Origin of the sequence: Collimonas sp. NPDC087041 (assembly GCF_044745265.1) — a bacterium.
Lineage (GTDB): Bacteria > Pseudomonadota > Gammaproteobacteria > Burkholderiales > Burkholderiaceae_D > Collimonas.
In genome coordinates this window covers 113,480-228,025 of the sequence record NZ_JBIUZX010000007.1, presented here as the reverse complement: position 1 = coordinate 228,025, position 114,546 = coordinate 113,480, and the positions used below count along the sequence as shown (strand labels likewise).

Genomic DNA, 114,546 nt, shown 5'->3' with positions numbered 1-114,546 from the left:
ACGTGCTGGCGGCACAGAACGCGGCTGAGCATGGCGTGGTGGAAGCGATTCAGTTCCGCGATGGCTGGTTGACTGAGGCCTCCTCGTCGAATGTCTGGATCGTCAAGAATGGCAAGCTGATGGCGCCGCCCAAGGATAATTTGATCCTGGAAGGCATCCGCTACCGCCTGATCGAGGAATTGTGCGCCGCCGGCGGCATTCCGTTCGAAGCGCGCCGCATCGCCCGCGAAGAAGTGTTCGGCGCCGATGAAGTGCTGCTGTCGTCGGCCACCAAGGAAGTGTTGCCGGTGGTGTCGATCGATGGCAAGGCTATTGGAAATGGCGCGCCTGGCCCCATATACAAGCAGTTATACGAGGCCTATCAGCAAGCCAAGGCAGCCTGACCGCAGAAAGTTGTCGGGTAGCGTGGCAGGAAAGATAGCAGGGTGGGGGCAGCAATGCCTTTCCACCCTGTTTCTATTTGGACAAGCCGTTCTTGCAGAATCCCGCTAGGGGAGTAAACTGGCTGCTTGCAACATCACTAAAGAGTAAAAGACCATGACCGACCTGACCAAGCCCATCGATCCCGCAGACAGCCTGATCGAATATCCAAGCGTATTCCCCATCAAGATCATGGGACCGACGCATGACGCTTTCGTCGAGACCATCGTCGGCGTGGTGAAGCAGCACGATCCTACTTTCCACATCGACAAGCTGGAAGTGAGGCCGTCGTCGAAGGGCAATTACACCGGCCTGACGGCGAACGTGTACGCCGTCCACCGTGAGCAGCTGGACAATTTGTACCGCGCCTTGTCTTCCCATCCGATGGTCAAGATGGTGCTGTAAATTCAGCTTGTGTCTTGCCTCAAGGCTCGGGTTCCCCGGGCCATTCGCTTTGCGCCTTGAAATTGCGGACCTCAGCCGTCAGCCAGCGATGGAAAGCCTGCACCTGCGGCTTGTCCATCGCTTCCTTGGTGCAGGCGAAATAATAGGATAAGGGGCAGCGCGCGACGACGTCGAACAAGCGCACCAGTTCACCCGAAGCGATTTCCTGCAGCGCCAGCGCGTGCCGCGTCAGCGCGATTCCCAAACCATCCGAAGCCGAACGCAGCAGCATCGAGGCATCCTCGATCAGCAGCCCGCCGGTCGGCTCCACCAGGTCGACGCCGGCGGCCTCGAACCAAGGCAGCCAGGACGATTCGGTATCCATCCGCAGCAAGCTGCACTGCTCCAGTTCCTGCGGCGTCTTCGGCAACTTGCCGCCGCGGTATTGCGGGCTGGCCACCGGATAATAAAAATCATCCATGAGTTTTTCCACCACCAGGCCGGGATAGTTGCCCAGGCCGTAGCGCAGGCCGACGTCGATCGGCTCTCGCTCAAGGTCATTGAGGTGGTTGCTCGATTGCAGCACGACTTCGGTATCGGGATGCAGGTCGATGAACTTCCACAGCCGCGGCGCCAGCCAGCGCGCGGCAAACGAGGGCAGCGCCGAAATGGTGATGCGCTTCTGTGTGGCGTCGAGTTTCAGTGCTTCGGCGGCAATCGCAATTTCATTCAGCGATTTGCGGATGATGGCGGCGAAGCGCTGGCCCTGGGCCGTGATGGTAATGCGCTTGCCGTTGCGCATAAACAACGGCACCCCCAATTCCAGCTCCAGCGCCCGGATCTGGTGGCTGATCGCCCCCGGCGTCACGAAGATTTCTTCGGCCGCACGGGAAAAACTGTCACTGCGCGCGGCAGCCTCGAAGGCGCGTAGCGCAGAGAGATTTGGCAGTTTGCGAAGGTCAGCCATCTTTTGTGAATAAAACTATCAAGTGGAGGGAAAATTACTCGTTTTGTTAATCCTCACCGACTGCCTAAAATAGCCACATAGAAACGAGAAATGTCTATATCAAGGGCTTTGCAGCAGATATAGCCATCAATATACCAGCAGTTCCAAGGAGTGACATCATGAGAAAATTATTAGCTAATGAATCGTTGACCATCGGCGCCGGCCAAGCCGTGTCGGTGACAGCCCCAGTGGCGCAAACGCTGCAAATCATGCGCGGCCGTGTGTGGGTGACGGTAGCCGGGCAGGGCGATGACTATTGGTTGTCGGCCGGTCAATTCCTGAATGTGGCTGCCGATAGCCACATCGTTATCGAAGCCGACAAGGGCAGCAGCCTGGTGCAAGTCCAGCAACTGTCGACCCGCCTGCCATCGTCCAGCGCCCGCGCCGGTTTCAGCACGCCTGCGACTAGCAAGCGCGGCGCTCCAGTTACTTGCTGATTCGATAGCGAATATGCAAGACGGGATCGCGTTTTACGGTAACGCCAGTTCAGGGCACGTCTACAAGATCGCCCTGATGCTGGCGGTCGGCGGCATTGCCCACACTTATCACGCAATCGATATCGACCAGCCGCGCCACCTGCGGCCGGAACCGTTCCGCAGCTTGTCGCGCTTCGGCGAAGTGCCTTTGCTGGTGCATGATGGCCAGCCGTATGTGCAATCGGATGCGATTCTCTACCATTTGGCCGAGCACACCGGCCGTTTTGGCGCCGAATCGGCTTCACGCATGGCGCGTGTACGCGAGTGGCTGTTCTGGGAGGCCAACCGGCTAGGCATGTGCCTGCCGCAGTTGCGTTATGCGCGCAGCTTTGCCGCAACAGGTGAATTTCCGCCCGGCGCCGTGGCCTGGCTGCAACAACGTTTCGATCTTGATATCGCTCGGCTGGAGACGGAATTGTCCGACGGCCGCAGCTTTATCCTGGACGAGCAGCCAACCATTGCCGATTTTTCCCTGTGCGGCTACCTGTTCTGGGCCGACGACGCCAAAGTCACGCTGCCGCCGCATGTCGCCGCTTGGCTGAAACGCATCAGTAAATTGCCAGGATGGCAATCTCCAGAGGCTTTGCTGGCGCCGCTTGCAGCCTGACGAAGCGCCCGGTTCCGCACGCCGGGCGCTGATTTTCGGTACACTGGCAACTATGTCCAGTACGCAGCAATCCATTTCTCCCGATCTTCGGCAACGCCCCCAGATTATTCAACGCGGCCTTGAATCGTACCAGGCCAGTTTTGACGCGATGCGCGCCTTTACCGATGCGCGCAGCGTCGATACGCCCGATCAGTTATGGATCGTCGAGCATCCGCCGGTGTTTACGCTGGGCCTGGGCGCCGATCGCAGCCATGTGCTGGCGCCGCATGACATCCCCGTTATCCAGACTGATCGCGGTGGCGAGGTGACCTATCACGGTCCCGGCCAGGTGGTGATTTACCTGTTGCTGGACCTGCGCCGCCAGCGTCCGGCGGCGCGTTTATTCGTACGCGAATTCGTGCAAGGCATTGAGCAGGCGGTGATTGACACGCTGGCAGCGTATAATCTGGCCGGTGAACGCAAGCCCGGCGCGCCCGGCATCTATGTCGCCGACGGAGCCTGGCAAGGCGCGAAAATCGCCGCCCTCGGCTTGAAAGTCCGAGCCAGCGGCTGCACCTACCACGGTGTGTCGCTCAATGTGGCAATGGACCTGACGCCGTTTTCGTGGATCAATCCATGCGGCTACGAAGGCCTGGCGACAGTCGATATGAAAACACTGGGCGTTGATGCTGCTCTCTCAGAGGTGCAGTCAGCGCTTGCTCACAAATTGATGGACCGTTTTAACTGAATTAATCGAATCAACTGAATAACTGAGTGCGCCAGGGCGCAATTTAGCCACAGCAAGGAAATGCCTTCATGACAACCGAAACCACCTCGTCGCTGCTAACCGAAACTGGCGTTGCTGCTGCCGGCTACAATCCGTCCGAAAAGCAGAAGGGCGCCAGCAAGACTTCGCGCATCCCGATCAAGATCATCCCGATCGAGCGCCTGCAGAAGCCGGACTGGATCCGCGTCAAGGCGGCATCGCCGTCGTCGCGCTTCTATGAAATCAAGGACATCCTGCGCGCCAACAACCTGGTGACAGTGTGCGAAGAAGCCAGCTGCCCGAATATCGGTGAGTGCTTCGGCAAAGGCACCGCCACCTTTATGATCATGGGCGACAAGTGCACCCGCCGCTGCCCGTTCTGCGATGTCGGTCACGGCCGTCCTGATCCGCTCGACGTCAATGAGCCGGAAAACCTGGCCAAGACCATCGCCGCGCTGAAGTTGAACTACGTTGTTATCACCAGCGTCGACCGCGACGACTTGCGCGACGGTGGCGCCGGCCATTTTGCCGAATGCATCCGCCACGTGCGCGCATTGTCGCCGAACACCCGCATCGAAATCCTGGTGCCGGATTTCCGCGGCCGCATGGACCGTGCGCTGGAAATCCTCAACCTGGCGCCGCCTGACGTGATGAACCACAACCTGGAAACCGCGCCGCGCCTGTACAAGGAAGCGCGCCCGGGTTCGGATTACGAATATTCGCTGAACCTGCTGAAACGCTTCAAGGCCCTGCACCCGAACACCCCGACCAAATCCGGCATCATGGTCGGCCTCGGCGAAACCGATGAAGAAGTGCTGCAAGTGATGCGCGACATGCGCGCCCACGACGTCGACATGCTGACCATCGGCCAGTACCTGATGCCAAGCGGGAATCACCTGCCGGTGCGCCGCTACGTGCATCCCGACGTCTTCAAGATGTACGAAGAAGAAGCCTACAAGATGGGCTTCGCCCACGCCGCCGTAGGCGCGATGGTGCGCAGTTCCTACCATGCAGACCAGCAGGCGCATGACGCCGGCATGGCTGTGAAAAATCAGTAACTTTTGCCTTTCCCACGGGTGAAAAATCCTGGCGGATTGATTGGTTTGGCGATGTCTCAGTCGCAAGCCGATTAATTCGCCGCAAGCAGTCCTCCCTGCTTTTGCAATTGTCAGGTATTTGGCTTGATCGACGTGGCATCTTCGTGATCAAGTCTCCATGAGGGAGATCGCCAGGTGCTTGGCATCTCCACAAATACCGTCAGACGCTATGTGCGCCCTGATGTCCTGGAGCCAGCCTAATCCGATTGACGCACTCCCAATGCGCTGGATCAGTGCGCCCTCAAACTTTCTCCTGACTCAAAGACGAAGCAATCAAATCCCGCAAGCCGCGCCGTTGCTTGCAAGCGATCCATGCTGATTTTGTGCGTGGGGCTGCGAGGGCTCGTACTGCCGGATTGCCGTCTTTGCGCGATGAAAATGCTTGACGATGGTAGAACGTTCGTTCTACCATCCAACACATGAACGATATCTCCCCAAATGAAACCCAGAAAAAAATCTTGGAGGCGACTGAACGCCTGATTTACGCAGGCGGGATTTGTGCGACGGGAATGGATTTAATCGTCAAGACTTCGGGCGTGGCGAGGAAAAGCATTTATCGGTATTTCCTCAACAAGGATGAATTGGTCGCAGAAGTGCTGAGAAGACGCGACGAACGCTGGATGCAGTGGTTTACCGACGAGACCAATCGAGCCAACACGCCCGCCGAGCGCCTGCTTTCGATGTTTTCTGTACTTGAAAAGTGGTTTGTCTCTGCTGATTTCAGGGGCTGTGCATTCATCAATGCCGCGGGCGAAATAGGCGATGCAGACGACCCGATTCGCGCGGTTGCGAAGGAACATAAGATCAAGTTGCTCAATTTCTTGCGGCAGCTTGCAGAAGAATGCCGTGTTGAAGATCCGACAGAACTGGCCTCGGAGCTCCTCGTTCTGGTCGACGGTGCAATTACGGTAGCGTTAGTAACCGGCAATAAGGAGTCGGCACGGAGCGCGCAAAATGTTGCTCGCAAATTGCTGGGTCTTTGATCTTTCGCCGGCGTCGAATTTCAATCAACTCACTCACGATCTGGAGGTTTTCATGTCATCCGATAGCAATCTTCGTCCGCCACTTCCGCCGTTCACACTTGAGACGGCCATCAAAAAGGTGCGCCTTGCCGAGGACGGTTGGAATTCGCGAGATGCTGCCAAGGTAGCGCTGGCTTATTCACTCGACACCAAGTGGCGCAACCGCGCGGAATTCGCGAACAATCGCGACGAAGCGCAAGCGTTCCTTGATCGAAAGTGGAAGAAAGAGCTGGACTACCGGTTGATCAAAGAATTGTGGGCCTTTGGAGGCAATCGGATTGCGGTGCGCTACGCGTACGAATGGCATGATGATTTCGGCAACTGGTTTCGCTCGTACGGCAACGAAAACTGGGAGTTCGGCGAAGATGGCCTGATGCAAAAACGTTACGCGTGCATCAACGATATGCCGATCAAGGAAGCGGAGCGCAAGTTTCGTTGGCCATTGGGAAGGCGTCCCGACGATCATCCGGGTTTGTCCGAGCTAGGCCTTTAATTTTCAGTGTCATCGCCGGTGGGTCTTTTTTCCTTGAACATTTCTTGAGGTATCTATGATTTCCGATCGCAATGAAGTAACCAGCATGATCCTGTCAGCGAAAGTCAGCAAAGGCATCAAATGGCACCAAGTGGCTGAGGCCATTGGCATGAGCAAGGAATGGACAACGGCCGGCTGTCTGGGCCAGATGACCTTCAACAAGGCCCAAGCCGAACGAGCCGGCGAGATTTTCGGCTTGTCCGACGAGGCGGTTGCCTGGCTACAGGTGGTGCCCTACAAGGGCTCGCTGCCGACGGCGGTACCGACCGACCCGCTGTTGTATCGCTGGTATGAGATTGTCAGCGTCTACGGCACCACGATCAAGGAATTGATCCACGAAGAATTCGGTGACGGCATCATGAGTGCAATCGATTTTTCAATGGACATCCAGCGTGAAGCCGACCCCAAAGGCGATCGCGTCAATGTCGTGTTGTCGGGAAAATTCCTTCCCTACAAGAGCTATTGACCGTGCGGCCCCTCCTGACTATTTGGCGAGGGGCCCGAATGCGTTGCCGACCTTCGACCTGAATAATTTCAAACTGCCCTAGTTCTTCTTGTACGGACGACGCCGTGCAAGCGATAAAAAGACGCGAAACCGAGTAGCGACAACGTCGATCTGTCGCGACTTGGTAATGCCGGACTGGCAGCACTTCCGCTTCAAAAATAACGCTTCACCTGTGAAATCCTAACTCATCGACTGGGAGACTTAATGCCGCCCAAGATCGGTGTGAGCGTCATCACTTGCAAGGAAAAGAACCTTGTTTCCGAGTGTTCAAACCCAAAACATATTTTGGTCTGAACCCGATAGCACCCGCTGTATTCAACATGGCGGATCAGTGAAACTGTGGCACGCGCCAGCAGATTCTACTAATAACTATCGGAGACAAATTTGAACCCCTCAATCAGCAATGCGGCGATCGGCGACAACCTCGCCGATTCCGCCGATGCGGTCTATAAGCGGATAGCTTTGCGTTTTATTCCGCTGTTATTCATCTGTTATGTGATGGCCTATCTGGACCGGGTAAACGTAGGTTTCGCCAAGCTACAAATGGTCAGCGATTTGCAGTTTAGCGAGGCGATATATGGACTGGGCGCCGGGGTATTCTTTGTCGGCTATTTTTTATTTGAGGTGCCCAGCAACCTGCTGCTGCACAAGCTCGGCGCACGCCGATGGATAGCCCGCATCATGATTAGCTGGTCACTCTTGTCGATGTGCACTGCCTGGGTTGGCACGCCGTTTCAACTATACGTTGTGCGATTTTTTCTGGGGGTGGCAGAGGCGGGCTTTTATCCCGGCATGCTGCTCTATCTGACATATTGGTTCCCTGCACATCGCCGCGGTCGCATGGTGGCGTTGCTTACCGCCGGGAATCCGGTATCAGGGATGCTCGGAGGGCCGTTGTCCGGCTATATCATGACCTCGATGGCTGGCGTGCTGGGCATGTACGGCTGGCAGTGGTTGTTCATCCTGGAGGCGATCCCAGGTATTTTATTGGGCGTCATTGTGTTTCGCCATTTGAATGATCGCGTAGCCGATGCGGCATGGCTGAGCCAAGAAGAGCGTGCGATTGTCCAGCGCGAGATTGATCTTGACGACAACGTGAAGACCCATGGTTCGGTGAGCGCGGTATTTAAATCCGGCCGCGTGTGGTTACTGGCGCTCATCTTGTTCTGCATAATAATGGGCTCGTACGCACTTAGCTTCTGGCAGCCCACCATCATTAAAGGTACCGGCATTACGGACCCAACTCTCATTGGCGTACTGACGGTTATTCCCTATACCGCCGCACTCATCAGCATGATCCTGATGGGACGTAGTGCGGATAAACGTCGAGAGCGACGCTGGCATGTGATTATTCCAGCGCTTTTTGCGGCTTGTGGTTTCGTGCTGTGTGCCAATATGGCGCATAGCTCGGTGATGTCGGTGGTGGGACTGACGATGGTGGCAATGGGCATCGTCAGTGCTTTGCCCATGTTCTGGGCGTTGCCAACTTCGTTTCTTGGAGGAGCAGGCGCTGCAGCCGGCATTGCATTGATCAATTCAACAGCAAATCTCGCAGGCTTCGTCAGCCCAACGGTCATCGGGTGGTTAAAAGGTATGACGGGTACGCTATCTTCAGGCTTGTATTTGGTTGCCGGCACATTGACTTTGGCGGCATTTTTAGTCTGGGCGTTTATTCCCGCTCGCCTGGTGAATCGATAGCTTGATTCGACAAGTCATCACTAGCTCGTATCCTCGGTGGTGATGCCAAGATTCGGTTTCCCTTTTCAGCAGGGAAACCGAATGCGGCTACATCCGCGGCTTGGAGGCATTCTTTCCATTGCCACGAAATACCTCCTCGGCATATTCAAGAAATAGATGAGCAAGGTGGGCATGGGGGCTTTGGATGCCCCAAATGAATCCTATGCGTCGTACCGGTGCATGGCCTGGCAAAGGGATGCGGACGATAGATAAGCCGCCGGACCACAAGGCTGACCAGTCAGGGAGTAATGAGACGCCTATCCCTTCATCAATCATTGCTGCAATTGACATGAGGCCGTTGATCTCGAGACGTTGATGTGGACGAATGCCTTGGTCGCGCAAATAACGATCTGCAAGCTGGCCGCCCCAGACTGAACGGTCATAGCGAATAAATGGTTCATTTCGCAACAGGTCATGGGGGTCACGGTCCGCCAAATCGCGAGGGGCCACCACCACTAACGGTTCATCCATCAAAGGGCGCCATTCACATGTTTTAGGAATGGCGAATTGCGGCTCGACGACAACTGCCGCATCCAGTTCTCCCGATGCAACCATGCGACACAATTCAACGGATGCATTTGAAATCACAGAAACCGACAGATTCGCATGTTCTGCGTAAAGCTTTTTCAAAACAGGAGGCAGAACGGTGGTCAGCGCCGATACGAAAGTACCTAGGCGTAATTCACCAACCGGCAGTCCCTTGATGGCCATGGCGCGCAAGTCCCGCTCTTCGCGCAACATGCTGCGCGCACTGTCGAGAATATTCAAGCCGGCGGCCGTAGGTTTCACAGAACGGCCGGAGCGCTTCAACAGCGGCGTTCCCAGTTCCTCCTCCAATGCGCGTACCCGAGCAGCGAGGGCCGCCGATGTCAAATCCAGGCGTCGCGCGGCCTCGGCAATCGAGCCGCATTCAACGGTGGTTACGAAGCTTTGGATATAGCGAATGTCCATGCATCAATAATAAAAAATTTTTTCTTTTTAAGCAATCAATACCAAATTGTTCTTATCAATAAACATACGCAGAATAGGTGTCATCGGTGGCCCGGACTATTTGACCCTTTGATGGTGCTCTATTCGGCCGATCAATCACCGCGGTCGGGTTATTGAACCTAACGGGAAATGATGTTGGCGTATAGGCGCTGGTGAAAAAACTCTACGCCGGTGCCCGTAGTCATCGAGCAATACGCGAGCAGCGTGAATGGCCTGCACAACAGCAACACATCTATTAACGAAGCAGGCAACACAGCCAGGAATGAGATACATGAAACTCAAGCAAACCGGTTTAAAAAAGGGATTGACGAATTACGGAGATCAAGGCTTTTCCCTGTTTCTGCGCAAAGCGTTCATCAAGGGAGCCGGCTATACAGACAAAGCCCTTGAGCGGCCCGTGGTCGGCATTGTCAACACCGGAAGCGGGTACAACCCTTGTCATGGCAATGCGCCCCAACTCATCGAAGCCGTCAAGCGTGGAGTCATGCTGGCCGGAGGATTGCCAATAGATTTTCCAACAATTTCCATTCACGAGAGTTTCTCCGCACCGACCAGCATGTACCTGCGCAATCTGATGTCGATGGACACGGAAGAGATGGTGCGTGCTCAACCCATGGACGCCGTGGTGCTTATTGGCGGCTGTGACAAAACTGTTCCTGCTCAACTCATGGGAGCCGCCTCAGCGGGTATTCCTTCGATTCAGCTGATTACCGGTTCCATGCTGACCGGTAGTCATCGCGGCGAGCGCGTCGGGGCTTGCACAGATTGCCGGCGCTATTGGGGAAAATATCGCGCTGAAGAAATCGATGCGACAGAAATATCTCAGGTGAATAATCAACTTGTCGCCAGTGTAGGGACGTGCTCGGTGATGGGAACCGCCAGCACGATGGCCTGCATAGCGGAAGCTCTGGGGATGACCGTACCCGGTGGCGCTTCGCCGCCAGCAGTGACTGCGGACCGTATTCGTGTCGCGGAGGAAACCGGAGCCCAGGCGGTTCAAATGGCGCACGACGGTTTGACCATCGATAAGGTGCTGACCCCTGCAGCCTTTGAGAACGCCATGCGGGTTCTGTTGGCAATTGGCGGTTCTACCAATGGCATCGTGCATTTGACGGCGATTGCCGGTCGCATGGGGCTCGAAATAGATCTGGATGCGTTGGATCGCATGGGACGCGATACCCCCGTGCTTCTGGATTTGAAGCCGTCAGGGCAGCACTACATGGAAGATTTTCATCGCGCCGGCGGCATGGCGACCTTGCTGCGCGAACTGAAACCACTGTTGCGTTTGGACGCAGTGACAGTTACAGGACGCACGTTAGGCGAGGAGATTGAGCGTTCGAGCGAGGTTATCAAGCAAGACGTTGTTCGCTCCATTGCCAACCCGATCTATCCGCAAGGTGGTATTGCGGTCTTGCATGGCAACCTGGCCCCTGGCGGCGCCATCATAAAACAGTCGGCTGCAGATGCGAAACTGATGGAACACGAAGGGCGCGCGGTCGTGTTTGAGGACATGGCGGACATGGCCAATCGTATCGATAGCGATGAGTTGGATGTAACGGCGAACAATATCCTGGTACTCAAAAATATCGGGCCAAAAGGCGCGCCGGGCATGCCGGAAGCTGGCTACATTCCAATTCCGCGGAAATTGGCGCGTGCAGGAGTCAAAGACATCGTGCGTATTTCCGACGGACGCATGAGTGGCACGGCATTTGGAACCATTGTGTTGCACGTCACTCCCGAAGCCGCGATTGGCGGACCGTTAGCGTACGTGCTCAATGGCGACAGAATCCGCCTGAGCGTCAAAAATCGCGAAATCGCATTGCTGGTATCCGACGAGGAATTGGCCCGGCGTGCCCACAACACTCCAGTCGTGGCGCCAACAGCTGAGCGAGGTTACGCGAAGTTGTTTATGGACACGGTTACCCAAGCCGACCAGGGCGTCGATTTCGATTTCCTTCGCGCAGCAAAGATGGTGGGCAAGATTCCCGAGTAGTGATTGTTTGCATGCAAATGCGTATCGAGTGTTTTTATCTAATCAACGAGAAGGTGATTGAAATGAATTTATCAGCGACGACTGTCAGCAACCCGATTCCACCGCAAGATTTGTCACAGATCGTCGGCAAGCGATTTATTTATACGTATGCAAACGGTTGGCAATATGAGATGTACGTGAAAAACGCCAATACCATCGACTACCGGATTCACAGCGGCATGGTTGGAGGGCGTTGGGTAAAGGAACAGATTGTGGACCTGGTTCAACTTGACGACGATAGTTTCAAGATATCCTGGAATGAACCGACCGGGACGTCGGTGTGCGTCAACGTCATGCCATCCAAGCGGCTGTTACACGGTGTAATCTTCTTCCCGCACTGGATTGAGGAACATGGTCATCGCACTGTTCTTTTTCAGAACGACCACCTGGATCAAATGCGTGCCTATCGCGACGCAGGCCCGACGTATCCTATTTATGTCGTCCCCGAATTTGCCAAGATCACCTATCTGGATCACGTCGGTGAAAATGATGAAACCGTGATCAGCGTTGCGCCGTCCGAATTACCGAAAGGCTTTTCAGATCGGACAAACTGAGCGTCGATCCGTCCAGCTGGTTCATGTCACGGTAATAAATTGTTGGTATCTTCTGTCATCGCTCCTTTTCTACAGAAAATGCCGTGAAAAATATTATTGCCGATCTGTCCTTGCGCGAATTGTTCTGCGTAGTGTTGGTTGTCTTGATTACGGGCTGCGCGCAGATTGCGCCCAAGCCTGTCGCACAGGACGACAAAACGCCGCAGCCTGTTCCGGTGATTCTGGTGTCGATCGATGGCTTCAAGCCGGATTATCTTAAACGCGGAGTCACGCCGCATCTCAATAGCCTGGCGGAGCAGGGCGTCCGCGCTGAGGCGATGCTGCCGTCTTTCCCCTCCATCACATTTCCTAACCACTACGCGCTGGTGACAGGCTTGAGGCCGGACCGCAATGGCGTTGTCGGCAACACGATGGAGGATAAAGAGATTCCCAATGTGCGTTTTAGCCTCGGCAATCGAGAAGCTTTGGTGGATCGTCGCTGGTGGGATGAAGCTGAGCCGGTGTGGACCACGGCGGAGAAAAATGGCATACACACGGCGACCATGTTCTGGCCCGGGTCCGAGGCGGCAATCCAGGGTGTTCGCCCTGGCCAATGGCGTCGCTTCGATAGCAAGGTGCCTGCGAATGATCGCGTGGACACCATATTGGGGTGGCTGGATCAACCGGTCTCGTCCCGCCCCGCTTTCCTGACGCTCTATTTTGACGAAGTCGATCATTCGGGGCATGAGTATGGTCCCGACGCGCCGCAAACTACCCAGGCGGCGGCACATGTCGATGCGGCGATCGGGCGCCTGATGGCTGGACTGAAGGCTCGCAACATGAAGGCCAATATTGTCATTGTGTCTGACCATGGCATGGCGGCAATGAGCAAGCAGCGCGTCATCCGACTGGACCAGATCGCAGAAAAATCAAGTTACCGCTTGATCACGAGTGGCACCTATGCCGGATTGGAAGCCGAGCCGGGACAAGAAAACGCGCTGGCGCTCGCACTGCTGAAACCGCACGAGCACATGCAATGCTGGCGCAAGGAAGAGATACCGGCGCGCTTTCACTACGGCAGCAATGCGCGCGTACCGAGTTTCATCTGCCTGGCGCAAGTTGGTTGGCAAATTGTTGCTAACGACAAGGCGGCAGAACGTACGCCAGCCGGTGGGCATGGCTACGATAACCAGGCTTCGGAAATGCAGGCAATCTTCATCGCTGCGGGGCCGTCATTCAAGTCAGGCATGGTGGTGGCGCCATTTGACAACGTTGACGTCTATCCGCTCGTGATGACATTGATCGGCCTGAAGCCGCTTCCCTCAGATGGCGGGCCGACATTGATGTCCACCTTGAATTAATTCTGCAATTTGCGTGGACGCCATGCGATTTTTAGTAATGTATCGCGTTCACTCAGATGGCATTCTTTCGACTCCAGGGCAGGCGGCGTCTCAATGCAGATGCAGTACCTTGCCGATATACTCAAAAAACACGCAATACAACATGATCGGCAATGGCAAGCCGATCATGGTGCCGATCAGGTACTTATGAAATTTCACGCCGGATAAAGCCAGTGCGTAGTTCAGTGCCGGCACAGTCTGGAACAGCACCCTCAGCAACGCGATGCTTTTGATGGGGTGCGCATCGAGGCCATTGAGTATTTTCAACGCATAACGGTTTTTTACCGCCCGCATTGCATCGCCGCCGATGAGACGTATTGTCAGGAAAGTGAACCCGCAAGAGATCACTGCCGCGACATAGGTCGCCAGGCCGCCCCAGACTTTTCCCAGCGCGAGTACCGCCGCGGCGAGAAATATCCAGCCGGGGATCTGAATCATGTTACCCAGGCAAAACAGCAGGACAAAGATCAGCAGGCCGCTGAATTTATTGTCAACGATCTGTTGATGAAGAAATGCTAAATTGAAGTGTTGCCGCAGCCCTGAAAATTGAAATAAGGCCAGCAGCGCAGCTAGAAACAGAACAACGATCAGCAGCCGTTTGTAAGGGCGCATGGCAGGGTCTCGTAAATGATGGTGGTTGGCGGCTTCCATTTTCGGGGCCGGGCGCCAACGGTATTCTGCCGGAATGATAGGGTAGTGTGTTGTAAAGGGTCCACAGGCTATTTGTTTAGGGGTATGCTTGAGTCGGCTTTTCAATACGACAATGTAGACCGGAATCGCAAACTTTGCAGGATGCGGTAGCGGTCGCCAATTACTGGAGGTACTCATGATCCGCACCAGGCTGTTACCGTTGATCGCAGCTGCCTGCATCATCCTTCCTGTTACAGCATTTGCGCAACAGCAGGCTTTTACCAGCAAGCCCGTCAACCTGCGCGCCGGTCCGGCGCGCGAATACCCGCTTGTGGCCCAATTGCCTCCCGGCATGTCGGTGTCGGTGGCTGGTTGCATCAATGGCTATACCTGGTGCGATGTGTATCTGCCCGATGGCAATCGCGGCTGGGTATATGCCCAGAACCTGAACTATCCTTACCAGGGCAGCCAGGTGCCGTTGATGAGCTACGGCAGCGCGATCGGATTGCCGATCGTGGCCTTCACCATCGGCGCTTATTGGGGCCAATATTATCGTGGCCGTCCTTGGTACCGTAATCAGGCGCAATGGTCGCATATCCGGCCAGGATTCGGTGGTGGACATCGCCCGGGCGTGAGGCCTCCTCCTGGCCATGGCGTCCGCCCTCCGATCGGCGTCAGGCCGCCGCCAGGCGGTGGACACGTAAGACCACCTGGTGGCGGCAGGCCACCTGGCGGTGGTCAGGTCAGGCCGCCAAACGGCGGCAACCACGGCAGTAACCATGGTGGTGGTCGGCCACATGGCGGGGCCCGGCCGCAACCTCGGTAATCTCGCCGGGTTTTCGCAGCAAGCGGCATAGGCGGGTCATCCAGCCTATGCCGCATCGGCATCAAGCTCAGACAGCTCCAATAGCAACCGGCGCTATCGGCTGCCCGAATAGATCCAACCCAAATTATTTACCGCGCCGCATCTGCGCCAGCGTGGACAATTGCGCCACCGCTTCGGCCAGTTCAGCTTGCGCCAGCGCATAGTCGATATTCGAAGTCTGGTTGTGTAAACGTTCCTCGGCCTGTTGCCGAGCCAGGGTAGCCTTGGCTTCGTCGAGGTCCTTGCCGCGGATCGCGGTGTCGGCCAGGATAGTAACTGAATGCGGCTGGACTTCAGCGTAGCCGCCGGCGACATAGATAAAATCGTCTTCGCCGGATACGCGTTTGATATGGACGGCGCCCGGCTTCAGGCGCGTGAGCAGCGGGGTGTGCCCCGGCAAGATGCCCAATGAGCCGGCGATGCCCGGCAGGGTGACCAATCCGGCACTACCGGCGTACAACTCGCCTTCCGGGCTGACGACGACGACTTTGGTTTCCGACATACAGGTTCCTGTGGCAAGACTGCGTTATCAGGGTATTTTTTACCCTGCCAGGAAAGCCCTGCACACACTGCGGCGATCACCAATTGCGGTGTTTGCTGTATCAATGCAGCGCTTCCGTGAGTCTCGTCCATCATACAAGATCGGCTTCGGGAAGATCAGGAATTTAACGGAATTGTCCGATTGGTTCGCGGAAGCGGGTGCGCACCTAACTCTTACTTAGTGCAACTGTCCGCCACCTTCTTTGACATCCTTTTGCAAACTCATTGCGCTTTGCAGCGCGCTGCGCAAACCGTCGACCACGGTTTCCAGCGCCAGGCTAGGCTGGCCGGGATGGCGCGCCGCCTGCGATGGAATATAGGGGATGTGGATGAAGCCGCCGCGCACGTTCGGCGCCTGTGTGGCGAGGCGGTGCATCAGGCCGTAGAACACATGGTTGCAAACGAAAGTGCCGGCGGTTTGCGAGACTTCCGCTGGCACGCCGGCGTCGCGCATCGCTTTTACCATGCCCTTGATCGGCAACGTAGAAAAATACGCTGCAGGGCCATCGCCGGCGATCGGCTGGTCGATCGGCTGGCGGCCGGCGTTGTCGGCAATCCGCGCGTCGTCGACATTGATCGCCACCCGCTCCACCGATATCTGGCTGCGGCCGCCGGCCTGGCCGACGCAGATCACCAGTACCGGCTTGAGTTCGGCGATCAGTTGATCCAGCACCTGTAGCGCTTTGCCAAACACGCACGGCAACTGGCGCGCCACCACGCGGGCAGCGCCGCATTGCCAGCCATCCAGGGTTCGTACCGCTTCCCAGGAGGGATTCAACGGCTCTCGTTCGAAGGGCTCGAAGCCGGTCAACAAAATATTCTGTGAAGTCTTTTCCATGGCGTTCCTGCGAATGAGAAATGCAGCAAAGATTGACGGCAGCATGAACGCTGCCGCCATCCTCTACAGTGTTTAAGCCGTCGTTTCCATCGCCAGCATGGCAAACGTCGCCAGCCAGTGCTCGCCGGCATAGTGACCGCTGGCGACATGCGGCAGGCTGGCCTGGATGTGCCGTTGCGCCGCTGCGATCAAGGTGGCCGCCGCCGCATCATGTTCCGGCAAGCGCCGCGCAATCCGCTTCATGCACCAGGCGCGGCTCAGGTTGAGGCCGTCCAGATGGGCGATTTTGGGATCGGTGCGATCGCTGACTTCGGCCGGATTCATCAGTCGGTCAACATCGGGCAGGGACGGCAGGAATTGCGCGAACCAGTCGACGTAGACATCCGGCTCCAGCACATCGGCCATCAGCAGCGCTTCGGTCAGCGCCGCCGACAGGAATTCATCGCCGCCCGGTTCGTAGTGCGCCGGGTAATTGCTGTCGGCGATGAAGTAGCGGCAGGCTGCGGCGACTACGGCGCTTTCCAGTTCGGCGTCGTTGCGATGGCGCGCGAAATCCAGGATCAGCTTGAGTGCGAAGGCGCTGTTGTAATGCGTGCCGACGCGGATCGCATAACTCAGCAGAGGGAAGAAATTCAGCACGCGCTTGCGGATCTCGACCACCAGCGGTTCCATCGCCGCCAGCCATGCTGCGGCGCGCGGGTGCTGCCAACTTTCCAATTCCTGCGCCAGCGCCAGCACCCAGGCCCAGCCGTACGGCCGTTCGAAAGAAGTGCGGCCCGGTACGGTGAAATACGCCAGTTCCTGCTGCATGTTGGCGGCAGTGAAGTGTTCGTCGAACAGCGCCGCGATCTCGGCTTGCTGCGGCAGCGCCGGATACAGGCGTGCGCTCCGTGCCAGTAGCCAATAGCCGTGTACTGCCGAATGCCAGTCGTAGCAGCCGTAGAACACCGGATGCAGAGCGCGCGGCGACAACACATCTTGCGGGCCGTTGAGGACGTGCATGATGTGGTTTGGATATTCGTGGCGCAGCGAACGCAGCGGTAGCGCTGCGAAGGCCGAGACTTGTTCCTGGGTCAGATGCATGGTTTCTCCTTAGCGGAATACGATGAAGTACATCAGCAGTATGTTGGCTGCCAGCAGCGTCACTGCGGTCGGAATCTGCACCTTGATGACCTGGTACTTGTCTTTCAATTCCAGCAGCGCCGCCGGCACGATGTTGTAGTTTGCACCCATTGGCGTCATCAGGGTGCCGCAATAGCCGGCCAGCATGCCGATGGTGACCAGCGGCGCCGGATCGGCGTGGTGGCCGATGATCATGAATGGCAGTGCGATACCGGCGGTCATCACCGGGAAGGCGGCGAAAGCATTGCCCATGATGATGGTGAACAAGGCCATGCCAACGCAATAGATCACCACCAGCATGAAGCGATTTTCGGGATTGACGAACAGGCCGACCACTTCCTGCACCGATTTACCGGTCTGCGCTGCAACGAACACGCCGCCCAGCATCGCCAGCATTTGCGGCAGCACTGATGCCCAGCCGATGGCGTCGAGCAGCCGGCGCGATTCGCGTACAGCATGCAATGGCGTACCGCCGGTCAGTTTCCAGCCGGCCAGGATGGCGCAGATGCAACCGACGCATAATGCCGCCAGCGTCAGTTGTTTCTGGTCGAGGATGTAGACGCCGCCGATAGCCACACCTTTCAGCAGGACCGTGCAGATTACGGTAACCACCGGAATCAGCACTGCCGGCAGGAATATCCAGTTGCCGAATTGATTGGCCGATGCCTGGCGTTGTTCTGCACTGCGTTGTTTGTAGCTGCCCATCGACAGCAAGCCGCAGCCGGCGATCAGCGAAAGCAGCAACACCTCGACGCCGATGATGCGATAGGCCATCTGTTTGCCGAACCCGGCGATGAGCAAATCGCTGAATAGAAACACGGAGCCGAACAGGAACCAGAACAGTGCGGTAGTGAGGCGTTTCGGATTACCCTTGTCGCGTAGCGTCATGCCGACCAGCAGCATGACGATGATGCCGATCAGATAGTAGATTTCATTGATGGTGATCAGGGTATTCATGCTGTTACCTCTTTTCCTTCAGCTTTTTTCCATGCATCGACGTCGCGCTGGATGCTGGCATCCAGGCGTACCAGGCGCGCCATGTGAATGAGGAGCGCAGCAATGGCAGTCGGGATCGCCCACAGGCCGAGATGCAGCGGTTCAATATTCTGGATGCCGTTTTCCTTGAGGAAGGCATCCATCAGCAGCACCGCACCGAAGGCGATGAAAATGTCTTCGCCGAAGAACACGGCGATGTTGTCGCAAGCTGCGGAATGCGCGCGCAATTTGTCGCGGATATGTTTCGGCAGGTCGCCGTGACGCGCTGCGGCTGCGCCTTCCACCATCGGCGCCAGCAGCGGCCGCACGGTTTGCGCCTGGCCGCCGATATAGGTCAGGCCAAGTGCGCCCAGACCCTGGCGCAGCACGAAATACAACATCAGGATGCGCGCTGAAGTGGCGCTTGCCATGCTGGAAATCCAGTCCTGCGCGCGCTCTTTCAGGCCGTAGCTTTCGAGCAGCCCGATCACCGGCAAGATCAATACATAAACAGCGAGCGAGCGGCTGTTCATGAATTTCTCGCCAAAGGTTTCGAGCAACGTGCCGAGATCCATACCGACTGACAAGCCAGTCGCCAGACCGGCTACCGACACCACCAGCAAGGGGTTGAATTTAAGCGCAAAACCGGCCACCACGATGGGTATGCCGATGAGAGGCAGCAGTCCTGATACGTCCATTGATATCTCCTAGGGTTGATGACGGTCGCTGGCGCGCCGTCGATTTTTCACTTCTTGTGTGTAATCGATTAGCCCAGCAACGGGAACAAGGCATCGCTATCGGTCATCTGCGGCGCGCGGATGGCGATGCCTTGCTGGTTCAGTTCGGCATGGATGCGTCGCGCAAATGCCAGCGCGTGCGCACCGTCGCCGTGCAGGCAGACGGTATCCGCCTTGAGCGGCACCCAACTGCCGTCTATGGCGTGCACCTTGCCTTCACGGATCATATGCATGGTTTGTGCCAGTGCCAGCTCTTCGTCTTCGATCAGGGCGCCCGGCGTGCCGCGTTTGACCAGGCTGCCGTCCGGGTTGTAGCCGCGGTCGGCAAACACTTCTTCGATGGCGGTCAGGCCGCCGCGCTGGGCGGCTGAGATCAGTTCGCTACCGGCCAGGCCGAACAGCGTCAGCGTTGGATCGATATCGTAGATGGCGGCGACGATGGTGTCGGCCAGTGCCGCATCGCGCGCCGCCATGTTGTACAGCGCACCGTGCGGTTTGACGTGCGCCAGCTGCGCACCATTGGCGGCGGCGATCGCCGCCAGTGCACCGATCTGGTACTGCACGCCGCTGTAGATTTCGTTGGGCGGCAGCTGCATTTCGGTGCGGCCGAAATTGTCCCGGTCGGGGAAGCTCGGATGGGCGCCGATGGCGACACCCTGATCAACCGCCCAGGCCACGCATTGCTGCATCATCAACGCACTGCCGGCGTGCCAGCCGCAGGCGATATTGGCGGAGCTGACCAGCGCCAGCAACGCTTCGTCGCTGCCATCGCTTTGTTCGCCGAGGTCAGCGTTCAGGTCGACGCTTAACAGCGGGCTTTTTTTATGTGTTTCTTTCTTAGGCATCATCTGCTCCTTACTTTCTTGCCGGACGCAACCAGTGCATCGCCGCCTCGATTTGTTGTAGATACAAGTTGTCGCGGCGCAGTTCTTCACGCGCCTCGGCAGCGTCGCATTCGACGAAGCGCAGCGTGCGGTTGAAGCGCAGCTGCGCCAGTTTCGCCAGGTCGGCGCCGATCACCACGCCGATCTTCGGATAGCCGCCAGTAGTTTGCGCATCGGCCATCAACACGATTGGCTGGCCGGCCGGCGGCACCTGGATCACTCCCGGCAGCACGCCGTGCGACAACAGGTCGTTGCCTTTCTTGATTTTCAGTTCGGGACCGCTCAGGCGAAAGCCCATGCGGTTGCTTTGTGGCGTCAGGGTCCAGCTCTCGTTCCAGAATGCGCGATGCGCTGCCACCGTGAACGAATCGTATTCGGGTCCGGGGATCACGCGGATCGGCAGCGGTTCGCTATCGTCGCTTTCATACCAGGCAGGCGGCCGTACACCGAATGATGGTGCGGCATGCACAGCTGCGTCTGGAGCGTTCAACTCACCGGCGGACAGGCTGTCGCCTTCCGTCAATGTGCGGCCGGCGTGGCCGCCGAAACCGGCTTGCAGATCTGTCGAGCGCGAGCCTAGCTGTGTTGCCGAATTGAAGCCGCCGGCGACCGCCAGATAGCTGCGCATGCCATGGCGCGCGGCGTTCAGCCGCAAGGTCTGGCCGCTACGCGCCTGCACGCTCCACCATGGCGACAACGGACGTTGGTCCAGCGTTGCGCCGAAATCGGCGCCGCCCAATGCGATGCGGCAATCCGAGGTGAAGTGCAGTTCGCAAGGACCGAGCGTGAATTCGATGGCCGCCGCCTCGGGCGGATTACCGACCAGCATATTCGCGATCGATAAGGCGGTACGGTCGAGGGCGCCGGATTGGCAGATGCCGAGATGGCGGAAATGGCTGCGGCCGGTGTCCTGGACCGAATTGAGGCGGCCGGCGCGGATGATCTTGATCACAGGATCACCTCGCTGGCGACGAAGCGCACACGGTCGCCCGGTTGCAGTAGTGTTGGCGGATTTTCATTCGGATCGAACAGTTGCACTGCGCTATGGCCGATCAATTGCCAGCCGCCGGGCGAGGCTGCCGGATAAATCCCGGTCTGGCTGCCGCCGATGCCGACCGATCCGGCCGGCACGATCACGCGTGGTTCGCTGCGGCGCGGCGTCGCCAGCTTTGGATCAAGTCCGCCCAGGTACGGGAAGCCAGGCTGGAAACCGATGAAATAGACGATGTATTCGGCCGCTGTATGACGTTTGACGATTTCAGCCGGCGCCAGGCCGGTATGGCGCGCCACTTCTTCCAGGTCGGGGCCGCTGTCGCCGCCGTAGACCACCGGGATGTCGATTTTGCGGCCGGTCTTCTGGCTGACCGCAGCAGTGTCCCAGGCTTCCAGGAGGCGTTCTTCCAGTTGCTGCGGATCGGCTGCCAGTGGGTCGAACAGGATGGTCAGGTTGTTCATGCCCGGCACGATATCGCGGACATGCGGCCATTGCGCCGCCTGGGCTGCGATGGCCCATAGCCGCTGCTGGTATTCCAGGGTCGCGCTGGACCCCGTATTCAATATCAAGGCGCTTTCACCAAGTGCTTGTATGACGGGCTGGGTCATTGCGGCTACGTTCCTTCTGCACTGGGGTGCCTGAGAGAATCATCGTGTTGCGGACATCAACAAAAGCCGCTGCTGCCTGGCGTATTGCCTTATCTGCAACGTGTTAATTAGGTCGCTGATACCTTGAAACAGCTTGCAATATCATCGATCAAAAATAAAATGTCAATAATTCGTATATAAATAGTTTATATTGTTGTTGAAATCCTGCAGCTCTACGCACTCGGATTTCATCGATTCCGGCCATGACTGGTTGTATGATTTGGTTTTCTTGGCGTTGAGGACATGTATGAACGGTGCCGCCCCTAAAATCCTTTCTTCCGCACACCTGGCTTCGGAAAGCAGTGTCGAGTTGTCGGAACTGGAATACGCATTGATTATTGCAGGCAATGCCTTCAATCGCTGGATGACGCGCTGCATGTCGGCTGCCGGCGTCAAGGACATGACACCGGTCGAGGTTTCATTGCTGCACCATGTCTGCCACCGTGAACGCAAAAAAAGCCTTGCCGATATCTGCTTCGTGCTCAACATCGAGGACACCCATATCGCCAGTTACGCACTCAAGAAACTGGTGAAAGCCGGTTACATCAAAAGCGAGAAGGTCGGCAAGGAAGCCTATTTTTCGGCCACCCCCGGCGGTTACGCGCTTTGCCTCAAATATCGCGAAGTGCGCGAGGAGTGCCTGATCACCGTGCTGTCCGATACCGGCCTGTCGAACCAGGCGCTGGGCGATGCCGCCAAGCTGTTGCGCACCGCATCCGGCTTGTACGACACGGCTTCGCGCGGCGCCACTTCAAGATAGTGTTTTCATTTTAGACGGGCAATAAAAAAGGCGCTTGAAGCGCCTTTTTCATTATGCTGCGAGTGCCTTGTCGAGTAGCGCATGCAACTCGGCGAACTTGGGTTCGCCGACGTAGCGCTTGATGATGTTGCCTTGCTTGTCGATCACGAAAGTGGTCGGCGTCAGCTTGACGTCGCCGAAGGAGTTGGCCAGCTTGCCTTGCAGATCAAGCGCGACCTGGAACGGCAAGCCACGGGTTTCCACGAAGTTCGTCACGTAGTTGGGCTGGTCGTAACTCATGGCTACTGCCACATAGTCGAGGCCCTTGTCTTTGTACATATTGTAGGTCTGGACCATCTGCGGCATTTCGGCCACGCAGGTGGTGCAGCTGGTGGCCCAGAAATTCACCATCACCACCTTGCCGCGCATGCTCTTCAGCGATACCTGCTCGCCCTTGAGGTTGGTGAACGTGACGTCTGGTGCAACATCCTTTTTCGACATCGACATGTAGCCAGCCGAGGCCACAGCAATCACCGCGACAGCGGCCACGGCTTTGATCCAGTGCCGTTTGCCGGCGGATTGTTCAACTTGAGGTTGCATGGCGGAAATCCCAACATGGGCAAAGCCCGAAAGATCCCATTATAGTCACCGGCGCAAATCTTTGTCGGAGTCGCGCAATCTTTAGGTTTAGTTATCGAATTGCCACGGATAAGCGTGATAAGTAGCGGCAACCGCCGGCGGAATCGGTGCCTCGATGCCGGCGCAGATGGCGCGCAGTATGTCGGCGCTGGCGATATCCAATTGGCCGCCATCGGCACTGCCATTATCGGCGACGGCCAGCAGCGCCTTCACCAATTGCGGCTTGGCCAGTGGTGCAAGACGGTTGGCGTTGTCCAGCGCCTGGCGCACGCGCGGAAAGCTGAGGCCCGCGCCATCGCAATAATCCTTGGCGGCGATATCGAGCTCGGGGCATAGCTGGGCGCTACGCAGGAAGGCCGCGATGCGCGCTTCATCTGCGTTAGCGGCGGTAGACGGCACGCAGACGTGTGCGACCAGCGACAGCAGCACGGCGATATCGCTCTTCAGCTCGGCGAGGCGATTGAACTTGATCTGCACCAGGCGTCCGGCGCGCGGCCCCAGGCGGCGCGCCAGGATGGTTTGCAGCACGAACTCGGCCAGCGTGATGCGGTTGTCGGCGGCAATCAACTGATCGACAATCGCCAGCAATTTGTCGCGCTCGGGTTGCGCCAACTGGCGCAAAGCCGGCATCGCCAGGTCGACCAGCGGCAACCTGGCGCTACGCGGCAACTGCGCAGTCGATTCGGCCAGGAAGGTCGTCAACGCCGCCTGTTGCGGCGCTTCTTTTTTGAGCACTGCCAGTTGCTGCTCGCGCTCGGCGTCATCGCCCAGCAGCAACGCATACACCACGGCGCAAGCGGCTACCGGGTCATGCACCGCGCTGTCCAGTTGCGGTGCCAACGGCGATGTCCTGCCGCTGCTGTTGCCGAATTCAAGCGATGGCGTTGGCGAGCCGGTTACCGTCGATGTCTGGATTGGCGAAGCGTCGCCGGCGGCGGCAAAACCTGCGGCAGCTGCGGCAGTAAAGGGCAGGTCAGCCAGGCGTTCGCTGTGTTCGGCAAACGGTACCGCCAATTCCGGCGCTTCCAGCGGCCCCATGCTGCGGCCGTAAATGCGGCGTAGCCGTTCCGTCAGCGGCGGATGCGTGGCAAACCAGCCGTCCAGAAGGTTAGGGCGGGCACTGCCGAGGAACAGGTGCGACAGTTGTTCGGCATTTGCATGATTGATTTGTGAACCGATTTTCTTGCCGTCGGTAAGGCCGCCGATCTTGCGCAATGCGCCGCCGATGCCGTCCGGATTGCGCGTGAATTGCACCGCGCTGGCATCGGCCAGGAACTCGCGCTGGCGCGATACGGCGGATTTGATCAGGCGGCCGAAGAAGATGCCGATGTAGCCGACCACGTACAACACCAGGCCGGTAACGATCAAGACCAGGTGCCATGGCGGCCCCTTGTCGTTGCGGTCGCGGACATCCCAGAAGCTGCTGCCGAAATTCATCAGTTGCTGGCCGAAGCCGGCGATCATCTGGATTCCGAACAGGACGCCGATCAGATGCACGTTGAGGCGCATGTCGCCGTTCAGGATGTGGCTGAACTCGTGGCCGACCACGCCTTGCAATTCATCCCGCGTCAAGCGGTTGAGCGTGCCGCGCGTGACCGCGACCACCGCTTCATTCTGATTGTAGCCGGCGGCAAAGGCATTGATCGCGTCTTCCTGCTCCAGCAGATATACCTTGGGGCAGGCGATGCCGGAAGCCAGCGCCATTTCCTCGACCACGTTCAGCAAGCGCCGCTCCTGCAGGTCGCGCGTGGCCGGCGAGACCAGGCGGCCGCCAGCCATTTGCGCAACAGCGTCGCCGCCGTCGCGCAGGTTGAAGGTCTGGATCAGCGTACCGCCGCCGATCAGCAGCAGCGTGATCAGCGTGTTGGTTTCAAAGAAGCCCTTTGGATAGCTGCGCATGACGCCATGATGGGCGCCGAACTTGAAGGTCCAGACCAGCGCCATCGCCAGGTTGACCGCCACCACGATCGCTATCACCGCCAGCGCGAACAGGAACACCAGTTTCCTGGTTTCCTGCCGTGCCTGGTGCTGTTGTTCAAAGAAAGTCATGCTCGCAGCTCAGTCAGGAGAGGTCGGGATGCCAGGCATAGGCAGCCGGCATCGCGCCGGCCGCATCGGACCAGCTCAGAATGTGACCTTGACTGCCTTGCGTTCTTCCGGCGCTTCGGTGGCTTGCAGCAATTCGGCAGGCTTGAATGAAAACATGTTGGCGAAAATCGAGCCGGGAAACTGCTCGATGGCCGTGTTGTATTCCATCACGCTGTCGTTGTATGCCTGGCGCGAGAAGCCGATCTTGTTCTCGGTGCCGGTCAGCTCTTCGGTGAGTTGCATCATGTTCTCGTTGGCCTTCAGGTCCGGATAGGCTTCCGACAATGCAAACAGTTTTCCCAGGCTGGAGCTGAGCGCGCCTTCGCTGGCGGCCATCTGCTGGACTGCGGCGGCGTCGGTGGCGTTGCCGGCCACCTTGGCGTTGGCGGTGACGGCCTGGTTGCGCGCGGAGATCACCGCTTCGAGCGTTTCGCGCTCGTGTTTCATGTAGCCCTTGGCGGTTTCCACCAGGTTCGGGATCAGGTCGTAACGGCGTTTCAGCTGCACATCGATCTGCGCGAAGGCGTTCTTGAAGCGGTTGCGGAAGCTCACCAGACGGTTATAGATGCCGACCATCCAGGCCACGATGGCAAGCACGACTGCCAGAAAAATGATGAAACCGATCATTGTTTTCCCCAAAAAAAAGCCGCCGGACAAATTATCCAGCGGCAACGTTATATGACAAGAAGCCGAAAAGCAAGTGAACTACAGGTTCTTCGGCTTCGAGCAATAGGAGTGGGGGCTTACTTGGCGCTCTCGCGCGGTGCGGACGACATCTGCGTCAATTCGTCCTCGGTGATGTATTCAAACACCTTGACCACCTTTTGCACGCCACCGACACCGGCAGCGATTTCCGCTGCCCGATTGCCTTCACGCTCGGTGACCCGGCCCATCAGGTAGACATTGCCGCGTTCGGTGACAACCTTGATCGAATTGCTGAATACATCCTTCGCATCCACCAGTGAGGCGATGACCTTGCTGGTGATGAAGGTGTCGTTGGAGCGCGAAGAGAATGTCGACGGTGCGCCGATCGCCAATTCGTTATCGACCGAATGGACGTTTTCGATTCCCTGCACTTCGCGTTCGGCGGCGGCCTTGGCTGCATCGTCGCGTACTTCGCCGGTCAGCAATACCTTGCGGTTGAAGCTGGTGATGTTGACGTGGCCATCCTGGCCGACGACACCCGGAACTCGCGATTCGGCCTTGACAATGATTCCCTTGTCCTCGGTTTGCGCACCCAGCGTGCGCCGGTCAGTCACTGCGAAGCTGCCGGCGACGGCGGCGCCGCCAAGCGCCAATGCGACGCAGCCTTGCAAGCCCAGCGCCACCGTTCCGCACAATGCCACTGCGGCCAATGGACGCTGCCATTTGCTCCAACTTCCCCGATCAATCATTCGCATCTCCTCCAAATAAAGCGACATCGATGCCGTCGCATAAGCAGTGTATTGTCAACAGATGGACTTCCTGGATGCGTGCGGTGCGGTCGTGCGGCACGCAAATATGGACATCTGCCTCAGTCAGTTTCTTGCCGATGGCGCCGCCGCCTTTGCCGGTCAGCGCAACCACGCGCATTTCGCGTTCCAGCGCAACATCGATCGCCGCCAGGATGTTAGCCGAATTGCCCGATGTCGAGAACGCCAGCAATATATCGCCGGCCTGCCCAAACGCCTGCACCTGCTTGGAAAAGATTTCGTTGAAGCTGTAATCGTTGCCGACTGCGGTGATGATCGAGGTATCGGTGGTAAGCGCCAATGCCGGCAGCGGCAGCCGTTCCCGTTCAAAGCGTCCGACCAGTTCCGCTGCAAAATGCTGGCAGTCGGCAGCAGAGCCGCCGTTGCCGCAAGCAAGAATCTTGTTGCCATTGGACAGCGCGGAGAACATAAGTTCAACCGCATTGGAAATCGGCCCGGCCAGGACCTCTGCTGCACGAGCCTTGAGTTCGGCGCTTTCGTTGAAGTGCGCCAGGATGCGTTGATTTATCATGATGTCGGTTTGGATGGTGGTGGACGCTGTTGAAAATGCGCGTGGCGGCTTGAAGCTGTGTTGCCGCGCGATCTTCTCGGAATTGTTTTCTGGTTAATATGCTGGCTGACGGTCGTCATGGGTTGCGCTGGCCAGATTATAGCTGGCGCCGCAGCTTTACCGGCACAACGTGGCGAGGATCAGGTATCGAATGCGTTTTTGATCCATTCGATGTGCTCACCCTCGATGGCCAGCACATCAAAGCGGCAGGCCGGAGGTTGCGGGTAGCGCTGCAGGAAAACCTGGGCGGCGATGATCAGCTTGGCCTGCTTGCTGTGCGTCACGCTGGCTGCCGCGCCGCCATAGCGGCTGCTGCTGCGTTGCCGGACCTCGACAAACACCAGTTGCGGCGATGGGCCCGGCTGGCTCAGGATCAAATCGATTTCACCGCCCTTGCAGCGGAAATTCCGTTCCACCAGTTTTAACCCGCGCTGCTGCAAATACGCCAGCGCGATGTCCTCGGCTGCTTGACCGCGTTGATTCGAGCGACCGGGCAGGAGAGTCCCGAGGATGCTCATGGCGGCGATGGCATGCAGTTGGGCGGGGACACGCGCTCAGTGTGCGTACAGCGGCGTGACAACGCCGTTCTGGTACACCGCCTCCGGCTCGACGCGCTCAAAGCTGGGGGCATCGATGCCGACGCCGAAAGTGACATTGAGCCGGCCGGTGACGCCGTCGATCTGGAATACGCTGTTGCGCGCGGCCACCTCGCGGGCAATGCGGAAGGCGTCGATGCCGAGCGCGTACAAGCGATCGAGATCGGCGTTGGGTTGCTGCTCGGCGCCATCGGTGCGACGCGGATAGACCATCACGGCCGGATGGTCAGGCTGGACCTGCCAAGGAATATCCAGCAGCCGTACGCCGTTCAACTCAGGAATCTGATGTTCGGGATTGCTGTCGCCAAGCGTCAAAGGATTCATTTGCGAAATGCCGTAGATCGGCGTCTCGTCGCCGACCGCATTGCGTATCTGCTTGGTCTGGTCGGCATTGAGGGCGGCAAACAGCAGGCGCGGTTTTTCGTTCTGGATGCGTTGCTGCAATTGCGTCAGGGCGCCGGGGTTGAGCGCGCCGTCGGCCATGCTGAATGTCATCAGGTCGGCGTGCAGGCCGCTGCCTTGCAACTGTTGCGTGAAGGCGCTGGCGACGCGCTTTTGCCAGGCGGCGCTGGTGCTCAGCACGAATACCTTGCCCGGCGCGAGTTCGGCGCCCACCCAGCTGGCAACCTGGCGCGCTTCGGCTTCGATCGATAGCCCGATCGGCAGCAATTGCGTCGGTAACGCCTGGTCCTTGTCGCTGGAGAGATCCGGCTGGGTCAGCGCAATCGTCGGTTTTGTCACCTGGCCGTTCTGCACGATGGCGGTGATGCCGGTGCGCGACAGCGGGCCGACCAGGATGTCGTATTTCTTGCTGGCCGCCGCATAAGTCGCCAGCATGTCGGCCGGCGTATCAGCGGATTCGATCACGGTCACCGCCAGGTCGCTCTTGTCGCGTTCATAGGCATTCAGGAAGCCGGCGCGCACTGCGTCAGCAGCCGCGCCCAACGGGCCGGAGCGTAGTGGCAGCAGCAAGGCGATGCTGGCCAGTGGAATGGTGTTGCCGCTTGGATCGGGGCTGGCCGCTTCGACGATGGTTGTGTTTGCCAGCGCAGGCGGGCACAATCCGTTCAACAGGATCCCTGCCACCAATGTCAGCTTGGCCCATTTATATAACATGCATAACTCCCCATGACTCATCAATCTGCAAGCGCCCTCGTCACTTCGTCAATCCTGGATGAGGTGGCGCAGCAGGCGTATCCCGCGTCCACATTATATGTGCTGGCCACGCCTATCGGAAATGTCTGCGATATCAGCTTGCGCGCATTGCACGTATTGTCGATGGTTGATGCGGTGGCTTGTGAAGATACCCGGAATACTGCGCATTTGTTGAGTCGCTACGGCTTATCCAAGACTTTGCTGGCGGCGCATGAACATAACGAGCGCGAAGCCGCCGACAAGATCGTCGCCCGCCTGCAGGCTGGCGAGCGGATCGCGCTGGTGTCCGATGCCGGCACCCCAGCGGTGTCCGATCCGGGCGCGCGGATTGTCGATGCGGTGCTGCGCGCCGGCTTGCGTGCATTGCCGTTGCCGGGGCCGTCGGCAGCCGTTACCGCGCTGTCGGTCAGCGGCCTGGTCAACGACCAGTTCCAGTTTGTCGGCTTCCTGCCGAGCAAGGGTCGCCAGCGCGAAATCGTGCTGAGCGGCCTGGTCGGCGCCAGCGCTACGCTGGTGCTGTATGAGGCGCCGCACCGCATCATCGAAACCGTCGACGCACTGTTGCTGGCCTTCGGCCCCGAGCGCCAGGTGGTGCTGGCGCGCGAACTCACCAAACTGTTTGAAAGCGTGCATCGCTGCGCATTGGGCGACGCTCCGGCGTGGCTGGCGGCCGACGCCAATCGGCAAAAGGGCGAATTCGTGTTGTTGGTCGAGGCGGCGCCGGTTGCACTCGACGATAGTGCGGAAGGAGAGCGGGTATTGAAGATTCTGCTGGCCGAATTGTCAATCAAGCAAGCTTCTGCCTTGGCGGCGCAAATTACCGGTCAAAAGAAGAATGCCCTTTATGAAAGAGCTCTCGCCCTGAAAAGCGAGTAGGTTTTGACGGGCAGGCAGAATGAGAATATTTTGTTATTAATTTTTCGTCATTGTTTTCATGATTAATCAGATTTGTCTTATGCGGATTGGCCGGTAAGGGAAATCAGATAAGCACAAATTCAGCAATGCGGCGATGTATTTTCACAACGGCACTGACATCGCAAATTAGTTCCCGGCCGGGGTTCGATAGTAAAATCCGCCACCTTGTGCAATGCGTCAAAAAGTTTTTTAAAAAGCAATAATGAGAAGTAAGTGGTTCACGCATTCCTGGATGCCGGACCTGCCCTTACCAACAAGATGAGAGAAACCATGAGCAATACGCAAACCAGCGGTAACAGCGCCGGATTCAAGTCATCCCGTCTGCACATCGTCACGCTGGCCGCACTGGGAATCGTGTTCGGCGATATCGGCACCAGTCCGCTGTACTCGTTGAAAGAATGTTTCAGTACCGAGCATGGCATCCCGTTTACACCGGATGGCGTGCTGGGGATTATCTCGATGCTGTTCTGGGCGATCACGATCGTGGTGTCGCTGAAGTACGTATTGTTCGTGATGCGCGCCGACAATAACGGCGAAGGTGGCGTGCTGGCATTGATGGCGTTGTCGCTGCGCACCGCTCAGCACGGCTCGCGGCGCGCCAAGATATTGATGATGCTGGGCGTATTCGGCGCCTGCATGTTCTACGGCGACGTCGTGATCACTCCGGCCATCTCGGTGTTGTCGGCGGTGGAGGGGCTGGAAATCGCCACGCCGGGGCTTACCCGCTACGTGCTGCCGTTATCGCTGGTCATCCTGATCGGCTTGTTCCTGATCCAGAAGCACGGCACCACCGTGGTCGGCAAGCTGTTCGGTCCGGTCATGTTCATCTGGTTCGTATCGCTTGGCCTGCTCGGCGTCTTCAATGTGATCAAGGCGCCGCAGATCCTGGCCGCGATCAATCCCTACTATGCCTACGCGTTCATGCAGGCGCATGCGCTGCAAGCGTTCGTGGTGCTGGGTTCGGTAGTGCTGGTGCTGACCGGGGCCGAAGCCCTGTATGCCGACATGGGCCACTTCGGCATCCGTCCTATCCGATTTGCCTGGCTGTACACCGTCATGCCATGCCTGTTGCTGAATTATTTCGGCCAGGGCGCCAACCTGCTGGTCAACCCAAGCGCGATCCAGAACCCGTTCTATCTGATGGTGCCGGATGCATTGCTGATGCCGATGGTGATCCTGGCGACCGCCGCCACCGTGATTGCGTCGCAAGCGGTGATCTCCGGCGCGTTCTCGCTGACCAGCCAGGCTATCCTGCTGGGCTTCGTGCCGCGCATGCGTATCCTGCACACCTCGGAAGATGAACGCGGCCAGATCTATATCCCGATGATCAACTGGATGCTGCTGATCCTGGTGGTTGCAGTGGTGTTGGCCTTCAAGAAATCCGACAACCTGGCCGCTGCGTACGGTGTCGCGGTGACCACCACCATGCTGATCACTACGGTGTTGGCGGCAGTCGTCATGCGCACCGTCTGGAAATGGAATCCTTTCCTGGTGGCGCTGGTCATCAGTGCTTTCTTCGTGGTCGACTTTGCATTCTTCGCCGCCAACCTGTTGAAGATTGTCGACGGCGGCTGGTTCCCGTTGCTGCTCGGCGGCTTCGCTTTCTTCCTGTTGATGACATGGTACGCAGGCCGCATGCTGCTGCGTGAACGCAGCAAGGATGAAGGGATTCCGCTGGAGCCGTTCGTCGAAGGCTTGCTGGCGCATCCACCGCATCGGGTCGAAGGCACTGCCGTGTTCATGACCGGCAATGTCGACACAGTACCGGTGGCGATGCTGCACAACCTGAAGCACAACCGCATCCTGCACAAGCGCGTGTTCTTCCTGAAAATCAGTATCTGGGACGTACCTTTCGTCGAAGACAGCAAGCGCCTGACCTTGCGCGAACTGGGCAAGGACGTTTATGTGCTGCGCGCCGCGTTCGGCTTCAAGGAAGCGCCGGACGTGCAGACCGTGATGGCGCTGACCACTGCGCAGTTCGGCCTGGAGTTCGACGTGATGGATACTTCGTTCTTCCTGGCGCGCGACACGGTGATCCCGAGCAAGATTCCGGGCATGCACTTGTGGCGGGAAAAACTGTTTGCGTGGATGTATCAGAATGCCGCCAAACCATCCGACTTTTTCCACATCCCGGTCAATCGCGTGGTTGAGCTCGGTACCAAAGTCGAAATTTAAGCGCTACACCCTTCAGCGGAAGCCGTCCTGGCTTCCGCTTTTGCACAGGATCGGATATCGCGCGGCGCGGTGCTCCGGTCCTAGTTCTCTCCGGGTTTGCCGAGCTGTACCTGGCAACGCCACAATTGATGTCCCGAAGCCAGATATTTGCTCTCGAACGGCGTAATCGGCGCTGCCGTCTGGTATGGCTCGCAGCCGACGTCGATGCCGCTCAACTGCGTCAGCGCGCTGGCGCATTCCTCCACATAGATCTGCCAATTGCTGCGGCATTCGAGAATGCCGCCCAGCGCGACGATATCCGGAAACACCGGATGGCCGTGCCAGCGCCGGCTCAACTGGCCGATCTTTGGCCACGGATTCGGGTAGAGCAGGTAATGGCGCACCGGATAAATCTGCGCCGCCAACAACAAGCGCCAGTAATCCACCAGATCGGCGCGGATCCGGATAAGGTTTTGCGGCTGCGGCGCATTGCCGGACCACAGCGTATTGCGGCCAACCCGGTCCGCCGACTGGTCGACGCCGATCACGAAATGATCCGGATATTGCGCCGCCAGATGCATGGTCGACAAGCCGACCCCGCAACCCGCATCCAGGATCAATGGCATGCTGCCGGCAGCATGCCAGGCGGCGATGCTGGCGTCGAATGCCGCCTGGTTATAGCTGCTGACAGGTTTCTGGAATTTGTGTGCTGCGTGCTTGGCGACGGTTGCCGCAAGCTGGTCGTGGACGCCGGTTTGCGCACTGTGGATGGGACTGGAGTTGGCGAACATGAAACGTGAGGATGAGGGTGGGGCACGCTACAGGACGCCTGCCGGCTATTTGCCGATCGGCGCGTTGCTGTGTGCCAGGTTCGCTAGTTTAACGGCTGTCGGGAACCTGGCAATACAAAAGCAGCCCCAAGCCACCCGCTTGCTTCCGATGCAAGGCGGGCGGGTTGGAAACTGGGTTGATCTGAATCTGTCCGGCTTACTGTAAGGTAACGGGCTGGCTCATCATCGAGTCGTAATTGCCCAGGAAAGCATCAATGTCTTCGATGCTCGGCTCTGTTGCGATCAGGTCTTCGACCCCTTTACGGAAAAACTCCGCCAATGCACCAGCAATAAAAATCTCGCGCTTGAACGATTTATCGACGATTTCATAGCCACCGAAACGCAAAGCTTCACGTTGTTCATCGGCACCAAATTCGACGACGCTGTATTGGTCACTGTTATAAATCAGGTTCATATGCGCTCCCGGTAATTAAGACAGAAGGTAATGATTGAGTAAGCAGTTTTCAAGCCAGCTGGTGAAAATATTATTTTTTAGCTCCTTTTCCGATAGATATGTTCCCGTTTGGACAGACATATTTCACTGACAAAAGAATTGATGCACCGTTTCGTTACATAGTACGCCACACGATATGTTTGTCACGTATTAAATAATGATGAAGGCAATGCATTTTTACTAAAAGCTTACTCAATATTTGTATATCGCCAAGTGCCGCCAGGGAGACTGTTCGGCGGCAGCGTCAGGCTTGAAGGCGCTTACTCAATCCATTCAAACATGATGTGCTGATGTGATCCCGTGGTGATGGCGACATCGCGGGTTTTCGATTGTCCATTCTTGATGGCTTCGATGCGATAGTGCCCGGGAGGCAATTGCGCCAGGAAGAACGGGCCCTTGGATACCGCATCGAGAACGGTCTGACTGTGAGCGTCGTTGATTTTCACATGGACGTCGGCAGTAAATTCATCTTTGGGTGTTGCCTTGACGACAAATTCAAGCTCCAACGGATAATTTTTTGCTTCTCGCTGCATGTTGGCCGCGTCGTCTTGTCCGATGCCGCCCGACAGGTAGCCGGCAGCAGCGGCGGCAGTGCGCGTATTCTGCGCTTGCGCGGCATTGACGGAGAAAGCAGTGGTGGCGGCAACCAACACCGATAGCGCAAAAAGACTGTGCTTGTTCATGATGCATCCTCCACAAAAAAAACAGGTCGGTATGGCAACAAATAAGCTGGCTCAGCTCACAACTACAGAATAGGATATTAAAATTAAAACAAACTTAAATCTGAAAAATTGCGCGGAATTAACCGTTTTCGCTGTGTTGCGGTAATGGTCTTTAATCTTCCCGCAAGCCGACAGGCGCTAGGTATCGCGCAACGCGCGCCGATACTGTATCGCTTCCGCCACGTGCGCCGCGGCAATGTTGTCGGCGCCGGCCAGATCGGCGATGGTGCGCGCCACCTTTAGCGCGCGATGATAGCCGCGCGCCGACCAGTGCAGATGCGTCATGGCGTTGCGCAATATCTTTTCACCGGCGCTGTCGGGTTTGCAGAAATGATCGATTTCAGCGGTCGACAAGGCCTGGTTCTGTTTGCCCTGGCGCGATAGCTGAAGCGCGTGCACCTGCTCGACGCGGGCCGCAATCAGCGCCGACGGTTCGCCATCGGCTTGCTGCAGCAATTGCTCGTGGGGCAGCGCCGGCACCTGGATTTGCATGTCGATCCGATCCAGCAGCGGCCCGGAGATTTTGTTCTGGTAGCGAGCGATGCCGTCCGGGGTGCAGCGGCATTCCTTGGTGGCGTGGCCCAGATAGCCGCAAGGGCAGGGATTCATCGCCGCGATCAATTGAAAGCGTGCCGGAAAGTCCGCCTGACGTGCCGCCCTTGAAATCGTGATGTGACCCGATTCGAGCGGTTCGCGCAATACTTCGAGGACACGGCGATCGAATTCCGGCAATTCATCAAGGAATAAAACGCCTCGGTGCGCCAGCGAAATCTCGCCGGGACGCGGTGGGCTGCCGCCGCCAACCAGCGCCACCGCGGATGCAGTGTGATGCGGCGCGCGGTAAGGACGGATTTTCCATGCATCGCCGGAAAAGCCCTTGGTCAACGATTGCACCGCCGCCGACTCCAGCGCTTCCAGATCGCTCATCGGCGGCAGGATGCCCGGGAAACGCAACGCCAGCATCGATTTTCCGGTGCCTGGTGGGCCGATCAGCAAGACGCTGTGGTTGCCGGCCGCAGCCACTTCCAATGCGCGTTTCGCTTGCAGCTGGCCTTTTACATCGCTGAAATCGGGATGGCTGCGTGGTTTCGATTGGGCTTGTGGAATATGACGCTGGAGCCTGGTTTCGGCCTGTCTGGAGGAAAAGTGCGCGCATACCTGCAACAGCGATTCGGCTGGAAGAATATGTGCGTCCGACACCAGTGCCGCCTCATCTGCATTGGCGTGCGGCAGGATGAAGGCACGTGGCGATGCAGATGAAGCGCTATTGCCGGTCTTGGAGGAGGCGTCGGCATTGCGCTTATCCGACGTCATGGCAAACGTCATGGCAAGGGCGCCGCGAATCGGCCTCAGCTCACCCGACAGCGACAGTTCGCCGGCAAATTCGTAGGCGTCGAGTTCGTCCGCCGGCATCTGTCCCGATGCTGCCAGGATGCCGAGTGCGATGGGCAGGTCGAAGCGGCCGGATTCCTTGGGCAGGTCGGCCGGCGCTAAATTAACGGTGATACGACGTGAGGGGAATTCGAAGCGCGCGTTCTGCAACGCTGCGCGGACCCGGTCCTTGGATTCCTTGACCTCGGTTTCGGGCAGGCCGACGATGGTGAAGGAGGGCAGACCATTGGCCAGATGGACTTCTACTGTGACTTCGGGCGCCTGCATGCCTGCCAGCGCCCGACTTTTCAATACCGCTAGCGTCACCGGCTTGGCGGAATCAAGGGCGTTTCAGTTGTGCTTCAAGTTCTGTGACGCGTGCTTCCAGTGCTTCCAGCTTGGCGCGGGTAGTCGCCAGCACTTGCGCCTGCACATCGAATTCCTCGCGTGTGACCAGGTCCAGTTTGGAGAAGCCCTGGCCCAGCATGGCCTTGACGTTTTTTTCGATGTCCTTGGCTGGCGAGTTTTCGATCGCCTGGTTGATCTTGGCTTGAATGTCGTCGAAGAAGTTGGGTTTGTTCATGATCGTCCTCTGGGAGTGAAAAGGTATGGTGGGACGGAGTTCCACGGCCGCCGTTGCGTGGCGGATTGCTCTACCCTCGACAAATACGAAAAATGATAACCGATGCGTTCCGCCCTGACATGCAAATTATGAACCGGCCCGGCGGTTTAAGCAATTTTCCGCCTGGCCGTGACGCCGTAGAAATCAGGCCTGTTCGGCGCGGATTTGTTGCAGCGATTTTTTCTGCTTGCCGGCGCTGTCGAAATTGTCGGCGTGCAGCCAAGCTTCGAAGACGGCCCGTTGTGCCGGCCATTCGCTATCGAGCATCGAAAACCAGGCAGTGTCGCGGTTCTTGCCCTTGAACACGCGATGTTGCCGGAACAGGCCTTCGGGAGTGAAGCCGAAGCGCAGCGCCGCCTTTTGTGAGCGCAGGTTGAGCGAATTGCATTTCCATTCCAGGCGGCGATAGCCGAGATCGTCGAAGGCATGCCGCGCCAGCAGGTAGATCGCTTCGGTGGCCTGGCGTGTGCGTTGCATGCGCGCGCTGAACCAGATATGGCCGATTTCGATCGAGCCGTGCTCCGGCGTGATCGCCAGGTAGCTCAACACGCCGGTCGGCTTGCCGCTGTGCTGGTCGACGACGGTGAAGAACAGCGGATCGCGGCTGGTGGCGCAGTTCTTGAGCCAGGCGCTGAAATCCTGCGGATTGTCGAAAGGCCCTACCGCCAGGTAATCCCATTGGGTCGGATCGGCGTCGGCGGCATGTTCAGCCTCGTACAGGTCCGATGCATCGCGCGCGGGATCGACCGGCAACAGGCGAATGCTGTCGCCTTGCAGCGGAACGGGTTGCGGCAGCGGCGCCGGCTTCCAGTCGGGTAACGGACGGCCGGTGTCGGCTGTGGTGGATTGTTGTGGCATGGTTGTACTTTGCATGATCAGGTTGGATGGCGTTGACGAACTAGTCGAGTTGTTTGCGATATTGCACGAATCCCGGCCGTTGCGCGATGCGGTCGTAGAGTTGCATCGCGGTGCTGTTGGTTTCGTGCGTCAGCCAATGCACGCGTGTGCTGCCGGCGGCCTTGGCCTGTGCGCACACGTGCTCGATCAGCAGGCGTCCAAGGCCCAGGCCGCGCTGGCCGGCGTCGACGTACAGGTCTTGCAGATAGCAGGAATTTTCCACCGTCCAGCAGGAGCGATGGAAGATCCAGTGCACCATGCCGACCGCCTGCTCGCCGACCATCGCCAGCGCGCCGAACATCGGTTCCTGGGGATCGAGCAGGCGCTGCCAGGTTATCTTCCTGGTGGCGAGCGGGATGTCGACCTGATAAAAGTCCTGGTAACCCTGCCATTGCGGATACCAGATTTCATAGTCTTGCTCGGTCAGCGGCTTGATAGTGGCCGCCGGGCGGGTTGCTGAATCTGTGGCCAAAATACTCTCCTGTGGTTGCCATTGCTTGTTTGTCGATGCGAAACAGCGTTCATCGTAGCGCTATAAGTTGGTATCATCAAAGATCCAATAATGACTGTATTTATAGGTCCAATCATGTGCGATATAAAGCCATTGTTCCTGCGCTAGCGATGCCGCAACCCAAGCCCGCCTCCCTGTCGATGCATCTGGATCCCGCCGGCATTACGCTGGATGGCCGCAAGGGCCTTGCCAAGCAGCTGTATCTGGCGCTGCGGCAGCGCATCCTGGCGACGCCCGACACCTATCGCATCAAGCTGCCTACCTCGCGTGAGCTGGCGCTGGCCTTGCTGGTTTCGCGCAACACCGTTGTGCGCGCCTATGAACAACTGTATGCCGAAGGCTATATCAGCAGCCGGGTCGGCGACGGCACCTATGCCGATGGCCTGGCAGCAGCGGCGCCGGGTGCGGATCAGGCGCCGTCGGGCGCGCCCGCTACCCAACTGTCGGCCATGCAGCGGCGCTTGAGCGGTTTTGGTGGCCGTCGCCGCTTCGAGGGCCCGGCGCGGGCCTTTCGCCTGGGGATTCCGGCCTACGACTTGTTTCCGAATGAAATCTGGGGGCGCTTGCAAGGCAACTTCTGGCGTCATGCGCCGTTGGCGCAGATGGGCTATGGCGAAGCCGCCGGCAACCCGCGCTTGCGCGAACTGATAGCCGTCTACCTGCGCCAAGCGCGCGGCCTGGTCTGCGATCCGTCGCAAATCATGATTACCGCCGGTGCGCAGCACGGGATTGCCTTGTGCGCGCAATTGCTGCTCGATGCCGGCGATCGGGTCGCGGTTGAAAATCCCTGCTACCCATCGGCGGCGGCAGCATTGACGCTGGCCGGTGCGCAACTGGTGGGGATTCCGCTCGACCAGGACGGCATGGATACCGGACAGCTGGCGCAACACGCCAACTGCCGCATGGCTTATGTGACGCCGTCGCACCAGTATCCGGTCGGCGTCACGCTGTCGCTGCCGCGCCGTCTGGAGCTGCTGGCCTGGGCCGAGCGTCACGACGCCTGGATCATCGAAGACGATTACGACGGCGAGTACCGCTATGACGGCACGCCGTTGGCGCCGCTGGCCGCGCTCGATCAGACTGCGCGGGTGCTATATGTCGGTACGTTTTCCAAGATCGCCTTCCCCGGCTTGCGGCTGGGCTATCTGGTGCTGCCGCAGAAGCTGGTGCCGGCGCTGAGCGCCTTGCGCGCGATGGCCGACCGTCATCCGCCCGCCGCCGATCAGGCGGTGATGGCGGAATTCATCGCAGCCGGACATTTTCAGCGTCACATCAGGCGCATGCGTCGCGCCAGCCGTGCGCGTCGCGATGCCCTGATAAATGGCTGGGAGCCGCTATTCGGCGCGCAATTGCCGTTGCCGAAGGTCGCCGCCGGCCTGCATCTGAGCCTGCCCCTGGCCAGCGCCGCACAAGAGACGGAACTGGTGGCGCGGGCATTGGCTGCCGGCGTTGAAATTAATTCGATGAGCCGCTTCTGCCTGCCCGGGCAGGCCGTCAGTGCGCAGCATCGTGCTGGCCTGGCGCTTGGATTTGCCGGTGTGGATGAAGCCGCGATCCAGCGCGCATTGCTGGCCCTGCAGCAGGCGTGGCTTTAATGTTGTAGTCAGCTACAAGCTGTCATGTAGGAGGAGTCGACGATTGCTGCACCATAACAAGGCGAATATTTTTTAAATGCGCCATCATGGTGCGATCAGCCGACATTATTTCTGCTTGAAAAGCTTTTGTAATTAACAATCAGAAAAAGCCGTCGCCAAATGCCCTACAAGCGGGCGGCGGCAGGGGAAAAGGATAGCTGCTTCAGTTGGCATGGGTTCTGCTATGGAAAGTTGGGAGAGTAACGATTCATCGGTTTTTCATTCAACATACCAACAGGGACTTCCATGAAAAAGCTGATTTTAGCGGCAGCAATAGCAGCAAGTTTCGCCACCGGGTTTGCGCATGCGGAAGATGCCAAACCTGATAATGAAGTCAGTTACAACATCGGCGTGGTTAACGATTACCGCTTCCGCGGCATTTCGCAAACGCGTTTCGATCCCGCCGTGCAGGGCGGCGCCGACTATACCAACAATCCGACCGGCCTCTACGCAGGCACCTGGCTTTCCAACATCAAGTGGATCAAGGATGCGGTCGACAGCGCCAACACCGGCACCGGCGGCAAGGGTCCGATTGAGTGGGATCTCTACGCTGGCAAGCGCGGCGACCTGCCGGGCGGTTTTACTTATGACGTCGGCGGCCTGTACTACTACTATCCGACCAATAACTACAGCCTGATCGGCCGCAACGCCAATACCTTCGAACTGTATGGCCAGCTCGGCTACGGCCCGGCTTACTTCAAATACTCGCATGCGATGACGACCTTGTTCGGCACCGTCGACAGCAAGAACAGCGCTTACTACGATGCCGGCGCCAACTTCGATGTCGGAGCGGGCGTCACGCTGGGCCTGCATGTCGGCCACCAGACTGTCGAGAATTTCAGCTTCGCCAGCTATACCGACTGGAAAGCCGGCGTCACCAAGACTTTCGATCAGATCGGCGGCGTGACCTTGGGGCTGGCGTTTGTCGGCACCAACGCCAAGGATGGCGCGTACGTCAGTCCAAGCGGCAAGAACCTGGGCCGCAACGGTGTTGTGTTCTCGCTGGCAAAAACCTTCTAACGCATTGCAGAACGCTTGAAGCGACATAGCGCAACGTAGAAATTTTGAATTAACTATAACGAGGCCAACATGAAACTGATTACTGCGATCATCAAACCGTTCAAGCTCGACGAGGTGCGTGAAGCGCTGTCGGCGATTGGTGTGCAAGGCATCACCGTGACCGAAGTCAAGGGCTTCGGCCGGCAGAAGGGTCACACCGAGCTGTATCGCGGTGCGGAGTATGTCGTCGATTTCCTGCCGAAGACAAAAATCGAAGCGGCAGTCGACGATGCGATCCTGGAACAAGCGGTGGAAGCCATCGAAACAGCGGCGCGCACCGGCAAGATCGGCGACGGCAAGATCTTTGTCTTCGATCTGCAAGAAGTTATTCGTATTCGTACCGGTGAAACCGGCAAAGACGCAATCTAAGGGGATAAAAATATGAACATCAAAAGAATGTTTGCTACGGTTTTGGCGTCCTGCACGCTGATGCTCGCAGCTACCGCCATGGCGCCGGCGTCGGCCGCGGATGAAGCATCCGCGGCGGCCAGCGCCAGCGTGGCATCGACCAGTGCCGACGCATCCGCTGCAGCACCGGCGGCCTCCATTGCTGCTGCACCTGCTCCGGCTGCTGCAGCAGCACCGGCGCCCGCCACAGCAACTGCGGCAGCGCCTGCTGCTGCGGCCCCAGCTGCGCCAGTGCCAAACAAGGGCGACACCGCCTGGTTGCTGGTGTGTACCGCATTGGTGATCCTGATGACCCTGCCAGGCCTGGGCCTGTTCTACGGCGGCCTGGTCCGCAGCAAGAACATGCTGTCGGTGCTGATGCAATGTTTCACCATCTTCTCGCTGATCATCGTGCTGTGGTGCATCTATGGCTACAGTATCGCGTTCACTGAAGGCAATGCATTCTTTGGTGGCTTCAGCCGTTTGTTCTTGCATGGCATGACGCCGGATTCCGTCGCCGCCACGTTCAGCAAGGGCGTGGTCGTGCCTGAGTTCGGCTACCTGGTGTTCCAGGGCGCGTTTGCCGCCATCACCTGCGCACTGATCATCGGCGCATTCGCCGAGCGCGCCAAGTTTTCGGCGATCCTGGTGTTCACCGTGCTGTGGTTCACATTCGCCTACCTGCCAATCGCCCACATGGTCTGGTTCTGGCCTGGTCCTGATGGCTTCACCGACGCTGCTGCTGCCGAAAAGCTGACAGCAACCGGCGGCTGGCTGTTCCAAAAGGGTGCGCTGGATTTCGCCGGCGGCACCGTGGTGCATATCAATGCTGCTATCGCTGGCCTGGTTGGTTCGTATGTCATCGGCAAGCGCGTCGGTTTCGGCAAGGAAGCGTTCAAGCCGCATAGCCTGACCTTGACCATGGTTGGTGCTTCGTTGCTGTGGTTCGGCTGGTTCGGCTTCAACGCCGGCTCCGCACTGGAAGCAAACGGCAGCGCTGCCCTGGCCTTCATCAATACCCTGTTGGCGACTTCCGCTGCGGTCTTGAGCTGGAGTGCCGGTGAATGGATCGGTAAAGGCAAGCCATCGATGCTGGGTGGTGCTTCCGGCGCCGTTGCCGGCCTGGTGGCGATCACTCCTGCGGCTGGCTTTGTCGGCCCGATGGGTGCCTTGATCATGGGTCTGCTGGCTGGCTTCGTCTGCCTGTGGGGTGTGACCGGCCTGAAGAAATTGCTGGGCGCGGACGATGCGCTGGACGTGTTCGGCGTGCATGGCGTGGGCGGCATCATGGGTGCATTGCTGACCGGTGTGTTTGCTGCTCCTAGCCTCGGTGGCACAGGTATCTATGACTATGTCGCCAATGCGGTAGCGCCTGACTACTCGATCAGCGGCCAACTGTTGATTCAGTTCGAAGGCGTGATGACGACCTTGATCTGGTCCGGCGTGGTCTCTTTCATTGCGTTCAAGCTGGTCGACATCGTCATGGGATTGCGTGTAACGGAAGAGGAAGAGCGCGAAGGCCTGGATATCTCCAGCCATGGCGAATCTGCCTATCACGATTAAGCATGGTTTGATTACACCGGGCCGCTGCAGTAGCGGCTGTCCGGTGGCTTGGTCGAAGCGTCATGTGATCCCGGGTCGGCAGTCCTGACCTGGGATTTTTTGTTTGCGGTTTGAAGTATTCGTTACCGGAGGTTGTACAGTGGATCCGAGCATCACGCCGCAACGGCTGACGACGTGCACGGTGGAAGACGTCAGGGCCGGCCAGTTCGATCAGGTGATCGGCCCGCTTGCCGACATCCTGGTCGCTTGCGTGAAGCAGGGCGCCAGTGTCGGCTTCCTGGGTGCACCGGACACCGAGGATGCTTTCTCATTCTGGTATGGCGTGAATGGCTCGCTGGTGAGCGGTGGCCGGCGTCTGCTGGTGGCCCGTTTTGCCGGACAGGTGGTTGGCACCGTGCAGGTGGTGCTGGCAACCCCGGCCAACGGCAGCCATCGTGCCGAGATTTCGAAATTGCTGGTACATCCGGATGTCCGTCGCAAAGGCGTAGCACGCAGTTTGATGCAGCAGGCTGAGACCGTCGCGCGCGCCGACGGCCGTTCGCTGCTGACGCTCGATACGCGCACCGGCGATGCCGCAGAATCTCTGTATCGCTCGCTCGGCTACCAATTGGCAGGCGTTATTCCTGACTATGCGCGTTCGACCGCAGGTAAGCTGGCTGATACCAGCTTCATGTACAAGAAAATAGCCTGAGTGTGATGCAGCCGTCCGCTATCGAATTTGATGCTAATATGACACAATCAAAAAGGCGCCAAGTGGCGCTTTTTTGCTTTCCTGGCACTTTAAAAAAACATAAACGACCCGATTTAAAGTTGGCCCTGGTTCGCCGGGCTTTCGCACCATTTTCGCAACAGTGCGCCGGGTGATCGGCGAAATTGTGCAATTCCCGTTAGAATCGGCGTCTCCTGTTTGTCGTGGAATACGCCATTTGCAATAGGCGGTTGCCCAGGAAGTTGCAGTAAAAGACGCCATTTAGTTCCCAAAAGAAAGTTTTTATGGTTCCCCACCTTGTCACGGCCCTGAATGGCCCGTTGCTCGATCTAGAAAAGAAAATTCTCGCGGCCACTCCGGCCATCGAGCGCTGGTTCAGGATGGAATGGCAAGAGCACACGCCGCCGTTCTATTGTTCGGTGGATCTGCGCAATTCGGGTTTCAAGCTGGCGCCGGTCGATACCAACCTGTTCCCGGGCGGTTTCAACAACCTGTCGCCGGAGATGCTGCCGCTGGCCGTGCAAGCTGCGATGGCAGCCATCGAAAAATATTGTCCGGACGCCAAGAACCTGTTGCTGCTGCCGGAACAGAACACGCGCAATACCTTCTATCTGCAGAACGTCGCGCGGCTGATGCAGATTTTCCGCCAGACCGGCCTGCATGTGCGGCTCGGTTCGCTGTCGCCGGACCTGAAGGAAGCCAAGACCATCGAACTGCCGGATGGCAGTACGATCACGCTGGAGCCATTGGAACGCTCCGCCAACGGCCGTCGTCTGGGCCTGAAGAATTTCGATCCGTGCACGATCCTGCTGAATAACGATTTGTCGTCCGGCACGCCGGGTATCCTGGAAGACCTCAACGAGCAAAACCTGCTGCCGCCGCTGCATGCCGGCTGGACTGTGCGCCGCAAGAGCAACCATTTCTCCGCCTATGACGATGTAGTGAAGAAATTCGCCAAGCTGGTCGATGTCGATCCGTGGATGCTGAATCCGTTCTTCGCCAAGGTCGACCAGGTCGATTTCCAGGCCAACGACGGCGAAGACAAATTGGCCGCCAGCGTCAGTTCGCTGTTGGCGAAGATACGCAAGAAGTACAAGGAATACGGCATCACGGAAAAACCGTTCGTGATCGTCAAGGCCGACGCCGGCACCGATGGCATGGGCGTGATGAGCGTGACCGAAGTCGGCCAGATCAAGGAACTCAGCCGCAAGCAGCGCGAGAAACTGTCGCAAGGCAAGGCCGATGGCGAAATCCATGACCTGATCATCCAGGAAGGCGTGCATACTTTCGAGCACATCAACGACGCGGTCGCAGAACCGGTGGTGTACATGATCGACCGCTACGTGGTCGGCGGTTTTTATCGCGTCCACGCGGAACGCGGCATCAACGAAAACCTGAACGCCCCCGGCGCCCATTTCGTACCGCTCGCCTTCGCCCAGCAGCACGCGCTGCCGGACATGCTGGCCAAGCCAGGTACAACCGCGCCGAACCGTTTCTATATGTACGGCGTGGTGGCGCGCCTGGGTTTGCTGGCAGCATCGCTGGAGATGGAGAAGACTGATCCGAATCCGGAAGAATATTAATACTTGTGGGACAGAGTTTAAGAGCCACCGCAGCGTGGCGAATTACTCTGTCCTCAACTGACTAGATAAAACGGTTAAATTTTTAAGAAAAGTAACCGAACAGAGCTTAAGAGCCACCGTAGGGTGGCGAATTACTCTATCCGTGCGACTCTGTCCTCAACTGACTAGATAAAGCGGTTAAATTTTTAAGAAAAGTAACCGAACAGAGTTTAAGAGCCACCGTAGGGTGGGCAAGTTTTTCTGCCCACGCGTTCAAATGAACTGGATGTGGCGTCGCGAAGGCACAGGGTGCCCACCTACTCACTGATATGGACCTGAAAAAATGAAAATCGCTTTCCTCGCCGATCCACTCGACACCTTCAAGACGTATAAAGACTCGACCTATGCAATGATGGTCGAAGCCGTCAAGCGCGGCCATACGATCTATGCCTTCGAGCAGAAAGACATGGCGCTGGAAAGCGGCATCGTCACCGCCAACGTGGTTCGCGTTACGCTGACCGGCGACGACAAGGACTGGTATCGGGCCGGCCCTGCGACCTCGATGTTCCTGTCGGAATTCGATGCGATCCTGTTGCGCAAGGATCCGCCTTTCGACATGGAGTACATCTACACCACCTACCTGCTGGAACTGGCCGAGACGCAAGGCGCACGGGTGTTCAACAAGCCGCAGGCGATTCGCGATCACAACGAAAAGCTGGCAATTGCGCAATTCTCCAAGTTCACCTCGCCGACGCTGGTAACGCGTGACTCTGCTCGCCTGCGCGCCTTCCACGCAGAACACCAGGACGTGATCCTGAAACCGCTCGACGGCATGGGCGGCACCGGGATTTTCCGCGTGCGGCAGGATGGCCTGAATCTCGGTTCGATCATCGAAACCCTGACCGACAACGGCAATCGCACCATCATGATCCAACGCTTCATCCCGGAAATCGTCGCCGGCGACAAGCGCGTGCTGGTGATTGGCGGTAAGGTGGTGCCGTATTCGCTGGCGCGGATTCCGCAAGGCAGCGAAGTGCGTGGCAACCTGGCGGCGGGCGGAATTGGCGTGGCGCAACCTTTGACAGAGCGCGATCGCGAAATCGGCGAGGCGCTTGGACCGGTGCTGGCACAGCGCGGCTTGTTACTGGTAGGATTAGATGTGATCGGTGACTACCTGACAGAAGTGAATGTCACCAGCCCGACCTGTTTCCAGGAAATCAAGCAGCAAAGCGGTTTCGATGTTGCCGCAATGTTCATCGATGCGCTGGAAGCAGCGCTGAAGTAAAAGGAAAGTTTATTTTTCGTTATCGTGGATTGCGTTTTCAAGCATGCAGGCACGATGCAGTTGCTGTAAAACCGTTGTAAACCGGATAGATCCGCCTGGCGGATTTGAGATTGAAACTATGATTGGCATTCTTCTACTAACCCACGCCCCACTGGGCCAGGCATTTATCGCAGCTGCCTCCCATGTGTTTCACCAGACCCCGGAGCGGCTCGAAGCGATCGATGTCATCGCCGACCAGAATCCCGTTGAAGTGCAAAAACTGGCCAAGCAGGCCGCTGCACGTCTGGACGACGGTTCGGGCGTGCTGGTGATTACCGATGTCATGGGCGGCACGCCGTCCAATTGCACGCTGCCGTTCTGCAGCGGCAACCAGACCCAGGTGATTGCCGGGATCAGCTTGCCGATGCTGTTGCGGGCGCTGACTTATCGTAACGATACGCTCGACGTCGTCACCGAAATGGCGCTGGCGGGTGGTCAGGGCGGCGCGGTGCGGGTCGATAACCGGGTCCGCGTGGCGCACTAGCGGCGGTTGATGATGCATTGATCATTCAAGATTGTATTTCGATAAAACAACATTAATTAAAAGACAAAATGATTCAACAAGAAATCGAAATTATTAATAAGCTCGGCCTGCACGCTCGTGCTTCGGCCAAATTTACACAACTGGCAACCAAATTCAAAAGCGAAGTGTGGATGACGCGCAACAAGCGCCGCGTCAACGCCAAGTCGATCATGGGTGTGATGATGCTGGCAGCCGGCAAAGGCAGCACGATCCTGCTGGAAGTTGAGGGTGAGGACGAGAGAGCCTGTTTCGACGCCTTGAACCAGCTGATTCAGGACAAGTTCGGCGAAGGCGAATAAAGCCGGGCTGCAGCCGCCCGGGGCGGCAAGCTTACTTGGTGACTTTTGGTGACTTGATATTTCTTGTTTAATCGGTTGGCGATAAGGTAATTTGTCGCAAGGATGGCCTTGGCGATGCATGCACCTTGTCCAATACGGTAAGACTTGTACGACTTCTCTGTCCCACGATCATTTGAATTGAATTTTCCAGCGGGCTGACCAGATGGCATCCTTTACCCTACATGGCATTCCGGTATCGCGCGGCATTGCGATTGGCCGTGCCCATCTGCTCGCGCCGGCGGCAATGGACGTCAAACATTACCTGATCGGCGAGACCGAGATCGAAGCGGAAGTCCAGCGCCTGCAGAATGCGGTGGCCAAGGTGCGCACCGAATTGCAGACCATCCGCAGCGATTTGCCGAAAGAGTCGCCACCCGAACTGGGCGCATTTGTCGACGTCCACCTGCTGATCCTGTCGGACCCGATGCTGGCCGAGATGTCGCTCGATATCATCCGCAACCGCCAGTACAACGCCGAATGGGCGCTGGTCACACAGATCGATGAATTGTCGGCGCAGTTCGACGAAATCGAAGATACCTATCTGCGCGAGCGCAAGATGGACGTGTTGCAAGTTGGTGAGCGCTTGCTGAAAGTTCTCACCGGCACGGCGACCCGCTTGCCGGAAGTCGATAGCGATGGCGCATCGTTCGCCAACATCGTGGTGGTTGCGTACGACATTTCCCCGGCCGATATGCTGCAATTCCGCGATCGCGCCTTTGCCGGTTTCGTGACCGATCTCGGCGGCCAGAACTCGCATACAGCAATTGTCGCGCGCAGCCTCGATATCCCGGCAGCAGTGGGCATGAACCACGCCTCCAAGCTGATCAAGCAGGACGACTGGATCATTATCGACGGCGACGCCGGCATAGTGATTGTCGATCCGGCGCCGATGATATTGAAACAATACCGCGAACTCCAGGCGCATCAACTGCGGGCACGCCGCAAGCTCGGCAAGATCAAGAAAACCCGCGCGGTCACGCTGGACGGCACCGAAATCACCCTGCTGGCCAACATTGAATTGCCCAGCGATTGTGCATCGGCGATGGAGTCCGGCGCCAACGGTGTCGGCCTGTTCCGCTCGGAATTCCTGTTCATGGGTCGCATCGGTCCCCAGCATGAATTGCCGACCGAGGACGAGCAATTTGAATCGTATCGGCAGGCGGTAGTGGCGATGAAGGGCCGGCCGGTAACCATCCGCACGCTGGATGTCGGCGCCGACAAGCCGCTCAGCGCCGAAGAACAGACCGCGCTGAACCCGGCACTGGGCTTGCGCGCAATCCGTTATTGTCTGGCCGAGCCACAATTGTTTTTGACACAACTGCGGGCGATCCTGCGCGCTTCCGCCTTCGGCACCGTCAAATTGCTGATTCCGATGCTGGCGCACGCATTTGAAATCGACCAGACGCTGGCCATCATCGAGCAAGCCAAGCAGCAGTTGCGCGATGAAGGCATTGCGTTCGACGAGAGCATCAAGATCGGCGCCATGATCGAAATCCCGGCGGCCGCGTTGGCGCTGCCGATGTTCATCAAACGTATGGACTTTTTGTCAATCGGCACCAACGACCTGATCCAGTACACGCTGGCGATCGATCGCGTCGATCACGAAGTGGCGCACCTGTACAACCCGCTGCACCCGGCGGTGCTGTTCCTGCTGTCGACAGTGATCGCCATGGGCCGCAAGGCCGGGATTCCGGTGTCGGTGTGCGGCGAGATGGCCGGCGACGTCAAGTTCACGCGTTTGTTGCTTGGCATGGGTTTGCTGGAGTTTTCGATGCATCCGGCACAGTTGTTGGCGGTCAAGCAAGAAGTCCTGAACAGTGATCTCGATGACCTGACCCTGCAAACCAAAAAGATCCTGCGCAGCACCGAACCCAGCGCGATTGCGGCGGCAGTGGGCCAAATGCGTGCAACAGCATAGAAGGCCGGCAACCCAGTAGCGTTTGACGCCAGGCCTCGACTTGGTTATTCTTGTATATCGCGCCGATTTGATTGGTCTCACCACCTCAGCTTGCGGGCGCGCGGCATTGCCGGATTCGTCATGGATCGGGAAATGCTAAATAAATACGGCTAAAGCGAGCTTGAAGTACAAGCCCATTATTAGCCCGACTAGCGAAAGCTCTCGGGCTTTTTGTTTGCTTGTGGGACAGAGTTTAAGAGCCACCGTAGCGTGGCGAATTACTTTGTCCTCAACTAAGCAATAATATTTGCGGGACAGAGTTTAAAAGCCACCGTAGCGTGGCGAATTACTCTGTCCTCAACTGACTAAGATAGACCGCAATACATAAAATACCGTTAGCGACGAAACAGCACCCCAAACCATTCAACAGCCTCCTGGCGCCCGAACCATGTCCCAAGGAATAGTTTCACCGCAATCGATGCATTTCGCGACGCCGCTGCAGTTGCAAAGCGGCGCGCTGCTGGCGGATTACACGCTGGTATACGAAACCTACGGCAGCCTCAATGCCGACAAATCCAATGCAGTGCTGGTCTGCCATGCACTGAATGCCTCGCATCACGTCGCCGGCGTGTATCAGGACGACGAAAAGAATGTCGGCTGGTGGGACAACATGGTGGGGCCGGGAAAACCGCTTGATACCGACAAGTTCTTCGTCATCGGCGTGAATAATCTCGGTTCCTGCTTCGGTTCGACCGGCCCGATGCATATCAACGCCGCCACCGGCAAGCCGTACGGCGCCGACTTTCCGGTCGTCACGGTAGAGGATTGGGTGCAGGCACAGGCGCGGCTGGCCGATGCGCTCGGCATCGTCCAATTTGCCGCGGTGATGGGTGGCTCGCTGGGTGGCATGCAGGCCCTGGCCTGGAGCCTGATGTATCCGACCCGGTTACGCCATTGTGTGGTGATCGCTTCGACCCCCAAGCTGTCGGCGCAGAATATTGCCTTCAATGATGTCGCGCGGCAGGCGATCCTGACTGATCCGGGTTTTCATGGCGGCGATTACTACGCGCATGGCGTGGTGCCGAAGAACGGTTTGCGGGTGGCGCGCATGGTCGGTCACATCACTTATCTGTCGGATGACGACATGGCTGAAAAATTCGGCCGCGACTTGCGCTCCGGCGAGTACCAGTTCGGCTTCGGCATCGATTTCGAAATCGAATCTTACCTGCGTTATCAAGGCGATAAATTCTCCGAGTATTTCGACGCCAATACCTATCTGCTGATTACCAAGGCGCTCGATTATTTCGATCCGGCCAAGGACTTCGACGGCGACCTGACGCGCGCCTTGAGCAAGACCCAGGCGCAGTTCCTGCTGGTGTCGTTCATGACCGACTGGCGCTTCTCGCCGGAGCGCAGCCGCGAAATCGTGCAGGCGCTGGTCAACAACAAGCGTCGCGTCAGCTATGCCGAGATCGACGCGCCGCACGGCCATGATGCGTTCCTGCTCGACGATCCGCGTTACATGAGCGTGGTGCGTGAATACTACAACCGCATCTGGCAGGAGCTGGAGCGGCCGCAATTATCGACGAATAACCACAAGACCGAAGTGGCGGGAGCAAGCGCATGAATTTCCAGCAATTAAGCAGTCTGCGTCCCGATCTGGCCTTCATCGCGCACTGGGTGCGCGATCAGTCGCAAGTGCTCGATCTGGGTTGCGGCGATGGCGTCATGCTCGATTACCTGCAGTCCGACAAGCAATGCGCGGGCTACGGCGTCGAAATCGACGATGACAAGATTCCGGCGTGCGTGACGCGCGGCGTCTCGGTCATCCAGCAGGATCTGGAAGCCGGCTTGACGCTGTTTGCCGACAACGCCTTCGACACGGTGCTGTGCCTGTCGGCCTTGCAGATGATGAAAAATGTCGAGGGCGTCTTGCGCGATATCGCCCGCGTCGGCCGCGAGGCGATCGTGTCGTTCCCTAATTTTGCCTACTGGCCGCATAGAGTGGCGCTATTGCGCGGCCGTATGCCAGTATCCAAGAGCCTGCCTTACGAATGGTATGACACGCCCAACCTGCGTTGCGCGACCATCAAGGATTTTGAAGAGCTGGCGAACGAAGTCGGATTGGAAGTACTCGAATGTGTGGCGCTGCATGACGGCCAGCCGATCTCGGTCTTGCCCAACTGGCGTGGTAGTCTTGCGGTATTCCGCTTTCGCAAGAAATAAACCGGTAAGAAATAAATACAAGCAGGGCTGCAACAGCTGTTTCGATACAACGTTAGCCATATCATCCCCGTGCAGGCGGGGATCCATTTTGCTGTCAACATGGATTCCTGCCGGCGCGCGCATGAAGGCGATTTTAAAATGTCGGACTGCAGTTGATGCTGTAGTCTGGCGGCAGATACCCAACTCCCCGCCGCCGCGGGCGCATTCATGACATCAGATTCAAATCCCTGGCATCACTACCTCAACCGGCGCATGCTGATTTGCGCCTTCCTCGGTTTCAGTTCCGGCCTGCCGCTATTCATCCTGCTGAGCTTGTTGCAAGCGTGGCTCAGCAAGTCCGGCCTTGACGTCAAAGCGCTCGGCCTGTTCGCGCTGGTGATGTTCCCGTACACCTGGAAGTTCCTGTGGTCGCCGCTGATGGACCGCTTCCATTTCGGTAAGCTGGGACGCCGGCGCAGCTGGATGATGCTGACCCAGGCCTGCCTGTTCGTCGCCATCGGCGGCATGGGCATGCTCGACCCGCATACGCAAGTGGCGACGATCGCCTTCGTTGCGTCAGTGGTGGCATTCCTGTCGGCCAGCCAGGATATCGTGATCGATGCCTATCGCCGTGAAATCCTGCCGGACAACGAGCAGGGCCTGGGCGCGGCGATCAACGTCAATGCCTACAAGGTAGCCGGCATGGTGCCGGGAGCGCTGTCGCTGTTCCTGGCCGATCACATGAGCTGGCATGCTGTGTTCTGGATTACTGCGGCGTTCATGTTGCCCGGCCTGATCTGCACGTTGCTGATCAAGGAGCCGGAAGTGTACGGCTCGCCACCGAAGAATATCCGCGAAGCCGTGGTCTTGCCGTTCCAGGAGTTCATTGCCAGAGATGGCTGGAGCGGCGCGTTGTGGGTGCTCGGGTTCATTTTCCTGTACAAGCTCGGCGATAGTATGGCCACCGCGCTTGCTACCAGGTTTTATATCGATCTCGGTTTTTCGCTGACGCAAATCGGCGTGATTTCCAAAACCACCAGTCTTTGGGCCAGTCTGGTCGGCGGCCTGGTCGGCGGCATATGGATGGTGCAGATCGGTATCAATCGCGCCTTGTGGATTTTTGGCGTGGTGCAGGCCGTGACGATACTCGGATTTGCCTGGCTGGCGCAGGTCGGCGCCGATCCGTTCGTGCTGGCGATCGTGATCGGCGGCGAAGCGTTTGGCGTCGGCCTCGGCACCGCCGCTTTTGTTGCCTATATCGCCCGTACTACCGATCCGCGCTACACTGCAACGCAATACGCGCTGTTCACCAGTCTTGCCGCGGTGCCGCGCACCTTTGTCAACTCATCGGTGGGTTACATCGTTGCTCAAACAGGCTGGTTCAATTTTTTCATTTTGTGTTTCGCGCTGGCGCTGCCCGGCATGCTGATTTTGTTCAAGGTCGCGCCGTGGAATCAGAAATGATATGTAGGGAAAATGCGTAACAAATGAAATCGTTTATGTGTTCACGGAGAAATCCCTGTTACATCCTAAAAAAAGCAGTAGAATCAGATCGTGTCATGCTCTTCCGAGCCCTGCAGAAATGATGGGCTACACCGCGGAACTGCGAGTACCGGAAGATGTCAAACTTAGCAGAAAGATTCGTTCAATTTGTTTTCGCAACATCGTTGATGCGGGGGTGATATGGATATCTACAGCAGCTTTGCGAGCCGGTTCGACAAGACCAGAGAAGAAGAGTTTTCACTAGAAGAATATCTGTCGCTTTGTAAGAACGATCCAAGCTGTTATGCGACAGCTGGTGAACGCATGCTGATGGCGATAGGCGAACCGCAACAAGTCGACACGCGTCATGATCCTTTGTTGTCGCGCATCTTTGCCAACAAGGTCCTCAAGGTCTATCCCGCATTCAAGGAATTCTACGGCGCCGAAGAGGTGATCGAGCAGGTGGTCGCCTATTTCCGCCACGCCGCACAAGGCCTGGAAGAGCGCAAACAAATTCTCTATTTACTAGGTCCTGTCGGCGGCGGCAAGTCGTCGATCGCCGAGCGCCTCAAGCAGTTGATGGAGCACGTGCCGTTTTATTCGCTGAAAGGATCGCCGGTCAATGAGTCGCCGCTCGGTCTGTTCGATTACGAAGAGGATGGCGCGATCCTGGAAGAACAGTACGGCATTCCGCGTCGTTACCTGAAATCGATCCTGAGTCCGTGGGCCGTCAAGCGCCTGCATGAATTCAACGGCGATATCCGCAAATTCCGCGTGGTTAAACGCTATCCATCGATCTTGCGGCAGATTGCGATTTCCAAGACCGAGCCGGGCGACGAAAACAACCAGGACATCTCAACCCTGGTCGGCAAGGTCGATATCCGCAAGCTGGAGCAATATTCGCAAGACGACGCCGATGCCTATAGCTATTCCGGCGGCCTGTGCCTGTCGAATCAGGGCTTGCTGGAATTCGTCGAAATGTTCAAGGCGCCGATCAAGGTGCTGCATCCTTTGCTGACTGCAACGCAGGAAGGCAACTTCAAGGGCACCGAAGGTTTTGGCGCGATTCCGTTTGACGGCATCATCCTGGCCCACTCGAACGAATCGGAGTGGAAAGCCTTCCGCAACAACAAGAACAACGAAGCGCTGCTGGATCGGATCTACATCGTCAAAGTGCCTTATTGCCTGCGGGTTTCCGAGGAAATCAAGATTTATGAAAAACTGATTCGCACATCCTCGCTGGGCAAGGCGATCTGTGCGCCGGGCACATTGAAGATGATGGCGCAGTTCTCGATCCTGACGCGTCTGGGCGAGCCGGAAAATTCGAGCATCTTCTCGAAAATGCAGGTGTATGACGGCGAGAACCTGAAGGACAGCGATCCGAAAGCCAAATCGTTCCAGGAATATCGCGATTATGCGGGCGTTGATGAGGGAATGACCGGCGTGTCGACGCGTTTCGCGTTCAAGATACTGTCACGCGTATTCAACTTCGATTCGACCGAAGTCGCAGCCAATCCGGTGCACCTGATGTATGTGCTGGAACAGCAGATCGAACGCGAGCAATTCCCGCAAGAGGTGGAACAAAAGTATCTGTCCTACGTCAAGGATACGCTGGCGACACGTTATGCTGAATTTATCGGCAAGGAAATCCAGACCGCTTACCTTGAGTCGTATTCTGAATATGGTCAGAATGTTTTCGACCGCTACGTCACTTATGCCGACTTCTGGATCCAGGACCAGGAATTCCGCGATCACGACACCGGCGAAAGTTTCGATCGTGCGGCCCTGAATGGTGAGCTGGAAAAGATCGAAAAACCGGCCGGCATCAGCAATCCGAAGGATTTCCGTAACGAAATTGTCAACTTCGTATTGCGTGCGCGCGTCTCGAATGCCGGCAAGAATCCGTTGTGGACCAGCTACGAGAAATTGCGCGTGGTTATCGAAAAGAAAATGTTTTCGAATACCGAGGATTTGCTGCCGGTTATCTCGTTCAATGCCAAGGGTTCCAACGAAGAATTGCGCAAGCATGAGGATTTTGTGAATCGCATGGTTAGCAAAGGTTACACGCCGAAACAGGTACGATTACTGTGCGAATGGTATTTGCGTGTACGCAAATCCTCATAAGGTGGATCGCCGGTAAGCAGCACAAAGAGAAAAGCGCCAATTACCAGCAGCTCACCAGATGCATTCCGACCAGGAGAGCCGACCGTGTTGCATCAGATAATCGACCGTAGACTTTCTGGCAAGAACAAGAGCATTGCCAACCGGGAGCGCTTTTTACGGCGCTTCCGGGCGGCTATTCACCGCTCGGTGACCGAAGCGGTGCGCGACCGCGGCATCAAGGAAATCGAGAACGCCAAGAGCATCAGCATTCCGCGCAAGGGCATCAGCGAACCGGTATTCGGCCATGGGCCAGGCGGCAAGCGCGAAATGGTCCACCCCGGCAACCAGGACTATCTGCAGGGCGATCGCATTGCCCGTCCGCAGGGCGGCGGCGGGGGCGGTGGCAGTTCACCCAGCAATCAAGGCGAGGGCGAAGACGATTTCGTATTCCAGCTGTCGCGCGAAGAATTCATGCAGTACTTCTTCGAAGACCTGGAGTTGCCACGCCTGATCAAGACCAACCTGATCGCAGTGCCAAGCTGGAAGAACATGCGCGCAGGGTACTCGACCGACGGCACACCAAACAATATCGACATCGTCCGCTCGCTGCGTAGCTCGCTCGGGCGGCGCATTGCGCTCGGTTCGCCGCTGGTGGTCAAGCTGCGCGAACTGGAGCAGCTGATGGAGACGCTCAAGGCCGATCCGCAAGATAGGCGCGATGAGATCATGCGCCTGGAAGACGATATCCATCACCTGAAGGGACGCATCTGGCGCATTCCGTTCATTGATCCTTTCGACCTGCGCTACGTCAACCGGGTCAAGGTGCCGCAACCCTCAAGCCGCGCCGTGATGTTTTGCGTGATGGACGTGTCGGGGTCGATGGATGAGCAGCGCAAGGATTTGTCGAAGCGCTTCTTCATCCTGCTGTATTTGTTCCTGACTCGAAATTACGAACATATCGAAGTGGTGTTCATCCGCCACCACACGCGTGCCGACGAGGTCGATGAAGAAACCTTTTTTCATTCGCAGGAAAGCGGCGGCACGGTGGTGTCGAGCGCACTGGAATTGATGAAACAGATCATCGATGCCCGTTATCCGCCGGGCGACTGGAATATTTATGGCGCGCAGGCGTCGGATGGCGACAACTGGAATGATGATTCGCCGAAATGCCGGCAACTGCTGGAACAGGAAATCTTGCCGCGCTCGCGCTATTTCGCCTACATCCAGGTGACCGTCGAAGAGCAGAATCTATGGACCGAATATGAGCAGATCGCTGCGGTCAATCCGCAGTTTGCAATGAAAAAAGTGCAGACTGCCAGCGAGATCTATCCGGTGTTCCGCGAATTATTCGAGAAGCAGGTGCAGACATGAACGACCGTCTGATCAATCACCAGTTGCCTTGTCCGTCAGATTGGAGTTTCGATCTGATTGAACAGTACAACGATGAAATTGCCCGCGTGGCGGCGCGCTACAAGCTGGATATCTATCCGATCCAGTTGGAGATCATCACTGCCGAACAGATGATGGATGCCTACGCGTCGGCGGGCATGCCGGTGAATTACCGGCACTGGTCGTTCGGCAAGCATTTCCTGATGACGGAACGCGACTACAAGCGTGGCCAGATGGGCCTGGCCTACGAAATCGTCATCAATTCGAATCCGTGCATCGCCTATCTGATGGAAGAAAATACGATGACGATGCAGGCGCTGGTGATCGCGCATGCGGCGTACGGACACAATTCTTTTTTCAAAGGCAACTACCTGTTCCAGTTGTGGACCGATGCCCACGCCATCGTCGATTACCTGGTGTATGCGAAGAGTTATATTGCCGAGTGCGAGGAACGTTACGGTTTTTCGAAGGTTGAAGAACTGCTCGATTCCTGCCATGCGCTGATGCATTACGGCGTCGATCGCTACAAGCGGCCGCAAAAATTATCGCTGGAGAAGGAACAGGCGCAGCGTCGCGAACGTGCAGAGTACATGCAGTCGCAAGTCAATGAGTTGTGGCGCACTTTGCCCGAAAAGAAGGCTGAGGCGGCAGAGCAGGTCGAAGGGCGTTTTCCGCCTGAGCCGCAGGAAAATTTGCTGTATTTTGCCGAGAAAAATTCACCGCTGCTGGAATCCTGGGAGCGTGAAGTCATCCGCATCGTGCGCAAGATTGCCCAGTATTTCTATCCACAGCGCCAGACCCAGGTCATGAACGAAGGTTGGGCCACGTTCTGGCACTACACGATCCTGAATACGCTTTACGATGAAGGCCGCCTGACGGACGGCTTCATGATGGAGTTTCTCCATTCGCACAGCAATGTGGTGTACCAGCCGCCGGTGACCAAGTCGTACTACAGCGGCATCAATCCTTACGCGCTCGGGTTTTCAATGATGAGCGATATCCGGCGTATTTGCGAAAATCCGACCGATGAAGACCGCGAATGGTTTCCAGAATTGGCTGGTTCGCCGTGGCTCGATACCTTGCATTACGCGATGCGCAACTTCAAGGATGAAAGTTTTGTTGCGCAATACCTGTCGCCCAAGCTGATACGCGACATGCGCTTGTTTGCGGTGCTCGACGATGAACATCGCAGCGAGCTGGAAGTATCGGCGATCCACAACGGCGCAGGCTATCAATACGTCCGCCAGGCATTGTCGCGCCAATACGATATCAACCATCGGGAACCGAACATCCAGGTCTGGGCGGTCAATACACGCGGCGACCGTAGCCTGACCTTGCGGCATTTCCGCAGCGACGGCCGGCCGCTGGCGGATGGCACCGATGAAATGCTGCGCCACATGGCGCGCCTGTGGCAGTTCGATGTGTACCTGGAGAGCGTCGACGACAGCGGCAATGTATTGCAGCGCTATGAATGTGTCAGCGAAAACAAATACGTATTGCGGCCGTAGGGTGGGCACCTCGTGCCCACGCGTGACGGTGATAGCTGGAGCATATTAGGTAGGTTACGGCATGGACATGACGCAACCTACCGAAGCTTATAGGCGCGCACCATCCCGGCTATGCACCAGCTTGCCGGCCGCATAAGTCGCGGCAATAGCCCGGTCATCACCCAGAAGCGCCAGCGCAAACAACAACTCTTCCAGGCTTTCAGTCCGCTCCGTACGGCGCGCCAGCAATGGCGTCGATTGCGGGTCGAGGACGATGAAATCTGCCTCGGCGCCGGTCGCGAAATTACCGATGGTTCCTTCCAGTTGCAGGCTGCGTGCGCCGCCCAGCGTGGCCAGGTAGAACATGCGCAGCGCGGGCAGGTAGGTGTTGCCCATGCGCGCCACCTTGTAGGCTTCGTTCATGGTTTGCAGCATCGAGAAACTGGTGCCGCCGCCAACATCGGTAGCCAAGGACAACGGCACTTGCGCGGCGTCGGCAGCTTCGAAATCGAACAGGCCGCTACCGAGGAACAGATTCGAGGTCGGGCAGATCGAAATCGCCGATTGGGTTTCGGCCATGCGCCGGCGATCACTGTCGTCGAGCCAGACGCAATGTGCGTACATCGAGCGTGGCCGCAGCATGCCGTACTTGTCGTAGACATCCATATAGCTGCGTGCATCCGGGAACAGCGATTTGACCCAAGCCACTTCATCGGTGTTTTCTGCTGCGTGGGTTTGAAGGTAGACGTCCGGATAGGCGGCGGCCAGTTCTCCCGCAAGTTGCAATTGCGCGTTGCACGAGGTCGGCGCAAAGCGCGGCGTGATCGCATACAACTGGCGGCCGCGGTTGTGCCATTTCTTCAGCAGATCTTCGCTTTCGCGAATGCCGCCTTCGGCTGTGTCTTGCAGGAAATCCGGGCAATTCCGGTTCATCATCACCTTGCCGGCAATCATGCGCAGGTTGCGGGCTTCGCTTTCGGTGAAGAATGCATCGACCGAAACGGGATTGACGGTACAGAACACCATCGCCGTGGTGGTGCCGCAGCGCAGCAGCTCATCGACAAAGAAGTGCGCGACGTCGCTGGCATGCGCCGGATCGCTGAACTTGCGTTCGGTCGGGAAAGTATATTTTTCCAGCCAAGGCAGCAGGCCTGGCGCCGGCGACGCGATCATGTCGGTCTGCGGATAGTGGACGTGGCTGTCGATAAAGCCCGGCATGATGATCTTGCCGCGGAAATCCTGGATCTTCAGTTCCGTTTGCAGAGATGTCTTCAATTGCGCCGACAACTGTACGTAATCTCCAGCTGCCGCCACCTTGCCGTCAGCGATCACCAGCAAACCGTCTTCATGCCACTCATAGGCATCGGCATGATGGGCAGGATCCGCGTTGAAATGCAGGATGCTGGCGCGATATGCCTGTAATGTGGACTGGTCGAGGTTGCTGAAATTGGGAACTGCCATGAGAACTATCCTTGAATGAAAGCGCGGACAAGCGCGAGTATTGGTAACTGAGTGAGCAACTGTCTTCGATTAGATGGCGCCGACAACCTGCTCTTGCAAGCGCAATTGCGGCGCCGTCGATGCAGCTTTCTGTTGTTTGGCAATCTGCTCCCAGACCTGCAGCAATTGCGCGGTAACCGAGACCGCGATGACGGCCGGTTCCTTGCCGACGATGCCCGCAATGCCGATTGGACAGACCATGTCAGCCAGGCGTTCAGCGGAAATGCCCCGTTCCTGCAGGCGGTGCTCGAATTGCATGCGTTTGGTCTTGGAGCCGATCAGGCCGAACCAGGCGACGCCATCGCGTTGCAGGATCTGCGCCGACAAGCGCTGATCGAGCGCGTGATTATGCGTCATGACCAGGAAGCTGGAACCGTCTGGGGCGCCATCGACAAGCGCTTCCGGTGTATCGGTCGCTTCCATGCTGACGTTGGCCGGAAGTTCGTCGGGGAACATTTCTTCCCGTTCGTCGATCCAGACCACACGGCAAGGTAGATCGCCGAGCGCCTTGACGATCGCCGCACCGACGTGGCCGGCGCCGAACAGGAACAGTTGCGGCCGTGTCGCCAGGCAAGCATCGAGCAACCAGCGGCCGCTATTGTCGTCGCGCAGAATCAGGCATTGGCCTTGCGGTGCGATTGCCGGTGCCGATAACGCCGGCAGGGTCGGCAAGCGCCCCGGTCCGTGCAGGCGTTCGCCATCCGAGTCGCACAGCGTCGGCGGTGCATCGTCATCCATCGCCACCAAACGCCAGCTGTCTTCGGCATTGCGCAAACGGCGTTGCAGGAAGCCATAGTAGTCGGCCGATGCATTGGTCACGCGTTCAAACGCCAGATGCACGACGCCGCCACAGCACTGGCCCAGCGACGGGCCGAGGGAAAAGCGCTGCAAGCGACGTTCCCGGCTTAACGATAAACCTTCGGCCAGCATGTCGCGGGCGATCCGGATCGCCTGCAATTCCAGGTGGCCGCCGCCGATGGTGTCGAACTGGCCGACCGTGGTGACTACCATTTTTGCGCCCGGCTCACGCGGCCCCGAACCTTCGACCTGCGCCACGGTAATCAAAATCGCCGTCGCGGGTTGCGAAGCTTGCGTGATCAGCGTGGTGAGTGCATCCAGCCAGTTGCTCATGATGAGGCTCCCGAAAGTAACGGATCAGGCCGCGTTCGACTTGGCCGCAGCCAGGGCGCGTACCGCATCGACCGATTTCAGAATCGCTTCGCTGGTCGCTGGTGCATTCAGCGGCGGATTGAAGCGGTTGCCGCCGACGCTGGCGACGGCGTCGCGGATCGCAAAAAACACCGAGAACGGCAGCAGCAGCGGCGGTTCGCCGACCGCCTTGGAGCGGTGGATGCTGTCTTCGACGTTGCGGTTCTTGAACAGCTTGACGCGGAAATCCTGCGGGCAATCGGAAATACCGGGAATCTTGTAGGTCGACGGTGCATGCGTCATCAGCTTGCCGTCCTTGTTCCACCACAGTTCTTCCGTGGTCAGCCAGCCCATGCCCTGAATGAAGGCTCCTTCGACCTGGCCGATATCCAATGCCGGATTCAAGGACTGACCGGCGTCGTACAGCGCGTCGGCACGCAGCAACTTCCATTCGCCGGTAAAGGTGTCGACCACCACTTCCGATACCGAGGCGCCGTAAGCGAAGTACGAGAACGGCCGGCCATTCATGGTTTTCGGATCCCAGTGCAGGCCGGGCGTCGCGTAGAAGCCGTCGGACCACAGCTGTACCCGTGACAGATAGGCTTTCTGCGTCAGTTCGCCGAACGGCAGGCTGTGCTCACCCAGATGCACGGCGCCAGCGGAGAACGTCACTTCCTTGGCATCGCCGTTATGCAGCTTGGCGAAAAATTCCGCCAGGCGCTGGCGAATGGTATGCGCTGCATTTTGCGCTGCCTTGCCGTTCAGGTCGGCGCCGGTGGATGCTGCGGTAGCTGAAGTATTCGCCACCTTGCTGGTGTCGGTAGCGGTGACGCGCACCAGCTCCAGCGGAATCCCGAGTTCGTGGGCCACCACCTGTGCAACCTTGGTGTTGATGCCCTGGCCCATTTCGGTACCGCCGTGATTGACCAGCACGGAGCCGTCGGTATATACGTGAACCAGCGCGCCGGCCTGGTTGAAGTGCGTCACGTTGAAGGCGATGCCGAATTTGACCGGCGTCAGCGCCAGGCCTTTCTTCAATACCGGGCTGGAAGCATTGAACGCCTCGACAGCGGCGCGGCGTTGACGGTATTCGCTGGTGGCTTCGAGTTCGGCGACCAGTTCATGGATCACGTTGTCGACGATTTTCTGGCCGTACTGGGTGACGTTGCGGCCTTCTTCATCGTTACGGCCGTAGAAGTTCAGCTTGCGGATATCGAGTGCGTCGCGACCCAGGTTGCGGGCGATTTCATCGACAATGTATTCGATCGCAATCGCGCCTTGCGGGCCGCCGAAGCCGCGGAACGCGGTATTCGATTGGGTATTGGTCTTGCCGCACATGGCCTTGATGTCGACATCGGACAGGTAATAGGTATTGTCGAAGTGGCAGACCGCGCGGGTTGCCACCGGCGCCGACAAGTCGGTCGAGAAGCCGGCGCGGCTGACCATCTCGACGCGGGCGGCGACGATGCGACCGGTGTCGTCGTAACCGACTTCATAGTCGTAGTGGAAGCAGTGGCGCTTGCCGGTGACCATCATGTCGTCGTCGCGGTCAGCGCGCAGCTTGACCGGACGCTTCAGCTTTGCCGCGCTGATTGCCGCTACCGCAGCCCACAAGGCCGATTGCGATTCCTTGCCGCCAAAGCCACCGCCCATGCGCCGGCATTCGACCACGATATTGTGTGAATGCACGCCGAGCGCATGTGCGACCACGTGCTGCATTTCGGTCGGGTGCTGGGTCGAGCACAGCACCAGCATGCCGTTCTGTTCTTTCGGGATGGCGTAGGAAATCTGGCCTTCCAGGTAAAACTGTTCCTGGCCGCCGACATATAGCTGGCCGCTGACGCGGTTCGGCGCTGTTTCAAAAGCCTTTTGCGCATCGCCACGCGTCAGGCGCATCGGCGGCAGCACATACGATTTCGCTGCGTGCGCAGCTTGCGGCGTCAGGATGGCCGGCAATTCTTCGTAATCGATGACCACCTTGCGCACTGCGCGTCGGGCGTTGTCATGCGTGTCGGCGATGACCACGAAGATTGGCTGGCCGACATATTCGACCAGGCCTTCGGACAGGATCGGATCGTCGTGAATGATCGGGCCGCAATCGTTGGTGCCCGGAATATCGGCAGCGGTCAGGACCGAGACCACGCCGCGCGCACTGCGTACTGCATCCAGGTTGATCGAGCGGATACGGGCATGGGCCTTTTGCGACATGCCGAGCGCGGCGTGCAGCGTGCCTTGCGCTTCCGGGATGTCGTCGGTGTAAGTGGCTTCGCCCAGTACATGCAGGATCGCCGATTCGTGCGGATGCGATTGCCCGACTTCCGCCCAGGCCGCGCTTCCGTTTTGCGCCGGTGCATTGGTTTTCATAAAATCTTCGGTTTGCTTATTCATGCCGTTTCACTCGCAATGTCTCAGTTATGGCTCGGTTGTCTTTTTCGTGGGCGATGGCGCTGTCTCAAGCACACACGAAAGGATTCACCTGATCGGTCCGCAATGGCGCATCGACACGGGTTTCCAGCCAGAAGCGGCGCAACAGGTTTTGCGAAGTCTTCATCCGGTATTCACTGGAAGCGCGCATGTCGCTCAGCGGCTTGTAATCGTCCGTCATCAGGGCAACGGCCTTTTCCAATACTGTTTCGCTCCAGACCTGGCCGCGCAATGCAGCTTCAGTCAGGGCGGCGCGTTTCGGAGTTGCCGCCATGCCGCCGAAGGCGATGCGGATATCGCTGATCTTGTCGCCATCGAGCGTGACTGAAAACGCGGCGCAGACTGCGGAAATATCCTGGTCGAAGCGCTTGGCCAGTTTGTAGGTGCGGAAGCGTTGCCCGGCGTGCGGCAATGGAATCCGTACCGCCTCGACGAACTCGTCGGCCTGCATGTCTTTCTTCATGTAATCGAGGTAGAGCGCTTCCAGCGGCATCACGCGTTGTCCGGCAGGGCCGCGCAACACGACTTGCGCGCCGAGCGCGATCAGCCATGGTGGCGAATCGCCGATTGGCGAACCATTGGCGACATTGCCGCCCAGCGTGCCGGCATTGCGGATCGGCAGCGAGGCAAAGCGTTGCCACATCTCGGATAACTCAGGGTAGTGCTTGCAGATCTCGGCATAGGCGTCATTCAGCGTCACGCCGGCGCCGATTTCGAGCTGCTGGTCGCGCACCGCCAGGGCGTTCAATTCGGCCACCTGGCCGAGATAGATGATGTCGCCCAGGTCGCGCATTTGCTTGGTGACCCACAGGCCGACATCGGTCGAACCGGCCAGGATGCGTGCAGCAGGGTAGGCGGCCCGTACTTCCACCAGTTGCGCCAGCGTGCGCGGCGCGTAAAAAGTCTGGCCTTCGTGGCGGTAGGTGAACATCTCGTCGCGTTGCAGCGGTTGCAGCGCCTGTTCCAATGCCTGGCGATCGAAGCCGACCGCGGGCAATTCGCCCATCCGGTGCGCAGCGTCGATGATCGGCCGGTAGCCGGTGCAGCGGCACAGATTGCCGGATAGAGCGATGTCAATGTCCTTGCGTTGCAGCGGCTGACATGCGCCTGCCGATTTGCAGGATGGCGCCTGGCTGCCGTCGTTCTTCAGGTACAGGTCCCACAGCGACATCACGAAGCCCGGTGTGCAGAAGCCGCATTGCGAACCGTGGCATTCGACCATCGCCTGTTGCACTGGATGCAGGCCGCCGTCGTTTTGCTTCAGGTCTTCGACTGTATACAAGGCTTTGCCATCCAGTGTCGGCAGGAATTGAATGCAGGAGTTGACCGATTTCAGCGTGACGCCGTCCGCAGTCTGTTCGCCGATGACAACCGTGCAGGCGCCGCAATCGCCTTCCGCACAGCCTTCCTTGCTGCCGGTGCAGTGAAGGTCTTCACGCAGGTGTTGCAGGATGGTGCGGGTAGGCGCGGCCTGATCCACTGTGTGGACTGCGCCACGGTAGTAGAAACGGATGACATTTTCGGCCGTGGATTTGGATGCGGACGTAGACAAGACGATCTCCATTCTGGATGGGCGACTATTGCAAAACTTCTGCCTTGTTGACCGTATTGCCTGGTTTGCCGGGGTGCGGTACTGATAACTAGAAGAGCTTTGCAACGGCCTATTAATTATGATCGCAGATTAGCATTTGCGCCGGTCGTCTATATAGCGAAAGGGCTAATGTCAATTATCTGCAATATGGAATAGAGAAAGAATAAGTAATTCCATTCAACGCATATCGATGCACATGAATGGTGCCGTTTGGTTTGGTATTTTTTTGATAATTCATTCAATGACCAAACGCGGAAAATGTGGTCGCTCAGATAATTAATTAGGTTTCAGGAGCATCATTTGTCGGCGTGAATCCCCGCTATGCCGCGCCGGGACCGGTTATCATCTCGCTGGAATAATCAATATTTATCTCGGAGCATTATCTTGACCCCATTCAGTAACCCATCGCGGCGACGCGGTTTTCCCCAAAATGGCGCCAATTCCCTCACCGGAATAGAGCAGAAACCAGAGTTGCCGATGTCGCTTTGTCATGGCAAATCAACGGCATTCGAGTTTGCCGTGACAGTCTCTACACAATAAAAAAGGGGACATGACCATGCAATTTCTGGAAAAATTCTTCAAGCTGAAAGAAAACGGCACCGACGTCCGCACGGAATTGATTGCCGGATTGACCACTTTCTTGACGATGGCTTACATCATCTTCGTCAATCCAGCGATCCTCGGCGATGCCGGCATGCCGAAGGGCGCAGTATTTGTTGCGACCTGTGTTGCCGCCGCCATCGGTACGCTGATCATGGCCTTGTACGCCAACTATCCGATTGCCCTGGCGCCCGGCATGGGGCTCAATGCCTACTTCGCCTACGCGGTGGTTAAGGGCATGGGTGTGTCGTGGGAAGTGGCGCTAGGCGCCGTGTTCATTTCCGGCTGCCTGTTCATCATCGTCAGCCTGGTCGGCATTCGCGGCATGATCGTCAACGGCATTCCGCCGACGATACGGATTGCAATCACCGCTGGCATTGGCCTGTTCCTTGGCTTCATCGCACTGAAGAGCTCGGGCCTGGTGGTGGCGAATCCTGCGACCTTCGTGCAAATCGGCGACCTGCATAAAATTCCGGTGATCTTGTCGATCCTCGGTTTCCTGCTGATCGTGGTGCTGGATCACCTCAAGGTCAAGGGCGCGATCCTGATCGGTATCCTGACCGTGACCGTGCTCAGCTTTGTGGTTGGCGGCAATACCTTCAACGGCGTGGTGGCGATGCCGCCATCGATAGAGCCGACCTTGTTCAAGCTCGACATCATGGGCGCCTTGTCGATGGGTATCCTGAACATCGTGTTGGTGTTTTTCCTGGTTGAGATGTTCGACGCCACCGGCACCATGATGGGCGTGGCGAACCGTGCCGGCTTGCTGGTCAACGGCAAGATGGCGCGCCTCAACAAAGCCTTGCTGGCCGACAGTACGGCGATTGTGGCCGGCACCATGCTGGGCACCTCCAGCACCACCGCCTATGTCGAAAGCGCGGCGGGCGTGCAGGCCGGCGGACGCACCGGACTGACGTCGATGGCGGTCGGCATCCTGTTCCTGGCTTGCCTGTTCATTTCACCGCTGGCCGGCGCGGTACCGGCCTACGCAACGGCGCCGGCCTTGTTTTATGTCGCCGGCCTGATGCTGCGTGAAGTGGTGCATCTGAATTGGGAAGACAGCACTGAAAGCGTGCCTGCCGTGATCACCATACTGATGATCCCTTTCACCTATTCGATCGCCAACGGCATCGCCTTCGGTTTCATTTCATATGCGGCGCTGAAGCTGTTCACCGGGCGTGCCAAGCAGGTGCCGGTGATGGTGTGGGTGATCGCTGCGATCTTCCTGTTCAAGTTCATCCATCTGGGTGGCGATTGACAACGATTGACAACGTAGCGTGGGCACGCGTGCCCAGGCGGAACTTCGCGATCCGTTGATCGCATGATATAGGCGTACCGCGTGGGCAGAAAAACCTGCCCACCCTACGATATCGGTTACAGATTGGGCGCCAGCCAGCGCTCGACATCTTCCTTCGGCACATCGCGCCTTGCCGCCATGTCGCTGACCTGGTCGTCACCGATCTTGCCGACCACGAAGTACTTCGATTCCGGATGGGCGAAGTAGAAGCCGGAGACGGCGGCGCCCGGGAACATGGCGAAGGACTCCGTCACCTGCATGCCGATCTCGTCGCATTGCAGCAGCTGGAACATGTCGGCCTTGACCGTGTGTTCCGGACACGCCGGATAGCCGGGAGCAGGGCGGATGCCGCTGTACTTTTCCTTGATCAGGGCTTCGTTGGACAATTCTTCATCAGGCACATAGCCCCACAAATCCTTGCGCACCCGCTCATGCATGTATTCGGCAAACGCTTCCGCCAGGCGATCGGCCAGTGATTTCAGCATGATCGACGAGTAATCGTCATGCGCATCTTCAAAACGCTTCTCGTACTTTTCAATGCCAATGCCGCTGGTCACGGCGAACAGGCCGATGTAGTCGGCAATGCCGGACGATTTCGGTGCAATGAAATCGGACAGGCACTGGTTCGGCCGGGCGACGCCATCGATCACCGGCTTGACGGTTTGCTGGCGCAAGCCGTAATAGGTGAACGCGACTTTGCTGCGGGTGTCATCGGTATAGATTTCGATGTCGTCATCGTTGACCGTGTTGGCCGGCATCAGCGCTATGACGCCGTTGGCGGTCAGCCAGCGGCCATCGATCAGCTTCTTCAATAGCGCCTGGCCTTCTTCGAATACCTTGCTGGCGGCTTCACCGACCACTTCATCGGTCAGGATCGCCGGGTACGGACCAGCCAGGTCCCAGGTCTGGAAGAACGGACCCCAGTCGATGTAGCGCGCCAGCGTGCCGAGATCGACATTCTTGAAAACGCGGCGACCGATGAACTTGGGTTTGACTGGCGCAAACTCGAGCTTGGTACGATTCTCGCGCGCAGCAGCCAGCGACAGCAACGGCACGGCTTTCTTGTTGGCGTGTTGTTCGCGGATGCGTTCGTAATCGACCGCGATTTCCTCGATGTACTGGTCGCGCTGTTCCGGCGTCAGCAGCGATTGCGCCACCGACACCGAACGTGAAGCGTCCGGCACATACACCACCGGGCCATCGTAATTCGGCGCGATCTTGACCGCGGTATGGGCGCGGCTGGTGGTGGCGCCGCCGATCAGCAACGGCATCTTGACGCTGCGGAAGTACGGGTCGCGCTGCATTTCCTTGGCGACGTAAGCCATTTCTTCCAGCGACGGCGTGATCAGGCCGCTCAGGCCGATGATGTCGGCATTCTCGGCCTTGGCCATCGCCAGGATTTCCGAGCACGGCACCATCACGCCCATATTCACTACTTCAAAGTTATTACATTGCAGGACCACCGAGACGATGTTCTTGCCGATGTCGTGGACGTCGCCCTTGACCGTGGCGATGACGATCTTGCCCTTCGGTTTGGCAGCGATGCCGGTCAATTCTTCATGCAGCCGCTTCTCTTCCTCGATGTACGGAATCAGATGCGCCACCGCCTGCTTCATCACGCGCGCCGATTTCACCACCTGCGGCAGGAACATCTTGCCCTGGCCGAACAGGTCGCCGACGATGTTCATGCCATCCATCAGCGGCCCTTCGATCACATGGATCGGGCGGCCGCCGTTGTTCAGCAATTCCTGGCGCGCTTCCTCGGTGTCTTCGACGATCCATTGCGTGATGCCTTGCACCAGCGCATGGGCCAGCCGCTGCTGCACAGTGCCGCTGCGCCATTCCAGCGTGGCTTCTTCTTTCTTGTCGCCGGCTTTCAGGGTCGAGGCAATTTCGATCATGCGCTCGGTGGCGTCTTCACGGCGGTTCAGCACCACGTCTTCGACCCGTTCGCGTAGCTCTGCAGGCAGGTTGTCGTAGACGCCCATCATGCCGGCGTTGACGATGCCCATGGTCATGCCGGCCTTGATCGCGTGATACAGGAACACCGTGTGGATCGCTTCACGCGCCGGATCGTTGCCGCGGAAACTGAAGCTGACGTTGGAGACGCCGCCGCTGATCTTGGCATGCGGCAGGTTCTCGCGGATCCAGCGCGTGGCGTTGATGAAATCAACCGCGTAGTTGTTGTGCTCTTCGATGCCAGTGGCGATTGCGAAAATGTTCGGATCGAAAATGATGTCTTCCGGCGGGAAGCCGATCTGGTCCACCAGTAACCGATAAGCGCGCTCGCAAATTTCGATCTTGCGTTCGAAAGTATCGGCCTGGCCTTTTTCATCGAAGGCCATCACGATCACCGCCGCACCGTAGCGCCGGCACAGCTTGGCCTGGCGCAGGAATTCCGGTTCGCCTTCCTTCATCGAAATCGAGTTGACCACCGCCTTGCCTTGCACGCATTTGAGGCCGGCTTCGATCACTGTCCATTTCGAGGAGTCGATCATGATCGGTACGCGTGCGATATCCGGTTCGGATGCGATCAGGTTGAGGAAGCGCTGCATGGCGGCGATCGAATCCAGCATCGCTTCATCCATGTTGATGTCGATCACCTGGGCGCCGTTCTCCACCTGCTGGCGCGCCACCGCTAATGCTTCGTCGTACTGCTCGTTGAGGATAAGCCGGGCGAATGCTTTGGAACCGGTGACGTTGGTACGCTCGCCGACGTTGACGAACAGCGAGTTGTCGTCGATGGTGAATGGCTCCAGTCCCGACAACCGCATTTCATGCGTGGTTTCCGGCACGGTGCGCGGCGGAATCTTGGTCACGGTGTCGGCAATCGCCTTGATGTGCGGCGGCGTGGTGCCGCAGCAGCCGCCGGCGATATTGACGAAGCCGCTTTCGGCGAAATCCTTCAACAATGAGGAAGTCACGTCCGGTGTTTCATCGAAGCCGGTGTCGCTCATCGGATTGGGCAGGCCGGCGTTTGGATAGATACAGACGAAGGTGTCGGCGATCTTCGACAATTCTTCCGCATAAGGACGCATCAGCGCCGCACCTAACGCGCAGTTGAGGCCGACGGTGAGCGGCTTGGCATGGCGGATCGAATTCCAGAAGGCAGGCACGGTCTGGCCCGAGAGGATACGGCCGGAAGCGTCGGTGACGGTGCCGGAAATCATGATCGGCAAGCGCAGGCCAGATTCTTCGAAGAAGGTATCGATGGCGAACAGCGCCGCCTTGCAATTCAAGGTGTCGAAGATGGTTTCGACCAACAGCACATCAGCGCCGCCTTCGACCAGGCCGCGGGTTTGCTCCAGGTAGGCGGCGACCAGTTGGTCGAACGTGACATTGCGCGCCGCCGGATCGTTGACGTCAGGCGAGATCGACGCGGTTTTCGGTGTCGGGCCGAGGGCGCCGGCGACGAAGCGCGGCTTGTCCGGTGTCGAATATTTATCGCAGGCGGCGCGCGCCAGCTTGGCCGACACCACGTTCATTTCGTAAGCAAGATGGGCCATGTGATAGTCATCTTGCGCGACCGTGGTGGCGCCGAAGGTGTTGGTCTCGATCAGGTCGGCGCCGGCCGCCAGGTATTGCTCGTGCACTTCGCTGATGACGTGCGGCTGGGTCAGCGACAGCAATTCATTGTTGCCCTTGACGAACAGCTCACGGCCCGGCCCGGTGAAATCGATGAAACGGCCGCTGGGACCGCCACGGTAATCTTCTTCCGTCAGCTTGTATTGCTGGATCATGGTGCCCATCGCACCATCCAGGATCAGGATGCGTTGCGCCAGCAGCTCGCGCAGGCGGGTTTCGGTGGGATTGATCGAAGCGGTCGAAGTGGTTGCTGAAGGCGTCACGGCAAGTGTCATGGGGTACTCTGGTCAGGGACGCAAAAAACCCGGTCGCCGATAGCGCCGGGTTTTTTGCAATGGCAATGCCAGAAATTATACGTTAAATCAAGGGCTTGCGTATTTCTGATAGCTGATTACGCTGCTTCCTGATCCACTGCCCGCGCAACCGTTTGTTGTGGTTCATTGAGCTTCAGGGTCAGGCATTTTGCCGCGCCGCCAGCCTTCAGGAATTCGGTCAGGGCGGTCTGGTGAACGATGAAGCCGCGGCTTTGCAGTTGCTCGACCAGCGCCGGAGACGCCTGGTTCAGGAAGATATGGCGGCCCGAGTTGACGGTATTGCAAGCAAAATGCAGGGCATCTTCGCTGCTGACCACGATGCGCTTGTCGGCAGGCACGCGGGCGGTGATTGCGGCTTGCGAAGCGGCGTCGAATGCTTCCGGGAAATACATCACGTAGCCGCCGGCCAGTGGACAGAAGCAGGTATCCAGATGGTAGAAGCGGGCGTCGACCAGTTTCAGCGGCTGTACTTCAATCTGCAGCATTTCCGACAGACGGGTAGCGCAGGCGATATCCGAACGGTGGCCATGACCGAACCACAACAGGTTTTCGCTACGATCCATCAGCGCATCGCCGGCGCCTTCGAACGGCAGTTCTGGCGGCAGGGTCAACACTTCAAAGCCATGCGCGGTGAAGGCGGCGTCGAAATAGACTTCTTCAGCTTGTCGTTCAACGTGGCGGAAACGCGACAACACTACCTTGTTGCCCAGCACGACGCCGGCGTTGGCGGTAAACACCAGATCCGGCACGCCCGGCATGGCCGGCATCAGCTTGACTTTGGCCACCTGGCTGATGGCGTCCACCAGCGCCTGCCATTGCTGCATGGCGACGCTACGGTTGCCATGCGCAATATTGCCAGCCATCCACGGATTAATGACATAAGACACTTCAAAATGATCCGGAGCGCACATCAAGAATGTGTCTTCCGCGGTATGGTCCAGCAGGTGGTTGGTCATGCGTAGCTCCTTTCGGTCAGGTGAGTTGCAGGCGTATCGATGGTTGTAAATGTGTGGCGAATCGCTTCCAGTGCGGCGTCGATGTCGTTGGCGGTAATGATCAGCGGCGGCGCAAAACGCACCACGGTGTCATGGGTATCCTTCGACAGGATGCCTTGCTCCATCAGGCGTTCGCAGAATTCGCGCGCGGAGATAAAGGCAGGATCCAGATCCATGCCGATCAGCAGGCCTCTACCGCGGATTTGCCGGATGGCGGGATGCTTGATCGCACGCAATCCGCTCAGCAGGCGTTCGCCCATGCGCTCGGCGTTGTCGGCCAGTTTTTCATCACGCAGCAAGCGCAGCGCGGCATGGCCGACCGCTGCCGACAGCGGATTACCGCCGAAGGTGCTGCCGTGATCGCCAGGCGTAAACACCGCCATCAAGTCTTCGCGCGCCAGGAAGGCCGACACCGGCAGCAAGCCACCGCCCAGCGCCTTGCCGAGGATCAGGCCATCCGGTTTGACGCCGTCATGGTCGCTGGCCAGCAGGCGGCCGGTGCGGCCGAGGCCGGTCTGGACTTCGTCGCAGATCAGCAGCACGTTGTGACGGTCGCAGATTTCCCGGCATTTCGCCAAATAGCCTTCCGGCGGTACGATGATGCCGGCTTCGCCCTGGATCGGTTCCAGCAGGAAGGCCGCGGTGCGCGGCGTAATCGCAGCTTCCATGGCGGCAGCATCGCCGAACGGCACGCTGGCGAAACCACCGGAAAACGGGCCGAAGCCGTCGCGGTATTGGGCTTCCGACGAGAAGCCGATAATGGTCGTGGTGCGGCCGGAAAAATTGCCATGGCAAACGATGATTTCAGCGCTGTTTTCGGCAATGCCTTTCACCTTGTGGCCCCATTTGCGGGCCGCCTTGATCGCGGTTTCGACAGCTTCGGCGCCGCTGTTCATCGGCAGCGCTTTCGGCATGCCGGTCATTTCGCACAGCAGTTGCAGGAACGGCCCAAGCTGGTCGCTGTAGAAGGCGCGCGAGACGATCGCCAACTGCGCCGCCTGTTTGGTCAGCGCGCCGACCAGGGTTGGATGGCTATGGCCAAAACTGACGGCGGAATAGGCCGACATCATGTCCATGTAACGCTTGCCGTCCTGATCCCACAGCCAGATGCCTTTGCCGCTGCTGAGTACGACAGGCAGCGGTTCATAGTTGTGCGCACAGTATCGGTCTTCGAGAGTTATTGCATGGTTCTTCATGGTCTGCTCCTGGTGAGGCCACTTCTAAAAACCTAGCCTGGTCACAGGCGGACGGGCCGCTGACTTTTTATCCGCTGGCGGACGCTGGCTGAGACGCTTAGAGGTAGCTGCAAAATGCTGTTGTATAGGTGTATTGCATCTGGCTACATGATAATCACAAGCGATGGAAATATTTGTGCATAATGACGCATGAATTCGATGTAATACGCACGAATCGTGCATATATGGAGACAAGCATGGAAAATAAGACGGAAAAACTGGATCGCTATGACCGTATCCTGCTGCGGACCCTGCAGGCCAACGGCCGCGCCTCCAATGTGGAATTGTCCGAACAGGTGAACCTATCGCCGCCGCAGTGCTACCGGCGGGTCCAGCGGCTGGAGAAGGATGGCATCATCCGCGGCTATGCGGCGCAGGTGGAGCCGGCGGCGATCGGGCTGGGCGTGGTGGCTTTCGTCAACCTGAACATCGCGCGTGAACAGTTCAAGCAGGTGCGCAAGCTGGAAAAGGCGATTCGCCTGTTTCCAGAAATCCTAGAGTGCTACACGATTTCGGGGGATTTCGACTATCTGCTGAAAGTGGCGGCGAGCGATCTGAAATCGCTGTCGGCATTCTTGACCGACCGCCTGATGCAGGTGCCGGGAGTGGCGGGGGTACGCTCGATGGTTTGCCTGGAAGAGATCAAACCGTCCAGTCCCCTGCCGTTGGGGGATTAGGGCGCTGGATTCTCAGCAACGCGATGCGATCGCGTCTTCTTTGCAGGCATCGAAAATGATGCGGTAAAGACAATCTCCCTGCGAATTTCATCAATGATCCTGCTCTTGCCAGAGATTACCTTCCGCTATTGCGCAAGGTTCAAGTCTTGAATTTTTCTGGCGCCTCCCTTTAAAAGGGCGGGCGCCAACATCGTCCACCGATTCGTCGAAATTGCCCTAGCCGATCCGCCGTCCTCTGCCTGATCGTTGGCTTAATGCGGGCACGCCAGATCGCCATCAAGCCTTCACATGACCTTCTTTTTGCTTAAAAAAGTCATTCCTGGACTTGGCTTTTGTCGGGCGGATTATTATTAAAACAGCAATTTCTCGTCGCCTCAAAAAGCGGCGATTCAAGTGCTGGAAGACAATCGCCAGCGCATTTATTCAGTGGACCAAGTGGACGAGAAGGAGGACGACATGTCTTTTGCAAAAAGTACAGTGGCCGTAGCGGCAGCAGTGGTCTTGAGCGCCTGTGGCGGTGGTTCCGATAAAGGCTCCTCCCCATCGGGTGGTACCTCACCACCGGGCGGCACCACGCCATCCGGTAATTACTCTCCGTCAGGCGGCTATTCGCCATCAGGTGGTTCCCCGCCATATTGGGGGGACTCGCTGCGCCCACCCACCGTCAGCGGGGTTGACGTACCGAATGGGAAATACCCATGGCTGGTCGAAATAGAACGCCGCGCCGTCGGTAGCACGGATCCATGGCGCCACGGATGTAGCGCCACGCTCATCAGCGATCGACTGGTGCTGACGGCAGCACACTGCGTGTCCGTTGAATATGAGCCATTCGACCGGCGTCTGGTTTTCAATCGAACCGATCGCAGCACGGAACCTCCGCTCGTCGTTGAAAAAGCTGCGCACACGATTGTGCGCCACCCGGGCTACACATGGGTGGCGGGACAGCTCATCGATGATCTGGATAACACTAATCCATACGTCAACAACAAGGATGCGGCGCTTATCGTGCTGAATGAACCGATCCCGATGGACCAGATCGCGCCGATCCGCGTTGCTGCTCCGAGCCAGGCCATTGTCGGTGCGAGTGCAATGACGGCCGGCTGGGGGTGGACGGATTACTTTAATCTCAATAGCCAGCCGATCCGCCTGCGCGAGAACATCGCCACAGTAAACGTTGCACAAACCTGTCTCAGGGTGACAGTTCCGACGCCGCCAATCTGCGCGGGCACTGGTTTTGGTGTCGGCGGCAATCGCTATTCAGGCGGCGGCAGCGGCGGTCCGCTTTTCCTGCCCGTTGACGGGGAGCTTGTGCAGATTGGCGTCGCCAGCTATCGAGGCTATTTCTATACCGATCTGACGGCGCCGGGATTCTGGGAGCCATTCGCGCCGGAACTGATTGCGCTCGGCGTGGAACCGGAATTCCCCTGACGCTTGGGCTGCGCCGCCTATATCGTATTGCGCGATCAGCGGCGCGACCAAAGCGCACCAGGATCTTGCGTAGTGGCGTGATGTTGAATTACGAATTACGCTGAGCGCGCGCTCTGGGTTCCTCAATGACCAAGTCTGATTCCGCAAAAGCGATGCAGGGAAGGATGTAGCCATCTTTTCTTTCATCGCTACTCAGACCGGGCCACTCGATCCGGTAACTGATCCTGCCGCTGAGCAGGCGGCACATGCAGGTACGGCAGGTGCCATTGCGACAGGAGCTCGGCAGATCGATCCGCGCCAGGCGTGCCGCTTCCAGCAACGGCATCGCGGCCGATGTTTCGAAGGTCCAGTCCATTGCGGCGATGCGCACTGTGAATTTTTCGTCGTCAGTCGACATGATTGCGCTTTCTCAATCCGCTATTCCAAATAGCCGTATGATGACAACGTCTTGTAAAATCCCGAGGCCGGCTGCGACAGTCGGCCTTGCTTTCAAGTTGCGTTGCGTATTTGCCATTCCTCATCATAAAAAGATTGCCTATGAATATTCACCTTTCGGTCATTCCACTGGTTTCCCTGATCGCCGGCGTCCTGATCCTGGTCATGCCAAAACTCCTGAACTATATCGTCGCCTTCTACCTGATCGCCATCGGCCTGATAGGTATGTTCGGCACAGGTCATTTTCATCTGCACTAAGCATCATTGTTGCCCGCGCGGCATACGATACCATTCCACCGAAAAATCGTCGAAGACCTGAACCGTCGGACAGGCATAGGCCCATCCAACTGGATGGGCTGTCGTTGCTTTGCGCCGGCTTATTCGATTTTTAGCTTGCCGCCGATGATGGCGTTGTTGGCTTCGCGCACTTTGAGCAATACCGGGCGCAGGTGCAGGATGTCGCATTCTGAGTAAGCTGCATCCAGGCCGAGTGCGGTCAGTGTCACTGCGCCTTCCTTCAGTCCAAAGTCAAAGCGCGGTGCGGTAGAGCCGTTGACCAGCAGGCCGACGGCCAGTGTGATCGCGGTGTCGGCGTGCACCTCAACGTTATCGAGTACCCGTCCCGGCGCCTGCACGCACTGGTTGCTGCCGCTGCCAATTGCCTTGGCGCGCGTTTGCGGGGTCAGTGCCTTGAATACGCCGGAATTGCTGCCGGCGGCCGCGGCCCAGATCACGTCGACGCCATCTCCGAGCATGGTTTTCGTCAAGGTTTCTGCGCGAGGCGGATCGTTGAACGGCTGCGGGCCTTCCAGCCACAATGTTTCGTGGACCGTAATCCCCGGTTTGGCGGCGCGCGCGCCATTGGCGAAGGCTGCGCTGTTTTTCTGGCGCAGGGCCGTGTTGCTGGCGCCAATCATGCCGATCTTGCCGCCGTTCGACGCCAGCGCCGCCTGCATGCCGGCCAGGTAGCTGGCTTCGTTTTCACGGAACGTGATACAGGTGACATTGGCTGCCGCGTTGTCGATGCAATGTTCGAGAATCAAAAAACGGGTCTGCGGCGCCTGGCGCGCAACGCCATCCAGGATGTCCTTGAACTCGATGCCCATCACCACCACGATCCTGGCCCCTTGCTTGACCGCGTTATCGAGCTGCTGCAGGCGGCCGGCGCGGGTCGCCTGGCTTTCGAGCGTGAGCGCTTCCATCCGGTACAGCTTGGCGGCGTTGTTGACGCCGCTGCTGCCTTGGGCGAGCAGGACATCGTCATTATTCGGCACCGGCCTGACATAAATGATCTTGGGCAGGTCGGCCGCAGCAGCCATCGTGCCGGCGATGCATCCGAGAGCCAGGCCTAGCGTCAGTAGCAGGCGCTGCCATGTCGAGCCTGCGCTTGCCGGTTGGGATTGCCTGATTTTGGAGCTATGGGGGATATGCGACATTGTCTCTTCCTTTTTATAAGGCGCCGGATCTGATGCCGGCACGCAGTTGTCCGCACATATTGCTGGCAAAGCGAGGTGTTGCCATTCGGAGGGCGCTATACAAGCTATTGCGCGATACTGATATGCCGGGCGCCAGGTGCAACCGGCAATTGGAAAGAGGAGCGGAAATGCGTCACCATATTTCACTTTTTATTACGGCTGCTGCGTGATACCGTTACCGGATTGTATTTCGCTTATGGGGCCCTCAAAAAAGCCTAGCGAACGTCGCAGTGTCGAGATTGCAGCGTGCAGTAGGTTTTTCGAGGTCCCCTTATCTCATTTGGTTTAGGAATATGTGTCAGTTACTTGGAATGAACTGCAATGTGCCGACCGACATTGTGTTCAGTTTTACCGGCTTTGCCACACGCGGCGGCCAGACCGACCATCACAGCGACGGTTGGGGCATCGCCTTCTTCGAGGGCAGCGGGGTGCGCCATTTCGTCGATTATCAGGCGGCGATCGCATCGCCGGTGGCTGAGCTGATCCGGCGCTGTCCGATCAAGTCGAAAAACGTCATTGCCCATATCCGCAAGGCGACGCAAGGCCAGGTTGCCTTGCAAAATTGCCATCCGTTTGTGCGTGAGTTGTGGGGCCGCTACTGGGTGTTCGCCCATAACGGCGACCTCAAGGAATTTGCGCCGCGCATCGACGGCCCGTATCGCCCGGTCGGCAATACCGACAGCGAACTGGCGTTCTGCTATCTGCTGCAGCAATTGCGCCAACGTTTCGGCGATACGCCACCGGCACAGGCTGACCTGACTGTAGCGCTGACCGAGTTGACGCGCGAAATCGCCGCCTACGGCACCTTCAACATGATGCTGTCGGACGGCTCAGCCTTATTCACCCACTGCTCGACCAACCTGTACTACATCGTGCGCAAGTTTCCATTCGCCGAAGCGCATCTGTCGGATGAAGATGTCAGCGTTGATTTCTCGCAGGTCACCACGCCGCAGGATCGGGTCGCGGTGATCGTCACCGAACCGTTGACCACCAATGAAGTGTGGACCAAGTTCGGCGAAGGTGAGCTGATCGTGTTTGTCGACGGCGAGCCGCTTTGAGTTTGCGGTCGCCGCCAGCGGCGCTTTACGAGTAGTCGATAGTCAGCGGCGCGTGGTCGGAAAAGCGCTCATCCTTGTAGATGCCAACCGTATGCGCCTGGGCTGCGATGCCGGGCGTGGTGATGTGATAATCGATGCGCCAGCCGACGTTCTTGGCCCATGCCTGGCCGCGGTTGCTCCACCAGGTGTACTGCTCATCGCGTTTATCGACCTTGCGGAAGGCGTCGACCAGGCCGACTTCTTCGAACAGTTGCGTCAGCCAGGCGCGTTCTTCCGGCAGGAAACCTGAATTCTTCTTGTTGCCCTTCCAGTTCTTCAGGTCGATTTCCTGATGCGCGATATTCCAGTCGCCGCAGATCACGACTTCGCGCCCACTCGCCTTGAGTTCCTGCAGATGCGGCAGGAAGGCTTCCATGAAACGGAATTTGGCGATTTGCCGTTCCTCGCTCGACGAGCCGGACGGGCAGTACAGCGAAATCACGGTCAGGTCGCCGAAATCGCACTCGACGTAGCGTCCTTCGGCATCGAACTCGGCATTGCCGAAACCGATCCGCACCGCATTCGGCTTGCGCTTGCTGTACAGGCCGACGCCTGAATAGCCTTTCTTCTCCGCATAGTGAAAGTGACCGTGATATCCGTTCGGGGTAAGGAATTCAGGCGTCATGTCGGCTTCCTGTGCCTTCAACTCCTGGACGCAGACGAAATCGGCGGATTGTTTCTCCATCCACTCGAAGAAACCTTTTCTTGCGGCTGAGCGGATACCGTTGAGGTTGGCGGAAATGATTCTTGGCATGTTTGGTCGATATGAAAAAAATTGGAAGGCACGGATGCCGGGCTAGGCCTCAAGCATAACCGATTCCGCTTGGGCAGCGCGCCGGGCGCAGCGGACCGTGGGTCAAAACATTGCCTTAAGGCAGGCACGGTGTTTGCACTTACTGCTGTGTATCGGATGAACTCCATTTAAAATGGCGGTTTGGTGTCGCTTTTGCGGGGCAAATAGCGACAAAATTTGTCAACTTAAACCGTCTGGAATGCATTTTGAACAATTTACGTCAACAATTTATTGAATTCGCGGTCAAGGCCGGGGTGTTGCGATTCGGCGAGTTTGTGACCAAGGCAGGACGTACCTCACCGTATTTCTTCAATGCGGGCATGTTTAACGAGGGCGCTGCACTGGGCCAGCTGGCGCAATTTTATGCCCGTACCTTAATCGATTCGGGTTTGCAATTTGATATGCTGTTTGGGCCAGCCTACAAGGGCATCACGCTGGCATCGGCAACGGCGGTAGCCTTGGCGGCGGAAGGGCGCAACGTGCCGTTTGCGTACAACCGCAAAGAAGCCAAGGACCATGGCGAAGGCGGCAACATCGTCGGCGCTGAACTGAAGGGCCGCGTGCTGATTATCGACGACGTCATTTCGGCCGGAACCTCGGTGCGCGAATCGGTAGAAATGATCCGCGCGGCTGGCGCCACGCCTTGTGCGGTGGTGATTGCGCTGGACCGGATGGAACGGTCCGGCAAGGACGATGCGTTGTCGGCCAATTCCGCAGTCGAGGAAGTGACCAAGGCGTATGGCATGCCGGTGATTTCAATCGGCAACCTGAACGATTTGCTGGAATACATTTCCGGCGCCGGCGCCAATGCGGAACTGACGCGCTACAAGGCGGCAGTGGCGGCTTACCGGGAGCGCTATGGCGTAGCCTGATCCGCGGCTTGATGCGACACACAAGCCGTGGTTGTGGCGTTTTCTATGCGCTGTACAAATAGAAAAAGTGTGTCGACATATGTCGTGGATGATGGGAATGAAACGGATTGCTATAACTCTTGGACGCGCTGCGTTGTGCACGGTTGCTGGCCTGTTGCCGCTGCTGGCGCACGGCCAGATTTACACCTGCAAGGATGCCGCCGGGCGCACCGTCACCGGCGATCATCCGATGCCGGAGTGCGCCGACCGCAAAGTCGTCGAATTAAGCAAGATGGGTGTGGTCAAGCGCGAAATTCCGGCGCCGTTGACTGCCGAACAGAAGCGCCAGCAGCAAGCACTGGATGAAAAGCGCAGGGCCGATGCGGCGGCGGAAGAGCAGCGGCGTCAGCAGGACCGTGCTTTGCTGGCGCGCTATCGCAGCGAAACCGACATCGAGGATTCGCGCCGCTACTACCTGTCGCTGTCGCAAGACTTGATCAAGCGCGACCAGACCATGATCGACGATGCGCGCAACCAGCTGAAAGCCGCCAATACCGAAGCCGAGTTTTATAAGAACCGCAAGACTTTGCCTTTAGAGTTACGCAACAAGATGGACGAGGCCAACCGCGCCATCGCCGCCAACCAGAAGAACATGGCGGATCATCAGGCCGAGCTGGCGCGCATCAATGGCAAGTATGATGAAACGCTGAAGCACTATCGGGAATTGGTCAGTACGATGCCAGACGCGCAGGTCGTGCGCTAGCCGGAATTCAGTGAGGGCGTTGTCGAGCGAGAGAAGTAGGGTAGGCAACGACTTTCCCGCCCATGCATACTGCGCAACAAATAGCAGGGAGCGGCACAGGCGCCTAGCGCCCATGCCGCGATCCGTTTTTTAAGCCGTCAGTTTCTGCTTCAACAGCTCGGTCAATTGCGCCGGATTGGCCTTGCCCTTGGTGGCTTTCATGGCCTGGCCGATGAGCGCATTGAAGGCCTTCTCCTTGCCGGCGCGGAATTCCTCGACCGACTTGGCATTCGCTGCCAGCACTTCATCGATGATTTTTTCCAGCGCGCCGCTATCGGAAATCTGCTTCAGTCCCTTGCTCTCGATGATCTCGTCCGCCAGGTTTTCCTGCGTTGACTTGGCTTCCCACATCGCTCCAAACACTTCCTTGGCGATCTTGTTGGAAACGGTGCCGTCGGCGATCCGTTGCAGCAGCAGCGCCAGTTGCGCAGCGCTGACAGGCGCATCGGCGATGTCGACATTTTCCCGGTTCAACGCCGACGAGACATCACCCATCAACCAGTTGGCCGCAGGCTTGGCTTGTTCCTTGCCGGCCTTGACGGTGACCGCTTCAAAGTAACCCGCCATGGCTTTCGACTGGGTCAGCACCGCAGCGTCGTATTCCGACAAGCCGAAATCGTTGACGAAACGCTCGCGCATCGCGTCCGGCAATTCCGGCATGGTGGCGCGCACGCGCTCGACCCATTCGGCGCTGATCGCCAGCGGTGGCAAGTCAGGATCCGGGAAGTAGCGATAATCCTGCGAATCTTCCTTGCTGCGCATCGAGCGCGTTTCTTTCTTGTCCGGATCGTACAGGCGGGTTTCCTGCACCACGGTGCCGCCGTCTTCGATCAGTTCGATCTGGCGCCGTACTTCGTAGTTGATGGCTTCTTCGAGGAAGCGGAAGGAGTTGAGGTTCTTGATTTCGCTGCGGGTGCCGTAAGCAGCTTGTCCGACCGGACGCACCGATACATTGGCGTCGCAACGGAAAGAGCCTTCCTGCATGTTGCCGTCGCAAATGCCGAGCCACATCACCAGCGAGTGCAAGGCCTTGGCGTAGGCGACCGCTTCGGCAGCGCTGCGCATGTCTGGTTCGGTGACGATTTCCAGCAGCGGCGTGCCGGCGCGGTTGAGGTCGATGCCGGTCATACCTTGGTAGTCTTCATGCAGCGATTTGCCGGCGTCTTCTTCCAGATGAGCGCGCGTCAGTTGCACAGTGCGCAGCTCGCTTTTGCCGTCTTTTTCCAATACGAAAGAGACTTTGCCGCCTTGCACCACCGGAATTTCAAACTGGCTGATCTGGTAGCCTTTCGGCAGGTCGGGATAGAAGTAGTTCTTGCGCGCGAAAATCGATTGCGGCGCGATCTTCGCGTTCACCGCCAAGCCGAACTGGATTGCGCGCTCCACAGCGCCGCGATTCAGTACTGGCAGCACGCCAGGCAACGCCAGGTCAACCGGGCTGGCCTGGGTGTTGGGAGCAGCGCCGAACTGAGTCGATGCACCGCTGAAAATTTTTGACTTGGTCGAGAGCTGCGTATGCGTTTCCAGACCGATCACGACTTCCCACTGCATAATTATTTCCTCATCTATTAAGTAGGGTAGACAGCTGTGCCCACGCGCTACATCAATTTCATTTTTACTTCTTTTTTCGATACGCGTGAGCAAAAAAATTTGCCCACCCTGCGATGGCTTTGCAGCTTGATCCTGCAATTATTTTTGCTCGTAACTGCATTCGCCGGTTTTCAAATCCACCGACAGCTCCGTAAAATTTCCGCGTGAGCCGCACAGCGCCGGACAGCTCGGTATCACGTGCAGTTTGTCGCCGTCGCGCTGCAGGCGGATACTGCAGTTCATGCCGTGATTATAAAAATCGTAGCCGCGCTGGTGACGTGCGGCGACAGGATCTTTCAAGGTGATGCGCCAGTTATCCTTGTTGCCGTCGTGTTCAACTTCAGCCTGCGGATCGTCGCTGGTGTCGATGCTGCATTCGAAGCCATGGGTCGGCCGGTACAGCGCCGATTCCCAGCGCAATGCTTCGATGCGCTCACCGTTGAGCTTGAATTCGCCGGTGTCGCCGTAAATCACCTTTTCACCATCTTGATCGCGCGTCATGTTGCAGCCGAACTTGGTCTGCAGCTGCTGCGCCTGGACGACCGGCGCCAGTAGCGTCGTTGCCAGCATAAACAGCAGCAGGCAACTGCGGCGGACGCTGTTGCGCGTGGTCGATGGCATGGCGCGTTTCACTTTTTAGTCAGGCGCGCGCAGGTGCCAGTCGGTCACGCGCTGGTACTGGTGCGCGACGTTCAGCAACTTGGCTTCGTCATAATAGTTACCGATGATCTGCAGTCCGACCGGGCGCCGCGCATTCTTCTCGCCGCTGCCGAAGCCGCACGGGATCGACATGCCGGGCAGGCCTGCCAGGCTGGTCGACAGCGTGTAAATATCGGCCAGATAGTTGGCGACCGGATCGTCGGCCTTGGCGCCCAGGTCCCACGCCACGGTTGGCGATACCGGCCCCATGATGACGTCGCACTGGCGGTTCGGGCCGCTCAGCGCATTCTGGAAATCCTCGGCGATCAGGCGGCGGATCTTTTGCGCCTGCAGGTAATACGCGTCGTAATAACCGTGCGACAGTACATAGGCGCCGACCAGGATGCGGCGCTTCACTTCTTCACCGAAACCTTCCGCGCGCGACTTCTTGTACATGTCGGCCAGGTCCTTGTAATCGGCCGCGCGATGGCCGTAACGGACGCCATCGAAGCGGCTCAGGTTGGACGATGCTTCGGCCGGCGCGATCACGTAATAAACCGGGATCGACAGCTCGGTTTTCGGCAGCGAAATCTCAACCAGTTTGGCGCCCAGCTTCTCATATTCGTGCAACGCGACACGCACTGCCTGCTCGACATCCGGCGCCAGGCCGGCGCTGAAATATTCACGCGGAATGCCGATGCGCAGGCCCTTCAGATCATTGTTCAGATCGCGGCTGAAATCTTCTTTTTTACGTTCCAGGCTGGTCGAATCGCGCGGATCGAAACCGGTCATTGCGTTCAGCAGCAATGCGCAGTCTTCCGCGGTTTGCGCGATCGGGCCGGCCTGGTCGAGCGACGAGGCAAAGGCGATCATGCCGAAGCGCGAGGCGCTGCCGTAGGTCGGCTTGATGCCGGTCACGCCGCACATGGCGGCGGGTTGACGGATCGAGCCGCCGGTGTCGGTGGCGGTGGCTGCCGGCGCCAGGCGCGCAGCAACTGCGGCGGCCGAACCACCGGATGAGCCGCCTGGAATCGCGAGCTTGTCCCATGGATTCTTGACCGGGCCGAAGTGCGAATTTTCATTCGACGAGCCCATCGCGAATTCGTCGCAATTCAATTTGCCCAGCGTCACCATGCCGGCGTTGTTGAAGTGTTCCACTACGGTGGCGTCGAACGGACTGACGTAGTTTTCCAGCATCTTCGAACCGGCGGTGGAGCGCCAGCCGCGCGTCACGAAAATATCCTTGTGAGCGATCGGCACGCCGGTCAGGACGGTGCTGTCGTTTTGCGCCAGGCGCTGATCGGCGGCGCGCGCCTGTTGCAGCGTCAGGTCCTGGTCGACATGCAGGAAAGCGTTGAGATCGCTTTGCTGGATGCGGGCCAGATACAGTTTTGCCAGCTCTTCGGCGGAAATTTTCTTTTCGTGCAGCAGCACCGACAGTTGCTTGAGTGTTTTGGTATGCATGAGTACTTTTTAATATTAACTTTGCGTGACGGCGCCAGGGGCGCAAGCAGGTGCGAGTAATTTATTCGATGACCTTGGGCACCAGATACAGGCCGTCTTCGGTGGCCGGGGCAACTGCCTGATAGTCTTCGCGGCGGTTCGGCTCGGTCACTTCGTCTTCACGCAAACGCAGGCAAAGATCGTCGCGGATCGCTGCTATCGGATGGCTCAGCGGCTCAATGCCGGTGGTGTCGACCGCGCGCATTTGCTCGACCAGGCCGAAGATGCCGTTCAGCTTGTCCAGGGTGGAGGCAGCTTGGTCTTCGGTGAGTTCGAGGCGTGCCAAATTGGCAATGCGCTTAACGTCGGAAAGGGCTAATGACATGATTTTCGAGGGCGCGCTGGAGCGCGCTTGCATAAATGTGGTTAAAAAGGAAAGTATATGCTTGTAGGAGAACTACCCTGGATTTGCAAAAAGCAAGCATTTTGAGCGCCATACGCCCTAATTTGAGTCAAATTATAAGGTAGAATGTTGCGTCCATGCGGCAGGTAATCGATCTTTGCCATGCGCCGGATACTAGACACCCCCCTAAAAAACGTTTAAGCGCATTATTGTTGCGCATTGGAACAATTCATGTTTGGATTTTTACGCAGTTACTTTTCGAACGACCTGGCGATTGACCTGGGTACCGCGAATACGCTGATTTATGTACGCGATCAAGGTATCGTCCTGGACGAGCCATCGGTTGTGGCGATTCGCCAGCAAGGCGGTCCTAACGGCAAGAAGACAATTCAAGCCGTTGGTAAGGAAGCAAAACAGATGCTGGGTAAAGTTCCTGGCAACATCGAGGCGATTCGCCCGATGAAAGACGGCGTGATTGCCGACTTCACCGTCACCGAGCAAATGCTCAAGCAATTCATCCGCATGGTGCACGACACCAAGCTGTTCAAGCCTTCGCCGCGCATCATCATCTGCGTCCCTTGCGGTTCGACCCAGGTTGAGCGTCGCGCGATTCGCGAATCGGCGCTGGGCGCCGGCGCTTCGCAGGTGTTCCTGATCGAAGAACCAATGGCTGCAGCCATCGGCGCCGGCTTGCCGGTGTCGGATGCAACCGGTTCGATGGTGGTCGACATCGGCGGCGGCACTACCGAAGTCGGTATCATCTCGCTGGGCGGCATGGTCTACAAGGGTTCGGTCCGCGTCGGCGGCGACAAGTTCGACGAAGCCATCGTCAACTACATCCGCCGCAACTACGGCATGCTGATCGGCGAACAGACCGCAGAAGCGATCAAGAAGGAAATCGGCTCGGCCTTCCCAGGCTCCGAAGTGCGTGAAATGGAAGTCAAGGGACGCAACCTGTCGGAAGGCATCCCGCGTTCGTTCACCATCTCCAGCAATGAAATCCTGGAAGCATTGACCGATCCACTCAACAACATCGTTTCGGCCGTCAAGAACGCGCTGGAACAGACGCCGCCGGAACTCGGCGCCGACATCGCCGAGAAGGGCATGATGCTGACCGGTGGTGGCGCTCTGCTGCGCGATCTGGATCGCCTGCTGATGGAAGAAACCGGCTTGCCGGTGATCGTCGCCGAAGACCCGCTGACCTGCGTGGTGCGCGGTTCCGGCATGGCGCTGGAGCGGATGGACAAGCTGGGTTCGATCTTTTCCTACGAATAATCCAGACTGATGCGACGCTTGCCCCACCTCTCCTTGCTGGTCTTGAGGTCGGGTGACGGCAACCGGGTCGGTGCACTAGTGCATGCGACCCGCTTTCGTATCTGCGGCATCTGCGTCACAGCGATACCGGCAATTGAGCGGGGGTGCAAGCAAGTGCGGCAATCCATGCTGCGCCTGTCGGCGCCACCCGTTGCTAACCAATCCCAATCTGTCTGTCATTGATGGAATACAGTCCACCACCCCTCTTCAAGCAAGGTGCTTCCGCCCGCGCCAAGGCGGTGATATGCACGCTGCTGGCGCTGGCGCTGCTGATTGCCGATTCCCGGATTCATGCCTTGCTGATATTGCGGCAAGCGGTCGGCACCGCGCTTTATCCGTTGCAGATGGTAGCCCTGGTGCCGCGCGACGCGGCGAATAAGGTTGTCGATTATTTTTCTACGCTATCGACGGTGGAGAAAGAAAACCAGGCATTGCGCAGCCAGCAAGGCGCGCGCGCGCAGCAGTTGCAGCAGGCACAGCAGCTTGCCGCTGAAAATACCCAGCTGCGCAAATTGCTGGGAGCGCAGGAGCGCTTGCAGGTGAAGTCGGTGATGAGTGAAATCCTGTACGACGCTCGCGACCAGTTTGCGCGCAAGGTGATCATGGACCGCGGCTCGCAGCAAGGCATTGCGACTGGTCAGCCGGTGATCGACGATGCCGGTATCGTCGGCCAGGTCACGCGCGTTTTCCCGTTCACCTCCGAGGTGACGCTGCTGACCGACAAGGACCAGGCGATCCCGGTGCAGGTGCTGCGCAACGGGTTGCGCAGCGTTGCTTATGGACGCGGCCAGTCCGGTTATCTTGATTTGCGTTTCATGTCCTCCAATGCCGATATCCAGAAGGGCGACCTGCTGGTGACTTCCGGCATCGACGGCGTCTATCCCGCCGGCCTGGCAGTGGCCAAGGTGATTCAGGTAGAGAGCAAATCGACCGATGCTTTTGCCCATATCGTTTGCGAGCCGGTAGCCGGCATCGATCGCCATACTCAGTTGTTGATCCTGTTGGTCGATCCGAATCCGGTCGCCCGTCCCGACGATGAACCGGCTGTCGCCAACAGCAAGGACGACATACTCAACAAGCGCCGCCTGACCGAGAGCACCCGCGACAAGAAGGAGGCGGCGAAAGAAGCCGCCAAGGAAGGCGGTCCGGACGCGGCGCGCAAGAATCCACGCGGAGCTGGTGTCCAATGATGCGCCCACATTACATCCTGTTGCCTGCCAATCCGTTGTTCATTGCAATGACGTTGCTGGCGGCTTTCCTGCTGAACTTGCTGCCTTGGGGCCAATGGCCCGGCGTTCCCGATTTCGTTGCGCTGGTCCTGGTGTTCTGGAGCATTCATCAACCGCGCAAGATCGGCATCGGCATTGCCTTTTGCATGGGCCTGCTGATGGACGTGCATGAAGCGACGCTGTTGGGCCAGAACGCGTTGGCATACACGCTGCTGTCGTATTTTGCGATCATGATCCACCGTCGCGTCCTGTGGTTTTCGGTCGGCGTGCAAGCTCTGCATGTGTTGCCGCTGATGCTGATGACGCAATTGATACAACTGGTGATCCGCATGCTGGTCAGCGGCAAATTTCCCGGCTGGCTGTATTTTGCCGAGAGCTTCGTTTCTGTCGCGTTGTGGCCGCTCGTGGTCTGGCTGCTGCTGGCGCCGCAACGACGTGCCGTGAACCGTGATGACAACCGCCCCATTTAGTTTTCGCATCGGCGGGCTGGACGGCTTGCCGATGCCGCAATCGCAGGTGGAGTATCCGCTGGTGCAATATTAACTATGACCGAATTCAAGAACACCGAACGCGAACTACGAAACTTCCGGTTGCGGATCACCGCCGCCATCGTGTTCGTGCTGATCTGCTTCGGCCTGTTGTGCGCGCGTTTTATCTGGCTGCAGGTGGTGCGTCACGATGCCTATGCGGCGCAAGCCGAAGACAACCGGATTTCGCTGGTGCCGGTGGTGCCGAACCGCGGCCTGATCATGGACCGCAATGGCGTCATCCTGGCGCGCAATTATTCTGCCTACACGCTGGAAATCACCCGCTCCAAAATCAAGGGCGACCTCGAAAGCCTGATTGACGACCTGGCGCAGGTGGTCACCATCACGCCGAAGGATCGACGCCGCTTCAAGAAATTGCTGGAAGATTCAAAGAGCTTTGCCAGCCTGCCGATCCGTACCCGTTTGAGCGATGAGGAAGTTGCACGCTTCACCGCGCAGCGTTATCGCTTCCCCGGCGTCGATGTGCAGGCGCGCCTGTTCCGCCAGTACCCGCTGGGCGAGGTGGCGGCGCACGTGATTGGCTATATCGGCCGCATCAACCAGAAGGATGCCGACCGCATCGACGACAGCGACGATGCTGCCAACTACAAAGGCACCAGCTACATCGGCAAGGATGGCCTGGAAAAGAGCTACGAGCGGCAGCTGCACGGCACCACCGGCTACGAAGAGATCGAGATTGCCGCCAGCGGTCGCGCGGTGCGCAGCATGTCGCACGTGTCGGCGACGCCGGGCGACAACCTGATCCTGTCGATCGATATCGAACTGCAGAAAGTGGCCGAGGAAGCATTCGCCGGCCGGCGTGGCGCACTGGTGGCGATCGAGCCGTCCACCGGCGATGTGCTGGCCTATGTGTCGCAGCCGTCATTCGATCCCAACCTGTTTGTCGAAGGTATCGACCAGCAAAGCTGGGACGAGTTGAACAACTCTCCCGATCATCCGCTGATCAATCGTCCGATGAGCGGCACCTACGCGCCCGGCTCGACTTATAAGCCGTTCATGGCGCTGGCCGCGCTGGAACTGGGCAAGCGCACCACGTCGTTTGCCATCAACGATCTCGGCTACTTCATGTTGGGTGGCCACCAATTCCGCGACGACAAGGTGGGCGGCCACGGCCGGGTCGACATGTACAAGTCGATCGTCGAATCGTGCGATACCTATTACTACATGCTGGCCAACGATCTGGGCCCGGACACCATTCATGACTTCATGAAACCGTTCGGCTTCGGCCAGTTGACCGGCATCGATCTGGAACACGAACAACGCGGCATCCTGCCTTCGACCGATTGGAAACGCAAATACTACAAACGGGTGGCTGCGCAGAAATGGGTCGGCGGCGACACCATTTCGCTCGGTATCGGCCAGGGTTTCAACGCCTTTACGCCTTTGCAAATGGCGCATGCGGTAGCGACGCTGGTTAACGATGGCGTCGTCATGAAGCCGCATCTGGTCAAGATCATTGAAGACGGCACCACGCGCGCGCAGACGCAAACCGTGCCGAAGGAAAGTTACCGGATTCCGTTGAAACAGGAAAATGTCGATTTCATCAAGAAGGCGATGGTAGGCGTGACGCGCGAAGGTACCGGTCGCGCCATCTTTGCCGGCGCCGGCTATGACTCCGGCGGCAAAACCGGAACGGCGCAGGTGCTGGGCATCAAGCAAGGCGAGAAATACGACAAGCGGCATAATGGCACGCGCCTGGCCGACAACGCCTGGTACATCGGTTTTGCACCGGCCGACAAACCACGCATTGCGATTGCAGTGATCGTGGAAAACGGCGGCTGGGGCGCCACCGCAGCGGCGCCGATCGTGCGCAAGGCGATGGATTATTATCTGCTGGGGAAACGTCCTGGCGTAGTCGGCAAGACGCCGGGCGCTGCAACTGCAGCTGAATCAGCAGACGACGCTGCAGCGCCGCCGGATGCCGCCGTGCCGCCGCCCGGCGCTGAGGTCGGCTCTGGCGATAAATCTGAAGATAGCTACAAGCCAGGCGAGGTAACGCCGGGCAATCGCGAGTGACTAGAAGAATCATGAATCTGACCGACAAACATACTGTATGGCAAAGCATCAAATCGCATATTGCGGTATTCGATGGCGCTCTGTCGTTGATCATGTTTCTGATCCTGTCGGTCGGCATTGTCACACTGTATTCAGCCGGGATCGATTTTCCGGGACGCGTCGAAGATCAGTTGCGCAACATCCTGGTGGCGTTCGTGATCATGTGGGTGGCTGCGAACATTCCGCCGCAGACCTTGATGCGTTTCGCGATACCGGTGTATGCGCTGGGCGTGTCGCTGCTGATTGCCGTGGCGGTGTTCGGCATCGTGAAAAAAGGTTCGCGCCGCTGGATCAACATCGGCATGGTCATCCAGCCATCCGAAATCATGAAAATCGCGATGCCGCTGATGCTGGCCTGGTATTTCCAGAAACGCGAAGGCATGATCAATTGGCGTGATTACGTGGTGGCGGCGTTGCTGCTGGTGCTGCCGGTCGGCTTGATCATCCGTCAGCCGGACCTGGGCACCGGTACGCTGGTGCTGGCGGCCGGCTTCTATGTGATCTTCCTGGCCGGTCTGTCGTGGCGCATCCTGATCGGCCTGGCGGTCGCAGTCGGCGCCAGCCTGCCGGTGCTGTGGTCGGTCTTGCACGATTATCAACGACAGCGCGTGATGATGCTGATCGATCCAACTTCCGATCCGCTCGGCAAGGGCTTCCATATCATCCAGTCGACCATCGCAGTCGGTTCCGGTGGTATTTTCGGCAAGGGTTGGCTGAAAGGCACGCAAGCCCATCTGGAGTTCATCCCAGAACGCACCACAGACTTCATTTTTGCCGTATTTTCCGAAGAGTTCGGCCTGATCGGCAATGGCGTGCTGTTGTTCCTGTACATCCTGCTGATCGGCCGCGGCATGATGATCGCAGTGAATGCGCCAACCATGTTCACGCGCCTGCTGGCCGGCGCCATCACCTTGATTTTCTTTACTTATGCCTTCGTCAACATGGGCATGGTCAGCGGCATCCTGCCAGTGGTCGGCGTGCCGTTGCCGTTGATGAGTTATGGCGGTACGGCATTGGTGACGCTGGGCCTGGGCGCTGGCATACTGATGAGCATTCAGCGTCATCGCAAGCTGATACAGACCTGATTGCCGTACCCGCTGCGATGGAACTTGCATGGCAAAAGTGCGGTCCATCGATGCAGTTATTTTCGTTTTCACCAACATCCGAATTGCCAGGGAGAGTGCATGCCATCCAACCATAACCGACGTCACATCAGCCTTGCGGGGTACGCAAGCACGCTGTTGTTGTCGCTGATTCTGGTTGGCTGCGGCAGCTCGCCGAAAGCGCCTTCGGCATCCGCTCCACCGACCAAGACCGCCTCCAGCGGCAACGCCGGCCGCGGGATTCCAGCATTGCCGCCGGCCGGCTCCGGGCGTGGCGGCTATTACAAGGACGATGGTCCTGGCGACGCGATACCGGAAGGTTTGCTCGATGTGCCTGACGCCATACCGACCGTCGAACCCTACTCGCGCACTGGCAACAAGCCTTATGTTGTGTTTGGCAAGACCTACACGCCGATGACCGACGACCAGCCGTTCAAGCAGCGCGGTATCGGCAGCTGGTACGGCAAGAAATTCCACAAGCAGAAAACCTCGTCCGGCGAACTGTACGACATGTACAAGATGACGGCAGCGCATCCGACCTTGCCGATTCCATCGTACGCCCGTGTCACCAACCTGAAAACCGGCGCGCAGGTGATCGTGCGCGTGAATGACCGTGGTCCGTTCCACTCCAGCCGCATCATTGACCTGTCTTATACCGCGGCGCTGAAGCTCGGTTACCTCGGCAGCGGCAGCGGTGAACTGGAAGTGGAGCGTTTGCTGCCGGCCGATATCATCGCCATGAACAAGCAGCGCCAGAACGGCACGCTGGCCGCCGCGCCGCCGCAGCGACAAGTGCAAGTTGAGCCGCTCAGGGACAACAGTGCGCCGGCAATCGTGACGACTGAAGCGGTAGACATGCCGGTGCTGACGTCGCAGCCGCTGCTGCTCGATCCGCCATCTTCCCCCGCTGCCGCCGCACCAGGTATGCCGCAGGGCGATAGTGAAAATACCCTGGCCAGCGGCTTCTACCTGCAATTCGGCGCCTATGCGCAGCAAGCCAATGCCGAAGGCGCTCGCAATCGCCTAATGCAGGAATTGTCGGGAGTGGTCACTACTCTCAACAGCGTCGCGGTCAACGGCCTGTATCGTCTTTACGCCGGACCTTACGCAAACCGTTCCGATGCCGACAGCATCCTGCAGCAAATCCGCCAACGCAGCAGCGTCAATCCGATTGTGGTGCAACGTTAAGCTATTTCCCTAATATCGTTCCCTTGTTTTGCATCCGGCGCGCCGGGCCGGCACGGTAGGTCGTGCTCGTTCGTTGCCGTCATCACAACTGTACGTCCAAGCCCACTCCATTCCCTGTAATTTTCATCAGCCTACCCAGCCCGGCAGAGGCACGTTGCCTATGATCGGGCACATGAGCCGAGCGATTTCGTCACATTGCTGGTTCACGCATAACCGGGTCCCGCACAGCTGACTTTCCGTGCAAAAGAGCACTTTTTAAGCGATGAAAGCAGCCAAAAATCGGGTTGTAGATTGTCTACATTTTTCGGTTTGTAATCGAATGGTCATAAAACTTTCATACGCCTGACATATTTGACCGCAATACTTCGGCCATTCCAAAAGCCCATTGGCGGTATATATCATGGTTGAAATCAAAGGTTTATCGAAGACATTCCGAGGCGGTTTCCGCGCGCTCGACAATGTTTCCCTATCATTTGCCCAGGGCGAAATGGTGGCATTGATCGGTGCTTCCGGCTCCGGAAAATCGACACTGTTGCGCCATATTTCGGGATTGATGTCGGCCGATGCCAGCGGCGGCGAAATTGTCATCGATGGTAAATCGGTGCAGAAAGACGGCGTCGTCGATCGCAACATCCGCGCGGTGCGCGCCAATGTCGGTTTTGTGTTCCAGCAGTTCAACCTGGTCGGCCGCCTGCCGGTCCTGACCAATGTCCTGACCGGCGGCTTGTCACGCATCCCGCTCTGGCGCAGCTGCTTCAAATTGTTTACTGCTGAAGAAAAGGCCCTGGGCCTGGAAGCGCTGGCGCGCGTCGGTATTTCCGACCACGCCTACAAACGTGCTTCGGCACTGTCCGGCGGCCAGCAGCAACGCGCTGCGATTGCCCGCACCATCGTCCAGAAAGCGCGCATCGTGCTGGCCGACGAACCGATCGCCTCGCTCGATCCGGAATCGGCGCGCCGCGTAATGCAAACGCTGGCTGATGTTAACCAGCGCGATCGCAGCACCGTGATTGTATCGCTGCACCAGGTCGACGTCGCCTTGCGTTTTTGCCCACGCACGGTGGCCTTGCATAAAGGCCGTGTGGTGTACGACGGCCCTTCCAGCGCACTGACCGAGCCAATGCTGCGTGAACTATACGGCAGTGAAGCAGAAGACATCCTGGGCGGTTCCAATACCCTGACCCGCCCAGCGGTAGCAGTACCGACGCCGTTCGACAGCATACCGGCACTTGCCGTAGCTGCCTGAACGGAATCGCGCCCGGCAACAATTTAAATACCTAACACCACTCGTAGCTCTCATAACAATCAGGAGTTTCAAATCATGTTTGCAAAATTATTTTCCGGCGTGGCCATGGCAATGCTGGCAGTGACAGCTTCGGTTGCTCACGCTGACGACGCTAAAGTGCTGAACTTCGGCATCATTTCGACCGAATCGTCGCAAAACCTGAAGCAGGACTGGCAGCCGGTGCTGGATGAAATGAGCAAGCGCATCGGCATCAAGGTGAATGGCTTCTTCGCTTCCGACTACGCCGGCATCATCGAAGGCATGCGTTTCGGCAAAGTGCAGATGGGCTGGTTCGGCAACAAATCGGCGATGGAAGCGGTTGACCGCGCCAGCGGTGAAGTGTTTGCACACGTGGTCAATCCAGATGGCACATCGGGCTATTACAGCCTGGTCGGTGTGTCCAAAGACAGCCCATACAAGAGCATCGACGATATCCTGAAAAATTCGAAAAGCCTGACTTTCGGTATCGGCGATCCGAACTCGACTTCCGGTTACCTGCTGCCGAACTACTACATCTTCGCCAAGAACAATGTCGATCCGAAGACCGCGTTCAAAGTGATCCGTACTTCGAACCACGAAGCCAACATCCTGGCTGTGGCCAACAAGCAGATCGATTCCGCCGTGTTTGCATCAGACACGATGGACCGTATCGAAGAGCGTCAACCGGCCGTCGCCAAGGAAGTCCGCATCGTCTGGAAATCGCCGCTGATCGCTGCTGACCCACTGGTATGGCGCAAGGATCTGCCAGCCGACACCAAGGCCAAGATCAAGGAGTTCTTCCTGAGCTATGGCAAGACCGGTCCTAACGCCGCACAGGAAAAAGCGCAACTGGCCAAGCTGCAATACAGCGGTTTCGCAGAATCGAATGATGCCCAGCTGAACCCGATCCGCCAACTGGAACTGTTCAAGCAAAAAGGCAAGATCGAATCCGACACCAACCTGAGCGCCGATGAAAAGAAAGCCAAGCTGGATGACATCAACCGCAAAATGTCCGACCTGGCCAAATCCTAAGCAATGACAAGTTCCGTACCTCTGAAAATGCAAACCACGTTCCTTGAGCCGCCAAAGCAATCGATTGGCCGCACGTTGTTCTGGGGCGTGCTGCTGGCCGTCCTGATCGCCTCCTGGAAGGGCGCCGACATGCGGCCGCTGGAACTGCTGCGCGACGGCGGTAACATGGGCACCTATGCCGCCAGCTTCTTCCCGCCGGACTTCCACGAGTGGCGCACTTATCTGCAAGAGCTGCTGGTCACCATCCAGATCGCTGTCTGGGGCACAGCCCTGGCAGTGGTGTGCGCGGTGCCGTGCGGTCTGCTGGCGTCTTCCAACATCGCGCCGCCCTGGGTCAACCAGCCGGTGCGCCGTTTGATGGATGCGGCACGAGCGATCAACGAAATGGTGTTCGCGATGCTGTTCGTGGTGGCGGTCGGGCTGGGGCCATTTGCCGGCGTGCTGGCCTTGTTCGTGGCGACTACGGGCACCTTGTCGAAGTTGTTTTCGGAGGCGGTCGAAGCAATCGATCCGCAACCGGTCGAAGGCATACGCGCCACCGGCGCCAATGCGCTGGAAGAAATCGTCTACGGCGTGTTGCCGCAAGTGATGCCGCTCTGGATTTCCTACGTGCTGTACCGTTTCGAAGCCAATGTGCGCTCGGCGACGGTGGTCGGCATGGTCGGCGCCGGCGGCATCGGCGTGATCCTGTGGGAAGTGATCCGCAGTTTTGAATATGCACAGACCTGCTCGGTGCTGATCATGATCGTGATTGCGGTCAGCCTGATCGATCTGGTGTCATCGCGCTTGCGTAAATTGTTCATTTAATCAAGTTTCAATCCGGATTCCCGTTGATGGCGCATCGCTTGCGAGTTATCGCAAGTCGATAGCGCCATTTTTTTCGTGCGCCGGATTTTCGGTATGATCTTTATTTTCTGCATCATCCCGATATGGAGTAAAGACGCATGACTTCCCCCACTTCCATCGATTCGTTGCCGCACGTAACGGTACGCCAAGCGACACTCGACGATGCTGAAACCTTAGTGGCCCTACTGGCCGAAATGGATGACGAACCGACGCGCGATGCCACCCTGGACGCCGACGGCGCCCGCCAGATCATGCACAAGATGGCCGCCTATCCGTATTTCCGGGCCTACCTGGTGTTTGCCGATGGCGTTGCGGTTGGCACCTTCAGTATCCTGGTGTTTTGCAGCCTGACTCACGAAGGAACCCAGCAAGCCGTGCTCGACGCCGTCGTCATCAGCCGCGCTTGCCGTGGCCAGGGCATTGGCAGCGTGATGCTTGATCACGCGGTGCGGATTGCCGGCGAGGCCGGTTGCTACAAAATTGCGCTGTCGTCCAACCTGAAGCGCATGGACGCTCATCGCTTCTACGAGAATTTCGGTTTCAAACAGCATGGGATTAGCCTGGCCATTCCAGCGCCCAAATCGGTGTGAGCATAACGTCGACTGCGCGTGGACTGCACGCCGACGCTCGCCGGGGCATTGGGAAATGCCTGGCGTGGGCGCATAATAGACGGATAGCCTGAGGAGAGAAAACCTTGTCCAATCCGGAAAACCAACAACCGACCAACGAATTCATCGTCGCCACCGCAGCCGACGGCGCCCAGGTGGAGCTTGCCTTGCACGGCGGCCACGTCTGCTCCTGGCGCACGCCGGACGGCGTCGAACGTTTGTTCATGAGCCCGTTGAACAACTGGCGCAGCGACAGCGCAATCCGCGGCGGCATTCCGGTAATTTTTCCGCAATTCGCCAGCGAGGGACCGCTGCCCAAGCATGGCTTTGCCCGTGTCAGTCCATGGACTTTGCTGGAGTCGTCGCAGCAAACCGATGGTAGCGGATTGCTGCGGCTAGGCCTCAGCGATTCCGAGGAAACCAGGAAGATTTTTCCGCATGCCTTTGCGTTGGAGCTACGCGTCGAGTTCTCCGGCCAGACCCTCAACACCGAGTTGGTAGTGACCAACAACGGCGACCAATCCTTCGATTTCACCTGCGCCTTGCATACCTACCTGGATGCGCAGATTGCCGACACAGCGCTATACGGCCTCAACGGCTATCGCTACCGTGACTCGGTCGACGGCCGCCGCATCAAACATGCGGATGAAGAGCCCCTGCATATCACCAGGGAAGTAGATCGCGTGTATTTTTCAGTCGACAAGCCGATCACTGTAAGCGGTCGCAAGCACAGCATCATCGCCACGCAATCCGGCTTTGCCGATGCGGTGGTATGGAACCCATGGGAAAACGGCTGCGAAAAAATCGCCGACCTGAAGCTCGATTCATACCAGCATTTTGTCTGCGTGGAAGCTGCTGCCGTCGAACATCCGATAGCGCTGGCGCCGCATGGCAGCTGGAGCGGATATCAAAATCTCGAGTGCCTCACCGTCGCTTAATCTCATACTGCGGTGGCCTCGACTCCGAAGGAAATGTTATTTCTTTGAAACTGGATTCCCGCGTTCGCGGGAGCGGCAGGCGCAGAGGCAAGGCGCCGAGTCGTAGGGTGGGCAGATTTCTGCCCACGCCGAACTCACTAAATAAGTGAGGAGCCTCCCGCGTGGGCACCAGTGCCCACCCTACCACTTCTCGAAAATGATAATGCCGTTCAGTTTTCGCTGAACGGCAATACCTCCGCGCTAGCGTTTTGTAATGTTCGAACTTTGAATCGCGAAGAGCTAGGTTATGCTCCCGAACATTCTTTTGGATTCAATGCCGCAGATGCGGTTGAAGTGCACGCCCAAGTCCCTGGACCAAGATCAGCTGCAGCGGTATCTGCGATGCGTGTCCATGTCACAGTTTTCCCCGCAACCTGTGAGCTCCCAGATAGCGTGCAGGTAATGGTGCTTGCGCCATCTGTACCAATACTCGCGGTAATTGCGCAGCGCTGAGTGGTCGCTTTCAGCCCGAGTTTGGTTACATCGGTGATGACTTCAGTAATTCCCGCAGCGAGTGCGCTTTCGGCATTCACTTTTCCCGGAGTAATTTCGGCCAGGCCGGTCGCTATTTGTGATTTCGCTACATAGTTTTGATAAGTTGGCACCGCAACAGCAGCCAAGATACCAATGATCGCCACCACAATCATTAACTCGATCAACGTGAAGCCACGCTGTACAGATTTCGCCATTTTAATTTTTTTCATTTGCCTATCCCTTTAAGAGAAAATTTCGCGCGTAAGAAGCCAGCGATTTCCTGCGATCAGGAAATCAGAAATGCCGACTGGCTCGGCGTGAAAAACGAGGATGTTTGTCAGATCATCGACATTGCACAGACAAATTTTCAAAAGGAAAAATTGCCGCTTTGCCGCCACCGACTTGATCCGACGCCAGACGTCTGATGTCGATCCCATCAACGCACGCTAATGCGATATGGGATGCGACAAGACATGCTTCAGTTTATCGATGGCCCGCGTAAATGAAATCGGCAAACGTCTTAAATGGCGAGGACGAGCTCGTGATTCAGGATGTGGAAAGTTGAAGCGAGGGGGATAGGGATGGCGTTCGAATTCGGCGATTCAAATCGACTTGATAAGCGCAATCAGATGAGACAGACGGCCCGCAAATGTGTCAATTTGAACGGGCCGTATTCTTTTAATCGAACTGCCCGCCTTGCATCGGAAAGGCCCGCAAAAACTCCGCCGCCGGCAGTCGCTTGCCGCCAGGCTTTTGCAATTCTGTGATGCGTAATGCGCCACTGCCGCAGGCAACGATCACGCCGTCTTGCGGGTCGGCGCTGATGATGCTTCCGGGTGCGTGTTTGCCTTCGCTGGTTTCGACAAGCTGTGCCTGCCACAGCTTCAACGTGGTGCCTGCGAATGTTGCGGAGGCGGCCGGGAACGGATTGAATGCGCGGATTTTGCGTTCCAGTACTTCGGCCGGCAGCGTGAAATCCAGGGCCGCTTCTTCCTTGCTGATTTTGGCTGCGTAGGTGACGCCTTGCTCGGGTTGCGGTGTTGCCGGCAAGTTGCCTTGTTCTAGGCGGCGTAGTGCCTCGACGATCATTTCACCGCCAAGCTTCGCCATCTTGTCGTGCAGCGAACCGGTGGTGTCGCTGGCTGCGATTGGCAGTGTTTCGATCAGCAGCATGGCGCCGGTGTCGAGTCCCTGGTCCATCTGCATGATGGTGATGCCGGTCTCGGTGTCGCCGGCTTCGATCGCGCGATGGATAGGCGCTGCACCGCGCCAGCGCGGCAGCAGCGAACCGTGGATGTTGAGGCAGCCATGCGGTGGAATGGTCAGCACGCTGGTCGGCAGGATCAGGCCGTAGGCGGCGACCACCATGATGTCGTGCGGCGTTGCTTGCAACAGTGCGTGTGCTTCCTGGGCGACATCCGGATACTTGCCGTCGAGCCGCAGCGATACCGGCTGCGCCACCGGGATCTGATGCGCCAGTGCGAATTGCTTGACCGGCGATGCGTGCAGTTGCATGCCGCGACCGGCTGGGCGGTCGGGCTGGGTCAGCACCAGCGTGATTTCGTGACCGGCATCGTGCAGGGCTTGCAATGCCACGGCGGCAAATTCGGGCGTACCCGCAAAGATAATTTTCATGGTGCGATCATAGCAATTGAAGGACAGGGCTCAAAGACCGGCAACGCGAACAATGCGGCGCTTGGGCTTATCCGAATGACGATTGGAAGAGCTTCGAACGACTTATTCGAGCAACTCATTTTGACAATGAAGGACTGTGCAAGCCAGCAGCAAAGCGCAGGCCTTGCGAGCTTTTAATGTACGAAAGCGCAAGAGTCGCACAGTTGGCGATTCTTGCGCTTTGTTTCGTAATCACAACAGCTTTATCTTGTTGCGTATTGCTTGTCGCGTTTCTGCTCGCGTTCTTCCTTGAGCATCTTGGCCTTGATTCGATTACGCTTCAGCGGCGACAGGTATTCGACGAATACCTTGCCCTGCAGGTGATCCATTTCGTGTTGGATACAGACCGCCAGAAGGCCGTCTGCATCGACTTCAAATGGCTTGCCGTCGGCATCGAGAGCGCGTACCTTCACGCGTGCCGGACGTTCGACGCCGTCGTAGACGCCGGGCACCGACAGGCAGCCTTCGTCGTAGATCTGCTTTTCTTCACTGGCCCAAAGGATTTCGGGATTGATGAATACGCGCAGATCGGTGCCGCCATCGGAGGTGTCAATCACCACCAGTTGTTCATGGACATCGACTTGCGAAGCGGCCAGGCCGACGCCGGGTGCGTCGTACATGGTTTCAGCCATGTCGGCGATCAATTTTTTGAGGCGGGTGTCAAAAACTGTCACTGGCTTGGCAATTTTGTGCAAGCGAGCGTCAGGATAGCGCAGGATATTTAATAAAGACATACGAGGTTACGTAACAAATTAGGCGGTTGGGAAGGGGTTTTCTCTTGCTAGTTCAATCGATTATGGGCAAAATTTGATTCACTATGGCAAGTTTTTTGCTTTGCCTCGATCAAAGCCAGGGCGACGAGCCAACAAGGGGGCCTCGAAAACCGTAGCGATGGCATGCAGCAGGTTTTTTCGAGGTCCTCAAGGGTTTAGGCGCCAATTTAACGCAGTAACCACCGGAAACGATATGAAAAAGTTTAGCACAGCTGCACTCCTTCTTGCTTTAAGCGCGGGATTTGGCATTTCGACTATGGCTTACGCGCAGTCGGCGACGCCCATGCGTTGTGAGTTTTTGGCCAATGCCCCCGACCAGCACGTGGTAGTGCGTGGCGATACGCTGTGGGGAATTTCCGGGCAGTTTCTGCAGCACCCGTGGTGCTGGCCGCAAGTCTGGGGCCTGAATCAGGAACAGATCCATAATCCGCACTGGATTTATCCGGGCCAGATCGTGTATTTCGACCGCGCCAGCGGCCGCCTGCGCCTTGGCAATGAGATGGGTGGCGAGCCTGGCGTCGTCAAGCTGTCGCCGCAAACGCGAGTGCAGGGCGTCGGACGCGATGCCATCACGGCGATTTCGACCGATGCAATCGGCCCGTTCCTGTCGCAGCCGCTGATTATCGAGGATGGCGAACTGGCGCATGCGCCGCACATCGTCGCGGTGCAGGACGGCCACCTGAATCTGGGCAAGGGCGACAAGGCTTATGTGCGCGGTGATCTGGGAGATGCTACTGCATTCCAGGTGTTCCGTCCGGGCAACGCGCTCAAGGATCCGGTCACCGGCAAGGTCATCGCCAATGAAGCCTTGTATCTCGGCACTTTGAAGCTGGATCGCAAGGGCAGTACGCCGGATGAGGCGCACACTTTCAGCGTGGTCGACACCAAGGAAGAAATGCAAGTCGGCGACCGTATCATTCCGCGTCCGATCGAGCCGATCCTGAACTACGTGCCGCATGCTCCGGCCAACAGCGTCAACGCCCGCATCGTATCGATCTACGGCGGTGTCGCTACTGCAGCGCAGAACCAGATCGCGACGATCAACCAGGGCAAGAACGAGAATATCGATGTCGGCACCGTGCTGCAGCTGTATCGTTTTGGCAAAACCATTGCCGATCCGGCCGACCACAACAAGAAGGTCAAGCTGCCTGACGAACAATACGGTACCCTGTTCATTTTCCGCGTCTTCAACCATATTTCGTATGGCTTGATTATGGAAGTCCAGAATACGGTCGACATCGGCGATGTAGCCAGGTCGCCGGAGTAAATTTAAAGGTTGTTGCTGTTAATACAGATATTTCTCCTGTCAGCGGTGGGTCAGGCTTGACCCACCGGAATGTCTCGACGGACGCGGTGGATGCGACCGAGCTAGCCGCATGGCTGCGTCTTGAGCAGACCGCCGGTGTCGGCGCCGAAACCGCGCGCCGTCTGCTGGCCTCCTTCGGCCTGCCGGCAAATATTTTCTCCGTTTCATTTTCCGCCTTGCACAAAGTCGTGCCTGAGCGCATTGCCTATGCGCTGCTGGCTGCGCCATCGGATGCGTTGCTGGCGCTGATCGATCGTACGCTGGAATGGCTGCAGCAGCCCGGCAACCAGTTGTTTACATTGGCCGATAGCGGCTATCCGCAGGCACTGCTGGATATCTCCGATCCGCCGTTGATGTTGTATGTCAAGGGACGCGCCGAGCTGTTGAGTCGGCCGTCGCTGGCGGTGGTCGGCAGCCGCAATGCCACGGTGCAAGGGATCGCCAATGCCGATCGCTTTGCCGAGACGCTCAGCCAGCGCGGTCTGACGATCATTTCCGGGCTGGCGCTGGGCATCGACGCTGCCGCTCATCAGGGCGGTTTGCGCGGTGCGGCGGGCAATGCCGATGGCGGCAGTACGGTGGCGGTGATCGGCACCGGCGCCGACATTGTCTATCCGGCGCGGAATCGCGAGCTGGCGCATCGTATTGCCGAAACGGGTTGCATTGTCAGCGAGTATCCGCTCGGCATGCCTGGCGTCGCCGCCAACTTTCCGCGGCGCAACCGCATTATCTCGGGCCTTTCAAACGGCGTGCTGGTGGTCGAGGCGGCGTTGAAATCCGGTTCGCTGATTACCGCGCGGATGGCGGCGGAGCAGGGGCGCGATGTGTTTGCGATTCCCGGTTCGATTCATTCGCCGTTGGCGAAAGGCTGCCATCAACTGATCAAGCAGGGCGCCAAGCTGGTGGAATCGGCGCAGGATATCCTGGAAGAACTGGGCGCGCTGCGCGGCCCTGCTGCGGTCCGGATCGAGTCCCAGGCTGCAGCGGTCAAGGCCGGCGAGGAAAGCGCTGTAGCGGACGACCAGGACGGCGGCAAAGGCAAGCTGCTCGTCATACTCGGGTATGATCCGGTCAGTCTGGACGAGTTGGTGGCGCGTAGTGGTTGTGATGTGGCAACTTTGAATGGGCAGTTGCTTGAGCTGGAACTGGCCGGCCTGGTTGAAGTTCTGCCGGGCGGAATCTATCGGCGGGTAGGCTGATGCGGCCGGATTGTGTCGCTGGATGCCGGGATGCAATTTTGTCATTATGGGCAGCGTTGCATAAATCCTGCGATACTTGTATACGTATACCGCAGCGGGTAACCATCTCTCTGTCACTTGTCTTACTCTTACCTTAGCGATACAGTAGAACCATGTTTGAAGTCCTCGTTTATCTGTATGAAACTTATTATCGGCCCGATGCCTGCCCTGAACCGGAGGCTTTGGTCAAGAAGCTGTCGGCGATCGGCTTTGAAGAAGACGAGATTGCCAAGGCGCTCGGCTGGCTGACCGACCTGGCGGAAACCAATCACGAATTCGCCGATAAGTATCCGCAGCAAACGGCCTTTTCCTTTGGCATCCGCGTCTACGCTCAGCAAGAGATCGACGTGCTGGGCATTCCCGCAATCGGCTTCATCCAGTTCCTGGAATCGGCCAAGATGCTCAACCCGGTCCAACGCGAGATCGTCATCGAGCGTGCGTTGACTGTCAGCGAGACTCCGGTCCCGCTCGATAAACTCAAGGTGATCGTATTGATGGTGCTATGGAGCCAGGGCAAGGAGCCGGACGGCCTGATGTTCGATGAATTGTTTATCGACGAAGACGATGATCCGGAACCGCGCCAGTTGCACTAAACGCGATTGACCCCAACTAACTACATGCACGGCTTATTCGGCCGCGCTTGCGACTTTCCCAACAACCCGCTTATCATTTGCCCGCAGTTGCGAGGTTGGCCTTGAGGTCTGCTGCGATGTTGACTGAGTTGTTTGCTGATATATTATGGAAAAATTTCCATTCGGCAATCAGGCTCATGCTTCAGAGGCTGCCTTGAGCACGATTAACCCATTGCGAGCAAAAGCAAAATAATGCGCTGAAATAATGCGCGCCACTTTCGAGACAACACTATGAGCAAGACCCTCATCATTGCTGAGAAACCTTCTGTCGCGAACGATATCGCGAAGACGCTCGGCGGCTTCACCAAGCACGATGAGTACTTTGAATCCGACGAATACGTCCTGTCCTCCGCGGTCGGCCACCTGCTGGAAATCGCGGTTCCTGAAGAATACGATGTCAAGCGCGGCAAATGGACCTTCACCCATCTGCCGATGATTCCGCCGCACTTTGCGCTCAATCCGATCGCCAAGACCGAGTCGCGCCTCAAGGTGCTCAACAAGCTGATCAAGCGCAAGGACGTCACGTCTCTGATCAACGCATGTGACGCCGGGCGCGAAGGCGAGCTGATTTTCCGCCTGATTGCGCAATATACTAAAGCCAAGCAGCCGGTCAAACGCCTGTGGCTGCAATCGATGACGCCGGGCGCGATCCGCGACGGCTTCACCCATCTGCGCGAAGACAAGGACATGCTGCCGCTGGCCGATGCCGCCCGCTGTCGCAGCGAAGCGGACTGGCTGATCGGCATCAACGGCACGCGCGCAATGACCGCCTTCAATTCGAAAGAAGGCGGTTTCTATTTGACCACCGTCGGCCGCGTGCAGACGCCGACCTTGTCGATCGTGGTCGAGCGTGAAGAGAAGATCAAGAAATTCGTGCCGCGCGATTTCTGGGAAGTGCGCGCCGAATTCGTCTGCGCCGCCGGCATCTACGAAGGCCGCTGGCTCGATACCGCGCACAAGAAGGATGAGAACGATCCGGAAAAGCGCGCCGAACGCCTGTGGAGCAAGGCTGCCGCCGAATCGATCGTGGCCGCCTGCCGCGGCAAGATGGGCGCGGTGCGTGAAGAATCGAAGCCGACCACCTCGATGGCGCCGGCGCTGTTCGACTTGACCAGCCTGCAGCGCGAAGCCAACTCGCGTTTCGGCTTCTCCGCCAAGAACACCCTGGGCCTGGCCCAGGCACTGTACGAAAAGCACAAGGTGCTGACTTACCCGCGTACCGATTCGCGCCATCTGCCGGAAGATTACCTGAGCACCGTCAAGCAAACGCTGGAAACGGTCTCCGAGAACAATAACTACCAGCAGTTCGCCGCGCAGATACTGAACAAGGGTTGGGTCAAGCCGAACAAGCGGATCTTCGACAATACCAAGATCAGCGATCACTTTGCGATCATCCCGACCACGCAGGCGCCGAAGAATCTGTCGGAGCCGGAACAGAAATTGTATGACCTGGTGACGCGCCGTTTCATGGCAGTGTTTTTCCCGGCTGCCGAGTTCCAGGTCACCACCCGTTACACCGAAGTGTCCGGCCATCAGTTCAAGACTGAAGGCAAGGTCATGACCAATCCGGGCTGGCTGGCGATCTACGGCAAGGAAGCCGCGGATGAGAAGGATACGGAAAACAGCGGCACGCTGGTTGCCGTAGCCAAGGATGAGAAGGTCAAGACCGACAAGATTACCGCCAACGGCCTGGTCACCAAACCGCCTGCGCGCTACACGGAAGCGACCTTGCTGTCAGCCATGGAAGGCGCCGGCAAGTTGCTGGACGATGGCGAGTTGCGCGAAGCAATGGCCGGCAAGGGCCTCGGCACGCCGGCGACGCGCGCTGCCATCATCGAAGGTTTGCTGAACGAAAAATACCTGTTGCGCGAAGGCCGGGAAATGATGCCGACCGCCAAGGCGTTCCAGCTGATGACGCTGCTGCACGGCCTCGGTGTCGATGAACTGACCGAACCGGAACTGACCGGCGAATGGGAACACAAGCTGTCGCAGATCGAGCGCGGCACCATCAGCCGTGAAGAGTTCATGCGCGAAATCGCGCAGCTGACCCAGATCATCGTCAAGCGCGCCAAGGAATACGATAACGACACCATCCCCGGCGACTATGCGACGCTGCTGGCGCCGTGTCCGAATTGTGGCAGCGTGGTCAAGGAAAATTATCGTCGCTTCGCCTGCACCAAGTGCGAATTCTCGATGAGCAAGACGCCGGGCAGCCGTCAGTTTGAAATTCCTGAAGTCGAGGAATTGCTGACCAAGCGCACCATCGGTCCGTTGCAAGGCTTCCGCTCCAAGATGGGCCGGCCGTTTGCTGCGATCCTGAAAATCAGCCGCGATGAAGAAATCAAGAACTTCAAGCTGGAATTCGATTTCGGCCAGAACGATGGTGAAGGCGAAGATGGCGAGGGTGTCGATTTCACCGGCCAGACCGCGCTCGGCCCATGTCCGAAATGCGCCAGCGGCGTGTATGAAATGGGCTTGGCCTATGTCTGCGAAAAAGCGGTCGCCAAACCGAAGACCTGCGATTTCCGTAGCGGCCGCATCATCCTGCAGCAGGAAATCCTGCCGGAGCAGATGGTCAAGCTGCTGAACGATGGCAAGACCGATTTGCTGCCAGGTTTTATTTCGCAACGCACGCGTCGTCCGTTCAAGGCGTTCCTGGTCAAGGGCAAGGATGGCAAGGTGAGCTTCGAGTTTGAAGAACGCAAAGCCAAGGCGCCTGCCAAGGGCAAGGCCAAGGCGGCGGCTGTCGAGGATGAAACCGGTGAGGCCAGCGCAGTCGTAGCGAAAAAGCCGGCGGCCAAAAAAGCGGTGGCGAAGAAGGCTGCACCCAAGCGCGTGGTTGCCAAGCGCAAAGCTGCATAAGCATTACGTTGAAAGAAAAAAACCGCTCGATGAGCGGTTTTTTTTGTATCTGGCGTACCGATGAATCTAATCGATTATTGGCTTGCCGATGTAGATCTTCAATGTGCTGCGTGATGATGATGGTCTGTGGAGGCGGTTGCTGCCCCAGGCGACGACACGGCCAACTCTACGCTGCCAACCTCAAGGAGTACTTCCTTTTCGTTGGTGTCGGCCGAAACGAAAGAGAAACGGACTTCATTTGTTGACCAAAGAGCGCGTCGCATCTGGCGTCCGATGATGGCGTTGAGAGAGTAGACCACGGGCGATGCATGATCTGCTTGACGTCCAAGCAGGAAGGAGTTGATTTCTCCAAGATACATGTCGCGGTGCTGCTCTCCTGATCTGGCCTTGGCCGGCAGGTTGGCATAAATACGATATGAATAGCCGCGTTTCAGTCCTCGCTCAGTGACATGGAAATCGCTCAAGGTCAGCGTCAGATCATGATCCCGCTGCTGTGGGTCTCTCATGATATTGGCGACTTTCTCTCTCTCGCTGTTCAAGATCGGCAGCGCCACGCTAACCGACGCGCCAGTCAAGGCAAGGCTTGTCTTCGCAGCCGTATCCGGCTGTACCAGACCAGCTGTTTTTGCTGCGGGTGTTACAGGCAGGATGACTTGCGGTTGTGGCGGTATCTCATCATGCAGATCGGGAAGCTGCAGCGATTCATAGCAGTAGCCAAGCTTGGCGGTATCGAGCATATCGCTGACGCGAATCACTTTTTTTCCGGCAGTATCAAAGACAAACTGCTGATCAAGCCATTCTTTTTCGGTTGAGTTCGCGCGTGTAGGATCCATGGCCAGCCATGCATCCCACAAGCGGTCTACGTTCACGTGATGCGCCCAAAATATCGGATCACCGCCCGAAATCTGTTCATTAGCCATGTCGCCCCCTACCATCAGGTGCGCTGCTCCATGCGGATTGGGCTCAAACAGCTTATAGAATTCCGTGAAATCATTTGCCAAAAATGGCGCCCTGAGTAATTGCCGTGGATTGTATGCCCTCGGTGAATGCAGCAAATGAGGGAGTGTGCCGTCAGTAAATTGTGCCGGCATCGCTGGATCATCGAACCAATCCCAGTAGGGGATTGCAAAACTGTCATCCTGTGTTACTTCGCGGATGAGTGCTTCCATGAAGAACATGTAGGCGCGATGCCAAGTCAGGAAATGCGGCGTTCTGTGTGCGCATTGGCCCCATACTTTCGCCATCTCAGCCGGTACCGGAGGTGGCACGCCATGAACGTTTGCCCAGTACGTCCAGCTCTTGTAGTCGGTCGCCACCGGGTTGGCCTTCAGTTTGCCAATACCAGCGTTGAATTTTCTGGCGTCCGCCATTGCGCCGCCATGATTTAGCGATTTTCGTACCCGGATTTTATGGTGATCGCGCGAATGCGCGAAGGCCATCTCGCCACACCATGTTGAAAGGCCCAATGCCTGAGCAAGATGGATAAATTGTCTGCGGTTCATCTATGTATCCTTGAAAGGTTGCATGTTGGAGAGGTAACTAAATGCGATAGGCGCCAGCAATAGTTGCCTGTCATCAACCGTGATGTTCGATGAATTGCCGCATGGGAACAATTGGCAAAAGGCTTAAATCCATGGTGAAACCGCCTGGGCAGGTGGGAGGCGCATCAAGGATTTTCGATGCCGGGGTTACCGATGCCGCGGCATTTCTGTTGCGCAGGCAAGAGACTGGGGGACTGGCGTGGCGACTGTTCCTGGCCGCGATTCGTCTGCTTTGGGCTACACTTTGTGGCAGGAAATAATGCTGCTGTTGGCGGGTAGCCGCCAGCTTTGACTATCGCTTTCGTTAACCGGATATCGCCATGCCTCAGAATCATCCTGCTGTCGCTCGTGCTGTGGTTCATCAACTGGGAGCTTCGCGGATTCGCGAAGTCGCCAATGTCGGAATGGGGCGCGACGACGTGCTGCCTTTCTGGTTCGGCGAACCGGATCAAGTGACGCCCGCCTTCATCCGCGATGCGGCCAAGGGCGCGCTCGACGATGGCGATACCTTCTATACCCACAACTACGGCATCCCGCCCTTGCGCGAGGCGATCGCCAAGTACCTCTCCAGCCTGCATCAGCCGATAGATGCTGGCCGCGTTGCGGTGACTTCTTCCGGCGTGTCGGCATTGATGCTGCTGTCGCAACTGATCATCAATCCCGGCGACCGCGTGGTGGCGGTGACGCCGTTGTGGCCGAACGTTACTGAAATCCCGAAAATCCTCGGTGCTGAAGTGGTGCGGGTGGCGCTGCAGTTCGGCGAAACATGGGAGCTCGACCTGCAGCAACTGCTGGATGCGCTGACGCCGGACACGCGCGCCGTGTTGTTGAACTCGCCGAATAATCCGACCGGCTGGGTCATGCCGCGTGAACAGCAGGAAGTGGTGCTCGCACATTGTCGCCAGCATGGTATCTGGATCGTCGCCGACGACGTCTATGAACGCCTGGTGTACAGCGAGCAGCCAAGCACCGACGGCAAGGCCTGTGCACCTTCCTTCCTCGATATCGCCGAGGCGGATGATCGCCTGATTTCATCGAACAGCTTTTCCAAATCCTGGCTGATGACCGGCTGGCGGCTGGGTTGGCTGGTGGCGCCGCCGACACTGATGACCGACATCGGCAAGCTGATCGAATACAACACGTCGTGCGCCCCAGGATTCGTACAGCGTGCCGGGATTGTGGCGATCGAGCGTGGCGACGAAATCATCGGTAACACCGTCGCCCGCTATCGGGCCGCGCGCGACTTCCTGTATCAGCGCCTGAATGCATTGCCGGGAATTACTGCGCCGCGGCCGAAGGGCGCGATGTATCTGTTCTTCCGTGTCGACGGCGTCAGCGATGGCCTGGCGCTGTGCAAACAGCTGGTGCGCGATGCCGGGCTGGGTCTGGCGCCGGGCAACGCGTTCGGCGCTGAAGGCGAAGGTTATGTGCGCTGGTGTTTTGCCAGCTCTCTGGAACGCCTGGAGGACGGCGTGCAGCGGCTGGAGCGTTTCCTCGCCGCTTGATATGGGCTAGCCGGCCAGCTTGACCGGTACCGGCCGCGTCAGCAGGTCGACATACAGATTGAAAAAGCGGGCGTTGTCGAAGCGTTTGACGACCCGCATTTTTTTCAGCCCGAGGCGCGCCGGCGGCGTTTTCAGGTAGGCAATCGAACGGCCGTCGTCGGGGCCGAATGCGATGTCGACATCGACCCATTCATCGACCGTCTCGGTCGCAAAGCGCGGATCGAGCAGGTAGGCGATGGTCAGGCTGTCCATGACGTGGGCGGTGAAGTTGCGGTCGGTTTCAAAGCCGGCCTTGTGGTGGAGGCCGTAACCTTCCAGCTGGGAGAACAACTGGGTCACGGCGGTATGCCTGTCGGGATCGTGGGCAATCCTGTCATAAATTTTCTTATCCATCACCACCGTACTGGCGGCGTCCAGCGGAATCACTACTTGCGGAATCGGCTGATGCAGCACGATTTGCGCCGCCTCCGGATCGAACCACCAGTTGAATTCGGCGTGGGCGGTGGCATTGCCTGCGACCGTGAATGCGCCGCCAAGATAAATGATCTGCTTGATCAGCGGCACGATCTCTGGATGCTGGAGCACTGCCAGCGCGATGTTGGTGAGCGGGCCGACGGCCAGGATAGTTACCTGGTGCGGGTTCTGCTTGACCGAGTCGACGATGAAATCGACGGCGTTCTTGCGTCGTAGCGTGGTCTGTTGCGCGAAGCCGTCCGGCGGCGCCCTCACATCACTGTCGAACATGGGTTCAGGCATCTCCCATGCGCCCAGCTGCGCATCAGGCTCCGGAAATTTTTCCAGTTCGCTGCGTATCGTTTCCAGGTCGTGGGTGAGCGGCGTGTTGGCGCCGCTGTAGACGCCAATCTGCGCGCCGACACCGAGACGTTCCATGGATTTCAGTGCATCGGCGGTTCCTTGCCGCAGCCACTGGCGACCGGATACCACGGTGATGCCGAGCACATCGACCGCCCCTTGTGCATGTAATTGGGCTGCCATCACGCCCAACTGGCCGTCGTCGCCGATGGTGTTGTAATCGCTATCGATGATGATTTTTGCATGGCTGCTCGAAGCGAGGTGCCCGTGGCAGCCCGCCAAGCATAGAGCACATGCAAGAATAGCCAGTAATTTCTTCATTCGCGCGTTTCCCTTGCAATCAAGGGAATGATTGTCATGTCTGATTAATAATGTTGTCAGTTTTGTGTTCCGAAGCCAAGCTGTAGCAGTTGCAAGGAAGCGTCGTAAAAAACCTGACGGCAGTGTGCCTGACGCACATGCATCTGTCTCTGGCCGGCAGTAGATTTTCCCCTGTGGAGTGCTACATGATCTTCCTTGCCACTATGCCAAGCAACAAAAAAACGACCTTTTTGAATCTTTTTTTTTGCTGGATCTGATGCTATCATCAAAACGCGCAAACGTTTGCGCGTTCCAAATGCCGGCATGCCGATCCGACGGACATGCCGTTGCACAACGCGTTTAATAACAATTTCAGGAGACTTTTGATGAATACCCGTATCCGCCTCAAGCTGATTGCCGCCACCGTTCTCGTCTGTGCATTGCCGTCGTTGCCGGCGCTGGCGCAGACTGCACCGAAACCGAAGGTTGCGCTGGTGATGAAGTCGCTCGCCAATGAATTCTTCCTGACCATGGAAAATGGCGCCAAGGCGCACCAGAAGGCACACGCCGCCCAATACGACCTGATTGCCAACGGCATCAAGGACGAGCAGGACACCTCGAACCAGATCAAGATCGTTGAGCAGATGATCGTCTCCAAGGTCAACGGCATGGTGATTGCACCTGCTGACTCGAAAGCGCTGGTGCCGGTCATCAAGAAGGCGATCGACGCCGGCATCATCGTGGTCAACATCGACAACAAGCTGGATGACGCCGCACTCAAGGAAAAGGGCATCGTGGTGCCGTTCGTCGGCCCGGATAACCGCAAGGGCGCCAAGCTGGTCGGCGATTACCTGGCCAAGCAGATCAAGAGCGGCGACAAGGTCGCCATCATCGAAGGCGTTTCCACCACCATCAATGCGCAGCAACGTACTCTGGGCTTCCAGGATGCAATGAAGACCGCCGGCGCCAACGTGGTGTCGGTGCAATCCGGCCAATGGGAAATCGATCCGGGCAACAAGGTTGCCGCGGCGATGCTGAATGCGCATCCTGACATCAAGGCATTGTTGGCCGGTAACGACAACATGGCCCTGGGTGCGGTGGCAGCGGTCAAGGCAGCAGGCAAGACCGGCAAGGTGCTGGTGGTAGGCTACGACAACATCAACGCCATCAAGCCGATGCTGCAAGATGGCCGTGTGTTGGCAACTGCCGACCAGTTCGCTTCGCAGCAAGCAGTGTTCGGCATCGAAACGGTGTTGAAGGCAATTGCTGACAAGAAGTCACAGAACAGCCTGGGTGGCACAGTTGAAACCAAGGTTGAACTGGTGACCAAAGACACCAAGTAAGACAATCCGCCGGAACGGGGCTAGGGGCCGCTGCAATGCGGCCCGCCCCGTCTCCGCGCATCAGGCGTAACGTGTCAGTTATATAGAAAAAACAATTGCGGAACGAAGCGCCAGCGCCGTCAAAGCGCGCTGTGCTGTCCGTCCCTCAATTCAGATACAAAACCATGATCCACGTTGGTGGAGGCTGAATGTCCAATGAATTCAACGCGGCGCACGAGTCCGACATGCGCGCCGCTGCACCCGCAGTTCCCCTACTGAGTTTGACCGGAGTCGGCAAGACCTATGTCGAACCGGTCTTGAGCGATGTCTCGATCAGCATCAGTGCCGGACAGATCCTGGCCTTGACCGGTGAAAACGGCGCCGGCAAGAGCACACTCTCGAAAATCGTCTGCGGCCTGGTGCAGGCAACCACCGGCAGCATGCTGCTCGATGGCCAAGCCTATCAACCGGCGTCGCGCAAGGAAGCCGAGCAGCTTGGCATCCGCATGGTGATGCAGGAACTGAACCTGATCCCGACCCTGAGCATCGCCGAAAACCTGTTCCTGAATCAGTTGCCGCAACGCTTCGGCTGGATAGACAAGCCCAAGCTGGCGGCTGCCGCCCGGATCCAGATGGCCGCGGTGGGTCTGACCGATATCGATCCCTGGACGCCGGTCGGCGAACTTGGCGTTGGGCACCAGCAGATGGTGGAAATTGCGCGCAACCTGATCGGTAGCTGTCGTTTGCTGGTGCTGGACGAGCCGACCGCGATGCTGACCAACCGCGAGGTTGAGCTGCTGTTCGCGCAGATTGCGCGACTGCAGTCGGAAGGTGTGGCGATCATCTATATTTCGCACCGGCTGGAAGAGTTGAAGCGCGTGGCGGACCGCATCGCCGTGCTGCGCGACGGCCAGCTGGTGTGCGACGACGCCATCGGCGGCTACAACACCGAGGCACTGGTGCAACTGATGGTTGGTCGCGCCGCCGAATCCGAACTTGACTTGGGCCATCGCAGCATCGGTGCGCCGTTGCTGCGGGTACGCAATCTCGGACGCGGCGCTGTGGTGGCACCTGCTTCCTTCGATTTGCGCGCCGGCGAAATTCTCGGCATTGCCGGATTGATCGGATCGGGACGCACGGAATTGCTGCGCCTGATTTTCGGCGCCGACCGTGCCGACCAGGGTGAAGTGTTCATCGGCGATCAAACCAAGGCGGCGAATATTTCGTCGCCGAAAAATGCGATTGCCTCCGGCATCGCCATGATTACCGAAGACCGCAAGAGCCAGGGGCTGTTGCTGCCGCAATCGATCGGCGTCAACGCCACGCTGGCCAAGCTTTCGTCGGTCAGCAAGTTCGGCGTACTTGACCAGAAGGCAGAAATCGCGGTGGCCGACGATTACATCAAGCGCCTGCGGATTCGTTCGCGCGATGGCACACAGGCGGCCGGCGAACTGTCCGGCGGCAACCAGCAGAAGGTGGTGATCGCCCGCTGGCTGTATCGCGATTGTCCAATCATGCTGTTCGATGAACCGACCCGTGGCATCGACATCGGCGCCAAGTTCGACATCTACAAGCTGCTGGCCGATTTGTCGCGGCAAGGCAAGGGCCTGCTGATCGTTTCCAGCGACTTGCGCGAGCTGATGCTGATCTGCGACCGCATCACGGTGATGAGCGCCGGCAAGCTGGTCGACACTTTCGAGCGCGGTCACTGGAGCCAGGAAACGATCCTGGCGGCGGCGTTCAGCGGCTACGTCAATGGAAACGACAGTGATGACGACAGCGGCGGCACAGCAACAGATCCGTCAAGCGCGCAGGCTGCCTGAGCCGCGCACCGACAATGCATTCAACATACACAAGATCATGACAACACTTTCCAGTTCTTCCTCCCGTTCGTCGTCCTTTACCCGCAGCATGTCAGGCCTGAAGAACTACCTGGGCCTGATCGGCGCGCTGCTGGCGATGTGCGTGCTGTTTTCCTTCCTGAGTGAAAATTTCCTGACGCTGGCGACGTTCACTACCTTGTCCAACGATATTCCGACACTGGTGGTGATGGCAGTCGGCATGACCTTCGTACTGATCATCGGCGGCATCGATCTTTCTGTTGGCTCGGTGATGGCATTGGCGGCCTCGGTGCTGTCGATGGCGATGGTGCGCTGGGGCTGGCCGTTGTTTGGTGCGGGCGTGCTGGCGGTGCTGGTGGCCAGCTTGTGCGGCATGGTGACCGGCGTGATTTCGGTCGGCTGGCGGATTCCTTCGTTCATCGTCTCGCTGGGTGTGCTGGAAATGGCGCGCGGCCTGGCGTACCAGGTGACCAATTCGCGCACCGAATACATCGGTAGCGCGGTCGACGGCATTAGCTCGCCGATCCTGCTCGGCATGTCGCCGGCTTTCCTGTCGGCGATCGTGATCGTCATCGTCGGCCATCTGGTGTTGACCAAGACGGTGCTGGGGCGCCACTGGATCGGCATCGGCACCAATGAAGAAGCGGTGCGCCTGGCCGGTATCAATCCGCGTCCGAGCAAGGTGCTGGTATTTGCATTGATGGGTTTGCTGGCCGGCGTCGGCGCGCTGTTCCAGGTATCACGGCTGGAAGCGGCTGATCCGAACGGCGGCGTCGGCATGGAGTTGCAGGTGATCGCCGCGGTGGTGATCGGCGGCACCAGCCTGATGGGCGGACGCGGTTCGGTGATCAGCACCTTCATCGGCGTGTTGATCATCTCGGTGCTGGAAGCCGGGCTGGCGCAGGTCGGCGTCAGCGAACCGATGAAGCGCATCGTCACCGGGCTGGTGATTGTGGCGGCGGTGGTGCTGGATACTTATCGCCGCCGTGGTGAGCGTTCGACAGGTTGATGTGGGGCGGGAACCTTGGTTCCTGCACAAGATATTGTAGCAATTCAAGGCGTGGGCAATAATGCCCGCCCTACGAATGCATTCGGGTACTGAGCAAACACTATGGCAACCATCAAGGATGTAGCGCGCAAGGCGGGGGTCTCGTACACCACGGTTTCGCACGTCCTCAACCAGACTCGCCCGGTCAGCGACGATGCCCGGACCCGCGTGCTGGCGGCGGTGGAGACACTGGCCTACATGCCGAGCGCGCTGGCGCGTTCGTTGAAGAGCAAGGCCACCGGCAGTATCGGCTTGATCATTCCAAACAACACCAACCCGTATTTTTCGGAAGTCGCGCGCGGCATCGAAGATAGCTGCTATGCGGCTGGCTACAGCGTCATCTTGTGCAATTCCGACGATGATCCGGCCAAGCAGCGCGATTACCTGAACATGCTGCTGACCAAGCGCTGCGACGGCCTGATCGTGGCGACGCTGGCGCAGACCGATGGCGAATTGCTGCGCAAGATGAAGGTGCCGACCGTGCTGCTGGACCGGGCGCCGAAGGAACTGGGAATCGACCTGGTGGCGGTCGACAATGTCGCCGGCGGCGCGTTGGCGGCGGCGCATTTGCTGGAATTGGGACGGCGTCGGATTGCCTGCATCGGCGGCCCGGCGGATATCGATATTTCGCGCGAACGGATTGCCGGCCTGCGCCAGACCTTGCTCGACGGCGGCGTCGCGTTGCCGGACGATTTGCTGATTTATGCGGATTTCACCAGCGCTGGCGGTTACCTGGCGGCGCGCAGCCTGTTGGCCATGACGCAGTTGCCGGATGCGATTTTCTGTTGCAACGACCTGATGGCGATTGGCGCCTTGCGGGCAGCGGCGGAGCGCGGCATTGCGGTGCCGGAGCAACTGGCAGTAGTCGGCTTCGACGATATCGACCTGGCGCAATTCGTCCATCCGACGCTGACCAGCGTCGCCCAGAACACGCGCAAGCTCGGGCAACTGACTGCGCAATGCCTGCTGGAGCGGATCGCTACGCCTGACCGGCCGTTGCAGCGGCAGACGATTGCACCCGAATTACATGTCCGCGACTCGACCGTCAGGTCCTGACAGCGATAAACTTTAGCTAACTCATCTTTACAAGACTCACATGATCGTCATCATCGGCAGTATCAACATGGACCTGGTATTACGCGTGCCGCGCATGCCGCATCCCGGCGAAACCTTGTCCGGCGGCCAGTTCCAGACCATCCCGGGCGGCAAGGGCGCCAACCAGGCAGTTGCGTGCGCACGTCTCAGCGCCGACAGCATCAAGGTAGCGATGATCGCCTGTCTCGGCGATGACGCCTTTGGCGTCGAGCTGCGCGCCGCGTTGCGTAGCGACGGTATCGACGACACCCATGTCAGCACAATCAAAGGTGTGGCGTCGGGCGTGGCGTCTATCCTGGTCGATGCCAATGGACAGAACAGCATCGTGCTGGCGGCGGGCGCCAACGACGCGCTGAGCCCGGCCCATATCGATGCTGCGCACGCGCTGATCGAGCAGGCGCGGATCGTGGTGCTGCAACTGGAAACGCCGTTGCCGACCATTCGCCATGCAATCAAGCTGGCGCACGATTTGGGTAAAGTGGTCGTGCTCAATCCCGCTCCGGCGCAGGCGCTGCCAACCGATTTGCTGGCGCAGGTGCA

At 58.0% G+C, this 114,546-nt stretch carries 106 protein-coding genes (2 of these 106 only partly in view); 61 read left to right on the top strand and 45 right to left on the bottom strand.

All coding sequences use genetic code 11. From position 1 onward, the window contains the following. Both ACIPF8_RS15135 and ACIPF8_RS15130 read left to right on the top strand, forming a co-directional pair. Positions 1–383, top strand: partial view of a D-amino acid aminotransferase gene (locus ACIPF8_RS15135; protein WP_400422347.1) — the 3' end only. The gene continues 466 nt to the left of window position 1, outside the view; the window shows 383 of its 849 coding nt (coding positions 467–849); its start codon lies off the left edge, out of view; the stop codon is at positions 381–383. Positions 384–537: 154 nt separating this feature from the next. Then, positions 538–825: a DUF493 family protein gene (locus ACIPF8_RS15130; protein WP_061534922.1), complete on the top strand. Its 288-nt coding sequence runs from the start codon at positions 538–540 to the stop codon at positions 823–825. A 19-nt stretch (positions 826–844) separates the two neighbouring features. Here the strand turns inward: ACIPF8_RS15130 and gcvA are convergent, their stop codons facing one another. Continuing rightward, complete coding sequence (gene gcvA, locus ACIPF8_RS15125) at positions 845–1,771, bottom strand: transcriptional regulator GcvA (protein ID WP_400422344.1); 927 nt, start codon at positions 1,769–1,771, stop codon at positions 845–847. Positions 1,772–1,929: 158 nt separating this feature from the next. Between gcvA and ACIPF8_RS15120 the strand changes: the two genes are divergently transcribed. The 8 genes from ACIPF8_RS15120 to ACIPF8_RS15085 all read left to right on the top strand — a co-directional run bounded on the left by ACIPF8_RS15120 (position 1,930) and on the right by ACIPF8_RS15085 (position 8,492). Beyond that, positions 1,930–2,247, top strand: a complete 318-nt coding sequence (locus tag ACIPF8_RS15120) for a DUF2917 domain-containing protein (protein WP_400422341.1) — start codon at positions 1,930–1,932, stop codon at positions 2,245–2,247. A gap of 13 nt (positions 2,248–2,260) precedes the next feature. Further along, a complete protein-coding gene (locus ACIPF8_RS15115; protein ID WP_400422338.1) occupies positions 2,261–2,893 on the top strand; it encodes a glutathione S-transferase family protein in 633 nt (210 codons plus the stop codon). A gap of 52 nt (positions 2,894–2,945) precedes the next feature. Next, a complete protein-coding gene (gene lipB, locus ACIPF8_RS15110) occupies positions 2,946–3,620 on the top strand; it encodes a lipoyl(octanoyl) transferase LipB (RefSeq protein WP_400422457.1) in 675 nt (224 codons plus the stop codon). Between the two features lie 68 nt (positions 3,621–3,688). Next, entirely contained in the window at positions 3,689–4,696 is a 1,008-nt protein-coding gene (gene lipA, locus ACIPF8_RS15105; RefSeq protein ID WP_400422337.1) for a lipoyl synthase, read from the top strand. 458 nt (positions 4,697–5,154) lie between these two features. Continuing rightward, positions 5,155–5,718: a TetR/AcrR family transcriptional regulator gene (locus ACIPF8_RS15100; protein ID WP_400422335.1), complete on the top strand. Its 564-nt coding sequence runs from the start codon at positions 5,155–5,157 to the stop codon at positions 5,716–5,718. Between the two features lie 52 nt (positions 5,719–5,770). Further along, positions 5,771–6,250, top strand: coding sequence for a DUF1348 family protein (locus ACIPF8_RS15095; protein ID WP_400422332.1), 480 nt, complete (start codon positions 5,771–5,773; stop codon positions 6,248–6,250). A gap of 55 nt (positions 6,251–6,305) precedes the next feature. Then, positions 6,306–6,755 carry a cyanase gene (gene cynS, locus ACIPF8_RS15090; RefSeq protein ID WP_400422329.1) on the top strand — a complete coding sequence of 150 codons (450 nt, stop codon included), beginning with the start codon at positions 6,306–6,308 and terminating at the stop codon, positions 6,753–6,755. Between the two features lie 423 nt (positions 6,756–7,178). Then, a complete protein-coding gene (locus ACIPF8_RS15085) occupies positions 7,179–8,492 on the top strand; it encodes an MFS transporter (protein WP_400422326.1) in 1,314 nt (437 codons plus the stop codon). A gap of 87 nt (positions 8,493–8,579) precedes the next feature. Here the strand turns inward: ACIPF8_RS15085 and ACIPF8_RS15080 are convergent, their stop codons facing one another. Then, entirely contained in the window at positions 8,580–9,482 is a 903-nt protein-coding gene (locus tag ACIPF8_RS15080; RefSeq protein ID WP_400422323.1) for a LysR family transcriptional regulator, read from the bottom strand. A gap of 310 nt (positions 9,483–9,792) precedes the next feature. Here ACIPF8_RS15080 and ACIPF8_RS15075 point away from each other — a divergent pair, with 310 nt between their 5' ends. The 3 genes from ACIPF8_RS15075 to ACIPF8_RS15065 all read left to right on the top strand — a co-directional run bounded on the left by ACIPF8_RS15075 (position 9,793) and on the right by ACIPF8_RS15065 (position 13,447). After that, positions 9,793–11,514, top strand: a complete 1,722-nt coding sequence (locus ACIPF8_RS15075; protein ID WP_400422321.1) for an IlvD/Edd family dehydratase — start codon at positions 9,793–9,795, stop codon at positions 11,512–11,514. A gap of 11 nt (positions 11,515–11,525) precedes the next feature. Beyond that, positions 11,526–12,107: a phenolic acid decarboxylase gene (locus ACIPF8_RS15070; RefSeq protein ID WP_400422318.1), complete on the top strand. Its 582-nt coding sequence runs from the start codon at positions 11,526–11,528 to the stop codon at positions 12,105–12,107. Between the two features lie 83 nt (positions 12,108–12,190). Further along, positions 12,191–13,447, top strand: a complete 1,257-nt coding sequence (locus ACIPF8_RS15065) for an ectonucleotide pyrophosphatase/phosphodiesterase (RefSeq protein WP_400422316.1) — start codon at positions 12,191–12,193, stop codon at positions 13,445–13,447. A gap of 90 nt (positions 13,448–13,537) precedes the next feature. Here ACIPF8_RS15065 and ACIPF8_RS15060 read toward each other — a convergent pair whose 3' ends face one another. Continuing rightward, positions 13,538–14,314 carry a TVP38/TMEM64 family protein gene (locus ACIPF8_RS15060; protein WP_400422314.1) on the bottom strand — a complete coding sequence of 259 codons (777 nt, stop codon included), beginning with the start codon at positions 14,312–14,314 and terminating at the stop codon, positions 13,538–13,540. On the opposite strand from ACIPF8_RS15060, the gene ACIPF8_RS15055 reads away from it, so the two are divergent. Next, the gene (locus ACIPF8_RS15055; protein ID WP_400422312.1) at positions 14,313–14,942 is read left to right on the top strand and encodes an SH3 domain-containing protein; all 630 of its coding nucleotides are present in this window, start codon (positions 14,313–14,315) and stop codon (positions 14,940–14,942) included. The two genes, ACIPF8_RS15060 and ACIPF8_RS15055, sit on opposite strands and share 2 nt — an antisense overlap. Positions 14,943–15,066: 124 nt before the next feature. On the opposite strand, the gene ACIPF8_RS15050 is transcribed toward ACIPF8_RS15055, so the two are convergent. The 8 genes from ACIPF8_RS15050 to pxpB form a co-directional block, all read right to left on the bottom strand. After that, positions 15,067–15,483, bottom strand: coding sequence for a F0F1 ATP synthase subunit epsilon (locus tag ACIPF8_RS15050; RefSeq protein WP_400422309.1), 417 nt, complete (start codon positions 15,481–15,483; stop codon positions 15,067–15,069). 216 nt (positions 15,484–15,699) lie between these two features. Beyond that, positions 15,700–16,359, bottom strand: a complete 660-nt coding sequence (gene pcp / locus ACIPF8_RS15045) for a pyroglutamyl-peptidase I (RefSeq protein ID WP_400422306.1) — start codon at positions 16,357–16,359, stop codon at positions 15,700–15,702. 72 nt (positions 16,360–16,431) lie between these two features. Beyond that, complete coding sequence (locus ACIPF8_RS15040) at positions 16,432–17,442, bottom strand: DUF2891 domain-containing protein (RefSeq protein WP_400422304.1); 1,011 nt, start codon at positions 17,440–17,442, stop codon at positions 16,432–16,434. A 9-nt stretch (positions 17,443–17,451) separates the two neighbouring features. Further along, entirely contained in the window at positions 17,452–18,438 is a 987-nt protein-coding gene (locus ACIPF8_RS15035) for a DUF979 domain-containing protein (RefSeq protein ID WP_400422301.1), read from the bottom strand. Continuing rightward, entirely contained in the window at positions 18,435–19,154 is a 720-nt protein-coding gene (locus ACIPF8_RS15030; RefSeq protein ID WP_400422298.1) for a DUF969 domain-containing protein, read from the bottom strand. Before ACIPF8_RS15030 ends, ACIPF8_RS15035 begins: the two co-directional genes overlap by 4 nt. 68 nt (positions 19,155–19,222) lie before the next feature. Beyond that, a complete protein-coding gene (gene pxpA / locus ACIPF8_RS15025; RefSeq protein WP_400422295.1) occupies positions 19,223–20,038 on the bottom strand; it encodes a 5-oxoprolinase subunit PxpA in 816 nt (271 codons plus the stop codon). Between the two features lie 10 nt (positions 20,039–20,048). Further along, on the bottom strand, positions 20,049–21,029 hold the full coding sequence (locus ACIPF8_RS15020; protein WP_400422293.1) for a biotin-dependent carboxyltransferase family protein: 981 nt from the start codon (positions 21,027–21,029) through the stop codon (positions 20,049–20,051). Then, positions 21,026–21,679, bottom strand: a complete 654-nt coding sequence (pxpB, locus tag ACIPF8_RS15015) for a 5-oxoprolinase subunit PxpB (RefSeq protein ID WP_400422290.1) — start codon at positions 21,677–21,679, stop codon at positions 21,026–21,028. Before pxpB ends, ACIPF8_RS15020 begins: the two co-directional genes overlap by 4 nt. Positions 21,680–21,965: 286 nt before the next feature. On the opposite strand from pxpB, the gene ACIPF8_RS15010 reads away from it, so the two are divergent. Next, positions 21,966–22,478 (top strand): winged helix DNA-binding protein, encoded by a 513-nt coding sequence (locus ACIPF8_RS15010; RefSeq protein WP_061534907.1) that lies wholly within the window; start codon positions 21,966–21,968, stop codon positions 22,476–22,478. A gap of 51 nt (positions 22,479–22,529) precedes the next feature. On the opposite strand, the gene ACIPF8_RS15005 is transcribed toward ACIPF8_RS15010, so the two are convergent. From ACIPF8_RS15005 to ACIPF8_RS14975, 7 genes are all read right to left on the bottom strand, one after another. Beyond that, positions 22,530–23,057, bottom strand: a complete 528-nt coding sequence (locus tag ACIPF8_RS15005) for a peroxiredoxin (protein WP_061534906.1) — start codon at positions 23,055–23,057, stop codon at positions 22,530–22,532. Positions 23,058–23,144: 87 nt separating this feature from the next. Continuing rightward, complete coding sequence (locus tag ACIPF8_RS15000) at positions 23,145–25,145, bottom strand: M48 family metallopeptidase (RefSeq protein ID WP_400422286.1); 2,001 nt, start codon at positions 25,143–25,145, stop codon at positions 23,145–23,147. Positions 25,146–25,220: 75 nt separating this feature from the next. After that, a complete protein-coding gene (locus ACIPF8_RS14995; RefSeq protein WP_400422284.1) occupies positions 25,221–25,811 on the bottom strand; it encodes a LemA family protein in 591 nt (196 codons plus the stop codon). A 116-nt stretch (positions 25,812–25,927) separates the two neighbouring features. Then, a complete protein-coding gene (locus ACIPF8_RS14990) occupies positions 25,928–26,578 on the bottom strand; it encodes a BON domain-containing protein (protein WP_400422281.1) in 651 nt (216 codons plus the stop codon). Next, the gene (locus ACIPF8_RS14985) at positions 26,571–27,167 is read right to left on the bottom strand and encodes a phosphoheptose isomerase (RefSeq protein WP_400422278.1); all 597 of its coding nucleotides are present in this window, start codon (positions 27,165–27,167) and stop codon (positions 26,571–26,573) included. The genes ACIPF8_RS14990 and ACIPF8_RS14985 overlap by 8 nt, the downstream gene beginning before the upstream one ends. Positions 27,168–27,346: 179 nt before the next feature. After that, positions 27,347–27,724 carry a YraN family protein gene (locus tag ACIPF8_RS14980; protein ID WP_400422275.1) on the bottom strand — a complete coding sequence of 126 codons (378 nt, stop codon included), beginning with the start codon at positions 27,722–27,724 and terminating at the stop codon, positions 27,347–27,349. A 36-nt stretch (positions 27,725–27,760) separates the two neighbouring features. After that, positions 27,761–28,918: a penicillin-binding protein activator gene (locus ACIPF8_RS14975; RefSeq protein WP_400422273.1), complete on the bottom strand. Its 1,158-nt coding sequence runs from the start codon at positions 28,916–28,918 to the stop codon at positions 27,761–27,763. 12 nt (positions 28,919–28,930) lie between these two features. Here ACIPF8_RS14975 and rsmI point away from each other — a divergent pair, with 12 nt between their 5' ends. Next, entirely contained in the window at positions 28,931–29,833 is a 903-nt protein-coding gene (gene rsmI, locus ACIPF8_RS14970; protein WP_400422270.1) for a 16S rRNA (cytidine(1402)-2'-O)-methyltransferase, read from the top strand. Between the two features lie 297 nt (positions 29,834–30,130). Further along, positions 30,131–32,047 carry a potassium transporter Kup gene (locus tag ACIPF8_RS14965; protein ID WP_400422454.1) on the top strand — a complete coding sequence of 639 codons (1,917 nt, stop codon included), beginning with the start codon at positions 30,131–30,133 and terminating at the stop codon, positions 32,045–32,047. Between the two features lie 80 nt (positions 32,048–32,127). On the opposite strand, the gene ACIPF8_RS14960 is transcribed toward ACIPF8_RS14965, so the two are convergent. The 7 genes from ACIPF8_RS14960 to ACIPF8_RS14930 form a co-directional block, all read right to left on the bottom strand. Next, positions 32,128–32,817, bottom strand: a complete 690-nt coding sequence (locus ACIPF8_RS14960; RefSeq protein ID WP_400422267.1) for a tRNA (guanine(46)-N(7))-methyltransferase TrmB — start codon at positions 32,815–32,817, stop codon at positions 32,128–32,130. Between the two features lie 196 nt (positions 32,818–33,013). Then, positions 33,014–33,271, bottom strand: a complete 258-nt coding sequence (locus ACIPF8_RS14955; RefSeq protein ID WP_014008142.1) for a DUF3567 domain-containing protein — start codon at positions 33,269–33,271, stop codon at positions 33,014–33,016. A 299-nt stretch (positions 33,272–33,570) separates the two neighbouring features. Then, on the bottom strand, positions 33,571–33,993 hold the full coding sequence (locus tag ACIPF8_RS14950; RefSeq protein WP_400422264.1) for a carboxypeptidase regulatory-like domain-containing protein: 423 nt from the start codon (positions 33,991–33,993) through the stop codon (positions 33,571–33,573). 177 nt (positions 33,994–34,170) lie between these two features. After that, positions 34,171–35,730 carry a YifB family Mg chelatase-like AAA ATPase gene (locus ACIPF8_RS14945; protein WP_400422261.1) on the bottom strand — a complete coding sequence of 520 codons (1,560 nt, stop codon included), beginning with the start codon at positions 35,728–35,730 and terminating at the stop codon, positions 34,171–34,173. Positions 35,731–35,743: 13 nt separating this feature from the next. Next, entirely contained in the window at positions 35,744–35,986 is a 243-nt protein-coding gene (locus ACIPF8_RS14940; protein ID WP_061534814.1) for an accessory factor UbiK family protein, read from the bottom strand. 183 nt (positions 35,987–36,169) lie between these two features. Beyond that, positions 36,170–36,883 carry a GNAT family N-acetyltransferase gene (locus ACIPF8_RS14935; protein ID WP_400422258.1) on the bottom strand — a complete coding sequence of 238 codons (714 nt, stop codon included), beginning with the start codon at positions 36,881–36,883 and terminating at the stop codon, positions 36,170–36,172. A gap of 40 nt (positions 36,884–36,923) precedes the next feature. Further along, on the bottom strand, positions 36,924–37,394 hold the full coding sequence (locus ACIPF8_RS14930; RefSeq protein ID WP_400422255.1) for a GNAT family N-acetyltransferase: 471 nt from the start codon (positions 37,392–37,394) through the stop codon (positions 36,924–36,926). Positions 37,395–37,543: 149 nt separating this feature from the next. On the opposite strand from ACIPF8_RS14930, the gene ACIPF8_RS14925 reads away from it, so the two are divergent. From ACIPF8_RS14925 to ACIPF8_RS14850, 16 genes are all read left to right on the top strand, one after another. Beyond that, entirely contained in the window at positions 37,544–39,028 is a 1,485-nt protein-coding gene (locus ACIPF8_RS14925; RefSeq protein WP_400422253.1) for a PLP-dependent aminotransferase family protein, read from the top strand. A gap of 285 nt (positions 39,029–39,313) precedes the next feature. Further along, the gene (locus ACIPF8_RS14920; protein ID WP_400422250.1) at positions 39,314–40,087 is read left to right on the top strand and encodes a TorF family putative porin; all 774 of its coding nucleotides are present in this window, start codon (positions 39,314–39,316) and stop codon (positions 40,085–40,087) included. A 69-nt stretch (positions 40,088–40,156) separates the two neighbouring features. Continuing rightward, positions 40,157–40,495, top strand: coding sequence for a P-II family nitrogen regulator (locus ACIPF8_RS14915; RefSeq protein WP_061534811.1), 339 nt, complete (start codon positions 40,157–40,159; stop codon positions 40,493–40,495). Positions 40,496–40,522: 27 nt separating this feature from the next. Continuing rightward, positions 40,523–42,076, top strand: coding sequence for an ammonium transporter (locus tag ACIPF8_RS14910; RefSeq protein ID WP_400422451.1), 1,554 nt, complete (start codon positions 40,523–40,525; stop codon positions 42,074–42,076). A gap of 139 nt (positions 42,077–42,215) precedes the next feature. Next, entirely contained in the window at positions 42,216–42,767 is a 552-nt protein-coding gene (locus tag ACIPF8_RS14905; protein WP_400422247.1) for a GNAT family N-acetyltransferase, read from the top strand. A gap of 302 nt (positions 42,768–43,069) precedes the next feature. After that, the gene (gene gshA / locus ACIPF8_RS14900) at positions 43,070–44,368 is read left to right on the top strand and encodes a glutamate--cysteine ligase (RefSeq protein ID WP_400422244.1); all 1,299 of its coding nucleotides are present in this window, start codon (positions 43,070–43,072) and stop codon (positions 44,366–44,368) included. Between the two features lie 322 nt (positions 44,369–44,690). Beyond that, positions 44,691–45,632 (top strand): glutathione synthase, encoded by a 942-nt coding sequence (gene gshB, locus ACIPF8_RS14895; protein ID WP_400422241.1) that lies wholly within the window; start codon positions 44,691–44,693, stop codon positions 45,630–45,632. A gap of 118 nt (positions 45,633–45,750) precedes the next feature. After that, complete coding sequence (locus tag ACIPF8_RS14890; RefSeq protein ID WP_400422239.1) at positions 45,751–46,155, top strand: PTS sugar transporter subunit IIA; 405 nt, start codon at positions 45,751–45,753, stop codon at positions 46,153–46,155. Between the two features lie 68 nt (positions 46,156–46,223). Further along, positions 46,224–46,493: an HPr family phosphocarrier protein gene (locus ACIPF8_RS14885; protein WP_400422236.1), complete on the top strand. Its 270-nt coding sequence runs from the start codon at positions 46,224–46,226 to the stop codon at positions 46,491–46,493. A gap of 202 nt (positions 46,494–46,695) precedes the next feature. Next, on the top strand, positions 46,696–48,450 hold the full coding sequence (gene ptsP, locus ACIPF8_RS14880; protein WP_400422233.1) for a phosphoenolpyruvate--protein phosphotransferase: 1,755 nt from the start codon (positions 46,696–46,698) through the stop codon (positions 48,448–48,450). Between the two features lie 427 nt (positions 48,451–48,877). Then, positions 48,878–50,056: a homoserine O-acetyltransferase gene (locus ACIPF8_RS14875; protein ID WP_400422230.1), complete on the top strand. Its 1,179-nt coding sequence runs from the start codon at positions 48,878–48,880 to the stop codon at positions 50,054–50,056. Continuing rightward, positions 50,053–50,655: a methionine biosynthesis protein MetW gene (gene metW / locus ACIPF8_RS14870; RefSeq protein ID WP_400422228.1), complete on the top strand. Its 603-nt coding sequence runs from the start codon at positions 50,053–50,055 to the stop codon at positions 50,653–50,655. Before ACIPF8_RS14875 ends, metW begins: the two co-directional genes overlap by 4 nt. A gap of 207 nt (positions 50,656–50,862) precedes the next feature. Beyond that, on the top strand, positions 50,863–52,098 hold the full coding sequence (locus tag ACIPF8_RS14865) for an AmpG family muropeptide MFS transporter (RefSeq protein ID WP_400422225.1): 1,236 nt from the start codon (positions 50,863–50,865) through the stop codon (positions 52,096–52,098). A 219-nt stretch (positions 52,099–52,317) separates the two neighbouring features. Next, entirely contained in the window at positions 52,318–54,240 is a 1,923-nt protein-coding gene (locus tag ACIPF8_RS14860; protein WP_400422222.1) for a PrkA family serine protein kinase, read from the top strand. An 84-nt stretch (positions 54,241–54,324) separates the two neighbouring features. Beyond that, positions 54,325–55,590: a YeaH/YhbH family protein gene (locus ACIPF8_RS14855; protein ID WP_400422219.1), complete on the top strand. Its 1,266-nt coding sequence runs from the start codon at positions 54,325–54,327 to the stop codon at positions 55,588–55,590. Continuing rightward, a complete protein-coding gene (locus tag ACIPF8_RS14850; protein WP_400422216.1) occupies positions 55,587–57,116 on the top strand; it encodes a SpoVR family protein in 1,530 nt (509 codons plus the stop codon). Before ACIPF8_RS14855 ends, ACIPF8_RS14850 begins: the two co-directional genes overlap by 4 nt. 87 nt (positions 57,117–57,203) lie before the next feature. On the opposite strand, the gene guaD is transcribed toward ACIPF8_RS14850, so the two are convergent. From guaD to xdhA, 4 genes are all read right to left on the bottom strand, one after another. Next, complete coding sequence (gene guaD / locus ACIPF8_RS14845) at positions 57,204–58,556, bottom strand: guanine deaminase (RefSeq protein WP_400422214.1); 1,353 nt, start codon at positions 58,554–58,556, stop codon at positions 57,204–57,206. A 69-nt stretch (positions 58,557–58,625) separates the two neighbouring features. Beyond that, positions 58,626–59,726, bottom strand: coding sequence for a xanthine dehydrogenase accessory protein XdhC (gene xdhC / locus ACIPF8_RS14840; protein WP_400422211.1), 1,101 nt, complete (start codon positions 59,724–59,726; stop codon positions 58,626–58,628). A gap of 24 nt (positions 59,727–59,750) precedes the next feature. Beyond that, positions 59,751–62,132 carry a xanthine dehydrogenase molybdopterin binding subunit gene (gene xdhB, locus ACIPF8_RS14835; RefSeq protein ID WP_400422208.1) on the bottom strand — a complete coding sequence of 794 codons (2,382 nt, stop codon included), beginning with the start codon at positions 62,130–62,132 and terminating at the stop codon, positions 59,751–59,753. A gap of 64 nt (positions 62,133–62,196) precedes the next feature. Next, positions 62,197–63,732, bottom strand: coding sequence for a xanthine dehydrogenase small subunit (gene xdhA / locus ACIPF8_RS14830; RefSeq protein ID WP_400422205.1), 1,536 nt, complete (start codon positions 63,730–63,732; stop codon positions 62,197–62,199). 583 nt (positions 63,733–64,315) lie between these two features. On the opposite strand from xdhA, the gene ACIPF8_RS14825 reads away from it, so the two are divergent. After that, positions 64,316–65,617 carry an NCS2 family permease gene (locus tag ACIPF8_RS14825; protein WP_400422448.1) on the top strand — a complete coding sequence of 434 codons (1,302 nt, stop codon included), beginning with the start codon at positions 64,316–64,318 and terminating at the stop codon, positions 65,615–65,617. A 116-nt stretch (positions 65,618–65,733) separates the two neighbouring features. On the opposite strand, the gene metH is transcribed toward ACIPF8_RS14825, so the two are convergent. From metH to rocD, 3 genes are all read right to left on the bottom strand, one after another. Beyond that, the gene (metH, locus tag ACIPF8_RS14820) at positions 65,734–69,516 is read right to left on the bottom strand and encodes a methionine synthase (protein WP_400422202.1); all 3,783 of its coding nucleotides are present in this window, start codon (positions 69,514–69,516) and stop codon (positions 65,734–65,736) included. A 116-nt stretch (positions 69,517–69,632) separates the two neighbouring features. After that, positions 69,633–70,511, bottom strand: coding sequence for a dimethylarginine dimethylaminohydrolase family protein (locus tag ACIPF8_RS14815; protein ID WP_400422200.1), 879 nt, complete (start codon positions 70,509–70,511; stop codon positions 69,633–69,635). Next, a complete protein-coding gene (rocD, locus tag ACIPF8_RS14810) occupies positions 70,508–71,746 on the bottom strand; it encodes an ornithine--oxo-acid transaminase (RefSeq protein ID WP_400422197.1) in 1,239 nt (412 codons plus the stop codon). Before rocD ends, ACIPF8_RS14815 begins: the two co-directional genes overlap by 4 nt. A 236-nt stretch (positions 71,747–71,982) precedes the next feature. On the opposite strand from rocD, the gene ACIPF8_RS14805 reads away from it, so the two are divergent. Beyond that, entirely contained in the window at positions 71,983–72,462 is a 480-nt protein-coding gene (locus tag ACIPF8_RS14805; RefSeq protein WP_098494415.1) for an Lrp/AsnC family transcriptional regulator, read from the top strand. A gap of 393 nt (positions 72,463–72,855) precedes the next feature. Continuing rightward, positions 72,856–73,890 (top strand): S1 family peptidase, encoded by a 1,035-nt coding sequence (locus ACIPF8_RS14800; RefSeq protein WP_400422194.1) that lies wholly within the window; start codon positions 72,856–72,858, stop codon positions 73,888–73,890. 88 nt (positions 73,891–73,978) lie between these two features. Here ACIPF8_RS14800 and ACIPF8_RS14795 read toward each other — a convergent pair whose 3' ends face one another. Further along, complete coding sequence (locus tag ACIPF8_RS14795; protein ID WP_400422447.1) at positions 73,979–74,245, bottom strand: 2Fe-2S iron-sulfur cluster-binding protein; 267 nt, start codon at positions 74,243–74,245, stop codon at positions 73,979–73,981. Between the two features lie 182 nt (positions 74,246–74,427). On the opposite strand from ACIPF8_RS14795, the gene ACIPF8_RS14790 reads away from it, so the two are divergent. Beyond that, the gene (locus ACIPF8_RS14790; protein ID WP_082797999.1) at positions 74,428–74,583 is read left to right on the top strand and encodes a DUF3096 domain-containing protein; all 156 of its coding nucleotides are present in this window, start codon (positions 74,428–74,430) and stop codon (positions 74,581–74,583) included. Between the two features lie 119 nt (positions 74,584–74,702). Here the strand turns inward: ACIPF8_RS14790 and ACIPF8_RS14785 are convergent, their stop codons facing one another. Continuing rightward, positions 74,703–75,761 (bottom strand): BMP family ABC transporter substrate-binding protein, encoded by a 1,059-nt coding sequence (locus ACIPF8_RS14785; protein WP_400422190.1) that lies wholly within the window; start codon positions 75,759–75,761, stop codon positions 74,703–74,705. A 332-nt stretch (positions 75,762–76,093) separates the two neighbouring features. Between ACIPF8_RS14785 and ACIPF8_RS14780 the strand changes: the two genes are divergently transcribed. Further along, positions 76,094–76,858: a class II glutamine amidotransferase gene (locus ACIPF8_RS14780; protein WP_400422187.1), complete on the top strand. Its 765-nt coding sequence runs from the start codon at positions 76,094–76,096 to the stop codon at positions 76,856–76,858. Positions 76,859–76,883: 25 nt separating this feature from the next. On the opposite strand, the gene ACIPF8_RS14775 is transcribed toward ACIPF8_RS14780, so the two are convergent. Then, positions 76,884–77,651: an exodeoxyribonuclease III gene (locus ACIPF8_RS14775; protein WP_400422184.1), complete on the bottom strand. Its 768-nt coding sequence runs from the start codon at positions 77,649–77,651 to the stop codon at positions 76,884–76,886. Between the two features lie 245 nt (positions 77,652–77,896). Between ACIPF8_RS14775 and pyrE the strand changes: the two genes are divergently transcribed. Then, a complete protein-coding gene (gene pyrE / locus ACIPF8_RS14770; RefSeq protein ID WP_061534787.1) occupies positions 77,897–78,562 on the top strand; it encodes an orotate phosphoribosyltransferase in 666 nt (221 codons plus the stop codon). A gap of 97 nt (positions 78,563–78,659) precedes the next feature. Beyond that, positions 78,660–79,304 (top strand): DUF4124 domain-containing protein, encoded by a 645-nt coding sequence (locus ACIPF8_RS14765; RefSeq protein ID WP_400422181.1) that lies wholly within the window; start codon positions 78,660–78,662, stop codon positions 79,302–79,304. Between the two features lie 129 nt (positions 79,305–79,433). Here the strand turns inward: ACIPF8_RS14765 and gatB are convergent, their stop codons facing one another. The 4 genes from gatB to gatC all read right to left on the bottom strand — a co-directional run bounded on the left by gatB (position 79,434) and on the right by gatC (position 83,400). Beyond that, the gene (gene gatB / locus ACIPF8_RS14760) at positions 79,434–80,894 is read right to left on the bottom strand and encodes an Asp-tRNA(Asn)/Glu-tRNA(Gln) amidotransferase subunit GatB (RefSeq protein WP_400422178.1); all 1,461 of its coding nucleotides are present in this window, start codon (positions 80,892–80,894) and stop codon (positions 79,434–79,436) included. 138 nt (positions 80,895–81,032) lie between these two features. Continuing rightward, positions 81,033–81,554 carry a hypothetical protein gene (locus ACIPF8_RS14755; protein WP_400422175.1) on the bottom strand — a complete coding sequence of 174 codons (522 nt, stop codon included), beginning with the start codon at positions 81,552–81,554 and terminating at the stop codon, positions 81,033–81,035. Positions 81,555–81,569: 15 nt separating this feature from the next. Then, complete coding sequence (gatA, locus tag ACIPF8_RS14750) at positions 81,570–83,036, bottom strand: Asp-tRNA(Asn)/Glu-tRNA(Gln) amidotransferase subunit GatA (RefSeq protein ID WP_400422172.1); 1,467 nt, start codon at positions 83,034–83,036, stop codon at positions 81,570–81,572. A gap of 61 nt (positions 83,037–83,097) precedes the next feature. Further along, positions 83,098–83,400 (bottom strand): Asp-tRNA(Asn)/Glu-tRNA(Gln) amidotransferase subunit GatC, encoded by a 303-nt coding sequence (gene gatC / locus ACIPF8_RS14745; RefSeq protein ID WP_400422169.1) that lies wholly within the window; start codon positions 83,398–83,400, stop codon positions 83,098–83,100. A gap of 249 nt (positions 83,401–83,649) precedes the next feature. On the opposite strand from gatC, the gene ACIPF8_RS14740 reads away from it, so the two are divergent. The 11 genes from ACIPF8_RS14740 (at position 83,650) to ACIPF8_RS14690 (ending at position 95,543) form a co-directional block, all read left to right on the top strand. Beyond that, on the top strand, positions 83,650–84,693 hold the full coding sequence (locus ACIPF8_RS14740; RefSeq protein ID WP_061534782.1) for a rod shape-determining protein: 1,044 nt from the start codon (positions 83,650–83,652) through the stop codon (positions 84,691–84,693). 221 nt (positions 84,694–84,914) lie between these two features. Next, on the top strand, positions 84,915–85,922 hold the full coding sequence (gene mreC / locus ACIPF8_RS14735; protein ID WP_400422165.1) for a rod shape-determining protein MreC: 1,008 nt from the start codon (positions 84,915–84,917) through the stop codon (positions 85,920–85,922). Then, entirely contained in the window at positions 85,919–86,431 is a 513-nt protein-coding gene (gene mreD, locus ACIPF8_RS14730) for a rod shape-determining protein MreD (RefSeq protein ID WP_400422162.1), read from the top strand. Before mreC ends, mreD begins: the two co-directional genes overlap by 4 nt. A 75-nt stretch (positions 86,432–86,506) precedes the next feature. Further along, on the top strand, positions 86,507–88,525 hold the full coding sequence (mrdA, locus tag ACIPF8_RS14725) for a penicillin-binding protein 2 (protein WP_400422159.1): 2,019 nt from the start codon (positions 86,507–86,509) through the stop codon (positions 88,523–88,525). A gap of 11 nt (positions 88,526–88,536) precedes the next feature. Further along, on the top strand, positions 88,537–89,649 hold the full coding sequence (rodA, locus tag ACIPF8_RS14720; RefSeq protein ID WP_400422156.1) for a rod shape-determining protein RodA: 1,113 nt from the start codon (positions 88,537–88,539) through the stop codon (positions 89,647–89,649). Positions 89,650–89,748: 99 nt separating this feature from the next. Continuing rightward, positions 89,749–90,855, top strand: coding sequence for a septal ring lytic transglycosylase RlpA family protein (locus ACIPF8_RS14715; protein WP_400422154.1), 1,107 nt, complete (start codon positions 89,749–89,751; stop codon positions 90,853–90,855). Between the two features lie 400 nt (positions 90,856–91,255). Continuing rightward, positions 91,256–92,101, top strand: a complete 846-nt coding sequence (phnC, locus tag ACIPF8_RS14710; protein WP_400422152.1) for a phosphonate ABC transporter ATP-binding protein — start codon at positions 91,256–91,258, stop codon at positions 92,099–92,101. A 75-nt stretch (positions 92,102–92,176) separates the two neighbouring features. Next, a complete protein-coding gene (gene phnD, locus ACIPF8_RS14705; protein WP_400422149.1) occupies positions 92,177–93,151 on the top strand; it encodes a phosphonate ABC transporter substrate-binding protein in 975 nt (324 codons plus the stop codon). 27 nt (positions 93,152–93,178) lie between these two features. Beyond that, positions 93,179–93,958, top strand: coding sequence for a phosphonate ABC transporter, permease protein PhnE (gene phnE, locus ACIPF8_RS14700; RefSeq protein WP_400422147.1), 780 nt, complete (start codon positions 93,179–93,181; stop codon positions 93,956–93,958). A 137-nt stretch (positions 93,959–94,095) separates the two neighbouring features. Continuing rightward, a complete protein-coding gene (locus ACIPF8_RS14695) occupies positions 94,096–94,587 on the top strand; it encodes a GNAT family N-acetyltransferase (protein WP_400422144.1) in 492 nt (163 codons plus the stop codon). 104 nt (positions 94,588–94,691) lie between these two features. Next, on the top strand, positions 94,692–95,543 hold the full coding sequence (locus ACIPF8_RS14690; RefSeq protein WP_400422142.1) for a D-hexose-6-phosphate mutarotase: 852 nt from the start codon (positions 94,692–94,694) through the stop codon (positions 95,541–95,543). Positions 95,544–95,827: 284 nt separating this feature from the next. On the opposite strand, the gene ACIPF8_RS14685 is transcribed toward ACIPF8_RS14690, so the two are convergent. From ACIPF8_RS14685 to def, 3 genes are all read right to left on the bottom strand, one after another. Then, on the bottom strand, positions 95,828–96,286 hold the full coding sequence (locus tag ACIPF8_RS14685; protein WP_400422139.1) for a pilin: 459 nt from the start codon (positions 96,284–96,286) through the stop codon (positions 95,828–95,830). Positions 96,287–96,734: 448 nt separating this feature from the next. After that, positions 96,735–97,691, bottom strand: coding sequence for a methionyl-tRNA formyltransferase (fmt, locus tag ACIPF8_RS14680; protein ID WP_400422136.1), 957 nt, complete (start codon positions 97,689–97,691; stop codon positions 96,735–96,737). A gap of 242 nt (positions 97,692–97,933) precedes the next feature. Continuing rightward, the gene (def, locus tag ACIPF8_RS14675; RefSeq protein WP_400422133.1) at positions 97,934–98,464 is read right to left on the bottom strand and encodes a peptide deformylase; all 531 of its coding nucleotides are present in this window, start codon (positions 98,462–98,464) and stop codon (positions 97,934–97,936) included. Between the two features lie 232 nt (positions 98,465–98,696). Here def and ACIPF8_RS14670 point away from each other — a divergent pair, with 232 nt between their 5' ends. From ACIPF8_RS14670 to ACIPF8_RS14655, 4 genes are all read left to right on the top strand, one after another. Then, positions 98,697–99,770 (top strand): LysM peptidoglycan-binding domain-containing protein, encoded by a 1,074-nt coding sequence (locus tag ACIPF8_RS14670; protein WP_400422131.1) that lies wholly within the window; start codon positions 98,697–98,699, stop codon positions 99,768–99,770. Between the two features lie 56 nt (positions 99,771–99,826). Then, positions 99,827–101,008, top strand: a complete 1,182-nt coding sequence (gene dprA, locus ACIPF8_RS14665; protein ID WP_400422128.1) for a DNA-processing protein DprA — start codon at positions 99,827–99,829, stop codon at positions 101,006–101,008. Positions 101,009–101,160: 152 nt separating this feature from the next. Then, the gene (locus ACIPF8_RS14660) at positions 101,161–101,640 is read left to right on the top strand and encodes a DUF494 family protein (protein WP_400422125.1); all 480 of its coding nucleotides are present in this window, start codon (positions 101,161–101,163) and stop codon (positions 101,638–101,640) included. Positions 101,641–101,910: 270 nt separating this feature from the next. After that, positions 101,911–104,541, top strand: a complete 2,631-nt coding sequence (locus ACIPF8_RS14655) for a DNA topoisomerase III (RefSeq protein ID WP_400422122.1) — start codon at positions 101,911–101,913, stop codon at positions 104,539–104,541. Between the two features lie 98 nt (positions 104,542–104,639). Here the strand turns inward: ACIPF8_RS14655 and ACIPF8_RS14650 are convergent, their stop codons facing one another. Continuing rightward, the gene (locus tag ACIPF8_RS14650) at positions 104,640–106,043 is read right to left on the bottom strand and encodes a tyrosinase family protein (RefSeq protein ID WP_400422119.1); all 1,404 of its coding nucleotides are present in this window, start codon (positions 106,041–106,043) and stop codon (positions 104,640–104,642) included. 359 nt (positions 106,044–106,402) lie between these two features. Between ACIPF8_RS14650 and ACIPF8_RS14645 the strand changes: the two genes are divergently transcribed. Beyond that, positions 106,403–107,587, top strand: a complete 1,185-nt coding sequence (locus ACIPF8_RS14645; RefSeq protein ID WP_400422116.1) for a pyridoxal phosphate-dependent aminotransferase — start codon at positions 106,403–106,405, stop codon at positions 107,585–107,587. A 6-nt stretch (positions 107,588–107,593) separates the two neighbouring features. Here ACIPF8_RS14645 and ACIPF8_RS14640 read toward each other — a convergent pair whose 3' ends face one another. Together ACIPF8_RS14640 and ACIPF8_RS14635 are read right to left on the bottom strand one after the other, a co-directional pair. After that, complete coding sequence (locus ACIPF8_RS14640) at positions 107,594–108,721, bottom strand: nucleoside hydrolase (RefSeq protein WP_400422113.1); 1,128 nt, start codon at positions 108,719–108,721, stop codon at positions 107,594–107,596. A gap of 56 nt (positions 108,722–108,777) precedes the next feature. Then, on the bottom strand, positions 108,778–109,026 hold the full coding sequence (locus ACIPF8_RS14635; RefSeq protein WP_400422110.1) for a hypothetical protein: 249 nt from the start codon (positions 109,024–109,026) through the stop codon (positions 108,778–108,780). Positions 109,027–109,086: 60 nt separating this feature from the next. Between ACIPF8_RS14635 and ACIPF8_RS14630 the strand changes: the two genes are divergently transcribed. The 5 genes from ACIPF8_RS14630 to rbsK all read left to right on the top strand — a co-directional run. Then, positions 109,087–110,043: a sugar ABC transporter substrate-binding protein gene (locus ACIPF8_RS14630; RefSeq protein WP_400422108.1), complete on the top strand. Its 957-nt coding sequence runs from the start codon at positions 109,087–109,089 to the stop codon at positions 110,041–110,043. Positions 110,044–110,231: 188 nt separating this feature from the next. After that, positions 110,232–111,845, top strand: coding sequence for a sugar ABC transporter ATP-binding protein (locus tag ACIPF8_RS14625; protein ID WP_400422105.1), 1,614 nt, complete (start codon positions 110,232–110,234; stop codon positions 111,843–111,845). A 37-nt stretch (positions 111,846–111,882) separates the two neighbouring features. Then, positions 111,883–112,872, top strand: coding sequence for an ABC transporter permease (locus ACIPF8_RS14620; RefSeq protein ID WP_400422444.1), 990 nt, complete (start codon positions 111,883–111,885; stop codon positions 112,870–112,872). Positions 112,873–112,974: 102 nt separating this feature from the next. After that, positions 112,975–113,967 carry a LacI family DNA-binding transcriptional regulator gene (locus ACIPF8_RS14615; protein WP_400422102.1) on the top strand — a complete coding sequence of 331 codons (993 nt, stop codon included), beginning with the start codon at positions 112,975–112,977 and terminating at the stop codon, positions 113,965–113,967. A gap of 40 nt (positions 113,968–114,007) precedes the next feature. Then, a protein-coding gene (gene rbsK, locus ACIPF8_RS14610) for a ribokinase (protein ID WP_400422100.1) crosses the window boundary here: on the top strand, positions 114,008–114,546 show its 5' portion. The gene runs 376 nt beyond the window's last position; the window shows 539 of its 915 coding nt (coding positions 1–539); the start codon lies at positions 114,008–114,010; its stop codon lies beyond the right edge, outside the window.

Excerpts from the sequence above, each read along its gene's own strand:
- xdhB (WP_400422208.1), bottom strand. The coding sequence starts at position 62,132 with ATGAATAAGCAAACCGAAGATTTTATGAAAACCAATGCACCGGCGCAA.
- metW (WP_400422228.1), top strand. The coding sequence starts at position 50,053 with ATGAATTTCCAGCAATTAAGCAGTCTGCGTCCCGATCTGGCCTTCATC.
- rocD (WP_400422197.1), bottom strand. The coding sequence starts at position 71,746 with ATGAAGAACCATGCAATAACTCTCGAAGACCGATACTGTGCGCACAAC.
- ACIPF8_RS15115 (WP_400422338.1), top strand. The coding sequence starts at position 2,261 with ATGCAAGACGGGATCGCGTTTTACGGTAACGCCAGTTCAGGGCACGTC.
- ACIPF8_RS14940 (WP_061534814.1), bottom strand. The coding sequence starts at position 35,986 with ATGAACAAACCCAACTTCTTCGACGACATTCAAGCCAAGATCAACCAG.
- def (WP_400422133.1), bottom strand. The coding sequence starts at position 98,464 with ATGTCTTTATTAAATATCCTGCGCTATCCTGACGCTCGCTTGCACAAA.
- phnD (WP_400422149.1), top strand. The coding sequence starts at position 92,177 with ATGTTTGCAAAATTATTTTCCGGCGTGGCCATGGCAATGCTGGCAGTG.
- ACIPF8_RS14915 (WP_061534811.1), top strand. The coding sequence starts at position 40,157 with ATGAAACTGATTACTGCGATCATCAAACCGTTCAAGCTCGACGAGGTG.
- fmt (WP_400422136.1), bottom strand. The coding sequence starts at position 97,691 with ATGAAAATTATCTTTGCGGGTACGCCCGAATTTGCCGCCGTGGCATTG.
- pxpB (WP_400422290.1), bottom strand. The coding sequence starts at position 21,679 with ATGACCCAGCCCGTCATACAAGCACTTGGTGAAAGCGCCTTGATATTG.
- pxpA (WP_400422295.1), bottom strand. The coding sequence starts at position 20,038 with ATGCCTAAGAAAGAAACACATAAAAAAAGCCCGCTGTTAAGCGTCGAC.
- mrdA (WP_400422159.1), top strand. The coding sequence starts at position 86,507 with ATGACCGAATTCAAGAACACCGAACGCGAACTACGAAACTTCCGGTTG.
- ACIPF8_RS14780 (WP_400422187.1), top strand. The coding sequence starts at position 76,094 with ATGTGTCAGTTACTTGGAATGAACTGCAATGTGCCGACCGACATTGTG.
- ACIPF8_RS14850 (WP_400422216.1), top strand. The coding sequence starts at position 55,587 with ATGAACGACCGTCTGATCAATCACCAGTTGCCTTGTCCGTCAGATTGG.
- ACIPF8_RS14785 (WP_400422190.1), bottom strand. The coding sequence starts at position 75,761 with ATGTCGCATATCCCCCATAGCTCCAAAATCAGGCAATCCCAACCGGCA.
- ACIPF8_RS14805 (WP_098494415.1), top strand. The coding sequence starts at position 71,983 with ATGGAAAATAAGACGGAAAAACTGGATCGCTATGACCGTATCCTGCTG.
- ACIPF8_RS14890 (WP_400422239.1), top strand. The coding sequence starts at position 45,751 with ATGATTGGCATTCTTCTACTAACCCACGCCCCACTGGGCCAGGCATTT.
- ACIPF8_RS14925 (WP_400422253.1), top strand. The coding sequence starts at position 37,544 with ATGCCGCAACCCAAGCCCGCCTCCCTGTCGATGCATCTGGATCCCGCC.
- ACIPF8_RS14660 (WP_400422125.1), top strand. The coding sequence starts at position 101,161 with ATGTTTGAAGTCCTCGTTTATCTGTATGAAACTTATTATCGGCCCGAT.
- ACIPF8_RS15080 (WP_400422323.1), bottom strand. The coding sequence starts at position 9,482 with ATGGACATTCGCTATATCCAAAGCTTCGTAACCACCGTTGAATGCGGC.
- xdhA (WP_400422205.1), bottom strand. The coding sequence starts at position 63,732 with ATGGAGATCGTCTTGTCTACGTCCGCATCCAAATCCACGGCCGAAAAT.
- ACIPF8_RS14615 (WP_400422102.1), top strand. The coding sequence starts at position 112,975 with ATGGCAACCATCAAGGATGTAGCGCGCAAGGCGGGGGTCTCGTACACC.
- ACIPF8_RS14640 (WP_400422113.1), bottom strand. The coding sequence starts at position 108,721 with ATGAAGAAATTACTGGCTATTCTTGCATGTGCTCTATGCTTGGCGGGC.
- guaD (WP_400422214.1), bottom strand. The coding sequence starts at position 58,556 with ATGGCAGTTCCCAATTTCAGCAACCTCGACCAGTCCACATTACAGGCA.
- ptsP (WP_400422233.1), top strand. The coding sequence starts at position 46,696 with ATGGCATCCTTTACCCTACATGGCATTCCGGTATCGCGCGGCATTGCG.
- ACIPF8_RS15060 (WP_400422314.1), bottom strand. The coding sequence starts at position 14,314 with ATGAGTACCTCCAGTAATTGGCGACCGCTACCGCATCCTGCAAAGTTT.
- ACIPF8_RS14765 (WP_400422181.1), top strand. The coding sequence starts at position 78,660 with ATGAAACGGATTGCTATAACTCTTGGACGCGCTGCGTTGTGCACGGTT.
- ACIPF8_RS14620 (WP_400422444.1), top strand. The coding sequence starts at position 111,883 with ATGACAACACTTTCCAGTTCTTCCTCCCGTTCGTCGTCCTTTACCCGC.
- ACIPF8_RS15130 (WP_061534922.1), top strand. The coding sequence starts at position 538 with ATGACCGACCTGACCAAGCCCATCGATCCCGCAGACAGCCTGATCGAA.
- ACIPF8_RS14645 (WP_400422116.1), top strand. The coding sequence starts at position 106,403 with ATGCCTCAGAATCATCCTGCTGTCGCTCGTGCTGTGGTTCATCAACTG.
- gshA (WP_400422244.1), top strand. The coding sequence starts at position 43,070 with ATGGTTCCCCACCTTGTCACGGCCCTGAATGGCCCGTTGCTCGATCTA.
- lipA (WP_400422337.1), top strand. The coding sequence starts at position 3,689 with ATGACAACCGAAACCACCTCGTCGCTGCTAACCGAAACTGGCGTTGCT.
- ACIPF8_RS14960 (WP_400422267.1), bottom strand. The coding sequence starts at position 32,817 with ATGTTCGCCAACTCCAGTCCCATCCACAGTGCGCAAACCGGCGTCCAC.
- rodA (WP_400422156.1), top strand. The coding sequence starts at position 88,537 with ATGAATCTGACCGACAAACATACTGTATGGCAAAGCATCAAATCGCAT.
- xdhC (WP_400422211.1), bottom strand. The coding sequence starts at position 59,726 with ATGAGCAACTGGCTGGATGCACTCACCACGCTGATCACGCAAGCTTCG.
- ACIPF8_RS15120 (WP_400422341.1), top strand. The coding sequence starts at position 1,930 with ATGAGAAAATTATTAGCTAATGAATCGTTGACCATCGGCGCCGGCCAA.
- ACIPF8_RS15000 (WP_400422286.1), bottom strand. The coding sequence starts at position 25,145 with ATGACTTTCTTTGAACAACAGCACCAGGCACGGCAGGAAACCAGGAAA.
- rsmI (WP_400422270.1), top strand. The coding sequence starts at position 28,931 with ATGACTCATCAATCTGCAAGCGCCCTCGTCACTTCGTCAATCCTGGAT.
- ACIPF8_RS14755 (WP_400422175.1), bottom strand. The coding sequence starts at position 81,554 with ATGCCATCGACCACGCGCAACAGCGTCCGCCGCAGTTGCCTGCTGCTG.
- ACIPF8_RS15075 (WP_400422321.1), top strand. The coding sequence starts at position 9,793 with ATGAAACTCAAGCAAACCGGTTTAAAAAAGGGATTGACGAATTACGGA.
- pcp (WP_400422306.1), bottom strand. The coding sequence starts at position 16,359 with ATGGAAAAGACTTCACAGAATATTTTGTTGACCGGCTTCGAGCCCTTC.
- ACIPF8_RS14655 (WP_400422122.1), top strand. The coding sequence starts at position 101,911 with ATGAGCAAGACCCTCATCATTGCTGAGAAACCTTCTGTCGCGAACGAT.
- ACIPF8_RS14885 (WP_400422236.1), top strand. The coding sequence starts at position 46,224 with ATGATTCAACAAGAAATCGAAATTATTAATAAGCTCGGCCTGCACGCT.
- ACIPF8_RS15070 (WP_400422318.1), top strand. The coding sequence starts at position 11,526 with ATGCAAATGCGTATCGAGTGTTTTTATCTAATCAACGAGAAGGTGATT.
- ACIPF8_RS15050 (WP_400422309.1), bottom strand. The coding sequence starts at position 15,483 with ATGTCGGAAACCAAAGTCGTCGTCGTCAGCCCGGAAGGCGAGTTGTAC.
- gatC (WP_400422169.1), bottom strand. The coding sequence starts at position 83,400 with ATGTCATTAGCCCTTTCCGACGTTAAGCGCATTGCCAATTTGGCACGC.
- ACIPF8_RS14825 (WP_400422448.1), top strand. The coding sequence starts at position 64,316 with ATGCAATTTCTGGAAAAATTCTTCAAGCTGAAAGAAAACGGCACCGAC.
- ACIPF8_RS14975 (WP_400422273.1), bottom strand. The coding sequence starts at position 28,918 with ATGTTATATAAATGGGCCAAGCTGACATTGGTGGCAGGGATCCTGTTG.
- ACIPF8_RS15010 (WP_061534907.1), top strand. The coding sequence starts at position 21,966 with ATGAACGGTGCCGCCCCTAAAATCCTTTCTTCCGCACACCTGGCTTCG.
- ACIPF8_RS14775 (WP_400422184.1), bottom strand. The coding sequence starts at position 77,651 with ATGCCAAGAATCATTTCCGCCAACCTCAACGGTATCCGCTCAGCCGCA.
- ACIPF8_RS14795 (WP_400422447.1), bottom strand. The coding sequence starts at position 74,245 with ATGGACTGGACCTTCGAAACATCGGCCGCGATGCCGTTGCTGGAAGCG.
- ACIPF8_RS14865 (WP_400422225.1), top strand. The coding sequence starts at position 50,863 with ATGACATCAGATTCAAATCCCTGGCATCACTACCTCAACCGGCGCATG.
- phnC (WP_400422152.1), top strand. The coding sequence starts at position 91,256 with ATGGTTGAAATCAAAGGTTTATCGAAGACATTCCGAGGCGGTTTCCGC.
- ACIPF8_RS14740 (WP_061534782.1), top strand. The coding sequence starts at position 83,650 with ATGTTTGGATTTTTACGCAGTTACTTTTCGAACGACCTGGCGATTGAC.
- gatA (WP_400422172.1), bottom strand. The coding sequence starts at position 83,036 with ATGCATACCAAAACACTCAAGCAACTGTCGGTGCTGCTGCACGAAAAG.
- ACIPF8_RS14860 (WP_400422222.1), top strand. The coding sequence starts at position 52,318 with ATGGATATCTACAGCAGCTTTGCGAGCCGGTTCGACAAGACCAGAGAA.
- lipB (WP_400422457.1), top strand. The coding sequence starts at position 2,946 with ATGTCCAGTACGCAGCAATCCATTTCTCCCGATCTTCGGCAACGCCCC.
- mreD (WP_400422162.1), top strand. The coding sequence starts at position 85,919 with ATGATGCGCCCACATTACATCCTGTTGCCTGCCAATCCGTTGTTCATT.
- gatB (WP_400422178.1), bottom strand. The coding sequence starts at position 80,894 with ATGCAGTGGGAAGTCGTGATCGGTCTGGAAACGCATACGCAGCTCTCG.
- mreC (WP_400422165.1), top strand. The coding sequence starts at position 84,915 with ATGGAATACAGTCCACCACCCCTCTTCAAGCAAGGTGCTTCCGCCCGC.
- gcvA (WP_400422344.1), bottom strand. The coding sequence starts at position 1,771 with ATGGCTGACCTTCGCAAACTGCCAAATCTCTCTGCGCTACGCGCCTTC.
- ACIPF8_RS14790 (WP_082797999.1), top strand. The coding sequence starts at position 74,428 with ATGAATATTCACCTTTCGGTCATTCCACTGGTTTCCCTGATCGCCGGC.
- ACIPF8_RS14990 (WP_400422281.1), bottom strand. The coding sequence starts at position 26,578 with ATGATTGATCGGGGAAGTTGGAGCAAATGGCAGCGTCCATTGGCCGCA.
- ACIPF8_RS14920 (WP_400422250.1), top strand. The coding sequence starts at position 39,314 with ATGAAAAAGCTGATTTTAGCGGCAGCAATAGCAGCAAGTTTCGCCACC.
- ACIPF8_RS14955 (WP_014008142.1), bottom strand. The coding sequence starts at position 33,271 with ATGAACCTGATTTATAACAGTGACCAATACAGCGTCGTCGAATTTGGT.
- ACIPF8_RS14950 (WP_400422264.1), bottom strand. The coding sequence starts at position 33,993 with ATGAACAAGCACAGTCTTTTTGCGCTATCGGTGTTGGTTGCCGCCACC.
- ACIPF8_RS14635 (WP_400422110.1), bottom strand. The coding sequence starts at position 109,026 with ATGCCGGCATTTGGAACGCGCAAACGTTTGCGCGTTTTGATGATAGCA.
- gshB (WP_400422241.1), top strand. The coding sequence starts at position 44,691 with ATGAAAATCGCTTTCCTCGCCGATCCACTCGACACCTTCAAGACGTAT.
- ACIPF8_RS14685 (WP_400422139.1), bottom strand. The coding sequence starts at position 96,286 with ATGAAAAAAATTAAAATGGCGAAATCTGTACAGCGTGGCTTCACGTTG.
- ACIPF8_RS14650 (WP_400422119.1), bottom strand. The coding sequence starts at position 106,043 with ATGAACCGCAGACAATTTATCCATCTTGCTCAGGCATTGGGCCTTTCA.
- ACIPF8_RS15100 (WP_400422335.1), top strand. The coding sequence starts at position 5,155 with ATGAACGATATCTCCCCAAATGAAACCCAGAAAAAAATCTTGGAGGCG.
- ACIPF8_RS15005 (WP_061534906.1), bottom strand. The coding sequence starts at position 23,057 with ATGCAACCTCAAGTTGAACAATCCGCCGGCAAACGGCACTGGATCAAA.
- ACIPF8_RS15040 (WP_400422304.1), bottom strand. The coding sequence starts at position 17,442 with ATGCATCTGACCCAGGAACAAGTCTCGGCCTTCGCAGCGCTACCGCTG.
- cynS (WP_400422329.1), top strand. The coding sequence starts at position 6,306 with ATGATTTCCGATCGCAATGAAGTAACCAGCATGATCCTGTCAGCGAAA.
- ACIPF8_RS14995 (WP_400422284.1), bottom strand. The coding sequence starts at position 25,811 with ATGATCGGTTTCATCATTTTTCTGGCAGTCGTGCTTGCCATCGTGGCC.
- ACIPF8_RS14670 (WP_400422131.1), top strand. The coding sequence starts at position 98,697 with ATGAAAAAGTTTAGCACAGCTGCACTCCTTCTTGCTTTAAGCGCGGGA.
- ACIPF8_RS15055 (WP_400422312.1), top strand. The coding sequence starts at position 14,313 with ATGATCCGCACCAGGCTGTTACCGTTGATCGCAGCTGCCTGCATCATC.
- ACIPF8_RS15030 (WP_400422298.1), bottom strand. The coding sequence starts at position 19,154 with ATGGACGTATCAGGACTGCTGCCTCTCATCGGCATACCCATCGTGGTG.
- ACIPF8_RS14625 (WP_400422105.1), top strand. The coding sequence starts at position 110,232 with ATGTCCAATGAATTCAACGCGGCGCACGAGTCCGACATGCGCGCCGCT.
- ACIPF8_RS15035 (WP_400422301.1), bottom strand. The coding sequence starts at position 18,438 with ATGAATACCCTGATCACCATCAATGAAATCTACTATCTGATCGGCATC.
- ACIPF8_RS15095 (WP_400422332.1), top strand. The coding sequence starts at position 5,771 with ATGTCATCCGATAGCAATCTTCGTCCGCCACTTCCGCCGTTCACACTT.
- metH (WP_400422202.1), bottom strand. The coding sequence starts at position 69,516 with ATGACACTTGCCGTGACGCCTTCAGCAACCACTTCGACCGCTTCGATC.
- ACIPF8_RS14695 (WP_400422144.1), top strand. The coding sequence starts at position 94,096 with ATGACTTCCCCCACTTCCATCGATTCGTTGCCGCACGTAACGGTACGC.
- phnE (WP_400422147.1), top strand. The coding sequence starts at position 93,179 with ATGCAAACCACGTTCCTTGAGCCGCCAAAGCAATCGATTGGCCGCACG.
- ACIPF8_RS14875 (WP_400422230.1), top strand. The coding sequence starts at position 48,878 with ATGTCCCAAGGAATAGTTTCACCGCAATCGATGCATTTCGCGACGCCG.
- ACIPF8_RS14980 (WP_400422275.1), bottom strand. The coding sequence starts at position 27,724 with ATGAGCATCCTCGGGACTCTCCTGCCCGGTCGCTCGAATCAACGCGGT.
- ACIPF8_RS14985 (WP_400422278.1), bottom strand. The coding sequence starts at position 27,167 with ATGATAAATCAACGCATCCTGGCGCACTTCAACGAAAGCGCCGAACTC.
- ACIPF8_RS14815 (WP_400422200.1), bottom strand. The coding sequence starts at position 70,511 with ATGACCAACCACCTGCTGGACCATACCGCGGAAGACACATTCTTGATG.
- ACIPF8_RS14630 (WP_400422108.1), top strand. The coding sequence starts at position 109,087 with ATGAATACCCGTATCCGCCTCAAGCTGATTGCCGCCACCGTTCTCGTC.
- ACIPF8_RS14935 (WP_400422258.1), bottom strand. The coding sequence starts at position 36,883 with ATGCCACAACAATCCACCACAGCCGACACCGGCCGTCCGTTACCCGAC.
- ACIPF8_RS14715 (WP_400422154.1), top strand. The coding sequence starts at position 89,749 with ATGCCATCCAACCATAACCGACGTCACATCAGCCTTGCGGGGTACGCA.
- ACIPF8_RS14965 (WP_400422454.1), top strand. The coding sequence starts at position 30,131 with ATGAGAGAAACCATGAGCAATACGCAAACCAGCGGTAACAGCGCCGGA.
- ACIPF8_RS14910 (WP_400422451.1), top strand. The coding sequence starts at position 40,523 with ATGTTTGCTACGGTTTTGGCGTCCTGCACGCTGATGCTCGCAGCTACC.